Source organism: Streptomyces aurantiaciflavus (assembly GCF_049808595.1).
Classification (GTDB): Bacteria; Actinomycetota; Actinomycetes; order Streptomycetales; family Streptomycetaceae; genus Streptomyces.
This window is the reverse complement of sequence record NZ_JBNCAQ010000002.1, coordinates 1-115343: the sequence shown is the minus strand read 5'-3', so window position 1 is coordinate 115343 and position 115343 is coordinate 1. Positions and strand designations below refer to the sequence as shown.

At 72.1% G+C, this 115343-nt stretch carries 97 protein-coding genes and 3 pseudogenes (1 of these 100 running past the window's edge); 57 read left to right on the top strand and 43 right to left on the bottom strand.

What is annotated here, in order from left to right; genetic code table 11:
- Positions 1-835 carry the end of a rhamnogalacturonan lyase B N-terminal domain-containing protein gene (locus tag ACPT94_RS02340; protein WP_360330779.1) on the top strand. The gene continues 845 nt to the left of window position 1, outside the view, so the window shows 835 of its 1680 coding nt (coding positions 846-1680); the start codon falls outside the window, past its left edge; it ends in the stop codon at positions 833-835.
- Positions 836-850: 15 nt separating this feature from the next.
- On the opposite strand, the gene ACPT94_RS02335 is transcribed toward ACPT94_RS02340, so the two are convergent.
- Together ACPT94_RS02335 and ACPT94_RS02330 are read right to left on the bottom strand one after the other, a co-directional pair.
- Positions 851-2263 carry an RICIN domain-containing protein gene (locus ACPT94_RS02335; protein WP_360330782.1) on the bottom strand — a complete coding sequence of 471 codons (1413 nt, stop codon included), beginning with the start codon at positions 2261-2263 and terminating at the stop codon, positions 851-853.
- Position 2264: 1 nt separating this feature from the next.
- Positions 2265-3215, bottom strand: a complete 951-nt coding sequence (locus ACPT94_RS02330) for a glycoside hydrolase family 43 protein (protein WP_360330784.1) — start codon at positions 3213-3215, stop codon at positions 2265-2267.
- Between the two features lie 191 nt (positions 3216-3406).
- On the opposite strand from ACPT94_RS02330, the gene ACPT94_RS02325 reads away from it, so the two are divergent.
- Entirely contained in the window at positions 3407-5509 is a 2103-nt protein-coding gene (locus ACPT94_RS02325; RefSeq protein ID WP_425244955.1) for an autotransporter, read from the top strand.
- Between the two features lie 182 nt (positions 5510-5691).
- Here the strand turns inward: ACPT94_RS02325 and ACPT94_RS02320 are convergent, their stop codons facing one another.
- Complete coding sequence (locus tag ACPT94_RS02320) at positions 5692-6855, bottom strand: aminoglycoside phosphotransferase (protein WP_360330790.1); 1164 nt, start codon at positions 6853-6855, stop codon at positions 5692-5694.
- Positions 6856-6985: 130 nt separating this feature from the next.
- Between ACPT94_RS02320 and mmuM the strand changes: the two genes are divergently transcribed.
- Both mmuM and ACPT94_RS02310 read left to right on the top strand, forming a co-directional pair.
- Positions 6986-7924: a homocysteine S-methyltransferase gene (gene mmuM, locus ACPT94_RS02315; protein ID WP_425244954.1), complete on the top strand. Its 939-nt coding sequence runs from the start codon at positions 6986-6988 to the stop codon at positions 7922-7924.
- Between the two features lie 114 nt (positions 7925-8038).
- A complete protein-coding gene (locus ACPT94_RS02310; protein WP_360330796.1) occupies positions 8039-9112 on the top strand; it encodes a LacI family DNA-binding transcriptional regulator in 1074 nt (357 codons plus the stop codon).
- A gap of 48 nt (positions 9113-9160) precedes the next feature.
- Here ACPT94_RS02310 and ACPT94_RS02305 read toward each other — a convergent pair whose 3' ends face one another.
- The 7 genes from ACPT94_RS02305 to ACPT94_RS02275 form a co-directional block, all read right to left on the bottom strand.
- The gene (locus ACPT94_RS02305; protein WP_425244953.1) at positions 9161-10879 is read right to left on the bottom strand and encodes a carboxylesterase/lipase family protein; all 1719 of its coding nucleotides are present in this window, start codon (positions 10877-10879) and stop codon (positions 9161-9163) included.
- Between the two features lie 92 nt (positions 10880-10971).
- Positions 10972-12222, bottom strand: coding sequence for an alginate lyase family protein (locus ACPT94_RS02300; RefSeq protein WP_360330801.1), 1251 nt, complete (start codon positions 12220-12222; stop codon positions 10972-10974).
- 26 nt (positions 12223-12248) lie between these two features.
- The gene (locus ACPT94_RS02295) at positions 12249-15575 is read right to left on the bottom strand and encodes a putative Ig domain-containing protein (RefSeq protein WP_425244952.1); all 3327 of its coding nucleotides are present in this window, start codon (positions 15573-15575) and stop codon (positions 12249-12251) included.
- Positions 15576-15604: 29 nt separating this feature from the next.
- On the bottom strand, positions 15605-17389 hold the full coding sequence (locus tag ACPT94_RS02290; protein ID WP_425244951.1) for a putative Ig domain-containing protein: 1785 nt from the start codon (positions 17387-17389) through the stop codon (positions 15605-15607).
- 55 nt (positions 17390-17444) lie between these two features.
- A complete protein-coding gene (locus ACPT94_RS02285) occupies positions 17445-18317 on the bottom strand; it encodes a carbohydrate ABC transporter permease (RefSeq protein ID WP_360330810.1) in 873 nt (290 codons plus the stop codon).
- The gene (locus tag ACPT94_RS02280; protein WP_360330812.1) at positions 18314-19306 is read right to left on the bottom strand and encodes a carbohydrate ABC transporter permease; all 993 of its coding nucleotides are present in this window, start codon (positions 19304-19306) and stop codon (positions 18314-18316) included. The genes ACPT94_RS02285 and ACPT94_RS02280 overlap by 4 nt, the downstream gene beginning before the upstream one ends.
- Entirely contained in the window at positions 19303-20652 is a 1350-nt protein-coding gene (locus tag ACPT94_RS02275; RefSeq protein WP_425244950.1) for an extracellular solute-binding protein, read from the bottom strand. The genes ACPT94_RS02280 and ACPT94_RS02275 overlap by 4 nt, the downstream gene beginning before the upstream one ends.
- A gap of 621 nt (positions 20653-21273) precedes the next feature.
- Here ACPT94_RS02275 and ACPT94_RS02270 point away from each other — a divergent pair.
- From ACPT94_RS02270 to ACPT94_RS02240, 7 genes are all read left to right on the top strand, one after another.
- The gene (locus ACPT94_RS02270) at positions 21274-22287 is read left to right on the top strand and encodes a hydroxyacid dehydrogenase (protein WP_425244949.1); all 1014 of its coding nucleotides are present in this window, start codon (positions 21274-21276) and stop codon (positions 22285-22287) included.
- Between the two features lie 141 nt (positions 22288-22428).
- The gene (locus ACPT94_RS02265) at positions 22429-23526 is read left to right on the top strand and encodes a LacI family DNA-binding transcriptional regulator (protein ID WP_360330819.1); all 1098 of its coding nucleotides are present in this window, start codon (positions 22429-22431) and stop codon (positions 23524-23526) included.
- Between the two features lie 296 nt (positions 23527-23822).
- Positions 23823-25160: an ABC transporter substrate-binding protein gene (locus ACPT94_RS02260; protein ID WP_360330821.1), complete on the top strand. Its 1338-nt coding sequence runs from the start codon at positions 23823-23825 to the stop codon at positions 25158-25160.
- Positions 25161-25170: 10 nt separating this feature from the next.
- Positions 25171-26055: a carbohydrate ABC transporter permease gene (locus tag ACPT94_RS02255; protein ID WP_360330823.1), complete on the top strand. Its 885-nt coding sequence runs from the start codon at positions 25171-25173 to the stop codon at positions 26053-26055.
- On the top strand, positions 26055-26969 hold the full coding sequence (locus ACPT94_RS02250) for a carbohydrate ABC transporter permease (RefSeq protein WP_360330826.1): 915 nt from the start codon (positions 26055-26057) through the stop codon (positions 26967-26969). The genes ACPT94_RS02255 and ACPT94_RS02250 overlap by 1 nt, the downstream gene beginning before the upstream one ends.
- A gap of 491 nt (positions 26970-27460) precedes the next feature.
- A complete protein-coding gene (locus ACPT94_RS02245) occupies positions 27461-29047 on the top strand; it encodes a glycoside hydrolase family 43 protein (protein ID WP_425245067.1) in 1587 nt (528 codons plus the stop codon).
- Positions 29048-29280: 233 nt separating this feature from the next.
- Complete coding sequence (locus tag ACPT94_RS02240) at positions 29281-30324, top strand: LacI family DNA-binding transcriptional regulator (RefSeq protein ID WP_360330828.1); 1044 nt, start codon at positions 29281-29283, stop codon at positions 30322-30324.
- A gap of 20 nt (positions 30325-30344) precedes the next feature.
- On the opposite strand, the gene ACPT94_RS02235 is transcribed toward ACPT94_RS02240, so the two are convergent.
- From ACPT94_RS02235 to ACPT94_RS02225, 3 genes are all read right to left on the bottom strand, one after another.
- Positions 30345-31208 (bottom strand): isocitrate lyase/PEP mutase family protein, encoded by an 864-nt coding sequence (locus ACPT94_RS02235; protein ID WP_360330830.1) that lies wholly within the window; start codon positions 31206-31208, stop codon positions 30345-30347.
- 142 nt (positions 31209-31350) lie between these two features.
- Positions 31351-32001: a ThuA domain-containing protein gene (locus tag ACPT94_RS02230; protein WP_425244948.1), complete on the bottom strand. Its 651-nt coding sequence runs from the start codon at positions 31999-32001 to the stop codon at positions 31351-31353.
- Between the two features lie 135 nt (positions 32002-32136).
- Entirely contained in the window at positions 32137-32736 is a 600-nt protein-coding gene (locus ACPT94_RS02225) for a hypothetical protein (protein WP_425244947.1), read from the bottom strand.
- A gap of 72 nt (positions 32737-32808) precedes the next feature.
- Between ACPT94_RS02225 and ACPT94_RS02220 the strand changes: the two genes are divergently transcribed.
- Together ACPT94_RS02220 and ACPT94_RS02215 are read left to right on the top strand one after the other, a co-directional pair.
- A complete protein-coding gene (locus ACPT94_RS02220) occupies positions 32809-33441 on the top strand; it encodes a VOC family protein (protein ID WP_360330839.1) in 633 nt (210 codons plus the stop codon).
- Positions 33442-33518: 77 nt separating this feature from the next.
- Positions 33519-33914: a VOC family protein gene (locus ACPT94_RS02215; RefSeq protein ID WP_360330841.1), complete on the top strand. Its 396-nt coding sequence runs from the start codon at positions 33519-33521 to the stop codon at positions 33912-33914.
- Here ACPT94_RS02215 and ACPT94_RS02210 read toward each other — a convergent pair.
- A complete protein-coding gene (locus ACPT94_RS02210) occupies positions 33903-34574 on the bottom strand; it encodes a helix-turn-helix transcriptional regulator (RefSeq protein WP_425244946.1) in 672 nt (223 codons plus the stop codon). The two genes, ACPT94_RS02215 and ACPT94_RS02210, sit on opposite strands and share 12 nt — an antisense overlap.
- Positions 34575-34584: 10 nt before the next feature.
- Entirely contained in the window at positions 34585-35520 is a 936-nt protein-coding gene (locus ACPT94_RS02205; protein ID WP_360330847.1) for an AraC family transcriptional regulator, read from the bottom strand.
- Positions 35521-35600: 80 nt separating this feature from the next.
- On the opposite strand from ACPT94_RS02205, the gene ACPT94_RS02200 reads away from it, so the two are divergent.
- Positions 35601-36440 (top strand): NmrA family NAD(P)-binding protein, encoded by an 840-nt coding sequence (locus ACPT94_RS02200; protein ID WP_425244945.1) that lies wholly within the window; start codon positions 35601-35603, stop codon positions 36438-36440.
- Between the two features lie 8 nt (positions 36441-36448).
- Here ACPT94_RS02200 and ACPT94_RS02195 read toward each other — a convergent pair whose 3' ends face one another.
- Positions 36449-37609, bottom strand: coding sequence for a YihY/virulence factor BrkB family protein (locus tag ACPT94_RS02195; protein ID WP_360330853.1), 1161 nt, complete (start codon positions 37607-37609; stop codon positions 36449-36451).
- Between the two features lie 167 nt (positions 37610-37776).
- Between ACPT94_RS02195 and ACPT94_RS02190 the strand changes: the two genes are divergently transcribed.
- From ACPT94_RS02190 to ACPT94_RS02120, 15 genes are all read left to right on the top strand, one after another.
- Positions 37777-39438, top strand: a complete 1662-nt coding sequence (locus ACPT94_RS02190) for an acyl-CoA dehydrogenase family protein (RefSeq protein WP_425244944.1) — start codon at positions 37777-37779, stop codon at positions 39436-39438.
- A 304-nt stretch (positions 39439-39742) separates the two neighbouring features.
- Positions 39743-41056, top strand: coding sequence for a GAF domain-containing protein (locus ACPT94_RS02185; RefSeq protein ID WP_425245066.1), 1314 nt, complete (start codon positions 39743-39745; stop codon positions 41054-41056).
- 222 nt (positions 41057-41278) lie between these two features.
- On the top strand, positions 41279-42571 hold the full coding sequence (locus tag ACPT94_RS02180) for a hypothetical protein (protein WP_425244943.1): 1293 nt from the start codon (positions 41279-41281) through the stop codon (positions 42569-42571).
- Positions 42572-42608: 37 nt separating this feature from the next.
- Positions 42609-43181, top strand: coding sequence for a GNAT family N-acetyltransferase (locus ACPT94_RS02175; RefSeq protein ID WP_360330862.1), 573 nt, complete (start codon positions 42609-42611; stop codon positions 43179-43181).
- A gap of 127 nt (positions 43182-43308) precedes the next feature.
- Positions 43309-43392 carry a putative leader peptide gene (locus ACPT94_RS02170; RefSeq protein WP_309486338.1) on the top strand — a complete coding sequence of 28 codons (84 nt, stop codon included), beginning with the start codon at positions 43309-43311 and terminating at the stop codon, positions 43390-43392.
- Between the two features lie 153 nt (positions 43393-43545).
- Positions 43546-45243 (top strand): nitrite/sulfite reductase, encoded by a 1698-nt coding sequence (locus ACPT94_RS02165; RefSeq protein ID WP_425244942.1) that lies wholly within the window; start codon positions 43546-43548, stop codon positions 45241-45243.
- A gap of 28 nt (positions 45244-45271) precedes the next feature.
- On the top strand, positions 45272-45451 hold the full coding sequence (locus ACPT94_RS02160; protein ID WP_360330867.1) for a hypothetical protein: 180 nt from the start codon (positions 45272-45274) through the stop codon (positions 45449-45451).
- The gene (locus tag ACPT94_RS02155; protein WP_360330869.1) at positions 45448-46158 is read left to right on the top strand and encodes a phosphoadenylyl-sulfate reductase; all 711 of its coding nucleotides are present in this window, start codon (positions 45448-45450) and stop codon (positions 46156-46158) included. Before ACPT94_RS02160 ends, ACPT94_RS02155 begins: the two co-directional genes overlap by 4 nt.
- A 2-nt stretch (positions 46159-46160) precedes the next feature.
- Entirely contained in the window at positions 46161-46727 is a 567-nt protein-coding gene (gene cysC / locus ACPT94_RS02150) for an adenylyl-sulfate kinase (RefSeq protein WP_425244941.1), read from the top strand.
- Entirely contained in the window at positions 46724-47659 is a 936-nt protein-coding gene (cysD, locus tag ACPT94_RS02145; protein WP_360330874.1) for a sulfate adenylyltransferase subunit CysD, read from the top strand. The genes cysC and cysD overlap by 4 nt, the downstream gene beginning before the upstream one ends.
- A 2-nt stretch (positions 47660-47661) precedes the next feature.
- On the top strand, positions 47662-48996 hold the full coding sequence (locus ACPT94_RS02140) for a sulfate adenylyltransferase subunit 1 (protein WP_360330876.1): 1335 nt from the start codon (positions 47662-47664) through the stop codon (positions 48994-48996).
- 220 nt (positions 48997-49216) lie between these two features.
- The gene (locus ACPT94_RS02135; RefSeq protein ID WP_360330879.1) at positions 49217-50323 is read left to right on the top strand and encodes an aliphatic sulfonate ABC transporter substrate-binding protein; all 1107 of its coding nucleotides are present in this window, start codon (positions 49217-49219) and stop codon (positions 50321-50323) included.
- 36 nt (positions 50324-50359) lie between these two features.
- A complete protein-coding gene (locus ACPT94_RS02130; RefSeq protein WP_360330881.1) occupies positions 50360-51145 on the top strand; it encodes an ABC transporter ATP-binding protein in 786 nt (261 codons plus the stop codon).
- A complete protein-coding gene (locus tag ACPT94_RS02125) occupies positions 51132-52037 on the top strand; it encodes an ABC transporter permease (RefSeq protein ID WP_360330884.1) in 906 nt (301 codons plus the stop codon). The genes ACPT94_RS02130 and ACPT94_RS02125 overlap by 14 nt, the downstream gene beginning before the upstream one ends.
- Before the next feature lie 5 nt (positions 52038-52042).
- Positions 52043-52795, top strand: coding sequence for a sirohydrochlorin chelatase (locus ACPT94_RS02120; RefSeq protein WP_425244940.1), 753 nt, complete (start codon positions 52043-52045; stop codon positions 52793-52795).
- Positions 52796-52850: 55 nt separating this feature from the next.
- Here the strand turns inward: ACPT94_RS02120 and ACPT94_RS02115 are convergent.
- The 3 genes and pseudogenes from ACPT94_RS02115 to ACPT94_RS02105 all read right to left on the bottom strand — a co-directional run bounded on the left by ACPT94_RS02115 (position 52851) and on the right by ACPT94_RS02105 (position 55174).
- Positions 52851-53473 (bottom strand): annotated as a pseudogene (locus ACPT94_RS02115) (mycothiol-dependent nitroreductase Rv2466c family protein).
- A 55-nt stretch (positions 53474-53528) separates the two neighbouring features.
- The gene (locus tag ACPT94_RS02110) at positions 53529-54125 is read right to left on the bottom strand and encodes a TIGR03086 family metal-binding protein (protein WP_425244939.1); all 597 of its coding nucleotides are present in this window, start codon (positions 54123-54125) and stop codon (positions 53529-53531) included.
- Positions 54126-54130: 5 nt separating this feature from the next.
- A complete protein-coding gene (locus ACPT94_RS02105; protein ID WP_425244938.1) occupies positions 54131-55174 on the bottom strand; it encodes a ketopantoate reductase family protein in 1044 nt (347 codons plus the stop codon).
- A 38-nt stretch (positions 55175-55212) separates the two neighbouring features.
- On the opposite strand from ACPT94_RS02105, the gene ACPT94_RS02100 reads away from it, so the two are divergent.
- Together ACPT94_RS02100 and ACPT94_RS02095 are read left to right on the top strand one after the other, a co-directional pair.
- A complete protein-coding gene (locus ACPT94_RS02100) occupies positions 55213-56052 on the top strand; it encodes an aldo/keto reductase (protein WP_360330897.1) in 840 nt (279 codons plus the stop codon).
- A gap of 34 nt (positions 56053-56086) precedes the next feature.
- Positions 56087-56980: a transglutaminase-like domain-containing protein gene (locus tag ACPT94_RS02095; protein WP_425244937.1), complete on the top strand. Its 894-nt coding sequence runs from the start codon at positions 56087-56089 to the stop codon at positions 56978-56980.
- On the opposite strand, the gene ACPT94_RS02090 is transcribed toward ACPT94_RS02095, so the two are convergent.
- Positions 56952-57500: a DUF1697 domain-containing protein gene (locus ACPT94_RS02090; protein WP_425244936.1), complete on the bottom strand. Its 549-nt coding sequence runs from the start codon at positions 57498-57500 to the stop codon at positions 56952-56954. The two genes, ACPT94_RS02095 and ACPT94_RS02090, sit on opposite strands and share 29 nt — an antisense overlap.
- Positions 57501-57816: 316 nt before the next feature.
- Here ACPT94_RS02090 and ACPT94_RS02085 point away from each other — a divergent pair, with 316 nt between their 5' ends.
- Positions 57817-60081: an MMPL family transporter gene (locus ACPT94_RS02085; protein WP_425244935.1), complete on the top strand. Its 2265-nt coding sequence runs from the start codon at positions 57817-57819 to the stop codon at positions 60079-60081.
- Between the two features lie 74 nt (positions 60082-60155).
- Here the strand turns inward: ACPT94_RS02085 and ACPT94_RS02080 are convergent.
- Positions 60156-61470, bottom strand: a pseudogene (locus ACPT94_RS02080) (glycosyltransferase).
- A gap of 524 nt (positions 61471-61994) precedes the next feature.
- Between ACPT94_RS02080 and ACPT94_RS02075 the strand changes: the two are divergent.
- Positions 61995-62858 (top strand): phosphotransferase enzyme family protein, encoded by an 864-nt coding sequence (locus ACPT94_RS02075; RefSeq protein ID WP_360330907.1) that lies wholly within the window; start codon positions 61995-61997, stop codon positions 62856-62858.
- 194 nt (positions 62859-63052) lie between these two features.
- On the opposite strand, the gene ACPT94_RS02070 is transcribed toward ACPT94_RS02075, so the two are convergent.
- The 4 genes from ACPT94_RS02070 to ACPT94_RS02055 all read right to left on the bottom strand — a co-directional run bounded on the left by ACPT94_RS02070 (position 63053) and on the right by ACPT94_RS02055 (position 67476).
- Positions 63053-63775, bottom strand: a complete 723-nt coding sequence (locus ACPT94_RS02070) for a 3'-5' exonuclease (RefSeq protein WP_360330910.1) — start codon at positions 63773-63775, stop codon at positions 63053-63055.
- Between the two features lie 118 nt (positions 63776-63893).
- The gene (locus ACPT94_RS02065; protein ID WP_360330913.1) at positions 63894-65132 is read right to left on the bottom strand and encodes a DUF5919 domain-containing protein; all 1239 of its coding nucleotides are present in this window, start codon (positions 65130-65132) and stop codon (positions 63894-63896) included.
- A 102-nt stretch (positions 65133-65234) separates the two neighbouring features.
- On the bottom strand, positions 65235-66557 hold the full coding sequence (locus tag ACPT94_RS02060) for a copper amine oxidase (protein ID WP_425244934.1): 1323 nt from the start codon (positions 66555-66557) through the stop codon (positions 65235-65237).
- 64 nt (positions 66558-66621) lie between these two features.
- Positions 66622-67476 (bottom strand): Tat pathway signal sequence domain protein, encoded by an 855-nt coding sequence (locus tag ACPT94_RS02055; protein WP_360330918.1) that lies wholly within the window; start codon positions 67474-67476, stop codon positions 66622-66624.
- A gap of 191 nt (positions 67477-67667) precedes the next feature.
- On the opposite strand from ACPT94_RS02055, the gene glgX reads away from it, so the two are divergent.
- The 4 genes from glgX (at position 67668) to ACPT94_RS02035 (ending at position 74175) form a co-directional block, all read left to right on the top strand.
- Positions 67668-69785, top strand: a complete 2118-nt coding sequence (gene glgX / locus ACPT94_RS02050; RefSeq protein WP_360330921.1) for a glycogen debranching protein GlgX — start codon at positions 67668-67670, stop codon at positions 69783-69785.
- A 72-nt stretch (positions 69786-69857) separates the two neighbouring features.
- Positions 69858-72203, top strand: coding sequence for a malto-oligosyltrehalose synthase (gene treY / locus ACPT94_RS02045; protein ID WP_425244933.1), 2346 nt, complete (start codon positions 69858-69860; stop codon positions 72201-72203).
- Between the two features lie 18 nt (positions 72204-72221).
- On the top strand, positions 72222-72866 hold the full coding sequence (locus ACPT94_RS02040; protein ID WP_425244932.1) for a GNAT family N-acetyltransferase: 645 nt from the start codon (positions 72222-72224) through the stop codon (positions 72864-72866).
- A 67-nt stretch (positions 72867-72933) separates the two neighbouring features.
- Positions 72934-74175 carry a M14 family zinc carboxypeptidase gene (locus ACPT94_RS02035; RefSeq protein ID WP_360330930.1) on the top strand — a complete coding sequence of 414 codons (1242 nt, stop codon included), beginning with the start codon at positions 72934-72936 and terminating at the stop codon, positions 74173-74175.
- Between the two features lie 104 nt (positions 74176-74279).
- On the opposite strand, the gene ACPT94_RS02030 is transcribed toward ACPT94_RS02035, so the two are convergent.
- The 3 genes from ACPT94_RS02030 to ACPT94_RS02020 all read right to left on the bottom strand — a co-directional run bounded on the left by ACPT94_RS02030 (position 74280) and on the right by ACPT94_RS02020 (position 76764).
- Positions 74280-74750: an SSI family serine proteinase inhibitor gene (locus ACPT94_RS02030; protein WP_425244931.1), complete on the bottom strand. Its 471-nt coding sequence runs from the start codon at positions 74748-74750 to the stop codon at positions 74280-74282.
- The gene (locus ACPT94_RS02025) at positions 74747-76066 is read right to left on the bottom strand and encodes a M14 family zinc carboxypeptidase (protein ID WP_360330936.1); all 1320 of its coding nucleotides are present in this window, start codon (positions 76064-76066) and stop codon (positions 74747-74749) included. Before ACPT94_RS02025 ends, ACPT94_RS02030 begins: the two co-directional genes overlap by 4 nt.
- 146 nt (positions 76067-76212) lie before the next feature.
- Complete coding sequence (locus ACPT94_RS02020; RefSeq protein WP_360330939.1) at positions 76213-76764, bottom strand: FHA domain-containing protein; 552 nt, start codon at positions 76762-76764, stop codon at positions 76213-76215.
- 186 nt (positions 76765-76950) lie between these two features.
- On the opposite strand from ACPT94_RS02020, the gene treZ reads away from it, so the two are divergent.
- A complete protein-coding gene (treZ, locus tag ACPT94_RS02015; RefSeq protein ID WP_360330942.1) occupies positions 76951-78696 on the top strand; it encodes a malto-oligosyltrehalose trehalohydrolase in 1746 nt (581 codons plus the stop codon).
- Between the two features lie 275 nt (positions 78697-78971).
- Here the strand turns inward: treZ and ACPT94_RS02010 are convergent, their stop codons facing one another.
- Both ACPT94_RS02010 and ACPT94_RS02005 read right to left on the bottom strand, forming a co-directional pair.
- Positions 78972-79949, bottom strand: coding sequence for an aminoglycoside phosphotransferase family protein (locus tag ACPT94_RS02010; RefSeq protein ID WP_360330945.1), 978 nt, complete (start codon positions 79947-79949; stop codon positions 78972-78974).
- 50 nt (positions 79950-79999) lie between these two features.
- Entirely contained in the window at positions 80000-81127 is a 1128-nt protein-coding gene (locus ACPT94_RS02005) for a M24 family metallopeptidase (RefSeq protein WP_425244930.1), read from the bottom strand.
- Between the two features lie 299 nt (positions 81128-81426).
- Here ACPT94_RS02005 and ACPT94_RS02000 point away from each other — a divergent pair, with 299 nt between their 5' ends.
- Positions 81427-82182 (top strand): metallophosphoesterase, encoded by a 756-nt coding sequence (locus tag ACPT94_RS02000; protein ID WP_425244929.1) that lies wholly within the window; start codon positions 81427-81429, stop codon positions 82180-82182.
- A gap of 12 nt (positions 82183-82194) precedes the next feature.
- On the opposite strand, the gene ACPT94_RS01995 is transcribed toward ACPT94_RS02000, so the two are convergent.
- Positions 82195-82794 carry a PDZ domain-containing protein gene (locus ACPT94_RS01995; RefSeq protein ID WP_425244928.1) on the bottom strand — a complete coding sequence of 200 codons (600 nt, stop codon included), beginning with the start codon at positions 82792-82794 and terminating at the stop codon, positions 82195-82197.
- 420 nt (positions 82795-83214) lie between these two features.
- Positions 83215-84081: a LysR family transcriptional regulator gene (locus ACPT94_RS01990; protein ID WP_425244927.1), complete on the bottom strand. Its 867-nt coding sequence runs from the start codon at positions 84079-84081 to the stop codon at positions 83215-83217.
- An 86-nt stretch (positions 84082-84167) separates the two neighbouring features.
- Between ACPT94_RS01990 and ACPT94_RS01985 the strand changes: the two genes are divergently transcribed.
- Positions 84168-84905 (top strand): CTP synthase C-terminal region-related (seleno)protein, encoded by a 738-nt coding sequence (locus ACPT94_RS01985; protein ID WP_425244925.1) that lies wholly within the window; start codon positions 84168-84170, stop codon positions 84903-84905.
- Positions 84906-84909: 4 nt separating this feature from the next.
- Here the strand turns inward: ACPT94_RS01985 and cyc2 are convergent, their stop codons facing one another.
- Together cyc2 and ACPT94_RS01975 are read right to left on the bottom strand one after the other, a co-directional pair.
- Positions 84910-87072 (bottom strand): germacradienol/geosmin synthase Cyc2, encoded by a 2163-nt coding sequence (cyc2, locus tag ACPT94_RS01980; protein WP_360330963.1) that lies wholly within the window; start codon positions 87070-87072, stop codon positions 84910-84912.
- A 144-nt stretch (positions 87073-87216) separates the two neighbouring features.
- Positions 87217-87360 (bottom strand): hypothetical protein, encoded by a 144-nt coding sequence (locus ACPT94_RS01975; RefSeq protein ID WP_360330965.1) that lies wholly within the window; start codon positions 87358-87360, stop codon positions 87217-87219.
- Positions 87361-87369: 9 nt separating this feature from the next.
- On the opposite strand from ACPT94_RS01975, the gene ACPT94_RS01970 reads away from it, so the two are divergent.
- Positions 87370-88155, top strand: coding sequence for an alpha/beta fold hydrolase (locus tag ACPT94_RS01970; RefSeq protein ID WP_425244924.1), 786 nt, complete (start codon positions 87370-87372; stop codon positions 88153-88155).
- 33 nt (positions 88156-88188) lie between these two features.
- On the opposite strand, the gene ACPT94_RS01965 is transcribed toward ACPT94_RS01970, so the two are convergent.
- The 3 genes from ACPT94_RS01965 to ACPT94_RS01955 all read right to left on the bottom strand — a co-directional run bounded on the left by ACPT94_RS01965 (position 88189) and on the right by ACPT94_RS01955 (position 91379).
- The gene (locus ACPT94_RS01965; protein WP_425244923.1) at positions 88189-89373 is read right to left on the bottom strand and encodes a damage-control phosphatase ARMT1 family protein; all 1185 of its coding nucleotides are present in this window, start codon (positions 89371-89373) and stop codon (positions 88189-88191) included.
- Positions 89374-89755: 382 nt separating this feature from the next.
- The gene (locus ACPT94_RS01960) at positions 89756-90406 is read right to left on the bottom strand and encodes a ScbR family autoregulator-binding transcription factor (protein ID WP_360330974.1); all 651 of its coding nucleotides are present in this window, start codon (positions 90404-90406) and stop codon (positions 89756-89758) included.
- 70 nt (positions 90407-90476) lie between these two features.
- The gene (locus ACPT94_RS01955) at positions 90477-91379 is read right to left on the bottom strand and encodes a ScbA/BarX family gamma-butyrolactone biosynthesis protein (RefSeq protein ID WP_360330977.1); all 903 of its coding nucleotides are present in this window, start codon (positions 91377-91379) and stop codon (positions 90477-90479) included.
- A 181-nt stretch (positions 91380-91560) separates the two neighbouring features.
- Between ACPT94_RS01955 and ACPT94_RS01950 the strand changes: the two genes are divergently transcribed.
- On the top strand, positions 91561-92211 hold the full coding sequence (locus tag ACPT94_RS01950; protein ID WP_360330980.1) for a ScbR family autoregulator-binding transcription factor: 651 nt from the start codon (positions 91561-91563) through the stop codon (positions 92209-92211).
- A 198-nt stretch (positions 92212-92409) separates the two neighbouring features.
- Here the strand turns inward: ACPT94_RS01950 and ACPT94_RS01945 are convergent, their stop codons facing one another.
- Positions 92410-94218, bottom strand: a complete 1809-nt coding sequence (locus ACPT94_RS01945) for a S8 family peptidase (RefSeq protein ID WP_360330983.1) — start codon at positions 94216-94218, stop codon at positions 92410-92412.
- Between the two features lie 367 nt (positions 94219-94585).
- Between ACPT94_RS01945 and ACPT94_RS01940 the strand changes: the two genes are divergently transcribed.
- The gene (locus ACPT94_RS01940; protein WP_360330986.1) at positions 94586-95518 is read left to right on the top strand and encodes a lytic polysaccharide monooxygenase; all 933 of its coding nucleotides are present in this window, start codon (positions 94586-94588) and stop codon (positions 95516-95518) included.
- 36 nt (positions 95519-95554) lie between these two features.
- Here ACPT94_RS01940 and ACPT94_RS01935 read toward each other — a convergent pair whose 3' ends face one another.
- Positions 95555-96193, bottom strand: a complete 639-nt coding sequence (locus tag ACPT94_RS01935) for a Tat pathway signal sequence domain protein (protein WP_360330988.1) — start codon at positions 96191-96193, stop codon at positions 95555-95557.
- A gap of 658 nt (positions 96194-96851) precedes the next feature.
- On the opposite strand from ACPT94_RS01935, the gene ACPT94_RS01930 reads away from it, so the two are divergent.
- From ACPT94_RS01930 to ACPT94_RS01895, 8 genes are all read left to right on the top strand, one after another.
- Positions 96852-97520 (top strand): DUF6230 family protein, encoded by a 669-nt coding sequence (locus tag ACPT94_RS01930; RefSeq protein ID WP_360330991.1) that lies wholly within the window; start codon positions 96852-96854, stop codon positions 97518-97520.
- Complete coding sequence (locus ACPT94_RS01925) at positions 97517-97939, top strand: DUF6114 domain-containing protein (protein WP_360330993.1); 423 nt, start codon at positions 97517-97519, stop codon at positions 97937-97939. Before ACPT94_RS01930 ends, ACPT94_RS01925 begins: the two co-directional genes overlap by 4 nt.
- Positions 97940-98019: 80 nt before the next feature.
- Positions 98020-98817 (top strand): SAM-dependent methyltransferase, encoded by a 798-nt coding sequence (locus ACPT94_RS01920; RefSeq protein WP_425244922.1) that lies wholly within the window; start codon positions 98020-98022, stop codon positions 98815-98817.
- 304 nt (positions 98818-99121) lie between these two features.
- Positions 99122-100135 (top strand): substrate-binding domain-containing protein, encoded by a 1014-nt coding sequence (locus tag ACPT94_RS01915; protein WP_425244921.1) that lies wholly within the window; start codon positions 99122-99124, stop codon positions 100133-100135.
- Positions 100136-100209: 74 nt separating this feature from the next.
- On the top strand, positions 100210-103149 hold the full coding sequence (locus ACPT94_RS01910; protein ID WP_425244920.1) for a sensor histidine kinase: 2940 nt from the start codon (positions 100210-100212) through the stop codon (positions 103147-103149).
- An 11-nt stretch (positions 103150-103160) separates the two neighbouring features.
- Positions 103161-103595, top strand: coding sequence for a roadblock/LC7 domain-containing protein (locus ACPT94_RS01905; protein ID WP_360331004.1), 435 nt, complete (start codon positions 103161-103163; stop codon positions 103593-103595).
- 1 nt (position 103596) lies between these two features.
- Positions 103597-103956: a DUF742 domain-containing protein gene (locus ACPT94_RS01900; protein WP_360331006.1), complete on the top strand. Its 360-nt coding sequence runs from the start codon at positions 103597-103599 to the stop codon at positions 103954-103956.
- Positions 103943-104542 (top strand): GTP-binding protein, encoded by a 600-nt coding sequence (locus ACPT94_RS01895; protein WP_360331008.1) that lies wholly within the window; start codon positions 103943-103945, stop codon positions 104540-104542. The genes ACPT94_RS01900 and ACPT94_RS01895 overlap by 14 nt, the downstream gene beginning before the upstream one ends.
- A gap of 38 nt (positions 104543-104580) precedes the next feature.
- On the opposite strand, the gene ACPT94_RS01890 is transcribed toward ACPT94_RS01895, so the two are convergent.
- Positions 104581-104997 (bottom strand): ankyrin repeat domain-containing protein, encoded by a 417-nt coding sequence (locus tag ACPT94_RS01890; protein WP_360331011.1) that lies wholly within the window; start codon positions 104995-104997, stop codon positions 104581-104583.
- Between the two features lie 228 nt (positions 104998-105225).
- Here ACPT94_RS01890 and ACPT94_RS01885 point away from each other — a divergent pair, with 228 nt between their 5' ends.
- Entirely contained in the window at positions 105226-106596 is a 1371-nt protein-coding gene (locus tag ACPT94_RS01885; protein ID WP_425244919.1) for a glycoside hydrolase family 43 protein, read from the top strand.
- A gap of 13 nt (positions 106597-106609) precedes the next feature.
- Here the strand turns inward: ACPT94_RS01885 and ACPT94_RS01880 are convergent, their stop codons facing one another.
- The gene (locus tag ACPT94_RS01880; protein ID WP_425244918.1) at positions 106610-108358 is read right to left on the bottom strand and encodes an aromatic amino acid ammonia-lyase; all 1749 of its coding nucleotides are present in this window, start codon (positions 108356-108358) and stop codon (positions 106610-106612) included.
- A gap of 10 nt (positions 108359-108368) precedes the next feature.
- A complete protein-coding gene (locus ACPT94_RS01875; protein WP_360331019.1) occupies positions 108369-109325 on the bottom strand; it encodes an ABC transporter substrate-binding protein in 957 nt (318 codons plus the stop codon).
- A 317-nt stretch (positions 109326-109642) separates the two neighbouring features.
- On the opposite strand from ACPT94_RS01875, the gene ACPT94_RS01870 reads away from it, so the two are divergent.
- The 5 genes from ACPT94_RS01870 (at position 109643) to ACPT94_RS01850 (ending at position 114895) form a co-directional block, all read left to right on the top strand.
- A complete protein-coding gene (locus ACPT94_RS01870) occupies positions 109643-112870 on the top strand; it encodes a sensor histidine kinase (RefSeq protein ID WP_425244917.1) in 3228 nt (1075 codons plus the stop codon).
- A complete protein-coding gene (locus ACPT94_RS01865; protein ID WP_360331024.1) occupies positions 112867-113343 on the top strand; it encodes a roadblock/LC7 domain-containing protein in 477 nt (158 codons plus the stop codon). The genes ACPT94_RS01870 and ACPT94_RS01865 overlap by 4 nt, the downstream gene beginning before the upstream one ends.
- Positions 113344-113392: 49 nt before the next feature.
- Positions 113393-113833, top strand: coding sequence for a DUF742 domain-containing protein (locus tag ACPT94_RS01860; protein WP_360331027.1), 441 nt, complete (start codon positions 113393-113395; stop codon positions 113831-113833).
- Positions 113820-114419, top strand: a complete 600-nt coding sequence (locus tag ACPT94_RS01855) for a GTP-binding protein (protein WP_360331029.1) — start codon at positions 113820-113822, stop codon at positions 114417-114419. Before ACPT94_RS01860 ends, ACPT94_RS01855 begins: the two co-directional genes overlap by 14 nt.
- A gap of 65 nt (positions 114420-114484) precedes the next feature.
- Positions 114485-114895 (top strand): RidA family protein, encoded by a 411-nt coding sequence (locus tag ACPT94_RS01850; protein ID WP_360331032.1) that lies wholly within the window; start codon positions 114485-114487, stop codon positions 114893-114895.
- A 305-nt stretch (positions 114896-115200) separates the two neighbouring features.
- Here ACPT94_RS01850 and ACPT94_RS01845 read toward each other — a convergent pair.
- A pseudogene (locus ACPT94_RS01845) lies at positions 115201-115343 on the bottom strand (IS630 family transposase); the annotation flags it as partial.

The following is a 115343-nucleotide window of genomic DNA, read 5'->3' as shown; positions in this document are numbered from 1 at the left end:
GGACGCGCTCGGCATCTCCGGGTACGTGCCCGCGAGCGGCCGGGGCCGGGTGGCCGGGGTCGGCATCACCGGGCGGAACACGGCGTACCCGTACACGGTGGGGCTCGCCAACTCGGCGGCGCAGTACTGGGGGTCGGCGCGGGCCTCCGACGGCTACTTCTCGGTCGGCGGGGTGCTGCCGGGGACGTACACGCTGACCGTCTACAAGAGCGAGTTGGCTGTATACAGTACACAGGTGACCGTATCCGCGGGCGGGACGACCACTCTGAACACGATCGCCGTCCCCTCCTCGAACGACCCGAGCAACGCGAGCGCGATCTGGCGGATCAACGACTGGACCGGCACACCGAGCGGCTTCAAGAACGCCGACCTGATGACGTACGCCCACCCGTCGGACGTCCGGGCCGCCGCCTGGACCGGCAATGTCGTGATCGGCGGCGGCAGCGAGACCTCCGGCTTCCCCTGCTACATCTGGAAGGACGTCAACAGCGGACTGCTCGTGTACTTCCGGCTGACCGCGGCCCAGGCCGCCGCCGCGCACACCCTGCGCATCGGCGTGACGACGGCCTACGCCAACGGCCGGCCGCAGGTCGTCGTCAACGACACCTGGACCTCGGCCATCCCCTCCCCGCCCACCCAGCCGAACACGCGGTCGCTGACCAACGGGTCCTACCGGGGCAACAACCACACGTTCACCTACAGCGTCCCGGCGAGCGCCTGGCGGACGGACACCAGCCAGTACAACGTGCTGAAGATCAACGTGGTGAGCGGGTCGGGGTCGACCGGCTTCCTCAGCGCGGGGACCTCGATCGACGCGATCGACCTCCTCGCCTGATCATCCGGCGGTGACTCATGTCCCGCGCGTCCACTGCTGGTTCGTCTGGCCGTTGCACGTCCAGGTGATGATCGCGGCGCCGTTGGCGGTGGACGCGCCGGACACGTCCAGGCACTCGCCGGTCGCGCGGGACTTGACGTTGACGTAGCTGCCGGTCGTGGTGAGCGACCACTGCTGGCCGGTGGCCGAGGCGTTGCAGTTCTCCTGGGTGACCGTGCTCGCGTTCTCCTGCACGCACAGGGAGCTGTTGCGGACGACCAGCTGGTAGTAACCGCTGCCGACCGACTTGAACCAGTACTTCTGGTTGTTGCCGCCGTTGCAGTCGTACTGCTTGATCTGGGCGCCCTGCCAGAGGGACTGGCTGGTGACGTCGGCGCACCTGCCGCTGTGCCGCGCGATCAGCGTGTTGTACGTGGCGCTCGTGCCGCTGACCGTGCCGGCGGCCGTGTCGATGGTGACCTCCGGCGACCAGGACATGGTCATCGAGGTCGAGGTGGGGAAGGTCAGCGGCAGCCAGACGTACCGCGAGTCGTTGACGGTCCCGCCGAAGGAGTTGCCCCAGCGGTCGCCCATGTACAGGTACGAGGTGCCCGAGGATCCCTGCACCGGCAGAACGTATGCGGTCTGCGATCCGTACGTCGTCGCGTCGCCGACGTTGGTCATCGCGGTCCACGGGCCGGCGATGCTGGTGGCGGTGGCGTACTGCTGCTGGTTGGGGTTCCAGCCGGTCGCGCCCGAGGTCAGCATGAAGTAGACGTTGCCCCGCTTGAACAGCGCCGGGGCCTCGCGGTGGCCGCCGTGCCAGGGGTCGGCGACCAGGCTCGCGATGCCGGTGTAGTCGGCGGTGAGCCGGTAGATGTGCAGGTCGTAGTTGTCGCGGGCGGCTGAGATCATGTAGCCGGCGCCGTCGGTGTCGACGAAGACCGTGATGTCGCGGGACATGTGCTGGCCGAGCGGGCGGAAGCTGCCCTGCCAGGTGTAGTTGCCGTCGACGGTGTCGGAGACGGCGACGGCGGCACGGGCCTCGCTGTAGTCGGTGCCGTTCTCCTTGTGCATCCACATCACGAACTTGCCGGTGGCCGCGTTGTACATGACCTTCGGCCGCTCGATGTTGGCGGTGGCCAGTTCGGGGGAGCTGGACTGGGTCAGGACGTGGTTGCGGAACTCCCAGTTCTTCAGGTCGGTGGAGCGGTAGGCGTCCACGTACCGGAAGGTGTTGTCGGCGTTGCGGTTCTCTCCGAACCAGTAGTAGTAGGAGCCGACCTTGAGGACCCCGCCGCCATGGGCGTGCACGGGACTGCCCGAAGTGTCGGTGAACTGTATGCCGTTGGCGATCGTCTGCGGTGCGGCCTGGGCCGGTCCCGCGGTGGCGAGGGCACCGAACAGCGCCAGACAGAGGGCGAGCAGGATCGCGTACGCACGTCTCATCTCACACACGCTCCTTCACGGTGTCGGCGACGGGGACGCCGAACTCGGGGGTGCCGTCCGGGTGCCAGCCGAAGGTCTGGAACCGGGTGTGGCGGTTGGGGTCGTTCAGGGGGTCGCCGTCGATCTCCTTGTACGAACGGGCGTGGTAGAGCAGGACGTCGGTCTCGCCGTCCTCGGCGACGGTGAACGAGTTGTGGCCGGGGCCGTACACGCCGCCTGCCTCGCTGGTCGCGAACACCGGGACCGGGGACTTGGTCCAGCTCGCGGGGTCCAGCAGGTCGCTGTCGGCGTCGGCGGTGAGCAGGCCCAGGCAGTAGCGGTGGTCGGTGGCGCTCGCGGAGTAGGTGAGGAAGATCCGGCCGTGGCGCTTCAGGACGGACGGGCCCTCGTTGACCTTGTGGCCGGCGCACTCCCAGTCGTACTCCGGTGCCGACAACCGGACCTGAGGGCCCGTCAGGGTCCATGGGTTCGCCATCGCGGAGAGGAGGACGGCGGTGTTGTGGCCGTCGAGGGAGGGGTCCTGCTGGGCCCAGGCCAGGTACTGGGTGCCGTGGTGGACGAAGGTGGTGGCGTCCAGGGAGAAGGTGTCCCAGGCGGTCTCGACGCGGCCCTTCTCCGTCCACGTGCCCTGGAAGGGGTCGGGGTGGGTGTTCTCCAGGACCCAGACGCGGATCGCCCACTCGTCCTCGGCGGGCGCGGCGGCGAAGTAGACGTACCAGGCGTCGTCGACGCGGTGGAGCTCGGGCGCCCAGATGTGGGCGCCCAGATCGCCGGTGGGGTGGGCGCGCCAGATGACGGACTCGGCGGCGGTGGCGAGGCCGGTCAGGGTGCGCGAGCGCCGCAGGACGATCCGGTCGTAGTCCGGGTGGGTCGCCGTGAAGTAGTAGAAGCCGTCGGTATGGCGGTGGATCTGGGGGTCGGCGCGGTTCAGGACGAGGGGATTGAGGTGCACGCGGCTGCCTCTCGCCGGAGGGTCGTTCGAGACTGCGAACGGTATGTGGAATGACGAACGCCGAAAAGGTAAGGGCACGTTACGAGCAGGTCAACGGGTGTGACGAGACCCGAGGGAAAGCCCTTTCCGGAGTTTCCGGCCGGACGGCGATTTTCTGTTATCGGCCTGCCGCCCGGCCCGTCTCCGACGACGTGCGCAGCCATACCCACAAGACAGCAGCGGCCGCCGGCGCCCTCGCCGCGGTCGCCGCCCTCACCGTCATCGCTCCCCCGGCGGCCGCCGCCGGGGCCCGGGACGTCACCGCTGACGTGCTCGCGGGCCGGGAGGTGACGCTCGGCGGCGACACGGTGGTCACCGTGCCGTCCGGTACGACGACGTACGACGGGGTGTTCCGCGGCGAGGGCACGCTCACCGTGCGCGGCACCGGGACCCTGATCCTGACCAGGGACAGCGACTTCACGCTGCCCAGGTCCCGGCAGCGGCAGAGCGTGCGGACGCTCGGCGGCAACCACCCGTACGTGACCGTGGCCAACCCCGACCCGCCCGCCGTCACCGTCGAGCGCGGCGCGACCCTCCAGTACGGCAACGGCGGGACGACCGGGCTGATCGGCCACTTCCCGTACAACACACCGGCGTTCCGGCTCAACCAGGACAACATCCGGGTCGACGGCACCCTGCGGCTCTCCCTGAAGAGCGCCTACAACCTGGGCACCATCAGCGGCTCCGGGCTGATCACCCAGCCGCGTTTCCTCTGGGGCACCTGGGACCTGTCGGGCACCCACCCCTTCTCCGGGGTGATCGACAACGGCACGCAGGTGAACGCCGGCCGGCCGGAGTACGCGACATCCCTGCCCCGCGTGCGCAAGATCCTCAACCAGGGCACCTTCACCGTGGACACACCGCTGGGCCGGACCGTGACCATGGGCATGGACTTCTACCAGCGCGAGTACGGCAGCGACATCAACGTCCAGTCCCGGCCCGGAAGCAAGGTGATCCTCACCGGGCAGTACAGCTGGTCGGACCAGGGCGGCGACACCGATCCCTCGCTCAGCGACCCGGCCCTGAACTGGACGCCCGCGCGCAAGAACGTCAACAAGCGCGGCACCAACATCAAGGGCGCGAACGTCCAGTGGGGTGACGGCACCACCGACAGGATCTTCATGCCGGGCACCGCCGAAACCGTGTACATCAACCTGCTGGCGGCCCGGGAGCGTTCGAAGCTCACCTTCGACTACAACGGGCCGGTGACGCTCGGCGCCCCCATCGGCGGCGGCCGCTTCCACGACACCCTCTCCGCGCCCGGTGCCGGCGACATCGTCATCGCCGGCACCAAGGGAAACGACGTCACCTTCGCGGCCGCGCAGTACTACGACGGGTCGACGACCGTGGAGAAGGGAGCCGTGCTGCGGCTGGGGTCGGGTACGGCGGGCGGGGACGGCTCACTGCTCACCGGGACCGATCGGCGGCGCATCGTGAACGACGGAACGCTCGTCGTGCGCAACACCAAGAGACCGGTTTCCCTGTCGCGGCTCGGCGGGAGCGGCTCGCTCGTCCAGGCCGGGGCCGCTACGACGACGCTGACCGGATCGGGGGTGACGTACACCGGGACCACGACGGTCCAGAAGGGCACCCTCGCGCTGAAGGACGGGGCGACGCTCGCGAACAGCCGTGCCGTAAAGCTGACCTCCGCGGGGGCCCGGCTGGACACCGGCGGTTCGGCGCTGCGGGTGACGAGCACGCTCGGCGGCACGGGCACGGTGAAAGGAAGCGTCACCAACGAGGGTGTGGTCGCGGGCGGGGTGACGGTGACCGGTGACTACACCCAGGACGCCCACGGCGGACTCGTCCTGCGGGACACGCCGTTGAAGGTGGCCGGGAAGGTGCGGCTGGCCGGGTCCCTGGACCTCTCCGCCGCCGGTGTCGATCCGGCGCGGAGAATCACGGTCCTCGACCACACCGGGCACGGGGCCGTCACCGGCACCTTCGAGGGGCTGAAGGAGGGCGGCGAGGTGAAGCTCGCCGACACCGTTTACCGGATCAGTTACCGGGGTGGGGACGGGAACGACGTCGTGCTGACGGCGACTTCGGCGACTCCCTCGGCCGCGGCGGCGAGCGGTCAGAAGTCGTCGGGCGCGGTGACCGCGGAGACGAGGAGCGCGAGCGCTGCCGCGCGTGGCGGGTTCGGTTGGTGGCCCTATGTGCTGGCCGCGGGGATCCTGGGTCTCCTGATGATGCCGGTCACCTGGCGTACGTGGGGTGGCAGGCGGCGTGGGGGCGGACGGCACGCGGCTTAGGGGGAACGGGCGGCCGGTGCTGGGGGGCGGGCGGCCGAACGCTGGGGGCTGGTACCGGAGGGTGGGTCTCGCCCGCCGGCGCCGGTGGGTGGCGCCTCTGTGGAACCGGTGCACCTCGACGGCACGACTCCTCCGCGGCCAGGGCGGTGCCCGCAGCTACGGCCGCGGCGGCCGCCGCTTGGTCAACGGCCGCTCGGCGCTTGTGGAAACCCCACCTCCGGCGCCAGCCGCCGCGCCTGCGCCGCCCACCCCGCCAGGAACTCCAGCACCAACCCCCGTTCCCGGTAACGGAGTTCCGCCGACACCGTGCGTCCGCCGCCGTAGTCGAGCTGCTCCTCACCGGCCCGCGCGAGCATCAGGGCCGTGATCCAGTCGTACTTCACGGCCGACGCGCACACCCCCAGCCGTACGAGCCGTTCGTCGCCCCGCCACCCGCTCTCCCGCAGGCCGTGCAGATAGGCGTCGTAGGCCGCCGCCGCGTACGCGGGGAGGCGGGCGGCCGGCAGGAACAGGTCGAAAACGGTGTCGGGAAGGTAGTTGCCGAGGTCCTCGCCGAGAGCGCCGTCGCCGGCGAAGGCCCAGTCGAAGGCGACGGATGCCGGACGGCGGCCGGGGCCGACCGTACCGCCCACGCCGCCCGCACCGCTCCCGCCGTCCGAGCGGACGTTCGCGGGCCACAGGTCGAGGTGGCTGAAGGCGCGCGGGAGCCCCTCCATCACCTTCAGGAACCACTCGCGGTCGTGGTGGAGGCGGACCATGGCCGTGCGCAGGCCGGGCGGGAAGTGGTCGCGGACCAGGGGGTGCTGCCAGGCCTCGTCGTCGTCGAGGAGTTCCTGGCCGAGGGTGTTGCTCTCGACGTACTGGCGCAGGAAGCGCCGGGTCAGCCAGGGCCGGTCGAGCTCACCGACGGCCCCCTGGGCGGCGCCGAGCCGGCGGGCGTGCTCGGCGTGCCGGTCGACCGTCCAGGCGGTGGCGGGCTCGCCCGGCACGTCCTCCAGCCACAGCGCCACGTCCCCGTCGGGCCGTTCGACGCGGGCCAGCAGCCGGGGCGCGCGAATGCCGTACGGCTGCCAGAGCTGTGCGAGGCCGGACTCGTAGACATGGGCCTCGCGGCGCCAGTGGTTCCAGTGCCGGGGTTCGTCCGAGGCGGCCCAGCGGCCCTCCGCCTTCTTGGTGCGGGTGAGCACCTTCAACACCGCCGACCGTTCCCCGGCGCGCACCCGCCACACTCCGGCGGTGACACCGTTCTTCGGGTTGTGCATGAGGGGCTCCACGACGGTCCGGCCATTACCGGCGGCCCCGAAGACCTCACGGGCTTCCGTGTCCAGGGAGGCGATGTCGGTCACCCGCCCAGACTAGACGCGCGACCGGGACGGGGAAGGGCCCGATCGCCGACCGGCGTCCCACATCATGGGCGTGCTGTTCATGGACCGGACACACCGGGCCGTCCTCCGGCTGTTCGACTAGCGTCGGGGCATGACCAGCGACACCCCTTCCCCGCAGGCCCCCGCCCTCGCCGAGGCGCTCGCCGCCGGAGCCGTCGTCCTCGACGGCGGCATGTCCAACCAGCTCGAGTCCGCCGGGCACGACCTGAGCGACGAGCTGTGGTCGGCGCGGCTGCTCGCCGAGCGGCCCGAGGCGATCACCGAGGCTCACCTCGCCTACTTCGAGGCGGGCGCGAACGTGGCGATCACCTCCAGCTACCAGGCCACCTTCGAGGGCTTCGCGAAGCGCGGGATCGGCCACGACGAGGCCGCCCGGCTGCTCGCGCTGAGCGTGGAACTGGCCCGGGAGGCGGCCCGGCAGGCCCGGGACAAGGGGGTCACGCACCCGTTGTGGGTGGCGGCGTCGGTGGGCCCGTACGGGGCGATGCTCGCGGACGGCTCCGAGTACCGCGGCCGCTACGGGCTCACCGTGGACGAGCTGGAACGTTTCCACCGGCCCCGCCTGGAGGTGCTGGCGGCCGCCGCGCCCGACGTGCTCGCGCTGGAGACGGTGCCCGACGCCGACGAGGCCGAGGCGCTGCTGCGGGCGGTGCGCGGGCTGGGCGTGCCGGCCTGGCTGTCGTACAGCGTTGCGGGCGACCGGACGCGGGCCGGGCAACCGTTGGAGGAGGCTTTCGCCCCGGCCGCCGACGCGGACGAGGTGATCGCGGTGGGCGTGAACTGCTGCGCCCCGGAGGACGTCGAGGGTGCCGTGGCGATCGCGGCGCGGGTGACCGGGAAGCCGGTCGTCGTCTACCCCAACAGCGGTGAGGCCTGGGACGCCGAGGCCCGCGCCTGGATCGGCCGCTCCACCTTCGCTCCCGAACAGGTTCTGGGCTGGCGGGAGTCGGGCGCCCGGCTGATCGGCGGCTGCTGCCGGGTGGGCCCGGAGGCGGTCGCGTCGATCGCGCGGACGCTGGCGACGGCGTAACCGCCACGGTGGTACGGAGTTTGACGACTGCGGCCCCTGCTCCCGGCGGCCCACCCGCTGCTAGCCTCCGCACGGGAAACCGGTTCCCGCCGGTTTTCCGAGGGGAGGGGCGGGATGACGAGGAAGAGCGAGGACGCGACGCGCAGCACCATCCGGGACGTGGCGGCCCGGGCGGGCGTGTCCGCGGCGACGGTGTCGCGAGTGCTCGGCGGGGTGTATCCGGTGAGCGCGCAGACCCGGACGCGGGTGCTGCGGGCGGTGCGCGAGCTGGACTACGTCGCGGACGCGCGGGCCAAGGCGGTCGCGGGGGCCGGGACGCCGACGCTGGCGTTCGTGCTGGAGGACATCACCGGGCCGTCCTTCGCGCACATGGCGCACGGCGTGGAACGTGAGGCGACGCGGCTCGGGCATCTGTGCCTGGTGTGCAGCACGGACGGCGACGTGCGGCACGAACTGGAGTTCGTCGAGATGATGCGCGCCCAGCGGGCAGCCGCCGTGATCCTGGTCGGCGGCGCCGCCGACACCCCGGAGTACCGCGAGCGCACCCGCCGTATCGCCGACTCGCTGGCCGCGGCCGGCTCCCGGCTCGTGCTGTGCGGGCGCCCGCCGCTGGGGCCGGGGGCGCCGGTGACGGTCGTCGAGTACGACAACGAGGGCGGCGCCTACGCCCTGGTCGCGCACGTCCTCGCCCAGGGGCACCGGCGGGTGCTGCTCCTCGGGGGCAAGCCGGACCACACCACGGCGCTGGGCCGCGAGCGGGGCTACACCGGCGCCCACCGGGCCCGCGGCCTCGACCCGGACCCGGCGCTGGTCCTGCACGGCGACTTCACCCGCGACTCCGGGTACCGCCTGATGCGCCGGGCCCTGGAGGAGGGCCTGGACTTCACGGCCGTGGTGGCCGCCACCGACATGGTCGCGGCGGGTGCGCTGACCGCCCTGCACGAGGCGGGCCTGGAGGTGCCCGGTGACGTGTCGCTGGCGGGCTACGACGACATCCCGTTCGCCCGTGATCTGCACCCGGCGCTGACCACGGTCCATGTGCCCTACGAGGAGCTGGGCCGCCTCGCCGTCCGCACGGTGCTGAACCGGTCCCCGGACGCGCCGGGCGAGCACCTGCTGCTGGGGACCCACGTGGTGGTGCGGGACTCGGTGGCGGGGGTAGGGAAGGGGTCGCGGGCGGGGCGGTGAGGCCGCCGCTCCCCGGCGACGGGCGCTCGGTGGTGCGGGCGCCGGCCGTCAGTGGCGGCGGACTCCCCCGGCACGGCGCAGGCGACGGACCGCCGCGCGCAGTTCCGTGGCACGCGGGGAACGGGCGGTCAGCGGGCCGGGTGACACGGGGGCCGCGGGTTCGGCGGGGGCCGTGGGCTCGGCGGGGGCCGTGGGTTCGGCGGCCGCGCCGCCGGTCGTCCACAGGGCGAACTCGGCATCCCGTGGACCGTAGGCCGTATACGAAATCCCGTGGCCCGCATCCCGGCTCCCGCCCCCACCCCCGCCTTCGCCGTCGGCCTCGCCCTCGCCCTCGGCCTCGGCCTCGCCGAAGACACGCACCGGATGCGTCGTATCCCAGGCCTCCCACCCCGGGTCGCCCGTCGCCGTGAACCGCACCCATGCCCCGTGCATCGCGTCGGCCAGTTCCTGCGGGGCGCCCTCGCCGGCGAGCTTCGCGGACTCGGGTATGTCCCCGGTGTCGAAGACGAAGCCCAGCTCCAGCGCGTGGCAGGCACCGAGTCCGGGCCGCAGCGACGGCCAGGCGAACTCGTACACGTACGACGAGCCGGGGCGGGCGTCGGCCAGGCGCTGCAGCGGCAGGCGCAGCAGGTGGTCGGTGACCATCTGGCCGACGGTCTCGGCGGTGCCGGCCTCGGGATGCAGGGCGCGATAGCCGCGCGGCACCTCGTGGCCGCAGTGGCAGCGGGCCATGGCGCCGGCCAGGGCGACGGCGCCGAGGCGGTCGACGCGTTCCAGCAGGCCGCCCGGCACCAGCCACAGCCGGTACTCGTCGCGGGTCCAGCCCAGCAGCAGGTCCGCGTCGCGGGCCGCCTCGCCGTCGACCAGGGCCTGCAGGGGGTCGCGCGGGACGAGGTCGCCGTCGATGACGATGCCGAAGGCGGGCCCGCCCAGGACCGGGCTGCTGAGTCTGCCGATCTCGGCCTGGGTGCGCAGCAGCAGGTCGCGGTCGACGGCGGCGAAGGCCTCCGCGGTGGCGGGGATCTTCAGCCGGTTCGCCATCCGGCGGACCATCCGCCGTACCTTGTCCCGTTCGGAGGCCTCCGGCGGCCCGCTCTGCAGGACGGCCCGCCGGAACAGGCCCTGCGCCTGCGGAGCGGCGATCAGGGCGCCGGCGCTGATGGCGCCCGCCGACTGCCCCGCCAGGGTGACCCGTGCGGGGTCGCCGCCGAAGGCCTCGATCGACTCGTGCACCCAGCGCAGCGCGGCGAGCTGGTCGCGCAGGCCGGGGTTGGCGGGGGCGTCCGGGAACAGGCCGTATCCCTCCACGCCCAGCCGGTAGTTGATCGAGACGAACACGATCCCGTCCCGCGCGAAGTGCCGCCCGTCGTACACGGGCACCGCCGAGGAACCCCGGGTCAGCGCTCCGCCGTGCAGCCACACCAGGACCGGCAGCCGGCCGCCCGGCCCGGGCTCGGGCGTCCAGACGTTGAGGTTGAGACAGTCCTCCCCCGGCACCACCGGGTCGGACAGGTACTGCGCGAAGGCCTCGGAGTACGGCGGTTTCGGCGGCGTCGGCCCGAAGGCGCCCGCGTCCCGCACCCCGTCCCAGGGCTCGGGCGGCTCGGGCGGGCGAAACCGGCGGGGCCCGAAGGGGGGTGCCCCGTAGGGGACGCCCCGGAAGACGGCGACGCCGTGCTCGTACCGGCCGCGCACGGCACCGTACGGAGTGCTGACCACGGGGTCCGCCTGGGGCCTCGCCAGGGGGTTCGTCCGGCCTGCCGTCATCTGCCCACCAGCCCTTCGCCGCGCTCGTGCACCAGTAACACCAGAGCACCACAGCGGTGCCCGGTATTCCGGTGCACGAGCCTCACGCAGGGCTATTTGGCGTACATCAGGGTGCCGAAACCGAGCTGGTCGTAGCCGCCGCTGGTGGATCCGTAGTCCCCGCCGCCGCCTTCGGGGGCGACGGAGAAGCACATCTGGGAGATGTACTTGTCGTCCAGGTACAGGCGCCGGTTGTAGTGGTAGTGGAGCATGGCCCAGACCGGGCGGACCTGGCCGCGGGATCCGGAGCCGATGACCGTCTGCGACTGCTGGGCGCAGTTCTGGCCGCTGCCCCAGGTGTAGGTGGTGTAGGGCACGTTCATGCCCAGGTTGTACTTGGCGACGTACTGGGCGGCCTTCATGAAGCGGCGGCCGTCGTAGGAGTAGAGGTCGTCGCCCTGGTTCCAGGCCATCTCACAGATCGCGCCCATCTGGCCCATGCCCATGACGGTGTGGCCCTGGTCGCGGCCGGACTCCTGCCACTGGCCGAGGTCGTAGCCCTCGACGTTCGAGTACAGGAACGGTACGGCGTGCTGGATGGAACCGTTTCCGGCGCCGGTCTTGAAGTAGTTCACCGCCTGGTCGTACTTGGCGCCGTCGTCGCACAGGATCCCGATGGCCATGATCGAGGCCATGTTGCACAGGTCCCAGTTGGCCCAGTAGTTGGTGATACAGGCGTCGTTGTGGCCGGTCAGAAACTGGTTGTTGAGCGGGTAGAACACGTTCAGCATCATCTGCCGGAACCTGTTGAGGTCGAACCCCGCGTAGCCGCGCATGAGTTCGGCGGCGTTGGCGAACTGCCAGCCGTAGATCCCGGCGGCGAGGAACCGGTCGGCGTTGCCCTGGACGGAAGTCAGGGTGTTCGCCCAGGCGTTGAGGATGCGGACGGCGCAGTCGCCGTTGGCGGCGGTGCCGGCGACCTGCCAGCGCAGGGCGTTCTGGTAGGCGGCGGCGATGTCGTTGTAGAGGATCCCGTAGTTCTCGGGGTAGCCGGATCCGCGGTAGACGGTGGCCTGGGGGTTGGCCGTCCAGGTGGACTGCGCGTGGGAGTTGGCGACGAGTTTGTTCCAGCCGGACAGCCAGGGGTCGTCGCCCGCGGCGACCCTGACCTTGGCGCGGTTGATGTCGCCCCAGTTGTGCAGCATGCCGGGGTGGGTGAAGGTGGCGGGCGCCGCGTCGGCGGTGGTGGCGGTGGCCGTGGCGCCGAGGGCGAGGGCGGCGGTGAGGCCGCCGGCGGTCTTCATCAGACCGCGGCGGCTCACCTCGCCGCGTCGGAGGTGCTCGTGGGGGGAAATGCGGCTCATTGCGGTGCAGCTCCAATCACATGGATCTACATGGGGGTGATGCTCACCTCGCTGAATCGCGTGGTGCTGCGGGCCAGGGGGTTGCGGGAGCAGACCACGAGGCCCACGTAGTAGGGGGCGTCACCGAAGCCGGGGATCTCTCCCGCGGCGAGGGGGGTCCAGTTGACGCCGTCATCGGTGGAGAAGGCTGCGCTGAAGGCGGTCCCGGTGCGCGTCAGCCGCAGCAGCGTGGGCAGGGTGACCGTGCCGTTGCCGGAGAAGGCGGAGGCGCCGGCGACGGTCCTGCGCAGCATGAGCTGCGCGGTGGCGCCGCCGGTGACGATCGCTCCGGCGGCCTGGTCGAACGGGGACAGGGACTTGGCCATGAGCAGTCCGACCCGGTCGCCGCTCGCCCCCTCGCGGGAGACGAGCCGTGCGGTGACCTGGCAGTCACCGGTGACCGGCCGACGTACGAACTGCCCTGTCATTCCCTGGCCGTTGACGTTGAGGTCGGTCCCGGCCCCGCGGACGACGAAGGTCCCGTCCTCGTACGCCGTGCTGCCGGGGGTCCTGACGGCCACCACACCGAGGGTTCCGAAGGCGCGGTCGTCGAGGACCACGTCACCGAGGTCGCCGTACGTCCACGGGTCGGGCGGCGGGGTGCCGACGGTGAGCTTCAGCGTGCCGGTCCCGTCGCCGGCGGCGTTGCCCGCGGTGGCGGTGACGGTGAACTCGCCGGTCTCGGTGGGCGTTCCGGACACCCAGCCGGTGCGCTTGTCCAGGCGCAGTCCGTCGGGCAGGCCGTCAGCGGTGAAGCGTACGGGTTCGTGCGAGGCCCGCAGCGGATACCGGAAGGGCACGCCCTTGTTCGCGAACGCGCCGGCCGCGGAGGTGAGTGCGGGGACGGACGGGGTCGGCATCGTCGCGGCGGCGGGCCGCGAGAGCGGTCCGCGTCCGCCGCCGACGGACTTGGCCACGACGTAGTGGTACGTCGTGCCGGGCGTTCCGGTGGCGTCCGCGTACCGGATGCGGGTGCCGAACCCGACCGGGCCCACGCCGGTCGCGATCGTCCGGTACGGGCCGTCCGCGGCGGTGGCCCGGAGCACCCTGTACCGCGCCGAGAGGTCCGGGTCGGTCCAGGCCAGCTCCACGGCGTCGGCGCCGGCGGTCGCCCGCAGATCGCCGGCGGTGCGCCGGGGGCGCGGCGTGCTCCACACCTCGCCGGTCGACGACGTCACGGTGACGCTGTCGAAGGCACCGGTGCCGGTCTCGGCGTACGTCTCGTCGACGCCGAGGCAGGAGGTGAGGGCGAGGCCCGCGTACGCGGTGCGTCCCAGCTCCACCTCGCTGGAGCCGACCTCGGTCCAGTGGACGCCGTCCGGGGAGATGGCTCCGGTGCAGCGCCGGCCCTTGCGGGTGACGCGCACCCAGTACGGCATGCGCAGCCGGTAGCCGTCGCCCGCGCCCTCGACGTACGGGGCCTCGAGCGGTGTCGCCGACTCGGGCAGTTCCCCGAGGTCGGAGATGGGGAAGGAGGCGCTGGTGGTGATCGCCTGCCGCTGGCTGGGCGGCACGGGGGTGCTGCCGGTGGCGGACACCGGCGCCCCGGTCCTCGGGCGTACGGTCCACACGCCGCTCCAGGTGTGCAGGGGCAGGCCCTGGATCAGCATCGAGGCGTGCGCGGCGTCCGCGGCGAGGGAGTCGCGGAGGGTGACACCGATCTTGGAGTACTGCGAGCTGAGCGGGAACACGATGCGCGCGGTGACCGTGCCGTCGCCGGGCAGCGGGAGGTGCGCCACTCGGTAGGTGTCGGCGGTGCCGCTCGCCTCCAGTACGAACCGCTCGCCGTCGAAGAGCGCCGCGCCGGGGATCTTCACGGCCCCGACGTCCTGGGTCGACCAGGGGGCGGGAAGGCCGGCGGTGGACGCCGCCCAGGCGGAACTGTCGCTGGCGCCCTGGGAGTTGGTGGCGGTGACGGTGTAGTAGTAGGCGCGACCCGGTCGCACACCGTGGTCTGTATACGATGTGCCGTCGACCCCGGACGCGATCTTCTCGTACGGCCCGTCGGCGGCATCGGCCCGCAGAACCGTGTACGTGTCGGCCCAGGCCGACGGGAGCCAGGTCACCGTGACGCTGCGGTCGGCGCCGGCTGCCGTGACGCCGGCCGGGGCCGTCGGCGCGGTCGGTGCGGGAGCCCGGGTGCCGGCGTAGGTGAAGGTGCCGAAGCTGGGCAGGTCGTCGTTGCTGCCCTCGACGACGCGGGCGCCGCCCGTGCCGCGGAAGACGGCCGCCTTGGTGTACGGGGTGTCGAGGCCGCGGACGCCGGCGTAGTGGGCGTAGTACATCTCGTAGATCGGCGGCAGGGTGCCGCGTCCGACGGCCGAGACGGTCTTCTTGATGTACTTGCCGGTGCGGTCGAGGTCGGGGGTGAAGGGGACGTCGCCGCCGAGGTTGTAGCGGGCGGCGTACTCGGCGTTGGCGAGGATGCGGTTGCCGGCGAAGCCCCACAGGTCGACGCCCTGGTTCCAGGCGACCTGCGCGGCGTCGCCCATCAGGCCGACGGCGAGCTGCTCGTGGCCCTGGTCGCGGCCGGACTCCTGCCCTTGTCCGGCGTCGGTGACGACGCGGTTGCGCACACTGCCGTTGCCCGCGCCGGCCGCGGCGAAGCGGAGGGCGTCGTCGAAGAGCGTGGGCTCCTCGCAGAACACGCTGATGGCCAGGATCGACTGAAGGGACGTGAGGTCCCAGTTGCCGTTGGCGTAGAGCATGTAACCGGATACCGCCGGATACCAGACGTCCAGGAAGGACCGCTCGCAGCGGGCGATGTCCGTGTCCGCCCAGCCGTCGTAGTCGCTGTGGCGCAGCAGCTCCGCCGCGTTGACGAACTTGAACGCCTGCAGACCGGCGCCGAGCGGGCCGTCGGCCCCGGTGATCGCCGTGAGCGACGCCGACCAGGCGTTGAGGATGTCCCGGGCCTTGTCCGCGTGGGCGCGGTTGCCGGTGACGCACCACATCAGCGCGTTCTGGTAGGCGGCGGCCGAGTCGGCGACGGCCTGGTTCTGGAAGTTGGTGGGGCCGCGCCCCCAGGAGGTGATCTGGCCGGTGTTCTGGATCGTGTACGTGGCCTTCGAGCGGGCGTGGGCCGCGAACACCAGGTAACCGTCGTAGATGGGCGTTTCCTGTGCGGCGACCGCGGACTTCATCCGCGCGAGGTCGGCGGCGCTGTGCAGCAGTCCGGGGTGGGCGAAGGCCCGCAGCCGGGTCTTGTCGTCCTGGGCCCAGGCCGCCGCCGCGGAGGCGGACAGCAGTCCGCCTCCGGCCGCGACCACGAGCCCCGTCGCGCCGAGGAAGGTGCGTCGGCTGAGAGGAAGCACGGGTGACTCCATGGTTCAGAAGGGCCGCATCACGCGTGCTGGATGGTGAGGGTGACGTTCTGCGTCGCGGTGCCGACGCTGTTGGCCGCCTTCACGGTGACGGTGAAGGTCCCGACGTTGTCCCGGGCGGTACCGGAGATCAGGCCGGTCGCGGTGTCGATGGTCAGCCCCTTCGGCAGTCCCTCCGCGTCGAACGACGTCGGCAGCTCGCTCGCCGTGATCAGGTGGTTGAAGACCTGGTTCTTGGTGGCGGTGGCCTGGTCCGGGCTGGTGATCTGCGGCGCGTTGGCGGAGGTGGCCTCGGTGCTGTTCAGGAACCGCATGTTCAGCACGTGCTCGTTGGCGTAGGCCGGCATCATGTCCGTGAACTTGTACCAGCCGGGCTTCTTCATCCCGTTTCCGATGAACTTGCCGTTGATGACGAGGTTCTGGAAGGTGACGTTGTTGATGGCGTGGTCCGCGTCGTAGCCGACCATGATCGCCGGGTTGGCGTGGGTGCCGTTGTAGGTCAGGTTCTTGATGTACACCCCGTCGATGCCCCGCCCGACCGACGTGTTGTAGCTCTTGTTGAACATGACCCGCATGTTGATCAGCTGGCCCCAGCGGAAGTCCTCCACCCGGATGTCCTGGGCGCGGACGTTGCGCAGCAGGTTGCTGTCACCGGGGTTGAGCGCGATGCACCCCTGGTAGTCCATCTGCGGTTCGCGGTGGTCGAGAATGTCAATGTTGCTGAAGACGAGGTTCTCGATGGTCTCCGGCTTGTCGGTGTTGCCGTGCGTGCCCACGTTGATCGGGTGCGCGACGTCCGCCCAGAGGGTGGAGTCGCGGACGGTGATGTTGCGGCAGTCGCCGTAGTAGTCCCAGCGGTGGGCGTAGATCGCGATGCAGTCGTCGGCGTTGCGCATGTAGACGCGGTCGATCAGGACGTCCTCGCTGCAGAAGATGTCGATGCCGTCGCCCCACTGGCCGTGGCTGTAGGAGTGGAAGTCACGGATGGTGACCTGCTTCGACTGGCCGACGGTGATCGCGTAGCCGCTGCTCGGGTTGAGCACCATGACGCCGTCGATCTCGATGTTCTGGGAGTACTCGACCAGGACGCCGTTCGCCGAGTTGTAGATCACGCCGCGACCGCGCAGCCGGGCGTTCTCCACCTGGTGGAACTCCACCCGGGACGTCAGCACCGCGCCGCCGGCCAGGTAGACCGTCTTGCCGCTGGGCACCTTCACCACACCGTCGGTGGTCTTGTGCAGACCGGGGCCGAAGTAGATGACGTCCGGGTCGTCGGGGTCGGGGACGTGCGTCTCGATCGGGTTGGCGTGCAGCTGCAGGTTGTTGAAGATGTCGCCGTCGATCTCGATCGAGAGGTTGCGCGGCTCGGTCAGGGTGAAGCTCACCGTGGCGCCGTCCACCGTGAACTGGGTGCCGTACGACAGGGGGCGGATCCGCGCGGCGCCGATGGCGCCCTTGGCGGAGGTGACGGCGACCTCGACGGTGCCCTTGAAGTCGAACATGGCGACGGAGGAGTTGAAGACCGGCCCGCTGCCGGTGTTCGCGTCGATCTGCTTGGCCCTGGCGCGGTAGACGGGCACCGTCTGCCATTCGCCGCCAGGCGTACGGGCCTTGACGGAGTAGCTCGAGTTGGTGGGGACCCCGCTGGGGATGGGGTACACCACCAGCTTGTCGGTCGATGCGGGGGCGCCGTCCGCTCTCGCGGTGCCGGCGGCCGCGCCGACCAGGGAGTACGCGGCTGCGGCGGCACCCGCGGCCTGGAGAACGGTGCGCCGGGTCAGGCCGGTGCTCTGGGTGTCGTTCATGGCGAAGTTTCCTTAGCGAAGGGCGAGATGAGAGACAGATGGGGAGAGACAGCGGTTACTTGAGGCCGGTGGTGGACGTTCCGGTGACGAAGCCGCGCTGGGCGACGAGGAAGATCAGCAGGATGGGCACGACGTACATCACGGAGGCCGCGGCCTGGAGGTTGGTGACGGGTGTGCCGGCTGTGGTGACATAGGTGGACATCACCGCGACGGCGAGCGTGGTGCGGTCGGTGGACAGCAGCAGCTGCGGGGCGATGTAGTCGCCCCAGGTCCAGGTGAAGGCGATCACGAAGCTCGCGGAGAGCACCGGCCAGGACTGCGGCAGGAAGATCCGCCAGAAGATCTGGGCGTAGCCGCAGCCGTCGACGATCGCGGCCTCCTCCAGCTCGCGGGGCAGGCCGGCGAAGAACTGCCGGAAGAGGAAGACCAGGTACGGTGCGGCGGACAGCCCCCACAGCACCCACGGCCAGTAGGTGTCGACCATGCCCAGCTTCGCGAAGATCAGATAGGTCGGGAGGAGCGTGACCATCTGGGGCAGCATCATCGAGCCGAGCAGGATGCCGAACAGCCACTTCTTGCCGGGCGCGCTCAGCCGGGCGAAGCCGTAGCCGACCCAGGCCGAACTGAGGGTCACGAGGGTGGCGTAGATGAGGGCGATGATCAGGGAGTTGCGGGCGTAGCCGAGGAAGTCGATCAGGTTGAAGGCGTCGACGAAGTTGTGCCACTGGAACGGCTCGGGCACCCAGTGCACGGGCGACGCGGCCAGCTCGGCCGGGGTCTTCAGTCCGGAGAGGACCAGCCAGCCGAAGGGGCCGAGGAACAGCCCGGTGATGACGACGAGAACGGTGTAGAGAACGAGACGGTTGGCGCGTATCCGCACCCGGGCCGGGGACGCCGAGGACTTCGCGGTCAGGCTGGTGGCGGTCACTTCTTCGCCTCCGGGTCGACGTTGTAGAACACCACGCCGGACGTGAACCTGAAGATCAGTCCGGTCACGACGAGGATCAGGACGAAGAGCACCCACAGCAGCGCGGAGGCGTAGCCGTAGCGGCCGAACGCGAAGTACTCCGCGAACACGTGCATCATGTAGAGGTAGTTGGACTGCGGGAGCGCGGTGATGCCGGCCGGGGTGGGGTCCGGGGCCAGGAGCAGCGGCATGATGGTCTGCACCGAGGCGATCACGCCGGTCACGGTCTGGAAGAGCAGCACCGGTGACAGCAGCGGCACGGTGATGCTGCGGAAGCTCCGCCAGGCGCTCGCTCCGTCGATGCGGGCCGCTTCGAGAAGTTCGCGGGGGATGTCCTGGAGCCCGGCCAACGAGATGATCATGATGTTTCCGGCCGTCCAGAGCACGGTCATGATCAGCACGTAGCGGGCGTAGGGGTCGGCGAGCCAGCCCAGGGCGTCGATGCCGAAGAGGTTCAGGACGCCGTTGGCGGCACCGGAGTTCTGGTCGAAGAGCTGCTTGAACGCGAGGCCCGCACCCACCGGCGGCACCACCGCGGGCAGGTACAGCAGGGTGCGGAACAGGCCGCGCGCCCTGAGCGGCCGGTTGACCAGAACGGCGAGTGAGAGCCCCGCGACGATCGACAGCGGCACCGAGGTCACCGCGAACAGTCCCGTGCGCCCCAGGGCCTTCCACGTCTGCGGGTCGGAGAACAGCTCGCGGTAGTTTCCGAGTCCGACGTAGCGCCAGTTGGGCGAGATGCCGTCGAACGTGGTGAAACTGAGCCACAGCGCGTACGCCATGGGCGCGATGGTCAGCAGCACGAACCCGGCGATCCAGGGCGAGGCGAACATGTAGAACGCCCGGTGCCTGCGTGCGGTCATGGAGGAACGCGGCCGTGACCGCGCTCGGCCGGCGACCTGGGCCGGGCCTCGCCGGTCCGTGACGGAGGGCATCTGATCGACCGTCATCCCACCTGCTCCTTACCACGCTTGAGCTGCTCGTTCATGGCCGAGTTCAGGCGCCGCGCGAGGGTGTCGACGGAGATGTCGCCGTTCATCGCGGCCGGGGCGATCTGGTTGAAGAGGGCGTAGAGCGAGTCCGCGGTGGCGTAGGGCGTGAAGGCGATCACCGAGTAGTGCTTCAGCTCGGCCTCCTGCACCTTCAGCACCCGTTTCTGGTAGTCCTCCTGGGCGGGCATCAGCGAGCGCAGGGACTTCAGGGTCGGGATGCCCCAGCCGCCGGCGGCGCGCGCCTTGGCCGGTGCCTCGCCGAAGAACCACTCGAACACCCGCCAGGCGGCGTCCTTGTTGTGCGACTTCCTCGGTATCCAGAAGCCGGTGCCGGCCTGACAGGGGCTGATCCGCGGGCCGCCCTCGAAGACCGGGGCGGGGGCGAGCCGGGACAGCGGCGCCAGCTTCTCGTCGGCGTTGATCAGGCCGCCGAGCCAGTAGCCCGAGTTGGACATGGCCAGCCGGTTCGCCTGGAAGGTGGGGCCGTCCCAGACGTTGGGGTCGGGCTGGATGATGCTCGGGCCGACCTTGGTCCGGCAGTAGTCGATGTACCAGCCCAGCGCCCTTCGGGCCTCGGGGGTGGTGAAGTCGACCCGGGAGAAGTCGTCGCTGAAGATGCTTCCGCCTGCGGCCACCGCCAGGCTCGCCAGGAGATTGGGGGTGAGCACACCGTTGTAGCTGCCGCCGAACACGGTGGTCTGGCCGTTCTTGCGCCGGGTGAGCCGCTTGGCCTTGTCCAGCCATTCGTCGTACGTGACCGGCTCCAGCTCCGGCGGATAGTCGACCCCCGCGTCGTCGAAGAGCGCGGTGTTGTACCAGAACATGGAGTCCTGGGAGAAGTCCTTCGCCATGCCGTAGCGGGGGCCCTTGCCCTGGGTGCGGCCGTCGTAGCGCCACAGGTCGTTGACCGGGTCCAGGTCGTCGAGCTTGAGGACACCGCTCTTGGCGAAGTACGGGTCCAGGTTCTCCATCACGCCCCGGGCCGCGAAGTACGGCGCGTCCACGGCGCCGACGCCGCGCACCAGGTCGGGCGGGTTGCCGTTGGTCATCATCGCGATCAGCTTGCTGGGGCTGTACAGCACCGTGTTGATCTTGACGCCGATGTCCTTCTGGGCCTGCTTGATCAGCTCCGGCGAGATGTCGTCGGCCTTGGCCATCACGGTCACGGTCTCGCCCGAGCCGCTGACCCCGGTGGACACCTGCAGCGCGCAGCCGTTCAACGCCGCCGCTCCGGCCACGGCGCCGCCGGCCGACAGGGCGAGGAAGCGGCGACGGCTGGGAGGAGCACCGGCATGGGAGCGCATGGAGGCCTCGCCTTCTGGGTCGGGGGTTCGGATGCGGCGCGGGGAGCGCTGAGTGCGGCAGGCACGGTGAGCGCAGCAAGCGCCAGTGAGCTCAGTAACAGGTAGCAACCGGTTGCTATGGCGTTGCGGGGTGAGCTTCTTCCGCTCTCGCAGGCCCGTCAAGGGTCTGCGCAGACTTTCGAAAACTCTTTGTCCGGGTCGGCGGCAGGCGAGAGCAGTTCACACGGCCCGACTTCTACCCCGACAAGGCCCGCTCTGACCTGCGGTGATCGACCATGCCAGGGGCCGACTCCGCACCCCGGGCCGACCTGGTCAGAAGTCCACCCGGACCGGACCCAGCACCGCCACGTCCCGCCGACGCGACACCCAGCCGGTTGTCACGGCGCACTCGGCCGCGACCCCTCCCCGACACGAGAAACAGGTTTTCCGCAGGCTCCGCCACTCCCGCCGGGCCGCCGCCCCAGCGCCGGAGCAACGCCCCTGAAGTGGCCATTTGGCCACCACTGCACCTCGAAAGGTTTCCGTCCGGGCGATCCATCCGACCGATTGACCACGCATCTGCGCGAGATCTACGGTAGAAGACGCTTTCAGAAACTGTTTCCCACGCACCTCAGGAGAGTCATGCCCAGCGCCCAGCTGCCCAGGGCCGTGTTCGCCATGGATCCGGTGCACCTCCCCCTGCTGTTCCCCGCGCCGCTCCTGGCCCGGCTGCGGCGGACGGCCGACCTCGACCCGGCGCTCGTCGTCCAGGACTTCGCCGACCCCGCCGCCGCCCCCGCGCTGGCCGGTGCGGACGTCCTGATCACCGGCTGGGGCTGCCCCCGCCTGGGCGCGGACACCCTGGCCGCGGCACCCCGGCTGCGCGCGGTCCTGCACGCGGCCGGCTCCGTGCGCTCCCTGGTCGGCGAGCCCCTGTGGAGCCACGGGGTCACCGTCTCCAGCGCGGTCACCGGCAACGCCGTCCCCGTCGCCGAGTACACCCTCGCGATGATCCTGCTCGCCGGGAAGGACGCCTTCGCCCACCGCGAGCGCTTCCGCCGCACCCACGCCCACCCCACCCCCGCCGAGACCGCGGCCACCGGCAACCTCGGCCGCCGCGTCGGCGTCATCGGCGCCTCGCGCGTGGGCCGCCGCCTGCTGGAACTGCTGCGGCCGTACGACTTCGAGGTCCTGCTGCACGACCCCTACGTGGACGCCGCCGAGGCCGCCGAGCTCGGCGCCCAGCTGCTGTCCCTGGAGGACCTGCTGCGGCACAGCGACATCGTCAGCCTGCACGCGCCCGACATCCCCGAGACCCACCACATGCTCGACCGCGCCCGGCTGGCCCTGGTCCGCGACGGCGGCGTACTGATCAACACCTCGCGGGGCGCCCTGGTCGACCACGCCGCCCTCACCGACGAGCTGGTCTCCGGCCGGCTGCACGCGGTCCTCGACGTCACCGAGCCCGAGCCGCTGCCCGCCGACTCCCCCCTCTACCGGCTCCCGAACGTCTTCCTCACCCCGCACATAGCGGGCTCCCTCGGCAACGAGCTGGAGCGGCTCGGCCGCATCGTCGTCGAGGAGCTGGAGCGCCTGGCCGGCGGTCTCCCCCTCGCCCACGAGGTGCACCACGCGGACCTGGCCCGGGTGGCCTGATGCGGGCCACCGCACCGTTTCCGGAGGTTGTCCACAGGCCGCGCCACCTGGAGGAACGATGGGATACGGTTTCGGCACCGGCGCGGGACCGGGCCCCGGCCCGCCCGGTGAGCGGGGCACGACGGTGAAGGAGCCGCAGCGGTGAGTCAGCGCAAGGCGATCGGCGACGCCGGCCGGGCGACGATCCGGGACGTGGCGGAGCGCGCGGGCGTCTCCGTGGCGAGCGTCTCGCGCGTGCTGTCGGGCAACTACCCGGTCTCCGAGGAGCTGCGCCGCCGCGTGATGAAGGTGGTCCGCGACCTGGACTACGTCACCAACGCGCACGCCCGCTCCCTCGCCGGGGGCGGCACGCCGACGGTGGCGATCCTCATCAACAACATCACCGGCGCCGCGTTCGCGCACGTGGCGAAGGGCGTCGAGGGCGCGGCCACCCTGCGCGGCTGGCTGTCCCTCGTCGGCACCACCGGCGACGACCCCGAGCGTGAACTCGCCCTGGTCAATCTGATGCGTCAGCAGGGCGTGGCCGCCGTCGTCCTGCTAGGCGGGGCCTACGACTTCGAGGAGTACCAGCTGCGCATGGCCCGCTTCGCGCGTTCCCTCGACGCCGCGGGCTCGCACCTCGTCCTGGTCGGCCGGCCACCCCTGGAGGGCGACGTCCCGGCCACCACGGTCGACTACGACAACGAGTCCGGCGCCTACGCCATGGCCAGCCATCTGCTGTCCGCGGGCCACCGCCGGGTGCTGGTCCTGCCCGGACCCGCCGGACTCACCACGGCCCAGGGCAGGCTGAAGGGCGCGCGGCGGGCCTTCGAGGCGTACGGGGTGCCGTTCGACCCGGGCCTGGTGCGGCACGGTCCGTACGACGACGAGCACGGGTACGCGGCCGTCGTGGCCGCCCTGCACGACACCCCGGACTTCACCGCCGTGCTCGCCGGGACCGACGTCGTCGCCGCGGGCGCCATGCAGGCGCTGCGCGCGGAGGGCCTGCGCGTGCCGGACGACGTCTCGATCGTCGGTTACGACGACATTCCGCTCGCCTCCCAGCTCACGCCGCAGCTGACCACCGTGCACGTGCCGTACGAGGAGATGGGCCGCGTCGCCCTGCGCGCGGTGGCCGACCGGCGCGAGGGCGCCGGCCCGGCGGCTCGGCGCAAGGGCGGCGGGGACGGCGAGCACCTGGTGCTGGGCACCCATGTCGTCGTACGCAACTCGGTGCGGCCGCCGAGGCGGCACGCGTGAACGCGACGGCCGGCCACCGGCGTGCGTTAGGTGTGGCTGCCCCGCAGAGGCGCTGACCGAAAGTTTCCGTAACCGGTTTCCCGCGCTCTGACCTGCTCTTCCGTAACTTTTTCCTGCACACCTCTTGATAAGGCGGAACTGCTGGGCCTACCGTCCACAGCAACCGGTTACTACCGCTTCCGCTTGGCCGACCCCCCGCAACCGCGAGCCGATGTCCTCCGGCCGCCGTTCCTGGCCAGTACCGAGCCGCCGTTCCTCGTTTCCGAGACGCCTACTTCCCGAAGGATCACGGTCAGATGAACTTCACCAGCCCCCGGAGAAGGGTCGCCCGCGCCACCGTTGCGGGACTCGCACTGACAGGTCTGCTCACCGCCTGCGGCGGCTCCGGAGACGACGACTCGTCCCCGAAGTCCTCCGGCCCGGTCACCCTCGACTTCTGGGGCTGGGCCAACGGCCAGGAGGCCGTCGTCAAGGCGTTCAACGCCTCCCACAAGGACGTCCAGCTCAAGTACACCAAGGTCACCGACCAGCTCACCATGCAGAAGCAGCTGGCCAACGCGGTCAAGGCGGGCAACCCGCCCTGCCTGCTGCAGAACACCGCCGAGTACGTGACCAGCTGGGTCTCGCAGGACGCGCTCGCCGACATCACCCAGTACGTCGAGTCCAGCAAGGACAAGTTCAACGCCGGCTCCTGGGCGAGCGGCACGGTGCAGGGCAAGGTCTACGGCGTGCCCACCGCCTCGGCGCCCGCCTTCACGATCTACCGCACCGACATCTTCCAGAAGTACGGCCTGAAGGCCCCCGCGACCTGGGACGACTTCATCGCCGCGGGCAAGGTGCTGAAGAAGCACAACGTCAAGATCACCAACTACGCCGGTGAGGACCCGAGCACCCTGGAGGTGCTCGCCATGCAGGCCGGCGCCCACTGGTACGCCATCGACGGCAACTCCTGGAAGGTGAACTTCCAGGACGAGGGCAGCCTCAAGGCCGCCAAGGTGATCCAGGACATCATCGACAACGACCTGAACTCCAAGCTGTCCTTCGCCGACTACGCGGCCGTGCAGCGCAACTACGACAACGGCGGCACGGCGACCCGGCAGATCTCCACCTGGCAGATGTCCGGCATGGTCAACAACTTCACCAAGTCCTTCGGGCAGTGGGCGCTGTCGCCGTGGCCGACGTTCAAGGGCGACGCGCCCAAGACGCCGGCCGGGACCAACCAGAGCGGCAACCTCACGCTGGTCTCCAAGGACTGCAAGCACCAGAAGCAGGCCGCCGAGACGGCGCTGTGGATGTCCACCGACCCCACAGCGGTCAAGACCATGGCGAGCCCGGACACGGGCAGCGGCGTGATGCCCGGGCTGGCAGACAGCAGCGCGTACGTCGACCAGGCGATCTCCGAGAAGCTGCTCGGCAAGAACTACGAGCCGGGCAAGAAGGTCGTGACGGACAGCCTCGCCACCGTGACCACCGACTGGACCTTCGGTCCGAACTGGACCGCCATGTTCACGGAGCTGCAGAACGGCTGGGGCAAGGTCGTCAACAAGCAGATGAAGGTCACCGATCTCCTGGCCCACATGCAGGAGTGGACGGTGAAGGACCTCAAGTCCCGCGGCATCAGCGTCGAGGGCTGAGGCACCGCAGATGATTCGCTCCCAGCGCTGGAAGGGTGCCGCGTTCACGGTGCCCTTCCAGCTCGGCTTCGTGTTCCTCTACCTCCTGCCGATCGGCTACGCCGTCTACCAGTCGCTGTTCCTGGAGCAGCAGTCCGGGCTGGGCCTGGGCGGGGCGACGGAGAAGTTCGTCGGCCTGGACAACTACCGGCAGGGCCTGACCGACTCGGCGTTCGTCGGCTCCGTCCTGCGGGTGTTCCTGTTCGCCTGCGTCCAGATCCCGTTGATGCTCGGGATCAGCCTGGTGCTCGCCCTGTTGCTGGACGCGGTCACCGCACGGGCGGCCGGCCGCTTCCGGATCCTGCTGCTCGTCCCGTACATGATCCCCGGAGTGGTCGCCGCCATCGTGTGGGTCAACCTGTACAGCCCGCTCGTGGGGCCGCTGACGCCCCTCGGCGATTTCTTCGGGTTCCACTGGGACTTCTTCGCGCCGTCGATGGTCTGGCCGTCCATCGGCAACCTGCTCACCTGGCACGGCATCGGCTACAACATGGTGATCATCTACTCGGCGTTGCAGGGTGTGCCCCGCGAGCTGTTCGAGGCGGCGCGGCTGGACGGTGCCTCCGAGCCGCGGATCGCGCTGAGCATCAAGATCCCGCATGTGCGCGGGGCCCTGGTGCTGACCGGTCTGCTCTCCATCATCCAGATGCTGCAGATCTTCAACGAGCCCGCGCTGTTCCGGAACGTCACCCCGCAGACGGTGACCGACAGCTTCACCCCGATCATGATCATCTACAACGAGGCGTTCAGCGCCAACAACTACCACTACGCCGCGGCCCTGTCGGTGCTGCTCGCCCTCATCCTCGGCATCGCCTCCTTCCTCTTCTACCGGCTGACTTCGAGGGAGGCCGACTGATGACGCTCACCGAAGACCGGGCCGCGAAGTCCGCGACGCCGGCCCTCCGCCGCCGCACCCGGCCGGATGCGGCCACGCGCTCGCGCGGCGGCCAGCGCTTCCTCCTCATCGGGCTGAGCCTGGCCAGCGTCTACAGCCTGTTCCCGGTGTGGTGGCTGATCGTCGCCGCCACCAAGGACCGCATCGGCCTGTACCAGTCGAACGGCATGTGGTTCTCCGACTGGCACCTGTGGGACAACCTGCACCAGGTGTTCACCTACGACGACGGCATCTTCCTGCGCTGGACCGCCAACTCCTTCCTGTACGCGGGAGTCGGCTCGCTCGGCGGCACCCTCGTCGCCCTCGCCACGGGCTACGGGCTGGCCCGCTTCGACTTCCCCGGGCGCAGTGTGGTCTTCGCGTGCGTCGTGGGCTCGTTCCTGATCCCGCTCGCCCTGCTGACGCTGCCGCTGTACCTGATGTTCTCGGAGATCGGCCTCGTCGACACTCCCTGGGCGATGCTCATCCCCTGCCTGATCAACCCGTTCAGCGTCTACCTGGCCAAGGTCTACACCGAGTCCACGATCCCGTTCGAGCTGCTGGAGGCGGCCCGCCTCGACGGCGCCGGGGAACTGCGCATCTTCTTCAGCATCGTGCTGCGCATGATGACGACGGGCGGCGCCACGGTGTTCCTGCTCGCCTTCGTCAACACCTGGAACGCCTTCTTCCTCCCGCTGACCGTGCTGCGCGGCGAGGAGAACTGGACCCTCAACCTGGGGCTGTACCACTGGACCGGCAAGAAGATGGAGTCCGGCGTCGACGTGACCAGCCTGGTGCTCACCGGCGCGCTGCTGTCCATCATCCCGATGGCGATCATGATGGTGGCGATGCGCCGCTACTGGCGGACCGGGGTCACCCTGGGGGCGCTCAAGTGAGGACCGGGGACGTCCGAGTGCATGCCGTCGCCGACGGCACCGGACCGCGGACCGGAGACACCGGAGCGCAGACAGAAGACACGCGATCGCAGAGCGGAGGCACTCGACTGGATACCGGCGGCACCGCGTCGCAGACCGGAGACACCCGACTGCATACCGGCGACACCGCGTCGCAGACCGGAGACACCCGACTGCATACCGGTGACACCCGGCCGCACGCGGACGACAGTCCATTGCATACCGGCGACGCGGGACCGGACACCGCAGATCCCCGACTGCATACCACCGACTCGGGACCGCGCACTGAAGACAGCCGACTGGATACCGGCGACACGGGGCCGCACACCAAGGACACAGGACCGCACACCGAAGACACCCGCCCGAACACCGTCGGCACCCCACCGCCGACCGCAGACCCCGAACCATCCGGCGACCGCCCGGGCGACCTTCCCGACGACCGCGTACACCCGACCGTAGCCCGCAACCCCGTCATCCGCGGCTTCGCCCCCGACCCCTCCCTGATCCGCGTCGGCGACTGGTACTACACAGCGACCAGCTCCTTCGAGTGGTTCCCGACCATCCCCCTCCACCGCTCCCGGGACCTGGCCCACTGGGAGTACGCGGGCCACGTCCAGGGCGCCGCCCCCGGCGGAACGCTGGCCGGTGTCCCCGACTCGGGCGGCATCTGGGCGCCCTCCCTGAGCTGGGACGGCGAGCGCTTCTGGGTGGTCTACGCGGTCGTACGATCCGTCGGCACGCCGTACTTCGACCTCGACACGTACGTCAGCACCGCCCCCGACGTGGCCGGCCCCTGGACGGAGCCGCGCCGCGTGCCGGGTCACGGTTTCGACCCCGCCCTCTTCCACGAGGACGGCCGGCTGTGGCTGCTCAATCTCCAGAACGACCATCGCCCCGGCGGACAGCGCTTCGCGGGGATCGTCCTGACGGAACTGGACCGCGACACGCTCGCCCCGCGAGGCGGCACGCATCTGCTGCTCCAGCACGAACGTCTCATCGAGGGGCCGAAGTTGATCAGCCGGGACGGCTGGTACCACCTCGTGCTCGCCGAGGGCGGAACCGGTTTCGAGCACGGTGTCCGTACGGCCCGCAGCCGTCGGCTCACCGGCCCGTACGAGCTCGACGACCGCCCGCTGCTGACCTCCCGGGACGACCCGAAGCTGCCGTTGCAGAAGGCGGGACACGCGGAGCTGGTGCGGACGCCGGGCGGTGAGTGGTTCCTGAGCCATCTCACGGCCCGCCCGCTCGACACACCGCACGGCCCCCGCTGCACCCTCGGCCGCGAGACCGCGATCCAGGCGGTCACGTGGGACACGGACGGCAGGCCCCGCCTACGGCAGGGCGGTTGGCATCCGGCGGTCGAGGTGGAGGTACCGACGAGCCCTACCCCTCACCCCCGTCAACCGGTCGCCCCACAGGCCCCGTTGGGCTGGCCCTGGAGCACTCTGCGTGAACCCCCGGACCCCTCCTGGGCGGACGTCACCTCCCGCCCGGGCTGGATCCGGCTCCGTGGCCGGCACGGGCCGGAGTCCCGCTGGGCGCAGAGCCTGCTCGCGCAGCGCCTCACGGAGCACAGGGCAACAGCGCACGTCACCGTCGAGGCACGTCCGTCCACCTTCACGCAAGCCGCGGGACTCGTGCTGCGGTATGACGCGGAGGCGTACCTCTCGCTCGATCTGACCTGGGCGGAGCCCGAGGGCGAGCCGCAGCGTGGGCAGCAGTGGCGCGGGGAAGGGCAGGCCGGCGGCGGCCGGACCGTGCTCAGTGTGCTGGAGCGCGACGAGAGGGGTGCGCGGCAGGCGGCGGTCGTGGAGGTCGACGCGGGTGTGCCGCTCACGGTGGGGGTGAGCGTCGACGGGGCCGAGGCCCGATTCTGGTACGTGCGTGAGGGGGTGCGTACGCCGGTGGGGCCTCCGCTGGACTGCGGCCGGCTCTCCGACGACCACGCCGATCGCCTCCGGTTCACCGGCACTCTGGTCGGCATCCATGCCCGGGATCTGGTCGACGCGTCGTTCACCGCCGACTTCCGCGACTTCCGCCTGACGTGCACGCCGTTGTGAGCTGTGTCGGGGCCGATCAGGACTTCACGGGTCTTCACGGGACTTCACGGGACTTCACGGGTCTGCACGTTTCCGCCCCGCTGCGGAGCCGGCCACTCCTGGTGTCTTCACGTCACGCTGAGGCACACCTAGGATAGCAAGCGCTTTCTGCGAGCCGTCGGTCAGGGTCGGCTCCGAAAGGGCGGTGGTCGAACTTTCGCTGGCCCTCGGGCGGGCCGGAGAGGTGGTTCCCGATGGTCCGCACGGCAAGTGCGAGCGTGACGGCCGGACCGACGCTGGCGGTCGTGGCGCGTGAGGCGGGGGTGTCGGTACCGACCGCCTCCAAGGTGGTCAACGGCCGTGAGGACGTGGCCCCGGAGACCCGCCGCCGGGTCACGGAGGCGCTGGACCGGCTCGGTTACGTCCGCAGACCGCGCTTCGACGCGACGAAGCCGCCCCGGCTGGTCGATCTCGTCGTGCACTCGCTCGAGAGTTCCTGGTCGGGGGCGGTGCTGCACGGTGTGGAGGAGGCGGCCCACGACGCGGGCCTGGACGTCGTGGTCTCGGCCGCGCTGTCCCGCACCCGGGCGGGCCGCCCGCAGCGCGGCTGGCTGGACAAGCTGACCGCCCGCGGTTCGGCCGGAGTGCTGTTCAACCTGGCCGAGTTGACGGAGTCCCAGTACCTCTGGCTGGAGCAGCACCGGATCCCGTTCGTGATGATCGACCCGGTGGTCGAGCCGCCGTCGGGCGTGGTGTCGGTGGGCGCGGCGAACTGGCAGGGCGGGGTGACGGCGACCGAGCACCTGCTGGCCCTCGGCCACGAGCGGATCGCGGTGATCGCCGGCCCGCGCCGCAAGATGTGCAGCAACGCCCGGATCGCCGGCTACCGTTCGGCCCTGGCCTCGGCGGGCCTCGGCCACCGCCCCGAGTACATCCGCCACGGCGGCTTCGACGAGTCCGTCGCCCGCCACCGCATGCGGGAACTCCTCGACCTGCCCGAGCCCCCGACGGCCGTCTTCGTCTGCTCCGACCGTATGGCCCTCGGCGTCTACCAGGCCCTGGCGGAACGGGGGTTGAGCGTTCCGCGCGACATCAGCGTCGTCGGTTTCGACGACCTCCCCGAGTCCCGCTGGACCACCCCGGCCCTGACCACCGTCCGCCAGCCGCTGGCCGAGATGGCGGCGACGGCCCTGCGGCTGCTGGTGCGCATGATGGACGGGGAGCGGCCGGAGGGGACGCGGACGGAGCTGTCGACGCGGTTGGTGGAGCGGGCGAGCACGGACGCGCCCGGAGGGTGACGCGTCGCGCCCTCCTCGGCTCAGCCTCGCGTACGCTCCGGCGCCGTCCGCAGCCGTGCGATGTTCCCTTCCAGCAGCCGGGTGGCGGTGCGCACGCCGACGCCGTCGTCGTCGTCCACCGCCGGCAGCCGGCCGTCCGTCCGCCTGAGTTCCGTGAGGGCGGAGTGGATCGCTTCGTGGGCCGCGAACAGGCAGGGGGTGCTGTAGATGGCGACGTCGACGCCGAGGGCGGTGAGTTCGGTCAGGGAGAGGCGGGGGGACTTGCCGCCGGCGATCTGGTTGAAGAGCAGGGGCTTGTCGCCGACCACGTCGCGGATCCGGCGGATCCACTCCACGCTGCGGACCCCGTCGACGAGGACGACGTCCGCGTCCGTGGCGGCGAGGACCTTGGCGCGGTGCGCGATGTCGTCCTCCTCGGTGGCGTCCGTGCGGGCGACGACGACCAGGTCCCGGCGGGTGGCGAGCACCAGTTCCAGCTTGGCGAGGTACTCGGGCAGCGGCAGCACCTGCTTGCCGTCGGCGTGCCCGCAGCGGCGCGGCCGCTTCTGGTCCTCCAGGATCACCCCCGACGCCCCGGCCCGCTCCAGACCGTCCACGACATGGCAGGCGACCTCCGGGTCGACGTAACCGTCGTCGATGTCGACCAGCAGGTGGTGGCCGGGGAAGGCGCCCCGCAGGCGCTGGACGAAGGCCAGCATGTCCGGCCAGGCGATGAACCCGATGTCAGGCAGCCCGTAGTGGGAGGCGGCGAAGCCGAAGCCGGAGACGAACAGGGCGTCGTAGTGCTGGGCCGCGAGCGACGCCGAGTACATGTCGTACACGCCGATCAGCGGGGTCGTGTCCGGTGCGGCGATCCGCTCGCGCAGCTTGGTCCCGTAGCTCAATGTCCCGGCTCCTCCTGCCGTGTTCCGTGTCGGGTCAAGAGGATCTCCGGGGCCGGGCGGGAGCGCCGTGCCCGTGCGGGCCTCACTCACTCCGATGGCGCAGGCGGTTCACCGCAGAAACGTCACTGGGCGGCGCGTTCCCTCAGTTCTCCAGCCCGGCCGCCCAGTTGATCCCACCCCGCAGGTGGGCCAGGAAGTCCGCGTCCCGGTAGGCCGCCGACGTGTGACCGAGGGCCGTGTAGAAGACGCGGCCCGCACCCTGTTCGCGGCACCACACGAGCGGGTGGTCGGCGCCCATGGCTCCGCCCTCGTACGAGGACTCGTCGGCGGTGGCGAGGACGTGGACCCGGTCGCGCGGGTTGGTGCGGAAGTCGTACCACTCGTCGGTGAAGTCCCAGACGGCGGGCAGATGGCGGGTGGCGGGGTGGTCGCGGTCCTCGACGAGGGCCTTCCCGGGCTGCAGGGCGGGGTGGCGGTCGAAGCGGGCGCCGAGGAGTTCGCCGTAGTACGGCCAGTCGTACTCGGTGCAGGCCGCCGCGTGCACGCCGGCGAAGCCGCCGCCCGACTCGACGTACTCGGCGAGGCGCTCCCGTCCGGCCGGGGTGAGCACCTCGCCGCTGGTGGAGAGGAAGACGACGGTCGCGTACCCGTCCAGCGGGGCCTCCAGGGCCGCCGGGTCCTCGGTGTGGTCGACGGTGAAGTCGCCCAGCGTCCGTACGGCGGTGACGGCGTCCGGAATGGAGTCGTGGCGGTAGGCGGTGGTGCGGGTGTACACGAGCAGCCGGGTGGTCATGTGACCTGAGCCTATGTGGGCGCGGACAGGCGGCCCAGGGTCATGATCAGGGCGAAAGTTTCGGCACGGTACGAGCGGCCGGCGGTGCGAACGGTGCAGCGGTGGGTGCGGTACGAGCGGTGCGGCGGGCGCTCCTCATCCGCCGGCGTCCACGTTGTTGTCGGGCGCCCCGTCCCCCTCCGGTGGCAGATCGCCCCGCTCCACGGGCTCCCCTCCGGCCGGGGCGGGCGGCAGGAGGGTGTCGAGTTCGTCGGCGGAGGGCTGGTGGACCTTCTCGGCGGCCTCGCGCAGGACGTCGCGCGGCACGCCCTCACCGCCGATCCGGACGAGGAACCCCTTCTTCGGCACGACGTACTCCCCGCCGCCGCGGTACCAGAGGTCGCCCTCGCGGGTGCAGTCGGCGCGGGTGCCGGAGTCGTCGGCGGGCGGCTGGGTCGGGCAGGTCTCGGCGGTCATCGTGCCGCGGTCGACGGTGAGCCGGAGCTGACCGCCGTTCTTCCGGGAGACGTACGTGGCGGAGAAGCCGTCGCCGCCGTACACGCCGACGGACTGCTGGGCGAGGGTGTAGCCGCCGGGGGCCTCGGTGACGTACACCGCGTCCGGGTGGATGCCCGACGCCCGGGCCCGGGCGTTGAGTTCGGCCGGGTCGGCGGCGCCCGCGTCCTCGGTGCCGCAGGCGGTGAGGAGCACGGGGGCCAGCAGTAACGCCGGCACGGCGCGTACGGTACGGATCATGCGGTCATCCTGCCGCACAGGTGTTCCACAGACGCGTCCTTTTCGGCGGTGGGCCGCGTAGGCTCGGGCGGGATGAACACCATTCCCCCACGGCTCGACCACCTCGTCCTCGCAACCCCTGATCTGGCGGCGACGGTCGCCGAGTTCACCCGGCGCACGGGGGTGGCCCCCGCCCCCGGCGGTGTGCACATCGGGCTCGGCACCCGCAACCACCTGGTCGGTCTGGGCGGCTCCGCCTATCTGGAGATCATCGGGCCGGACCCCGAGCAGGCCGCGCCGACCGGTCCGCGCCCCTTCGGCGTGGACGGGCTCGACTCCCCGCGGACCCTCACCTGGGCCATCAGCCCGCCCGACCTGGACGAGGCGGTCGCGACGGCCCGCGCGCACGGCTACGACCCCGGCGACGTGCGGGGCATGAGCCGGCGCCGCCCGGACGGCACCCTGCTGGAGTGGCGGCTGACCGACGGCGGTGACCCGCACCCGTCCGGCCTGGTCCCCTTCCTGATCGACTGGGGTGCCACCGTCCACCCCTCCGCCTCCGGCCTGCCCGTCACCCCGCTGCTGGAGCTGTCGGCCACCGCCCCCGACCCCGAGGAGATCCGCTCCCTGCTGGCCGCGCTCGGCACCGAACTCCCGCTCAGCCGGGGCCCGGTGGGTTTCTCGTTCACGGTGGACACGCCGAACGGGCCGGTGACGTTCGGCTGACGGAACACCGTGCGGCGCCTGCCGCGGTGTCCGATTCCTTCAAGACCGACCGCCCGCACCCTGCCTACGGTGGCCGCATGAGTCCACGATTCGATGCCATCGGCCTGGTCGTCTCCGACATGGCCGCTTCCGTAGCCTTCTACCGCCGGCTCGGGTTCGCCTTCCCCGAGGGCGCCGAGCGGGAACCGCACGCCGAGGCCGGCCTGCCGGGCGGTCTGCGGCTGCTGCTGGACACCGAGGAGACCGTCCGGTCCTTCCATCCCGACTGGCAGGCTCCGCCCGGGGGCGGCCGGTCCTCCCTCGCCCTGCGCTGCGACGGGCCCGCCGAGGTCGACGCGGTGTACGAGGAGCTGGTGGGCGCCGGGTACGTCGGCGAGCTGAAGCCGTGGGACGCCTTCTGGGGCCAGCGGTACGCCGTCGTGCACGACCCCGACGGCAACGGCGTCGACCTGTTCGCGCCGCTAGCGCAGTAGCTCGGTCAGCGTCATCCCGCTCAACTCCCGTACGTCCCTGGCGAGATGCGCCTGGTCGGCGTAACCGGAGCGGGTCGCCGTGGCCGCGTGCGGAAGGCCCGTACGGGCCAGGGCGAGGGCCCGTTGGAGGCGCAGGATGCGGGCGAGCGTCTTGGGGCCGTAGCCGAAGGCGGTCAGGGAGCGGCGGTGCAACTGGCGTGCTCCGACGCCGAGTTCGTCGGCGGTCGCGGCGACCGGGCGGCCCGCGGCGAGGGCGGTGACCAGGTGGCGCAGCTGGGGGTCGGGCGGGGCCGCCCGTTCCAGCGCCAGGTCCTCCAGTGCCGTCGCCGGGTGTGCGGCGGCCTCGACACGGGCGCGCAGCCGCCGTACCTGCGTCGTCGGCCAGAGTTCGGCCAACTCCACGCGCCGGTCGCGCAGTTCGTGGGCGGGTACGCCGAGGAGGGCGGGGGCGGTGCCGGGGTAGAAGCGCAGGCCGGTCCAGGGCGCGGTCGGGTCGTCGGGGAGGTGGGCGTGGGTGTCGGGGCCGGCCACGAGCAGCCTGCCCTCGCTCCACAGCAGGTCCATGCAGCCGTCGGGGAGGACGGGGCGTATGCCCGCGCCTGCCGGGGTGTTGGTCCACACCACCGCGCCGGCCAGCCGGGAGGGGCGTTCCTCGTACACGGGTGCCAGGCTACGCCGCTCGCGTCCGGTGTTCCTGGGGGCTGACGCCGTAGACCCGTTTGAAGGCGCTGGACAGGGCGAACGCGCTGCCGTAGCCGACCTGGCGGGCGATCGCGCCGATCGTGTCGTCGGTGTCGCGCAGCAGGTCGGCGGCGAGGGCGAGGCGCCAGCCGGTCAGATACGTCATCGGGGGTTCGCCGACGAGGTCGGTGAAGCGGCGGGCCAGGCCGGCGCGGGAGACGCCGGCCTTCGCGGCGAGGGACGCGACCGTCCAGGGGTGTGCCGGGTCGTCCTGGAGGAGGCGCAGGACGCGGCCCACGACCGGGTCGGCCATCGCCCGGTACCAGGCCGGCGCCTCGGCGTCCGGCCGGGAGAACCAGGCCCGCAGGGCGGCGATCACCAGCAGGTCGAGCAGCCGGTCGAGGACGACCTCCTGGCCGGGCTCGTCGCGGCCGACCTCGTCCGTCAGCAGCGGGGTGAGCGGGCACGGCCACACGTCGGAGGTGAGGGACAGCAGCGGTGGCAGGGCGTCGAGCAGCCGGCCGCTAATCTCGCCCTCCATCATGTACGTCCCGATCAGCAGCACGGTGGAGCCGTCCAGCCGGTCGCCCCAGGCGCGGACGCCGAGGTCCATGGAGCCGTTCAGCGGCCGGCCGTCGGGGTAGGCGCACTGTCCCTCCGGAAGGATCAGCGCCTGCGGGGGTGTCGCGGGGTCGTCGGCGCAGGTGTAGGCGCCGGGGCCGCGGGCGATGGCGAGGTCGCCGGCCGCGAGCCGGAGCCGCTCGCCCTCGTCCGGGACGACCCATCCCTCGCCGCGCACCATGAGCATCACCGTCAGCGGCGCGCGGTCCTCCACCCGCACCGCCCACGGCGGGTCGAAGCACGCACGGATCATGAGGGCGCCACGCGCGCGTGGGCCCTCCAGCAGGCCGGTGAGTGCGTCCATGGCGCCAGCGTAGACGCGCGCTTATGGGAATGAGCCGTTCAGCGATGGGCGGGGGCGGCATGCGGCCGTTGACTGGACGCATGACGCAGAACACGGTGCGGGACATGACGGTGGTGGTGACCGGCGCGACCGGTCGTACGGGTGGACGTGTGGCGCGGGCGGCGGAGGCCGCCGGGCTCACGGTGCGGGCGGCCTCGCGGGCCACGGGCTTCGACTGGGGGGACCGGTCGACGTGGGCGCGGGCGCTGCGTGGCGCGGACGCGGCCTATCTGGCCTTTCCGACGGACGTCGGCTCCCCGGAGGCGGCCCGGGCGGTCGGGGAGATCGCCCGGGAGGCGGTGCGGCTCGGTGTGCGGCGGCTGGTGCTGCTGTCGGCGCGGGGCGAGGAGCGGGCGCTGCCGACGGAGGAGGCGCTGCGGGAGTCGGGTGCGCGGTGGACGATCGTCCGGGCGGCGTGGTTCGCGCAGAACTTCAGTGAGGGGCCGCTGGTGGAGGAGCTGCGGCTCGGCGGGAGCCTGGTGTTCCCGGCGGCCGAGGATCTGCGGGAGCCGTTCGTCGACGTGCGGGACATCGCGGACGTGGTGGTGGCCGCGCTGACGTCGGGCGACCGGTACGTGGGGAAGGAGATCGATGTGACGGGGCCGCGGCTGCTGACGTGGGGCGAGGCGGTCGCCGAGATCGCCGGGGCGACCGGGCGCGAGCTGAAGTACCTCCCCGTGCCCGTCCGGGAGTACCACGCGCGTCTGACCGCGTTCGGTGTGCCGCCGCAGGAGGCCGACTTCCTGGTCGGGCTGTTCGAGGAACTCCTCGACGGCCGCAACGCCCACCTCTCGGACGGTGTGCGGGAGGTGCTGGGCCGGGAGCCGCGTGACGTCGCGGACTTCGCGCGGGAGGCGGCGGGGGCGGGTACCTGGGGCTGACGGCGGGGTCACTTCTCGGGGGGCGGCTGTTCTTCGCCGCCGTTCTTCGGGGACGTCTTGGCGTGGGTCCGCAGGCGGCCGGTGACGTCCTCCGGGGGCAGGAAGCGGGACCAGCGTTCGGGGAACTCCGACGGCATGTCGGGGTCGTCGGGGTCCTCGTGGGCGCGGGCCGCGGCGATGCGGGCGACGTACTCGGCGGCCTCCTCCTCGCGCAGCCGTTCGTTGTTGGCGCGGGCCGCGGCGGTCGCGGCGGCCGGCCAGACCCGGTCGATCGCGGCGTTGACGGCGGCTCCCACCAGCACGGCGAAGGCGGACACGCCGATCCACAGCAGGACGGCGACGGCGGCGGCGAGGGAGCCGTAGATGGTGGCGCCCTCGATGGTGTTCTGCAGGTAGATCCGGAGCAGGAAGCTGCCGAGCACCCACATCGCGAGGGCCACCAGGGCGCCGGGCACGTCCTCGATCCACGGGGAGCGCACGGGCACGGACACATGGTAGAGGGTGGTCAGGAAGGCGATCGACAGGACGATCACCACGGGCCAGTACAGGACCTGGACGACCGTCGTGGACCAGGGCACGATCCGTACGACCGCGTCCGGCCCGGCGACCATCAGCGGCAGCGCGACCGAGCCGATCAGCAGGGCCGCGATGAACAGCAGGAACGCCACCAGCCGGGTCTTGACGATGCCGCGGACGCCGTCGAGGCCGTACATGACGGTGATGGTGTCGATGAAGACGTTCACCGCGCGCGAGCCGGACCACACGGCGAACAGGAAGCCGATGGAGATGACGTCGGGGCGGCCGCCCTTCAACACGTCGTCGAGGATCGGCTGGGCGATCTCCCTGACGCCCTTGTCGGACAGGACGGTGCGGGAGGCCTCCAGGAGGTTGGTCTCCAGGCTGGTGATGGTGTCGGTGCCGGTCCAGTCGTCGACGTAGCCGAGGAGGCCGATGAGGCTGAGCAGCAGCGGCGGCACGGACAGCAGGGTGAAGAAGGCGGCCTCGGCGGCGAGGCCGAGGATGCGGTACTCGATGCAGGAGTTGACGGTGTCCTTGAGCAGCAGCCAGGCGGTCCTGCGCTTGGAGACGTTCCGGTAGAGGGCACGCGCGCGGTGGAGACGCCCGTGAGGGCTCTCGGGTTGCCGGGGGGACTGACTTGCTTGCTGCACGTCTTAACGGTATCCGTCGCGCGAGGCTGCGCTCACCTCCGGTGGGGCGACGTCACCGTGTGCCATCGTCCCCGGCACGCGCGCGTGCGGCCCGTGCGGGGTGGCTGCTCGGGGACTGCCCGTGTCCTGGGGGTCATGAGCGGCGTACCCGGGGGTACGTTCGCGGTATGGCAGGCAGCACGCACACCGTGACCAACCAGCCCCCGCCCCTGCTGGGGTACGACGTCTACGGCGCCGACCAAGCCCTGGTGGCCGCGGTGGAACGCCATCTCGACCCGGAGCTGCTCGACGAGGCGCGCGGTGACCTGTCGGCGCTGGGCAGGGCGGCCGGGTCGGCGCAGTTGCAGGAGTGGGCGATCCAGGCCAACGAGAATCCGCCGGTCCTGCGCACGCACGACCGCTACGGCCACCGCCTCGACGAGGTGGAGTTCCACCCGGCCTGGCACCGGCTGCTCGGCAAGGGGGTCAGTGCCGGTCTGACGGCGGCCTGGGCGCAGCCGGGCGGGCATGTGCGGCGGGCGGCGGGGTTCGTGGTGTGGACGCAGGTCGAGGCGGGCAACGGCTGCCCGCTGTCGATGACCCACGCGGCGGTGCCGGCCCTGCGCGCCGATCCGGCGCTGGCCGCCGAGTGGGAGCCCCGGCTGACGTCGACGGTCTACGAGCGGGAGATGCGCCCGCCGAGCCGCAAGGCGGGGGTGCTGTTCGGGATGGGGATGACGGAGAAGCAGGGCGGCAGTGACGTCCGGGCGAACACGACGTCCGCGCGGCCGCTCGCGCAGGACGGGACGTACGAGCTGACCGGGCACAAGTGGTTCTGTTCGGCGCCGATGTCGGACGCGTTCCTGGTGCTGGCCCAGGCCGCCCCTTCGCCGGGGACTGCGCAAGGGGAAGGGGGCCTGACCTGCTTCCTGGTTCCCCGGGTGCTGGAGGACGGGTCCCGTAACGTCTTCCGCATCCAGCGGCTCAAGGACAAGCTGGGCAACCGGTCGAACGCCTCCGCGGAGGTCGAGTTCGACGGGACGTGGGCGCGCAGGGTCGGCGAGGAGGGGCGTGGGCTGCGCACCATCCTCGGGATGGTGGCGGCGACCCGGCTGGACTGTGTGCTGGGGTCGGCGGGGCTGATGCGGGCGGCCGTCGCCCAGGCCGTGCACCACTGCGCGTACCGCGAGGCGTTCGGCGGGAAGCTCCTCGACAAGCCGCTGATGCGCAATGTCCTGGCCGATCTCGCGCTGGAGTCGGAGGCGGCCACGACCCTCGGCATGCGGCTCGCCGCGGCCTACGACGACGGGAGCGAGCAGGAGCGGGCCCTGCTGCGGATCGCGGTGCCCGCCGCGAAGTACTGGGTGACCAAGCGCTGCACGCCGGTGACGGTGGAGGCGGCGGAGTGCCTGGGCGGCAACGGGTACGTGGAGGAGTCGGGGATGCCCCGGCTGGTGCGGGAGTCGCCGCTGAACTCCGTCTGGGAGGGCGCGGGCAATGTCCAGGCGCTGGATGTGCTGCGGGCGTTGCGGCGGGAGCCGCAGGCGTTGAACGCCTATCTGCAGGAGGTGGGCCGGGCCCGGGGCGCCGATCACCGGCTGGACGCGGCGATCAAGGACCTGCTGACCGAGCTGGCCGATCTGGACGGGGCGGAGGCGCGGGCGCGGCGGCTGACGGAGCGGTTCGCGCTGGTGCTCCAGGGGGCGCTGCTCGTTCGGTTCGCGCCGCCGGAGGTCGCCGACGCGTTCTGTGCCTCACGGCTGGGCGGCGACGGGGGTGCGGCCTTCGGGGCGCTGCCGCACAGCCTCGCCCTGGAGGCGATCGTGGAGCGGGCGCGGCCGCTGTCGTGAGCCGCGGGCCGACGAGTGCGGGGGTGGTGCTGCGCCGACACGGCACCACCCCCGCGGCAATGGCCCTGCGAGGCCAGTAACGCCGCTCGTGACGGCGTGGTACAAGTCTCGGGCAGCCTGTGGATGTTGACCAGGGTTGCAAGGGGTTGCAACGTGTTGGACTCAGTGACCGGAGTGTGTCCCTCCGTCACGGGTGGACGGCAAGATGGGACCTCCAGCAAGACCGGAAACAGTCGGCGCAGGAGCTTGACAGCCGGTCGCACGCCTGTGTGCTTCCCGGGAGGCCCCAGTGGCGAAGTCGCCGATGAACGTGCCGCAGTTGGCGGCCGTCGACGCCGCACGGGCGGCGCGGATGCTCAGCGAGGTGCGGGAGGCCAGGCTCGCCGGGCAGCGGGCGCGCGTGGCGCCGCGCCCGGTGATCGAGCAGTCCTGGGAGCGGGTGCTGCGCAGCGGCGTCGACCCGGAGCACGGGGCCAGAGCGGGTCTGCTCAGTTCGGAGGAGGTCCGGCGGCGGCGGGAGGAGTCGCCGCTGCGGGATGTGCTGCCGGTGCTGCGGGAGGGGCTGCTGTCGGTCGCGGACGTCGCCCACCACATCATGGTCGTCGCCGACGAGGAGGGCCGGGTGCTGTGGCGGGAGGGCTGTTCGCCCGTGCTGCGCAAGGCCGACGGGCTCGGGTTCGAGCTGGGTGCGGACTGGCGGGAGGACGTCGTCGGCACCAACGGGGTGGGCACCCCGGCGGTGGTGCGCCGGCCCGTGCAGGTGTTCGCCGCGGAGCACTTCGTGCGTTCGCACACCACGTGGACCTGCGCCGGCGCCCCGATCACCGACCCGCGCGACGGCCGGCTGCTGGGTGTGGTCGACGTCAGCGGTCCGCTGGAGACGATGCATCCGGCCACCCTGGCCTGGGTCGACTCGGTGGCGAAGCTCGCCGAGGCGAGGCTGCGGGAGCTGCATCTGAGCGCGCTGGAGCGGCTGCGCGCGGTGGCGGCGCCGGTGCTGGCCCGGCTGCGGGGCCGGGCGGCGGTGGTGGACGGGGACGGCTGGACCGCGGCCGTGACCGGGATGCCGTACACGAACCGGATCGCGTTGCCGAAGTCGCTGTCGCCGGGCCGCCGGTGGCTGCCGACGCTGGGGCTGTGCTCGGTGGAGCCGCTGTCCGGGGGCTGGCTGGTGCGCGCGCTCGACGCGGCGGAGGAGCCGTCGCCGGCGGGCGCCACCCGGATCGTGCTGGATGTGACGAGGCCGCGCCGCTGGTCGGTGACGGTCAGTGGCGGGGCGGGGTCGTGGTCCCATGAGCTCAGTCCCCGGCATGCCGAGTTGCTGTACCTGCTGGCGGTGCACCGGGGCGGGCGCGGCGCGGCGGCGCTGGCCGAGGACGTGTTCGGCGACCCGGCGCGGACGGTGACGGTGCGGGCGGAGATGTCGAGGGTGCGGCGGTACCTGGGGGGACTCCTGGAGCATCGACCGTATCGTTTCCGCGAGGACGCGGAGGTCGAGGTACTCCTCCCGGACGATCCGAAGGACCTCCTTCCGCACTCGGGCGCGCCGGCGGTGACCGGGGCGCGGACGACGGATTCCGTACCGGGACGTCCAGGGCGACGACCACGGAATCCGTAGTGTGACCGCCAGGCCGTGACGACGGATTCCGTGGCCGGGCGGGTGTCACACCCCCTCATTCGTACCGTAAATCGATGTACGTCACGGCATCTTCCGTATATGTGCGGGGTCTTCGCCCCGGGGGTGCGCGGACTGCCGTAGCATCCCCCTACGGGTCACCCCACCTGCTCCTTGGTCAACGTACGGATCATCAGGCGCAGTTGGCCCGCCTCGGGAGGACAGATGAGACATCGTGGCCGACATCGACGGCGCAGGCGGGGCAGGGCGCTGCGCGCGTTCCTGACCGGAACCGCGCTCGCGCTCACCGCCGCCGCCACCATGATCAGCGCCTCCCAGGCGACGGTCACGGACGATCCCGGGGCACTGAAGCCGCTCACCGCCTCCGCCGACACCGACGCGCTGCGGCTCACCGAGGACCTGGTGCCGCGGGCCTCCCTGGACCGGCTCGCCTCCGAGATGGGCCGGCCGGTGGGCGTCGGCACGGTGCTCGGCGGCGCCGACCGCACCCTGCGCGACGCCGTCGACTGCACGGACACCGAGCGGCGGGCGCTGCCCGTCTCCCCCACGGCCACGCGCGCGTACTGCTGGAACACCGACGAGACCGAGGGCTGGCAGCCGGGCGCGGTGACCACCTCCGGCGACGCGGACGACGACGGGCTGTGGGGCGCGCGCCGGGTGATCCTGTCCGGCTGGTCCCGCAGCGCCGGCCCGGCGGCCGACCGGGGGCTGGCCCGGGTCGCCTTCGTCGACGCCGCCAACCTGAACCGCCTCACCTACACCTGGGCGCTGCTCGCCGTCCCGGTCGACGGCGGACGCGACTACCGCGGGCTGGTCTCCCACGTCTCGGGGATGGTCTGGTACCAGGACACGCTGCTGGTCACCGCCGACGACGGGGGCCGCACCGCGCTGTACGTGTACGACATGAACCGCATCCACCGCGCCACCGTCACCGGCGAGGCGGTCGGGCGGGTGCCCGGCGGCTGGTCGGCGCACGGCTCCCGGTACGTCCTGCCGGCCATCGCCTCCTACCGGCTGAGCGGCGGCGCGGACGCCCCGCACCCGGCCACCCTCTCCCTGGACCGCAGCACCGCGCCGGACAGCCTGGTGGCCGGGGAGTGGACCCTCGACGACGGCGACCGGGGCGCCCGCCTGTGGCGGTACGCCTTCGGCTCCGGGTCCGGACGCACCGGCCTCCTCGCCACCGACACCGCCGGCCGGGTCCGGGTGACGGAGGCGTACCGGACGAAGCTCACCGGGGTGCGCGGGGTGCTGGCACACGAGTCCGCCTGGTACGTGACCCGCGCGGCGGGCGCGGGCGAGCAGCACGGGACGCTGTGGCGGCAGGACACGGACGGCTCACGAACCGCGGTGTGCGGCACCGCCGAGAGCCACGACTGCTGGAGCACCGGGACCGAGTCCCTCTCGTACTGGGCGGCGACCGGCGAGGTCTGGGCGCAGTCGGGCCGGGTCCTCTTCTCGCTGCCCCTGGCCTCGATCGACGGATCAGCGCGGTAATCGACAGATCAGCTCGGTAGATGATTCCCTGACCGGCATGACCAACATCCCCGTGACCACCTGGTCCCTGGAGCAGACCGCACCGAGTGACCTGCTGCCGGCCGCCGCACCCGAGGGCGACGTCCGGATCGTCCGCTCCGAGGTGCCCTCGCCGGAGTTCAGCCGTTTCCTGTACGCCTCCGTCGGCGGCGACATCCGCTGGATCGACCGGCTGGGCTGGACGTACGCGCGGTGGCAGGAGCACCTGGGCCGTCCGGGGGTCGAGACGTGGGTCGCCTACGACCGGGGCACGCCCGCCGGGTACGTGGAGCTGGCGCCGCAGGACGACGGGGTCGTGGAGATCGAGTACTTCGGCCTGATCCCCGCCTTCCGCGGCCGGCGGATCGGCGGCCATCTGCTGTCGTACGGCGCCGCCCGTGCCTGGGACCTCGCGGACCGCTGGCCCGGGCTGCCGCAGACCAAGCGGGTGTGGCTGCACACGTGCAGCCTGGACGGTGAGCACGCGATGGACAACTATCTGCGGCGCGGGTTCACCCTGTTCGACACCAAGGTCGAGGAGGAGGCCGAGGTGGCCGCTCCCGGCCCGTGGCCGGGTGCATACCCCGCCTGACCTGCGCGGACAAGACGCCGCACAGCGCATGTGACCGACAACACCCTTGTCTCGCATTCCGGGACAAGGGTGTCCACATTACGGACGAAGCTGGACTGTGTCCAGATCGCCATGACACGCTTCCGTCATGTCTGGAACTGGAATTGCCTTGGTGAGTCGGCGGCACGTCGACCTCGGCCGCATGTCCAGCGCCATCTGTCCGGCGAGCTGACGCACCCATCAGTGGCCTCCGGCCACACAGCGAAGCCCGACGTCTCCAGCCCTTTTCCTCATCCTGCGCAAAGACGCGCACGCAGTCCCATGCGCGCGCCCGTACGCGCAGGTCAGAGCCGCGTTCCCGCCTGTCCCGAAGGACGTAACAACCATGGCCGCCACCCCGCAGAACCCTGCCGCCGCAGCGCCCCGCCGCAAGGTGAGCCGTCACCGCGGTGAGGGTCAGTGGGCCGTGGGTCACTTCACCCCGCTCAACGGCAACGAACAGTTCAAGAAGGACGACGACGGTCTCAATGTGCGGACACGCATTGAGACGATCTACTCGAAGCGTGGATTCGACTCGATCGACCCGAACGACCTGCGCGGCCGTATGCGCTGGTGGGGCCTGTACACCCAGCGCAAGCCCGGGATCGACGGCGGCAAGACCGCGGTCCTGGAGCCGGAGGAGCTGGACGACAAGTACTTCATGCTGCGCGTGCGCATCGACGGCGGACGTCTCACCACGCGGCAGCTGCGGGTCATCGGCGAGATCTCGCAGGAGTTCGCGCGCGGCACCGCGGACATCACCGACCGGCAGAACATCCAGCTGCACTGGATCCGCATCGAGGACGTCCCGGAGATCTGGAACCGGCTGGAGGCCGTCGGCCTGTCCACCACCGAGGCCTGCGGCGACACCCCCCGCGTCATCATCGGCTCGCCGGTCGCCGGTATCGCCGAGGACGAGATCGTCGACGGCACCCCGGCCATCGACGAGATCCACAGCCGGTACATCGGCAGCAAGGAATTCTCCAACCTGCCCCGCAAGTTCAAGACGGCCGTCTCCGGCTCCCCGCTCCTCGACGTCGCCCACGAGATCAACGACGTCGCGTTCGTCGGCGTCGAGCACCCCGAGCACGGCCCCGGCTTCGACCTGTGGGTCGGCGGCGGCCTGTCCACCAACCCCAAGATCGGTGTCCGGCTCGGCGCCTGGGTCCCGCTGGACGAGGTCCCGGACGTCTGGGCCGGCGTGATCGGCATCTTCCGTGACTACGGCTACCGGCGGCTGCGCACCCGCGCCCGCCTGAAGTTCCTGGTCGCCGACTGGGGCGCGGAGAAGTTCCGGCAGGTGCTGCAGGACGAGTACCTCAAGCGCGAGCTGGTCGACGGTCCCGCGCCCGCCGAGCCCGTGGAGCGCTGGCGCGACCACGTCGGCGTGCACCGCCAGAAGGACGGCCGTTTCTACGTCGGCTTCGCACCGCGCGTCGGCCGGGTCGACGGCACCACCCTGGCGAAGATCGCCGACCTCGCCGAGGCGCACGGCTCCGGCCGGGTCCGCACCACCGTCGAGCAGAAGATGATCGTGCTCGACGTCGAGGAGGCGCAGGTCGCGTCGCTGGTCGAGGCCCTGGAGGCCCTGGACCTGACCGCCAAGCCCTCCCCCTTCCGGCGCGGCACCATGGCCTGCACCGGCATCGAGTACTGCAAGCTCGCCATCGTCGAGACCAAGCAGCGCGGCATCACCCTGATCGACGAGCTCGAGCGGCGCATCCCGGAGTTCGACGAGCCGATCACCATCAACATCAACGGCTGCCCCAACGCCTGCGCCCGTATCCAGGTCGCGGACATCGGTCTCAAGGGCCAGCTCGTCCTCAACGACCGGGGCGAGCAGGTCGAGGGCTACCAGGTGCACCTGGGCGGCGCGCTCGGCCTGGACGCCGGCTTCGGCCGCAAGGTCCGTGGCCTGAAGGTGACCTCCGAGGAGCTGCCGGAGTACGTCGAGCGCGTCCTGAAGCGGTTCCAGGCGGAGCGCGAGGACGGCGAGCGGTTCGCCACCTGGGCGGCCCGGGCCTCCGAGGAGGCCCTTTCGTGAGCGCAGCGAACGAAACAAAGGACGCAGTATGAGCGAGCGCGCCGCCCCCTTCTACTGCCCCTACTGCGGCGACGAGGACCTGCGTCCCAGCGAGCAGGGCCACGGCGCCTGGGAATGCGCGGCCTGCAACCGCGCATTCCAGTTGAAGTTCCTCGGGCTGCTGACCCGAGGACTTCAGCGAGCCGACAACGGAGGGGACCGGATATGACGACGGCTCAGGAAGGCCGTACGGCTGAGGAGTTGAAGGCGCTCGCCGAGCAGGCGGGCCGTGACCTGGAGGACGCCTCCGCCCTGGAGATCCTCCAGTGGGCGGTGGACACCTTCGGCAAGGACTTCTGCGTCACGTCCTCGATGGAGGACGCGGTGGTCGCGCATCTGGCGTCGCGCGTGCTGAAGGGCGTCGACGTGGTGTTCCTCGACACCGGCTACCACTTCCCGGAGACCATCGGCACCCGGGACGCGGTCGAGGCCGTGATGGACGTCAACGTCATCACGCTCACCCCGCGCCAGACGGTCGCCGAGCAGGACGCCGAGTACGGGCCCAAGCTGCACGACCGCGACCCCGACCTGTGCTGCAAGCTCCGCAAGGTGCAGCCGCTGGAGGAGGGCCTGAAGGGCTACCGGGCCTGGGCGACCGGGCTGCGCCGCGACGAGTCCCCGACCCGGGCGAACACCCCGGTCGTCGGCTGGGACGAGAAGCGGCAGAAGGTGAAGATCTCCCCGATCGCCCGCTGGACCCAGGACGACGTGGACGCGTACGTCGCCGAGCACGGCGTGCTGACCAACCCCCTGCTGATGGACGGCTACACCTCCGTCGGCTGCGCCCCCTGCACCCGCCGCGTCCTGGAGGGCGAGGACGCGCGCGCCGGCCGCTGGGCGGGCCGCGCGAAGACCGAGTGCGGACTGCACGGCTGACCATGACCGCGCCTACGACATTGGAGAACACCGTGACGACCGGAGCCACCGTCTGGCTCACGGGTCTGCCGAGTGCCGGCAAGACCACCATCGCGTACGAGCTGGCCGGCCGGCTGCGCGAGGAGGGCCACCTCGTCGAGGTGCTCGACGGCGACGAGATCCGCGAGTTCATCTCCGCGGGCCTCGGCTTCAGCCGCGAGGACCGGCACACCAACGTGCAGCGCATCGGCTTCCTCGCCGACCTGCTCGCCCGCAACGGCGTCAAGGCGCTCGTCCCGGTGATCGCGCCGTACGCCGACAGCCGTGACGCGGTGCGCAAGCGCCACGAGGCGAGCGGGACGGCGTACCTGGAGGTGCACGTGGCGACCCCGGTCGAGGTGTGCAGCGAACGGGACGTCAAGGGGCTGTACGCCAAGCAGGCGGCGGGCGAGCTGACCGGGCTCACCGGGGTCGACGACCCGTACGAGGTACCCGCGTCGCCGGATCTGCGGATCGAGTCCCAGAACCAGACCGTGCAGGAGTCCGCGGCGTCGGTGTACGCCCTGCTCAGCGAAAGGGGACTGGTGTGACGACCGTCGCCAAGACCGAGGAGGGTACGGCGAGCCCGTACGCCCTCAGCCACCTGGACGCGCTCGAGTCCGAGGCCGTGCACATCTTCCGCGAGGTGGCGGGCGAGTTCGAGAACCCGGTGATCCTGTTCTCCGGCGGCAAGGACTCCATCGTCATGCTGCACCTGGCGCTGAAGGCGTTCACGCCGGCGCCGGTGCCGTTCTCGCTGCTGCACGTGGACACCGGGCACAACTTCCCCGAGGTCCTCGAGTACCGCGACCGCACGGTGGCCAGGCACAACCTGCGGCTGCACGTGGCCTCGGTGCAGGACTACATCGACCGGGGTGTGCTGAAGGAGCGCCCGGACGGCACCCGCAACCCGCTGCAGACGCTGCCGCTGACGGAGAAGATCCAGTCGGAGAAGTTCGACGCGGTCTTCGGCGGTGGCCGCCGGGACGAGGAGAAGGCCCGCGCGAAGGAGCGGGTGTTCTCGCTGCGTGACGAGTTCTCCCAGTGGGACCCGCGCCGTCAGCGCCCCGAGCTGTGGAACCTCTACAACGGGCGGCACGCGCCCGGTGAGCACGTCCGGGTGTTCCCCCTGTCCAACTGGACCGAGCTGGACGTCTGGCAGTACATCGCCCGTGAGGGCATCGAGCTGCCGGAGATCTACTTCGCGCACGAGCGGGAGGTGTTCCAGCGGGCCGGGATGTGGCTGACGGCCGGCGAGTGGGGCGGCCCGAAGGACGACGAGACCGTCGAGAAGCGGCTCGTGCGCTACCGGACCGTGGGTGACATGTCCTGCACCGGCGCCGTCGACTCCGACGCGACCACGCTGGACGCCGTCATCGCCGAGATCGCCGCGTCCCGGCTGACCGAGCGCGGCGCCACCCGCGCCGACGACAAGCTCTCCGAGGCCGCGATGGAAGACCGCAAGCGCGAGGGGTACTTCTAAGCATGAGCACGACCACGACCGAGGAACTCTCGGCCACGACCCTGCTGCGGTTCGCCACCGCCGGCTCCGTCGACGACGGCAAGTCCACCCTCGTCGGACGGCTGCTGCACGACTCCAAGTCGATCCTCACGGACCAGCTGGAGGCCGTGGAGCGCGCCTCGGCGAGCCGTGGCGCGGAGGGCCCGGACCTCGCGCTGCTGACGGACGGTCTGCGGGCCGAGCGGGAGCAGGGCATCACCATCGACGTGGCGTACCGCTACTTCGCCACGCCCCGGCGCCGGTTCATCCTCGCCGACACCCCCGGCCATGTGCAGTACACCCGCAACATGGTCACGGGTGCCTCCACGGCGGAACTGACGGTGATCCTCGTCGACGCCCGCAACGGTGTCGTCGAGCAGACCCGTCGGCACGCGGCGATCGCCGCGCTGCTGCGCGTCCCGCACGTCGTGCTCGCGGTCAACAAGATGGACCTGGTCGACTACCAGGAGTCCGTGTTCGCCGCGATCGCCGAGGAGTTCACGGCGTACGCCACCGAGCTGGGCGTCCCGGAGGTCACCGCGATCCCGATCTCGGCGCTCGCCGGCGACAACGTGGTGGACCCCTCCGCCAACATGGACTGGTACGGCGGCCCGACCGTGCTGGAGCACCTGGAGACCGTGCCGGTCAGCCACGACCTGGCGCACTGCCACGCCCGGCTGCCCGTGCAGTACGTGATCCGGCCGCAGACCGCCGAGCACCCCGACTACCGCGGCTACGCGGGCCAGATCGCCGCCGGCACCTTCCGCGTCGGCGAGGCGGTCACCGTCCTGCCCTCGGGGCGGGCGACGACCATCGCCGGGATCGACCTGCTGGGCGAGGCGGTCGACGTGGCGTGGACGACCCAGTCGGTGACCGTGCTGCTCACGGACGACATCGACGTCTCGCGCGGCGACCTGATCGTGCCGAGCAAGGACGCGCCGGCCACCACGCAGGACGTGGAGGCCACCGTGTGCCATGTCGCCGACCAGCCGCTGACCGTCGGCCACCGGGTGCTGCTCAAGCACGGCACCCGCACCGTCAAGGCGATCGTGAAGGACATCCCGTCCCGGCTCACCCTCGACGACCTGTCCCTGCACCCGCACCCGGGGCAGCTCGTCGCCAACGACATCGGCCGGGTGAAGATCCGCACCGCGGAGCCGCTCCCCGTCGACTCCTACGCCGACTCGCGCCGCACGGGCTCGTTCATCCTGATCGACCCCAACGACGGCACCACGCTCACCGCGGGCATGGTCGGCGAGTCCTTCGCCTCCCCGGAGCCGGTCAAGGACCAGGGCGAGGACGACGGGTGGGACTTCTGATGAACTCCACCGACTACTACTCCACGTTCGCGAAGGAGGGCGGCCGCGTCGGCAGCGGCGCCCTCGGCAGCGGGCAGGGCGGAGTGGCGCGATGTGCGGCATGACGTACGCGCACTGCCTGCGCGCCCTCACCCCCCACCGCCGTAAGCGAAGACCTGCCGACCTCCCGGCCACGACCTGAGAGACCGTGACCGCCGGGCCAACGAGAGGAACCCCTCCCGTGCCTGCCACATCCAGCTTCCGCCGCGCCTTCGCGGTGATCACCGCGCTCCCTCTGCTCACCCTGGCCGCCTGCGGCTACGGCTCCCAGGCCGACGACAACTCGTCGACCCAGAAGGTCGCCGCCGGCGCGGAGAAGATCGACGGTCTCGACTCCGTCAAGATCGGCTACTTCGGCAACCTGACCCACGGGACCGCCCTCGTCGGCGTGAACAAGGGCTACTTCCAGAAGGCGCTCGGCGCCACGAAGGCCGAGTACCAGGTCTTCAACGCCGGCCCCTCCGAGATCGAGGCCCTGAACTCGGGCTCCATCGACATCGGCTGGATCGGCCCGTCCCCGGCGATCAACGGCTACACCAAGTCCAAGGGCACGAACCTGCGGATCATCGGCGGCTCGGCGTCCGGCGGAGTGAAGCTCGTGGTCAACCCGGACAAGATCAAGAGCCTGAAGGACGTCAAGGGCAAGCGGATCGCCACCCCGCAGCTCGGCAACACCCAGGACGTGGCCCTCCTCAACTGGATCGCCGAGCAGGGCTGGAAGGTCGACGCGGAGAGCGGCAAGGGCGACGTCTCGGTCATCCGCACCGACAACAAGGTCACCCCGGACGCCTACAAGTCCGGCTCCATCGACGGCGCATGGGTGCCGGAGCCGACCGCGTCCAAGCTGGTCGCCGAGGGCGCGAAGGTGCTGCTGGACGAGGCGTCGCTGTGGCCCGACAAGAAGTTCGTGATCACGAACATCATCGTGTCGCAGAAGTTCCTCAAGGAGCACCCGAAGGCCGTCGAGGCCGTGCTGAAGGCGTCGGTCGAGGCCAACAAGTACATCAACGCCAACCCCGACGAGGCGAAGGCCGCGGCGAACGCGCAGCTGAAGGCGGACTCCGGCAAGGAGCTGCCCGCACAGGTCCTGGACCCGGCGTGGAAGTCGATCCAGTTCACCAACGACCCGCTGGCCTCCACGCTCAACGCCGAGGCCCAGCACGCGGTGAAGGCCGGTCTGCTGGAGGACCCGCTGCTGAAGGGCATCTACGACCTCGCGCCGCTGAACAAGGTGCTCGGGGCCGAGGGTGAGAGCACGGTCGACGACGCCGGTCTCGGCGTCAAGTAAGCCCGAAGTCGGATGAGTTCCCAGGAGGTGACGACCATGGCCACCACCCTCGCCAAGGCCGACAGCGCCGAGTCGGTGGAGTACGCCGCCCGCATCGAGCACGTGTCGAAGTCCTTCGCCGGGCCAGCCGGGCAGCAGCTCGTCCTGGACGACATCACCCTCGATGTCGCTCCGGGCGAGTTCGTCACCCTCCTGGGGGCCTCCGGCTGTGGCAAGTCCACGCTGCTGAACCTGGTGGCGGGGCTCGACCAGCCCAGCGCCGGCAGCATCAGCACCGACGGGCGCCCCGCTCTGATGTTCCAGGAGCACGCCCTGTTCCCGTGGCTGACCGCGGGCAAGAACATCGAACTCGCCCTGAAGCTCGGGGGAGTTCCGAAGAACGAGCGGCGCGGCCGGGCCGAGGAGCTGCTCGAACTGGTGCGGCTGAAGGGCTCGTACGGCAAGCGGGTGCACGAGCTGTCCGGCGGTATGCGCCAGCGGGTGGCGCTGGCGCGCGCGCTCGCGCAGGACGCCCGGCTGCTGCTGATGGACGAGCCGTTCGCGGCGCTCGACGCCATCACCCGGGACGTGCTGCACGACGAGCTGACCCGGATCTGGGAGGAGACCGGGCTGTCGGTGCTGTTCGTCACGCACAACGTGCGGGAGGCGGTGCGGCTCGCACAGCGCGTCATCCTGCTGTCCTCCCGGCCGGGCCGGGTGGCCCGCGAGTGGACCGTCGGCATTCCGCAGCCGCGCCGTATCGAGGACGCGCCCGTGGCCGAACTGTCCCTGGAGATCACCGAAGTCCTGCGTGGGGAGATCCGCCGTCATGGCCAGCACTGAGACGAAGACGACGGACGGCTCCGCCGGGGGCGGCCGGCAGCTCGCCTCGGTGGAGGCGGGCCTGGACGCCCTGGAGACCGGCGTCGTCAGCCGTACGTCGTTCCGGCAGACCTTCGTCAACAAGATCCTGCCGCCGATCATCGCGATCGCGGTGGTCCTGGTGCTCTGGCAGGCGCTGGTCTCGTTCAAGGTCGTCGACGATCCCAGCAAGCTGCCCACGCCCGCCGACGTGGGGGGCGAGTTCAAGGAAGCGTGGCTGGAGGGCAAGCTTCTCGACTACATCTGGACCAGCGTCTCGCGCGGTCTGCTGGGCTTCCTGATGGCGCTCGCCATCGGCACCCCGCTGGGTCTGATCGTGGCCCGGGTGAAGTTCGTGCGGGCGGCCATCGGCCCGATCCTGTCCGGACTGCAGTCGTTGCCGTCGGTGGCGTGGGTACCGCCGGCCGTGATCTGGCTGGGTCTGAACAACTCGATGATGTACGCGGTGATCCTGCTCGGCGCGGTCCCGTCCATCGCCAACGGCCTGGTCTCCGGCATCGACCAGGTGCCGCCGCTGTTCCTGCGGGCGGGCCGCACGATGGGCGCGACCGGGCTGAAGGGCGCCTGGCACATCGTGCTGCCGGCCGCGCTCCCCGGCTACCTGGGCGGTCTGAAGCAGGGCTGGGCCTTCTCCTGGCGCTCGCTGATGGCGGCGGAGATCATCGCCTCCTCACCCGACCTGGGCATCGGCCTGGGCGCGCTGCTGGAGAACGGCCGCAACGCCAGCTCCATGTCGATGGTCTTCGAGGCGATCATCCTGATCCTGTTCGTCGGCATCGCCATCGACCTGCTGATCTTCAGCCCGCTGGAGCGGCGGGTGCTGCGCAGCCGGGGCCTGCTGGTGAAGGGCTGACCCGCGTGCACCACCAGCCGGTTCTCCTCGTCATCGCCCACGGCAGCCGCGACCCGCGGCACGCGGCGACCGTCCACGCCCTGGTGCGCCGGGTGCGGTCGCTGCGGCCGGGGCTGCGCGTGGAGACCGGCTTCCTGGACTTCAACGTCCCGTCGGTGCACGGAGTGCTGGAGTCCCTGGCGGCGGAGGGCGTACGGGACGTCGTCGCCCTCCCCCTGCTGCTGACGCGCGCCTTCCACGCGAAGGCGGACATCCCGGCGGTCCTGCGGGACGCGCCGCGGCGGCTGCGGATCCGCCAGGCGGAGGTGCTGGGCCCGTCCCCGCTGCTGCTGTCCGCCCTCGAACGGCGGCTGTACGAGGCGGGGCTGACGCCCGCCGACAAGTCCTCGACCGGGGTCGTGCTGGCCTCGGCGGGGTCCACCGACCCGGAGGCGATCGCGGTGATCGCCGACATCGCGCGGGAGTGGTGGCACACCGGTTGGTGCGCCGTGCGACCCGCGTTCGCCTCCGCTGGTTCTCCCGCGGGGTTCCCGCGCACCGAGGACGCGGTGCGCGAACTGCGGGAGCTGGGCTGCTCCACGGTCGCGGTCGCCCCGTACGTCCTGGCCCCCGGTTTCCTTCCGGACCGCATCGCCCGGGGCGCGGCCGGGGCGGACGTGCTGGCGGGGGTGCTCGGCCCGGCACCGGAGGTGGCGCGGGTGCTGCTGGAGCGGTACGACGCGGCGCGGGCGCCGATGCCGACGGCGCTGGGCGCCTGAGGCCCGCCCCGGCCGCGACGCCGTCGGGGAGGCGCCCACGCCGGTCACCGCCCCGTCACTCGAACGACAGCCCTCCCACCCGGGTCCGCTTGAGCTCGAAGAAGTCGGGTCCACCGCGAGTACCCGGAAGGCGTCGAAGAGTGCGGCCGCCCGGTCGCCGCGTGGGATCGCCCGGAGCACGGGGCCGAACCACACCGTCCCGTCCACGTGGATCGTCGGCGTGCCGACGTACCCGCCCGAGTCCGGCTCCGCTCCCGCCTCGTGGCTGCGGCGCACGGCGTCGTCGTACGACGGATCGTGGGCGGCGGCGCTCAGTTCGGCGGGCAGGTCGAGTTCGGCGAGGGACTCGGCGATCACGGTGTCGAAGTCGTCGAGGCGGCGTTCGTGGATGCGGCTGCCGTACGCGGTGTACAGGTCGCGCAGGACCTTGTCGCCGTGCTGCGCCGCCGCCGCGACGGCGACCCGCACCGGGCCGACCGACTTGTCGACCAGCGTGCGGTACTGGGCGGGGAGTTCGTTGCCCGTGTTGTGGAGGTGGAGGCTCATCACCCGGAAGCGGAGGTCGAGCGGGCGGTGCCGCTCGACCTCCAGCAGCCAGCGGGAGGTGATCCAGGCGAACGGGCAGGCGGGGTCGAACCAGAGGTCGACACGGGTGGGTGAGACGGTTGTGCGGGTCATGGCGTCGACGCTAGTCCCCGAATGGATCCTGTTCACGGCCCAATACCGGCATGTGTCAGTGGTCCACTTGGGTGCCCAGCCGTGGATCCCGCCCGCTCGCCCCCAGCGCCCGCTCGAACGCCGGCGCGTCGGCCGGTACCGGCACCGGGTCGGCGAAGCCGTCGTACTGGCGGTAGAGGCCGGCGTGGCGTTCGACGACGTCGAGCGTCATGCGGGCGGCGCCGTCGGAGACGTGGAACGTCTGGCCGGTGGACACGGCCACGTCCCACCCGTGGACCGCCGTCTCCTTGACGATCATCCCGGCCAGCTCGGCGGCGGGCAGGGCCGCGAGCCCGAGGTCGACCTCGCCCTCCCAGACGGCCGGGTCGGACCAGGCGGCGACCGCGCGGTCGAGCTGGGCGGCGTAGGCCTCGGCCCAGTCGGGGTCGGCGGTGAAGTCGCGGGCGACGAGGTTCTCGGGGAGCTCCTTGCGCAGGGCGCGGTGCTCCAGACCGTGGGAGGTGTAGAGGACCCAGTGGTTGACCAGGGCGCGGAGGTCCCAGTCGGTGCAGTGGGTGGGGTCGTTCAGCCGGGCCGCCGGGACGCCGCGCGCGACGCGCGCCGCCTCGGCGGCACATTCGGACATGTACCGGTGCGTCTCGTCGTACTTCATGCCCCTCACGCTAGGGACGGGCGCCCGCGGTCCTCTTGAACAAACGCGACAGCGCCGTCGGCCAGCCGGGTCAGCTCCCGCAGCGGCAGCGAGCCGGGGGCCCTGCGCTCGGTCGTGAACGCGTTCGCGAGCCGCTGCAGGAGTTCGTTCAGCGGGGTCGGTACGCCGTGCAGGCGGCCGAGGAGGGCGATCTCGCCGTTGAGATGGTCGGCCTCGATGCTGCCGGCGCCCCGGCTGAGGGACTGCCAGGAGGAGCCGCCGCCGCGCGGGACGCCGTCGAGGGGAACCAGGGTGACCTTGTCGCCCCGGGCGGCCGCCTGCTCCTCGGCGCTGACGTACGCGATGCCGGCGGCGGCGAGGACCGCCTCGCCCTCGGCCCGCACCCTGCGGTACAGCGCCACGGCCTCCTCGCTGTCGACCGGGCCGCTCACCGCCTCCAGGGCGTTGCCCAGGTTGGACAGCAGCTTGGCGTACTGCCAGCGCGTCACGTCCGGCACGACCGGCGCCTCGAAGTGGGCTTTCTCCAGGTCGGCGGCGATCCGGCGGGCGGTGTCGTCGGTGCCGTGCGGGTACCGGCCGAGGTGGAGGACGCCGGTGAGGGGGGTGCCGGCGGCGGAGACGACGCCGGGTTCGACATGGGTGGCGGGCAGCCACACGCAGACGCCGTAGACGTGCCGGAAGCGGCGCAGGGCCAGGCGCTGGCTCTCGACGCCGTTCTGCGCGCAGACCAGCGGCAACTCCTCGGCGGCCGTGCCCCCGCCCTCGACCGGGGCCGGCGCCCAGGCCCGGAGGGCGGCCTCGCTGTCCTGTGTCTTCACGGCGAGGACGAGGACGTCGTCGGCGCGCAGTGCGCCGAGCGCGTCCGGTCCGTCGACGACGGGCGGCCGGAACCTCAGCTCGCCCTCCGGCACCCTGAGCCGCAGGCCGCCCTCCCGCAGCGCCGTGCGGTGCGCGCCGCGTGCGACCAGCACGACCTCCTGCCCGGTCTGCGCGAGCCGCCCGCCGACGGTCCCGCCGATCGCTCCTGCCCCGATGATGATGTAGCGCATGGGTCGAGCCTCGCACAGCGGTGTGTACGCTCCGTCGAATGATCGGGAAAACGTTCGTCGTGGGCGGTGAGTTGACGGTCCGTCGGCTCGGTTACGGCACCGCTCAGCTCACCGGGCCCGGCTACTGGGGGCCGCGCGGCGACCCCCGGGACGCCGTCGCCGTCCTGCGGCGGGCGGTGGAGCGCGGGGTCACGCTGATCGACACGGCCGACAACTACGGCCCGTCGCTAGCGGAGGAACTGGTCGCCGAGGCGCTCCACCCCTACCCCCCGGATCTGTTGGTCGCCACGAAGGGCGGGGTCGTCCGGACGAGCGACCGTGCCTGGCATGTCGACGGGCGGCCCGACCGGCTGCGCGCGATGTGCGAGGCGAGTCTGCGCCGGCTGCGCCTCGACACCATCGGCCTGTACCAGCTGCACCGGCTCGATCCGGCCGTGCCGATGGCCGACCAGCTGGGCACGCTCGACGAGTTGCGGGCCGAGGGCAAGATCCGGCACGTCGGCCTCGACACGGTCACCGCCGAACAGCTGGTGGCCGCGACGGAGTTGACACGGATCGCCTCGGTCCAGAACCGCTGCAACGTCCTCGACCGCGCGAGCGAACCGCTCCTGCGGCTGTGCGAGGCACGCGGCATCGCCTTCCTGCCGTGGTTCCCGCTCGGCAACGGGACGCTCACGGCCGACCCGGTGTGCGCGTCGATCGCCGCGGCGCACGGCGCCACTCCGGGCCAGATCGCCCTGTCCTGGCTGCTGCACCACTCCCCCGTGCTGTGCCCGACGCCCGGCACCGGCACCCTGGCCCATCTGGAGGAGAACCTGGACGCGGTCGCCGTGCACCTCACGCGCGAGGACAGGGCCCGGCTGGACGCGCTGGGTTGACCTTGCCCCTGGGGCAAGGCCGAGGGTCCGCGGCATGGACGACTTCTCTCTGCGGCAGACGCCGTACAGCGATCCCGGTGACCTGGACGTCGCCGGCCTGCCCCGCGATCCGCGCCGGCTGACCGCGCTGGTACGCGGTCTGGTCCTCCATCGCCTCGAGGGGGAGCGCGTCGGGTACGTGATCCCCGAGGAGCGGCTGCGCGAGGACGCCGAGTCGCGGTACGTGACGGAGATCCTGCGGATCCTGCGGGAGCGCAAGGACGCCCCGCTGACCGAACCCCGTGCGTACGACCAGCAGTTCGTCGGCACGTGCCGGGACTACTCGCTGCTGCTGTGCTCGCTGCTGCGGGCGACGGGGACGCCGGCCCGGATCCGGGGCGGTTACGGGACGTACTTCGTCGACGGCTTCCACGACGACCACTGGGTCACCGAGTACCAACTGCCCGACGGCAGTTGGCGGTTGGCGGACGCGCAGGTCCACGCCGACTTCTACGACGTGCCCTTCGACCCGCTGGACGTGCCCCGGGACCGGTTCGTCGTGGCGGGGCAGGCATGGCGGGCGTGCCGGGACGGGTCGGCGGACCCGGCGACGTTCGGGGTGTGGGCGGCGCCTCGTCTGCGGGGCCGGTGGCTCGTCCTCAACAGCGTCCTGCTGGACCTCGCCGCCCGCAACGGGACGGAGCCGCTGCCCTGGGACGGGTGGGGGCTCTCCCCCGTCGACCGCCACGACTCGCTCACCGAGGACGACGTCGACGCGCTCGGCGAGGACGACCTCGCGCTCGTCGACGCGGCCGCGGCGGCCGGGACGCGCGAGGAGATCCGCCGGCTCTGCGCCGATCCACGGCTCGCCGTGCCCCGCGAGATCCTCTCGCTGTCCCCCTTCCACGGCCTGCGGAAGGTCACCCTTCGGTCATCTCCACCAGCTTGACCACGGTGTTCCAGTTGCGGGTGGTGGCGATCAGCCCCTTGTTCACCCGCGGCCTGGACAGCTGTTCGGCGAGCTTGGAGCGGCCCAGGCCGTCGGGGGCGTACAGGTACAGGGCGCGGTCGCCGAGACGGAACTCCTCGGGGAGGTGCGCGGCCCGGTCGATCCCGGCGAAGCGGTCGGGGTCGACGGCGGTGGAGAAGTAGGTGACGTGGAGCTGCTTGGCCTCCAGGTCGGCGGCCGGGAACGGGCAGGCGTCGGCGACCGCCTTCAGATAGGCGTGGTCTCGGACGATCGCGTCGACCGGGAAGCCGAACTGTTTCTCGATCGCCCGCGTGATCTCCCCGGCGAGGCTGTCCTCGTCGCCGTGGTCGCGGGAGAAGACGGCCTGGCCGCTCTGCAGGTAGGTGCGCACGTCGCCGTGTCCGAGGCCCTCCAGGAGGGCGCGCAGGGCGGCCATGGGGACCTTCCTCGCGCCGCCCACGTTGATACCGCGCAGCAGCGCCGCGTACATCGTCGTCATGCGCACACCATAGGCGGCCGGGGGACCCGGCGGGTGGGGGCGGCGGCCGCGGTCGTCCGGTCCGGAGAGGGGGGCCGCGGAGGGAGTTGTGGACCGGCAACCTCCGCTTTTCCCTGATCAACGGCCCCGAGATCCTCGAAATAGATGTAAGGGCCCTCATCCTCCCCAGCGGTGAGACGGCGGGGTCCGAGGGGAGGACCCGGGCGCCCCACGGTTCACCGGGCAGCACGACGAGATGGCTTTATGCGGCCCATACCTTCGAAGCGAAAGGTGGCGGCAGGGGGCCGCCACCGCACCTCAAGGGGGAAAGCCCGTCATGGCGAAGTTGGATACACGGGTGCGGGGCATCGCCGCGCGGGCCGGCGGGTGGAGCGCCCGGCACCGCTGGGCGGCCGTCGGCATCTGGGTGCTGTTCGTCGTCCTGGCGATGGGGCTCGGGTCGGCGGCGGGCCGGGTCGACGTCAAGGACAGCGACCAGCTCAAGGGCGAGACGCACACCGCCGCCAAGATCATCGAGGACGCCGGGATCGAGGAGCCCGCGAGCGAGACCGTCCTCGTCCAGGCCAAGGACAAGGGCCTGAAGGCCACGGACGCCGAGTTCCGGCAGGCCGTCGAGGCGGTCGTCAAGGCCGTCGAGGGCACCGGCAAGGTCACCGACGTCACCTCGCCGTACGACACGCAGACCATCTCCAAGGACGGCCGCAGCGCGCTGGTGCAGTTCGACATGCGGGGGGACTCCGACACCGCGGGTGATCGGGTGGAGCCGGTCCTGAAGGCCGTCGAGGGGGTGCAGAAGGACCACGCGTCGGTGCGGATCGAGGAGATCGGCGGCGCCAGCATGATGAAGACGTTCAGCGACGCGTTCGGGGACGACTTCCAGAAGGCCGAGTACTCCGCGGTGCCGGTGGCCCTCGGCATTCTGCTCATCGCCTTCGGCGCGCTGGTGGCGGCCCTGCTGCCCGTGCTGCTGGCGATCACCGCGATCATGGCGACGATGGGCCTGATGGGCGTCGTCAGCCACGTCATGCCGATGAGCGACACCGCCAACTCCGTGATGCTGCTGGTCGGTCTGGCCGTCGGTGTGGACTACTGCCTGTTCTACCTGCGCCGGGAGCGTGAGGAGCGCGCCGCGGGCCGCGACGGGCAGACCGCCCTGCGGATCGCCGCCGCCACCAGTGGCCGCGCGATCGTCGTCTCCGGTGTCACGGTGTGCGTGGCCATGGCGGGCATGCTGTTCACCGGGCTCGCCGAGTTCGAGGCGATGGGCCTGGCCTCGCTGGTGGTCGTGGCCGTGGCCATGGTGGGCTCCGTGACCGTGCTGCCCGCGCTGCTGTCGCTGCTCGGCGAGCGGGTCGAGAAGGGCAAGATCCCCTTCCTGCACCCCGACAGCCGGCTCCGCCGCAACCGTAAGCGCGGCGACAGCGGGAGCCGCTTCTGGTCGGCCGTCCTGAAGGGCGTGCTCGCCAAGCCCGTCGTCTCCGTGGTCGTCGCGGCCGGCGCGCTGCTCGCCATCGCGGCGCCCGCGCTCGGCATGAAGACCCAGCAGCTCACCCTGGACCAGGAGTTCGGTGACTCGCTGCCCATCGTGCAGACCTACAACCGTCTCAACGAGGCCTTCCCGGGCGGCTCCGACCCGGCCGAGGTGGTCGTCAAGGCCAAGGACATCAACGCGCCCGAGGTGAAGTCCGCGCTCGCCGACTTCCGTGAGCGGGCGATCAGTTCGGGTGCCTCACGCGGCCCGGTCGAGATCAAGCTGCACGACGCGCAGAACCTCGCCTACGTCTACGTCCCGCTGGTCGGCGGCTCCGACCTGGACAAGGCCGGTGAGAGCCTGGACAAGCTGCGCGACGAGGTGCGGCCCGCCACCCTCGGCAAGATCGACGGCGTCGAGGCGCCGATCACCGGGCAGGTCGCCGGGTCGAAGGACTTCAACGACCAGCTGGCCGGAGCCGTCGTCCCGGTCTTCGCCTTCGTCGTGGTCTTCGCCTTCGCGCTGATGCTGCTGTCGTTCCGCTCGCTGACGATCGCGCTCACCTCGATCGTGCTGAACCTGCTCTCGGTGGGCGCCGCGTACGGCATCCTCGTGGGGGTCTTCCAGCACGGCTGGGGCGCGTCCCTGGTGGGCGCGGAGGGTGTCGGCGCCATCATCACCTGGCTGCCGCTGTTCCTCTTCGTGATCCTGTTCGGCCTGTCCATGGACTACCACGTGTTCGTGGTCTCCCGGATCCGCGAGGCGCGGCTGCGGGGCCGCACCACGAAGGACGCGATCACCCACGGCGTGGTCACCACGGCGGGTGTCGTCACCAGCGCCGCGGTCATCATGGTCGCCGTCTTCGCGATCTTCGGCACGCTGTCCATGCAGTCCATGAAGCAGATGGGCGTGGGTCTGGCCGCCGCGGTCCTGATCGACGCGACGATCATCCGGGGCGTGCTGCTCCCGGCGGTGATGGCCCTGCTGGGCGAGCGCAACTGGTACCTGCCGAAGTGGCTGAACCGGCTGCCGGACCTCACCCACGACGAGTCGCCGGAGGCTCTCGCGCCGACGACACGGGACGACGAGGGCGAGCCGGTGAAGGTCTGAACCCCCCTACGCCGAGAGGCTGAACCTCCTGAGCCGAGGGCCCGTCGACCACCGGGGAGTCGACGGGCCCTCACTCATGCGCTCCGAACGGGCAGTTCGGCCTCGATGAGGTCGGCCGCCCTTCGTGTGCCGCCCTCCTGGGCCATCCCGGCCTGGATCTCCTTCAGCCGCCGGGCGACCTCCGGATCGTCGACCAGCGCCAGGGCGGTGGCCCGCAGGGTCTCGGCGGTCGCCTCCTCCGTCGGCACATGCCGGGCGACACCGAGCCCCTGGAGCACGTCCGCGTTCCCGAACTGGTCCACGGCCTGCGGTACGGCGATCATCGGGGTCGCCGTGGCCAGCCCCTCCTGGCTGCCGCCGGCGCCGGCGTGGGTGACGAACAGGTCGGCCTGCTTCAGGATCGCCAACTGCGGCACCCAGGAACGCACTTCCACGTTCGCCGGCACGTCCCCCAGCTCGGCCGGGTCGACATGCTTGCCGATCTGGAGCACGAGGTGCCAGCCGGGCAGCCCGGAGAAGGCCTCGACGCAGGCGCGGTAGAAGTCCGGCTGCTTGGTGAAGGCCGAGCCCAGCGACACGAGGACGACCTTCCCGGCGTCGGCGGGCCGGGTCCAGGTGCCCTCGGCGGCGCGGTCGCCCTGGCAGGCGCCGACGAAGGTGTACACGCTCTCGTCGACCCGGTCGGCGTGCGGCTGGAGCGCCTTCGGGATGAGGACCAGGGAGCGGGCGGGCCGGCCGGCGAAGTCGTCGGGATGGAGGGTGATGCCGTTCTCCTCCAGCCAGGCGTGGAAGCGGGCGTAGTAGGCCCGGCCCCGCTCGGTCTTCTTCGGCTCCGCCCACATCGGCTCGGCGACCTCCTCCTCGTATCCCTCCCAGGCCACCAGGTTGGGCGAGAGGGAGACCGCGGGCACGCCCCAGCGGTGGGCGAGGACACGGGCCGGGTAGGAGGCGATGTCGTGCAGGACGAGATCGGGCTCGTCTCCGGCGTAGGCCTCGATGAGCTGTGGCAGCGCCTGGATCGCGTCGGCGAGGAAGGGCTCCACGTTGTCGAGGAGGGTCGCGCCCCAGGCCGACGGGTCGGCGTCGGGCGAAGGCAGGGTGGAGTGCCACGACTTCACCTCGGCGCCGGTCGCGGCGACCTTGTCGGCGAAGACGGGCGGAATGGCGTAGGTGACCCGGTGGCCGCGCGCGACGAGCTCCCGGATCACCTCCAGGCTGGGGTTCACATGGCCGTGGGCGGCGATGGAGAACATGGCGATGTGCGCGGGGGTGGTCGGGTCCGCGGAGTTGGTCATGTCATCGACCGTAGGCGAGACGAGACGTCTCGTGCAAATCAAATACGACGCGGGGGCGGGCGCGTTCGGTACGGTCATTGCAGGCCGCCGTCACCGTCGGCGCCGGGAGTGCTGGTCGCTGTCACCGCCGTTCGCTCTCACCGCCGTTCGCTGCCGCCGCGCGTCAGGCCGTCAGCGCGGGTCAGCGCGGTCACGACGCTCAGCGCTGTTGACTTGCTCGTCGGGCTGAAGCCCGAGAATTCTGGCCTTCTCGTCCGTTGCTGTGCCGCTACGCGGCACGGGGTTCGGTCGGGAATCCGTGGCTTCCTGTTTCTTCGCGCTGTGCCGGGATTGCTCCTGGTCTTACCGGCGCTCCGCAGGCCGATGCCGCCAGTCCGGCGGTCGTCTTGACGTTGATCGCGGCGTTGGCGTCCCGGTCGTGGACGGTGCCGCAGGCGGTACAGGTCCGTCCCCGGACCCCGCGGCGGTGACGGGCCCCGCCATGGTCGTGAAGCCGCTGTGCGCCGTCAAGGCACCGCGCACACGGCCCCACCTGTGCGAATGCGAGACTGGCCGTCGGATGGCCGGATCCCGACGCCGTCCCCGAGGCACAGACCCACGACGAGACGGAGGCGGACGATGGACGAGGCACGCGCGCGGGACGTACTGGCCGCGGCGAAGGTGCTGCCCGGCCCGGCTTCGGACGCGCGGCTCCTCGCCCTGGGCGAGAACGCGGTGTTCGCCGTCGGCGACCTGGTGGTGAAGGTCGGCCGTGACGCCGAACTCCTCGACCGGGCCCGGCGCGAGCTGGACATCGCGGCGTGGCTGGACGAGGCGGGCGTCCCGGCGGTGCGAGCGGCCGAGCCGAAGGCGCTGCTGGTCGAGGGGCACCCGGTGACGGTGTGGCACCGGCTGCCCGACCCGGTACGTCCCGCCGAGCCGCGGGATCTGGCCGAACTCCTGCGTGTCGTGCACGCTCTGCCCTCCCCCTCCTTCACCCTGCCCCCGCGTGATCTGCTGTCCGGTGTAGAGCGCTGGCTGCGGCTCGCGGGCGACGCGATCGACCCGGCGGACGCCGCTTATCTGCGCGAGCGCCGCGACGGCTTCGCCACGGCCGCCGCCGCGCTCGGCCCGCATCTGCCGCCCGGCCCGATCCACGGCGACGCGCTGCCCCGGAATGTGCACGTCGGCCCGGACGGCCCGGTCCTGGTCGACCTGGAGACCTTCTCCGCCGACCTGCGCGAGCACGACCTGGTCGTGATGGCCCTCTCCCGCGACCGCTACGGCCTGCCCGCCGAGGCCTACGACACCTTCACCGAGGCGTACGGCTGGGACGTGCGCGAGTGGGAGGGCTGCCCGGTCCTGCGGGGCGCCCGCGAGACCGCGAGCTGCGCCTGGGTCGCCCAGCACGCACCGGCCGACCCCAAGGCCCTCGTCGAGTTCGAACGCCGGGTGGCGTCCCTGCGGGACGGGGACGAGACGGTGCGGTGGTATCCGTTCTGAGCGGGGCTCCAGGGCCCGGCGCTGACGGCCTGCCGCCCGCGCCTCGGCTCCGGGAGGGCTGACGGCGCTGCTGCGGCCGGCGTGACCGCACCTCGCTCACGGGGGCGGGGCCGTGTCGATGTGCGGCTCCGCCGCGTGGGCGTGACCGGCCGCGGGCGGCCCGCAGACGGGCGGCGCCTTGCCCGCCCGGTCGCTCACACCGTCTCGTCCGCCAACTCCCGTACCGGCCAGGTCCCGTCCACCACCGCGTCCGGCTCGCCCTTGCGGCGCAGGAAGTCCTGGAAGTCCGCCGCCCACTCGGCGTACCACTCGATCTGGCGGCGGTGCAGCTCGGCCGGGCCGAGGGCCGCGACCTTGGCGTGGCGCTCGGCTATCGCGCAGGCCAGCCGGGCCGCGGCGAGGGCGTCGGCGGAGGCGTCGTGGGCCGCGTCGAGAGGGACGCCGTACTCGGCGCAGACCGCTTCGAGGTTGCGCTTGCCGCGGCGGTAGCGGTCGGCCCAGCGGTCGATGGTGTACGGGTCGACGACCGGGGCCGGGTCGACGCCGCCCAGGCGGTCGCGCAGGGACGGCAGTCCGTGCCGCCGCAGTTCGGCGGAGAGGAGGGTGAGGTCGAACGCGGCGTTGTAGGCGACGACCGGGACGCCCGTCTTCCAGTACGTCACGAGGACGCCGGCGATCGCTTCCGCGACCTGGTCGGCGGGGCGGCCCTCGGCGGCCGCCCGCTCGTTGCTTATCCCGTGGACGGCCACGGCGTCCGCCGGGATCTCCACGCCGGGGTCGGCCAGCCATTCCCGGCGCCCCAGCACCTGTCCGCCCCTGACCTCGATCACGGCCCCCGTGACGATGCGCGCCTCGCGCGGATCCGTCCCGGTCGTCTCCAGGTCGAAGCCGATGAGCAGCTCGCGGTGCCAGGCCATGGTGGCCCCCCTTCTTGGTGGTGCTTCCCCCAGTGGTCTCCACCTTCCCATGCGCCACTGACAATCAGAGGATCGCGTTCCGCTTACCTCGACAAGCGAGAAGGAAGAACAGGACAGTTCAGGACACTGGTCGCGAATCAGCCCAGGCCAGCTCGAACTCCTCGCGATAGGCGGCGAAAAGTCCCCCTTCGTCGACCTCGCCCGACTTGACCACCCGGTTGCCGTTCCGCAGGACCAGCACCGGCGCCTCCATGCCGCGCATGCGCCGCAGGTAGGACTGCACGACCGCGATGCCGTCGGAGCCGTCGCCGTCGACGAGGTAGGCGGTGAAGCGGGGCGTCTCGTCGTAGACCTGGATCTGGAAGGCGCCCGGGTCGCGCAGGCGGGAGCGGACGCGGCGCATGTGCAGGATGTTCATCTCCACGGCACGGCTCAACTCGCCGCGCTTCATGCCGAGTTCCCGTTCGCGCCGCTTGACCGCGCTGGAGGCCGGGTTGAGGAAGAGCAGCCGGACGCGGGCGCCGGCCTCGGCGAGACGGACCAGCCGCCGGCCGGAGAAGTTCTGGACGAGCAGATTGAGGCCGATGCCGATGGCGTCCAGGCGGCGGGCGCCGTCGAAGATGTCCTCGGCGGGGAACTGACGCAGCAGCCTCACCCGGTCGGAGTGGACGGCGACCACGTCCGCGTACCGGTCGCCGACGAGGTCCTCGACCGCGTCCACGGGCAGCCGGCGCGCGGACGGCACGTCGCCGCCGGTGCCGAGCATCTCCAGCAGGCGCGCGGAGGCCCGTTCGGCCTGGCCCAGGACGGCCTCGGAGAGGGCCCGGTTGCGGGAGACCACGTTGCGGGTGACCTCCAGCTCGTCCAGGGCGAGCTCGACGTCCCGGCGGTCGTCGAAGTACGGCTCGAAGCACGGCCAGTGCTGCACCATCAGCTCGCGCAGCTGGGGCAGGGTGAGGAAGGAGATCACGTTGTCGTCGGCCGGGTCGAGCAGATAGCCCTTGCGGCGGCTGACCTCGCGTACGGCGACCGCGCGCTGCACCCACTCCTGCCCGGCGGGACCGGCCGCGGCGACCACCCACTCGTCGCCGTTGACGGGTTCGTAGATGGGCCGCAGCACGGCGGCCACGACGGCGCGCAGCCGCTGTTCGACGAGGTTGAGCCAGATGTAGGCCCGGCCGGCCCGCTGGGCGCGGGTGCGCACCTCCCGCCAGGCGTCGGCGTCCCAGTCCAGCTCCGGCCCGATGGCGCCCTCCATCGGCCGGGCCAGGGACACCGTGCCGGGCGGGACGTCTGTGGAGGAGCCCCCCTCGTGACCCTCGTCACCAGGGGGCAGCTCCAGCCCTCCCGAGCCCACCCAAGCACCGCCTTCCGCTCCCCCGAGCACTCCCCGTCCCAACGATCAAGGAAGGGTACTCCGGGAGCGGTCGGCGGTGCAGCCGGATGGACAGGTCGTTTCTCAACTGCCGATGTTCGGCTGCCCGTTCTCGCCCGCGAGGGCGGACGGAGTGAGCGGACTCATGGCGGTGACATCCCTCGGGGCGATCGAGAAGCCCTGCCAGTGGACCGGCATGGGCTGCTGGTCCTCATCGCGCGCGACATGGTGGAAACCGACGTTGACCCAGGTCACGGGGTGCGTGAGCGTCTGGCCGTTCACCCACTTGTCGAGGGAGTAGCCGTGCTGGGGGTTGCCGCAGAGGCGGACGTTGTTGTTGGCGTACTGCTCGCACCTGTTGTACTCGGTGAAGTACACGTCGTGCTTCGTGAAGGCGCGTCCCGGGTACTTGCTGGTGGCGCCGGGGACGATCTCGTAGGAGCGCGCGTGGCCGTCCTTGTTCTTGCCGGTCGCGCTGACCACACGCCACCAGCGCATGTTCGCGGCGTCGCCCGCGAGTTCCTTGGTGACGGTGGTGCGGGTGGTCTTGTTGGTCGGGCCCTGGCCGCCGGGGGCGGGCGGGCTGACCACCGAGTCGTACTGCTCGACCTTGGTGTTGGAGGAGCCGTCGAGGCCGAAGTCGAGCCGCCAGAACACGTTGTGGTTGTGGCTGGTGGCGTAGGCCTTGGCGCCCTTGCCGATGGGCCAGCCGCGGCCGTCGCCGGCGTCGTAGTCGAAGGGCGAGAGGCTGCCGGTGGCGCCGACGTTCATGTTGATGGTGCCGTCGTCGGAGAAGCGCCACTCGGTGATGTACTCGTACCAGCTGACCTTGTTGACGGTGTAGACGAGCAGGTCCTTGCCCTGGGCCTGGTAGACCTTGCCCGAGTCCGTCTGCATGCGGTAGGCGTGGCCGCGCGCGCGGGTCGTGGTGCACAGGCCTTTGACGTTCGGGTTCTCGCTGTTGTACGCCTCGGGGACCTTCACCGTCTTGATGGTGCCGCCGGGGCACTCGCCGGGCGCCATGTTCACCAGGCCCGAGCCGAAGTTGTAGTCGGTGATGTCGTTGTACTCGTTCTTGCCGTCGTCGTACGGCACATGGATCTGGGCGAGCTTGGCGCTGTTGAGGACCTGGATCGGACGGGCCTCGCCCGGCGGCTGGTAGGAGATCTTCTCCAGGATGAGGCCGGACTTGGCCTCGAAGCGCCAGCACATGCTCCAGGTGGTGCCGTTGGAGAGCTTCTGCTGGATGCGGTAGGCGGCGCTGCAGTCGGCGGCCGCCGCCGGAGCCGCCTTCGGCTGGGCGGCGGCGGGGCCGGTGCCGGTGGTCGTCGCGGCGGCGGCCAGCGCGGCCACGGACAGACCGAGGGCCGCTCCCTTGCGGGCACGGCTATTTCTGTTCACGCGCATGAGGACAGGACTCCCTTTGCATCCCTACGACGGGAGGTGAAGGTTGGACAACTGGACGGAGGGGTCAGCCGGCGAGCCTGGCCACCTTGCGGGCGCTGAGGTCGATCACGAAGGACCGGGTGTCGATCCACGGCCCGTTCCTGACCTTCGGCAGCAGCCGGACGCAGCGGTGGATGCCGCACTGGTCGAGGACGGCGGGCTGGGCGCCCGGCGAGGCGCGGTACACCATGCCGGCGAGCACCAACTGGTCCGGCGAGGTGAGTTCCTTGCCGGTGGCGTCCTTGTAGTCCGCCTTCATGCCCGCGCCCAGCGGGTCGGCGATCAGCAGCCGTGCCGCCTCGGCCTGCTCGGCGGCGCTCAGCGGCGGCTGGACGCCCTGCTGACTGGCGGTGTTCTCGACCTTGCCGGTGTCGAGGTTGACGGTCTTGGTGACGAGTGTGTCGTTCTTGTAGTCGTAGAAGGTCACCTCGGCGCGCCGGGGCGCGTCCGGGTCGTCGACCTCGTCCGCCTCGGGCTCGGCGAGGTCCACGCTCAGGCGCTGCGGGCCGCGGTCGCCGTCGACGTCCTCGCTGGAGTTCAGGAGCTGCCGGTTGACCGCGATGCCCTGGACCCGTGCGATCTCGTCGTCGGTGAGCGGGTCGCGGCCCTGGCCCTTCGCCCCCTCGGCCGGCGCGTCCTCGACCACTCCGGGCCCGACCGCGGCCGAGCCGCCCTGCTGCCCGGCGCCCTGCCCGGCGCTCTGTCCGGCGCCCTGGGCTCCGGCCGCCTGCCGCGCGCCCTGTCCGCTCGTGCTCCCTCCGGTTCCTTCCGCCCCTGCCGTGCCCGGCAGGGTGATCGCGATCATCGCGGCCGTAGCGGCCACCGCTATGGCCGCGCCTGCCACCACCTTGCCCAGGTGGCGGCGCACTGTCGTGCGCACATCTTCCCCCTACTCCCCCATGTGCCCCGGGAGTACGTGATTGCCCCACTGGTTAGGCACCCGCCGTCGGCCGGCGTGTGCGCTGGTCGATGGGTAAGAGGTGCGTAAGTCACAGGTGGTTCCATCACTTTCCGGGAGACTCGATGCCAAGGCACCCCCAGCGGGGCGGCACACCTGAAAGAGTCGTATCCATGCAGGTCTGGCCTGGAGAGGCATATCCCCTCGGCGCCACGTACGACGGCGCCGGTACGAACTTCGCGGTCTTCACGGAGGCCGCGGACCGAGTAGAGCTGTGTCTGCTGCACGACGACGGCTCCGAGACGGCGGTGGAACTGCGGGAGAGCGACGCGTTCGTGCGGCACGCGTACGTGCCGGGCATCATGCCGGGGCAGCGCTACGGCTTCCGCGTGCACGGCCCGTACGACCCCGGGCGGGGGCTGCGTTGCAACTCGGCGAAGCTGCTGCTCGACCCGTACGCGAAGGCGGTCAGCGGTTCGGTCCGCTGGGGCGAGGAGGTGTACGGCTACCACTTCGGCGCACCCGACCGGCGCAACGACCTGGACTCGGCGCCGCACACGATGACGTCGGTCGTGGTCAACCCGTACTTCGACTGGGGCGACGACCGGCGCCCGCGCACCGAGTACCACCACACGGTGATCTACGAGGCCCATGTGAAGGGCCTGACGATGCGCCACCCGGGGCTGCCGGAGGAGCTGCGCGGCACCTACGCGGCGCTCGCGCACCCGGCGATCATCGAACACCTCACCGAGCTGGGCGTCACCGCTCTGGAGCTGATGCCCGTACACCAGTTCGTCAACGACCATCGTCTGGTCGACATGGGCCTGAACAACTACTGGGGCTACAACACCATCGGCTTCTTCGCCCCCCACAACGCCTACGCCTCCTGGGGCGACCGCGGGCAGCAGGTGCTGGAGTTCAAGTCGGCGGTGCGGGCACTGCACGAGGCCGGGATCGAGGTCATCCTCGACGTGGTCTACAACCACACCGCCGAGGGCAACCACCTGGGCCCGACACTGTCCTTCCGGGGCCTGGACAACCCGTCGTACTACCGCCTGACCGACGACCCCCGCTACTACATGGACACCACGGGCACCGGGAACTCGCTGCTCATGCGGTCCCCGCACGTGCTCCAGCTGATCATGGACTCGCTGCGCTACTGGGTCACCGAGATGCACGTCGACGGGTTCCGCTTCGACCTCGCGGCGACGCTGGCCCGCCAGTTCCACGAGGTGGACCGGCTGTCGTCGTTCTTCGACCTGGTGCAGCAGGACCCGGTCGTCTCCCAGGTGAAGCTGATCGCCGAGCCGTGGGACGTGGGCGAGGGCGGCTACCAGGTGGGCAACTTCCCGCCGCTGTGGACCGAGTGGAACGGCAAGTACCGCGACACCGTGCGGGACCTGTGGCGGGGCGAGCCGCGCACGCTCGCGGAGTTCGCCTCCCGGCTGACCGGCTCGTCCGACCTCTACCAGGACGACGGCCGCCGCCCGCTGGCCTCGATCAACTTCGTGACCTGCCACGACGGGTTCACCCTGCACGACCTGGTGGCGTACGACCACAAGCACAACGACGCCAACGGCGAGGACAACCGGGACGGCGAGAGCCACAACCGGTCCTGGAACTGCGGGGTGGAGGGCGAGACCGACGACCCGGCGGTGCTGGAGCTGCGCGCCCGGCAGATGCGGAACTTCGTCGCCACGCTGATGCTGTCCCAGGGCGTGCCGATGATCAGCCACGGCGACGAGATGGCGCGCACCCAGCGCGGCAACAACAACGCCTACTGCCAGGACAACGAGCTGTCGTGGGTGGAGTGGCCCGACGCGGAGGAGGACGGCGGCGAGCTGCTCGCCTTCACCCGCGCGATCGTGCGGCTGCGCAAGGAGCACCCGGTCTTCCGCCGCCGCCGCTTCTTCCACGGGCGGCCCGTGGAGGGCACCCACGACGACCTGTCGGACATCGCCTGGTTCACCCCCGAGGGCAAGGAGATGGCCCAGCGGGACTGGAACTCGGCGCAGGCGTCCGCGCTGACGGTGTTCCTCAACGGCAACGCGATCTCCGAACCCGGCGCGCGCGGCGAGCGGATCACCGACGACTCCTTCCTGCTGATGTTCAACGCCTCTCCGCGGCCCCTGGAGTTCGTGGTGCCGGTCGACCACGGGCGGCAGTGGCAGGTGGTCGTGGACACGGCGAACCCGGAGCCGGTCGGGCGGGGAGACGGCGCGAAGGTCGCGGCCGGGGACCGGCTGACGCTGGTGGACCGGAGCATGACGGTGCTGCAGCGGCCGGCCTGAGCCGGACCCCGGTTCCGCCCACCTGGCGGGCCCGATGACACGAAAGGGGGCAGGGCGGGTACGTAGGTCTCCATGACCCCTGAGCGCCCTGCCCCTGTCGTGCCCACGGCCACCTACCGGCTCCAGCTGCAGCCCGGGTTCCCGTTCGCGGCCGCCTCGGCGGCCGTGCCGTACCTGGCCTCGCTCGGTGTGTCGCACCTGCATCTGTCGCCCGTCCTGGAGGCCGTGCCGGGCTCCCTGCACGGGTACGACGTGGTGGACCACGCGCGCGTGCGCGAGGAACTGGGCGGCGAGGAGGGGCTGCGGGCGCTGGCGCGCACCGCGCGGGAGCACGGGCTCGGGCTGGTCGTGGACATCGTGCCGAACCACATGGCCATGGTCCCCCGCCACAACCGCGCCCTGTGGGAGGTCCTGCGGGAGGGCCCGAAGTCGCCGTACGCGCGCTGGTTCGACATCGACTGGGAGGCGCAGGGCGGGCAGGTGCTGCTGCCGGTGCTCGGCGGGCCGCTGGGCGAGGTGACGGACGAGCTGCGCGTCGACGGAGACGTCCTGCGCTACTTCGACCACGCCTTCCCGCTGCGCGAGGGCACCGAGGACCTGCCGTTGCCGCAGCTGCTGGACGCGCAGTGGTACCGGCCCGTGTGGTGGCGGCTGGCCCGGACCGAGCTGAACTACCGGCGGTTCTTCAGCATCTCGGAGCTGATCGGGGTGCGGGTGGAGGACCCGGAGGTCTTCGAGGCCACGCACGCGAAGATCTTCCAGCTGCTGCACGAGGGGGTCGTCGACGGGCTGCGCGTCGACCACCCCGACGGGCTCGCCGACCCCGACGCGTACCTGGCGCGGCTGCACGAGGCGAGCGGGGGCCGCTGGACGGTCGTCGAGAAGATCCTCGCCGACGGGGAGCGCCTGCCGGACGCCTGGCCGGTCGCCGGCACCACCGGCTACGACGCCCTCCGGCACGTCGACGGCCTCTTCACGGACCCCGCGGGTGCCGGGGAACTCCTGGAGCTCTACCGGCGCTTCGCGGCCCCGCAGACGGACCGGGGCGGGGACTGGGCGGCGACCGTGCGGCGGGCGGCGTACGCGGTGCTCTCGCACGAGCTGGCCACCGAGGTGGACCGGCTGACCCGGACGGCCGTCCGCGTGTGCGCCACCTCCCCGGATCCCGCGCTGCGCGACCGGGCCCCCTGGGCGCTGCGCACGGCCCTGGAGGAACTGCTCGTGCGCATGGAGGTCTACCGGCCGTACGCCTCGGGCGACCCGGCCGCCGTCGTCACCGCGGAGGCGGCCGAGGAGGCGCGGCACGCCTTCGTCGTCCCCGAGGAGGCGGGCGCGGTCGACGTGGTGCGCGCTCTGGTGCTGGGGCGGGGCGCGGGGCCGGCCGCGGTGGAGTTCCGGACGCGGTTCGCTCAGACGGCGTCCGCGCTGCGGGCCAAGTCGGTGGAGGACACGGCGTTCTACCGGTATGCGCCGCTGCTGTCGGCGAACGAGGTGGGCGGCGATCCGGGCCGCCAGGGCGTGTCCCCCGAGGAGTTCCACGCCTACTGCGCGCGCGTGCAGCGCGACTGGCCGGTCGCCGGGACGGTCGTGTCGACGCACGACACCAAGCGCAGCGCCGACGTGCGGGCCGCGCTGGCGGTGCTCACCGAGTGCCCGGGGCGCTGGGCGGAGCTTCTGGAGCAGGTGACGCGGGCCGAGGAGGCCGTACCGGACGGGCAGACGGCGTGGGCGGCCTGGCAGACGGTGTTCGGGCTCGGCCCGGCGGAACCGGAGCGCGTCCAGGAGGCGCTGCTCAAGCATGTGCGCGAGGCGGGCCTCTACACGAGCTGGACGGAGCAGGAACCGCCGTACGAGGAGGCGGTGGCGGCGTTCGTCGCGGCGGGGCCGTGCGGGCCGCCGGGCGAGCGGGTGGCCGCGCTGCGGGACGCGCTGGGGCCGCACATCCGGGCGAACGTGCTGGGCACGGCGCTGGTGCACCTGACGATGCCGGGGGTGCCGGACGTCTACCAGGGCACGGAGAGCGAGTACTGGGCGCTGGTGGACCCGGACAACCGCCGTCCCGTGCCCTTCCCGCCGGAGGATTCCGGCGACAAGGGGGAGGTGACGGCGGCGGCGCTGCGGCTGCGCCGGCGGCGCCCGGAGGTCTTCGGGGAGGCGGCGACGTACGAGCCGCTGACCGCCGAGGGGCCGGCCGCCGGCCACTGCCTGGCCTTCGCGCGCTCCGGTGAGGTCGTCACGGCCGTGACACGGCTGTCGCTGCGGCTGGCGGAGGGGGGTGGCTGGCGGGAGACCCGGCTGGCGTTGCCACCGGGGAGGTGGGCCGACGTCCTTGTGCGCGGGCGGGAGTTCACGGGACACACGCGTGTGGCCGAGTTGTTCGCGCGGCGGCCGGTGGTTCTGCTGGAGCGGGTGGGCTGAGGCCGGCGGGAGGCAGGCATGGCGGACTACACGGTGAGACGGCTGTCCGGGGACACCTGGGCGGACTTCGCGCGGCTGGTCGAGCGGCACGGCGGTGTGTTCGGTGGCTGCTGGTGCATGGCCTTCCACGCGGAGGGCGTCGGGCGCACGAGGACGCCGGCGCAGAACCGCGCCGAGAAGGAGACCCGCGTCCGGGAGGGCCGGGCGCACGCCGCGCTCGTGTACGACGGTGCGCAGTGCGTGGGCTGGTGTCAGTTCGGGCCGCCCGCCGAGCTGCCGCGCATCAAGCGCCGGCGGGCCTACGAGGCCGGGCTCGGCGAGGAGGGCGAAGGGCGCGGCGCGGCCGGACTGCCGGACTGGCGGATCACCTGCTTCTTCGTCGACCGCGCACGGCGGCGTCACGGTGTCGCGTCCGCCGCGCTCGACGGCGCGCTGCGCGAGATCGCGCGGCTCGGCGGTGGGACGGTGGAGAGCTACCCGGAGGACGCGGCCGGCCGGTCGGTGTCCGCGTCGTTCCTGCACAACGGCACCGTGGCGCTGTTCGAGAGCCGCGGGTTCGCCCGGAGCCGGCGCCTGGGCAAGAACCACTGGGTGGTCGCCCGGACGGTGTCCGCCGTCGATGCGTCCGGGCGCTCCCCGGAAGCTCCCCCACCGCGTCCTTGACACCGCGTCAAGTACGTGGGGTACTGCGGATGCGAAGGCCGGGCGGACGTGACGGGGGTGAGTCTCCTTGCCGGAGCCGCGCTACCCCACGGTGACCGAACTGACCTCGTCCGCGAGGGCGTTGGCCGCGCTCCAACCCGGTCTGTGCGTGCTGCGGCAGGTGGGACTCTCCCGCGCGGGGCGGCCCCTGCACCTGCTGTCCGTGGGGCACGCCCGGCGGGCCGTGCTGGTGGTCGCCGGGGCCCACGCGAACGAGCCGACCGGCGGGCCGACGCTGCTGGCCCTGGCCGAACGGGTGCTGCGGGAACGGGAGTTGCGGGACGGCATGTCGTGGCACTTCCTGCTGTGCGCGGACCCCGACGGGGCGAGCCTGCACGTGACACCGGCGCCGCGCAGCCTGCTCGAGTACCACCTGGGCTTCTTCCGGCCCGCGGGCCCGGAGCAGCCGGAGTGGTCGCCCGCCGTCCTCCCGCCCGACCGGCTGCCGCCCGAGACCCGCGCGCTGACCCGGGTCATCGACGAGCTGCGGCCCTACCTCCAGGTGACGCTGCACGGCACCGATCTGGGCGGCAGCTGGGTGCAGTTGACGAAGGACATCCCGGGTCTCGCCGAACCGTTCGCGAAGTCCGCGGCGCAGTTGCACATCCCGGTGGAGACGGGCGCGTCCGACGCGGCGGGCTGGCCGGCGTCCGGGCCCGGCGTGCACGTGATGCCGGAGCCGGGCGCGGGCGTGGCGTACCCGAGCATGCCGGACGACGCACGGCACAGCACCTGGTACCACGCCCATCGCTACGGCGGTCTGACGGCGGTCGTCGAGGTGCCGATGTGGGCGAGCGACCTGGTGGACGACCCCGCCCCGCACCCCGCCCCGGCCGCGGCGATCCGGCGCCTGGCGGTCCGGCTGCTGCGCGACACCCGGGAGGTGGAGCGGGTGCTCACGGAGGCGCTGCCGCGCCTCGACGGCGTCGACGGCCCGTTGCTGAGGGCGGCTCGCTGGGCACTGGAGCTGGTGCCGGGCCTGGCGGCGGACTGGACCCACACCCCGCCGGCCGACACGACGATGGCGTACGTCGGCAGCGTGGACGCCTTCGCCCGCCGGCTGCCGCTGCGGGCGGCGGCGATGCTGCGGCGGGTCCTGCAGGAGCGGGAGGACGACGCGGCCCCCCAACTGGGGCGCCTGGTGGAAACCTGGAGCGAGGCCTTCGCCGAACGCTTCCGCGCCCGCTGGGTGCCCTTGGAGCACCAGGTGGAGCACCAGTCCCGCACGGTCGTCGCCGCGGCGCTGCACGCGCGCGAGGGGGCCACGTAGGGCCCGCAGTCCACGGAGGGGGTGCGGGACGAGGCGGTTTCGGGCACGCGCGCGTGCCCGAAACCGTGTCGCGGGTCCCAGGCCCGGGTCTCAGTCCTCCGGCCTCAGTCCTCCGGCAGCGAGGGCAGGCCGGGCAGATCGGGCAGCTCCGGCTGCTGCGTGTCGTCCAGGGCGAACACCGCGCCCGTCTCCGCGTCCATCGCGCAGCGGTTGGCGAAGGTCTTCTCGTACTCGACCGGGCGGCCGTTCCACTGGCCGCTCGCGTGCGCGGTCACCGGGGCGTACACGAGCATGCAGACGGCGTCCTTCCGCGTGGGGACGGCACGGAGGTCGCCGTCCGCCGCCGCCAGCTGCGCGCAGGCCTCGGCGGCGCGGGGGTGGCCCTGCGGCGGGTCGCACAGGAGCAGGGTGGCGCGGGTCTCGTCGGTGTGGGAGCCGCCCTCGGTGACCGTGAGCCGGAGCCAGTTGCCGGTGTCGCCGGCAGCGGAGGCCTGGGCGGGGGTGACCGCGGTGAGGACCAGGGCGGCCGTGGCCGGCAGGGCGGCCAGGAGGCTGTGTGTGGGGAAGTGTTTCATTCCCGGTGCATCGGCACGGCGGTCTGCGTTCCCCAGTCCGGCTCACCCGATCGTGCGGGGGCGGAGGTCCGCCGTTCGGCGAGTTCGAAAGCGGCGAGCACGATCTGCGCCTGGTACTCCACCTGGCGGGCGACGGGGATCCAGCGCGCCCCGCGGTCCTCGTAGTCGGCGCACCACGCGTCGATGAGCCCGTCCAGCTCCGCCAGCGCGCCGGCCGGCTCGGGTCCGGCGCCGGTGACGAGCTGGTGCAGCAGGCCCGCCGTCCGTACGGCGAGACGGCGGCCGGCGATGCGCAGGGCGGCCAGATGGGCGGTGCTGAGCGGCGGGAGGGGGTGGGCGGGGTCGGCGGTGTCGGGGTCCCAGGCGTCGGCGAGGCCGGGGCAGACCAGCACGTAGTCGTCGACCGGTGCGAGCAGGCGTGCCGTGTCGGGGGTGTCGGCGAGACGGGGCCGCACGCGCGCGAGGACGCGTTCCAGGACCCGGGTGTCGTGGCGCAGGGTCCGGCTCAGGCTGCGCAGCTCGGCGTCCCGGTCGGCGGGCGGGGAGTCGTCCTCGACGGCGGCGACGCCCCACATGGGCGCCTCGACGACCGCGGTGACCGTGCCGTGCCGGTGCGGGTGGTACCAGGTCGACTCGACGGCGGCCTCGGTGATGGCGGCGGCCAGATCGCTCGGACGAGGCGGCGGGATCCGATAGACGGCCGGGCCCAGGCTGGGCCAGTACAGGGTGTCGTAGGGACCGAGTTCGCGGGGGATGCCGAGGTGGGCGGCGGTGTGCGCCACGCGCTCGGGGAGTCCGGGCAGGTCACGGGTGAGTTCCACGAACGCGCCGCCGACGTCGACGCCGTGCAGCGAGCACTGGAAGAAAGGTTTCAGTTCGTCCTGGAGGCCGAGCAGCGCCCGGGTCTCCGGCAGCGTGGCGGCCGCCGCCCCCTCGGGCAGCCACTCGGGCTGTTCGAGGAAGCCGGGGCGGAAGAACCGCCGGAAGTAGCGGCCGAGGGTGTACGGGCCGGACAGCCAGCCCTCGTTGCGGCGCAGCCCGTCGGGGTCGAGGCACAGCAGCAGGTTCCACGTGGTGTCGGCGCCCTCGGTGAGCCGGGGGTCGGCGAGGACGCGTTCGGCCAGCCACAGGACGGTGGCGCCGCCCACGGGCTCGTTGGCGTGCGGTCCGGCGACGACGAGGGCCTGACGGGCGCCGTGGCCGACGGAGAGCAGCCACAGGGGCGTGCCCGCACGGGAGACCCCGACGCGGCGCAGCCGGGCGTCCCCGGGCCGGCGGGCGACGAGCGCGGCCGCGTGGGCCGCGAGTTCGTCCACGGTCGGGTAGCGCAGGAGTGGCGGCAGGACACACCTCCGCGTCGGAGCGCCGTCGGTTCACCAGCTGTACGCGGTGTACGCACAGTGAGTCATGGCACGGGAGGTACGTCAACACCGCCTTGGGCGGCTCGATTTGGCGGCGGGGTTCAGTTCACCGAGAGGCGGAAGGCCATCCGTCCGAAGGCGACCTGGTCGCCCTCGCGGACCACGGCCGCGCCGATCACACGGCGCCCGTTGACGGTGGTGCCGTTGGTCGAGCCGAGGTCGCGCAGGACCCACATGCCGCCCTGGCGGCTGAGCTCGGCATGCACGCGCGAGACGCTCTCGTGGGTCAGCCTCAGACCGCTCGCGGGGTCGCGGCCGATCCGCAGGGCGTGTTCGGTGCCGGGGTGCGGCAGCAGCAGCTTGGGCAGCCGCTCGGCCTGCCAGGCCCGGCGCAGCCGGACGGTGAAGCCGGAGACCGCCTCGACGGTGCCGAAGACGAGGCGCGAGAGGCGGCTCTCCTTGGGCAGGTCGGCGGTGAGGGCGACGAGCTCGTCGGAACGGCGGGCGGCGAGCGCCAGCTCCATGCGCCGGATGAAGGTGTCGTGCGACAGACGGCCCATGGCGACGCCGTCACGGAGCACCTTCAGCGCCTTGTCGCGCTCCGCGTCGGACAGTCGCGCGGGGTACGTGTTGAACTCGAAGGACGACGTCACGCAGGTGATTGTCGGTCAGTGAACCCCGGGTGTCCAGAAAACGGGAAAACGGCGACCCCACGCACGTGCCCGAGGACATCCGTCGCGACACTCGCCGCGAAGGGGGTGTTCCCGCAGCGGATCGATCTCGTTTGGAGCACGATGGGACGGGCTACATCCCGGTGAGCAGACGAAGGGGAACCGTCCGTGCAGTTCGAGGTGTGGGCACCGCAGGCCGATCGTGTGACGCTCCAGTGCGACGGCGCCACGCGCGCGTTGGAGCGTGATCCCGGGCGGGCGGGCTGGTGGACCGGCGAGGCGGAGGCCGCGGACGGCTCGCGGTACGGCTTCGCGGTGGACGACGGCCCGGTCCTGCCCGACCCGCGCTCGCGCCGCCAGCCGGACGGGCCGGACGGCCTGAGCGCGGTCGTCGACCAGGACCGGTACGCGTGGCGTGCGCAGTGGTCCGGGCGCCCGCTGCCGGGCGCGGTCCTGTACGAGCTGCACGTCGGCACGTACACGCCCGAGGGCACGCTGGACTCGGCCGCCGAGCGGCTCGGTCACCTCGCCGAACTCGGCGTCACCCACGTCGAGTTGATGCCCCTGTGCCCCTTCCCCGGCCGGCACGGCTGGGGCTACGAGGGCGTCTCCCTGTGGGCCGTGCACGAGCCGTACGGCGGGCCCGAGGCGCTGAAGCGGTTCGTCGACCGGGCCCACGAGCTCGGGCTCGGCGTCGTCCTGGACGTGGTGCACAACCATCTGGGCCCGTCCGGCAATTACCTGCCCGCCTTCGGGCCGTACTTCACGGACACGCACCACACGCCGTGGGGTTCCGCCGTCAACCTGGACGCGCCCGGCTCGGACGAGGTGCGGGCGTATCTGGTGGGCAGCGCGCTGGCCTGGCTGCGGGACTACCGGCTGGACGGGCTGCGCCTGGACGCGGTGCACGCGCTGGCCGACACGCGCGCGTACCCGTTCCTGGAGGAGCTGTCGGCGGCCGTGGACGACCTCGCCGCCGAGACGGGCCGACCACTGTTCCTCATCGCCGAGTCCGACCTCAACGACCCGCGGCTGATCACGCCCCGCCGGGCGGGCGGCCTGGGCCTGCACGCGCAGTGGAACGACGACTTCCACCACGCCCTGCACACCGCCCTCACCGGCGAGTCCCAGGGCTACTACGCCGACTTCGCGCGCGACCCGTTCGCCGCGCTCACCAAGACCCTCACCGGCGGCTACTTCCACGACGGCACGTACTCCAGCTTCCGGGGCCGCCACCACGGGCGCCCGCTGGACCGCGCCCGGCTGCCCGCGCACCGGCTCCTCGGCTACAACCAGACCCACGACCAGATCGGCAACCGCGCCCAGGGCGACCGTCTCTCGGCCACCCTCTCCCCCGGCCTGCTGGCCTGCGCGGCCACCCTGACGCTGACCGCCCCGTTCACGCCGATGCTGTTCATGGGCGAGGAGTGGGCCGCCGGCACCCCCTGGCAGTTCTTCACCGACCACACCGACCCCGAGCTCGCGGAGGCGGTACGACGGGGCAGGCGGCGGGAGTTCGCCGCGCACGGCTGGGCCGAGGAGGACGTGCCCGACCCGCAGGACCCGGCGACCCGCGAACGCTCCTGCCTGGACTGGTCCGAGCCGGATCGCGAGCCCCACGCGCGCGTGCTGGCCTGGTACCGCAGCCTGATCGCCCTGCGGCACGCCCAGGCCGACCTCACCGACCCCGACCTCGCCGACCTCAAGGTCGCCCACGACCCGGGGGCCCGCTGGCTGGCCTTCCGCCGCGGTGACGTCCGCGTGGCCGTGAACCTCGGCAAGGATCCCGCCGCGATCCCCCTGGGCCCCCGCCCCGCACGCGTCCTCGCGGCGTGGGAACCGGTCGAGGCCCCGGGCCCGGACGGGCTGCTGCACGTGCCGGGGGAGGCGTGTGTGGTGCTGGAGCAGGAGTGAGCCGGGGGCAGGCAGGGGACGCGGATGAGGGCAAGGCCCGGGCGGGGCTGCCGGTGACGGCCAGCGGGCGTGAGCGCCGGGACGGGCGCTGAGGACCGCGCGGGACGCGCCGGGTGACGCCGGGGCGGACAACCGGTGACGGCCCGGCGGGCGCCGACAGCCGGGGGCGGCGGTGGGGACCGCGCGGGACGCGCAAGGTGACGCCGAGGCGGACGGGCAGTGACCGCGGGACCGGACAACCGGTGACCGCCCGGCGGGCGCCGGCAGCCGGGCGGTCAGGGCTCCTCGTCCGCCCCGCCGTCGTCCCCGCGGAGCTCCGTCACCCGCTCCAGCAGGATCGCCTCCCAGGCCCGCCGCAGCTGGGTGCGCAGGAGGGGCAGGGGGTCGGTGCCGGGGCCGGCGAGGCGTTCGGCGAGGTGGATGACGGTGTCGCAGCGGGCGAGCCAGAGGCCGCGCAGGCAGGGGCGGGCGCCGTAGCCGGCCAGGGTGGCGGCGCGGACGGCGGCGCCGGAGCCCACGGCGAGCGCGAGGCCGGCGATGTCCTCGGCGGGGTCGCCGAGGACCGCCCGGCTCCAGTCCAGGACGCCGCGCACCCGGCCGTCGGCGCTGACCACGAGGTGCTCGCCCCGCAGGGCGTGGTGGACGAGGACGGCGGTGGCGGGCTGGGCGGCGAGCTGGGCCGCGCCGGGCGGGGTGAGCTGGTGGAGGCGGGCCGCGTCGAACTCGTCGGCGCGGGCGAGGCGTGCGGCGGCGGCCACGGCCCTGCGGCGCAACGCCTCCAGGGAACGGGGCGCGGCGCGGAGCACGCCGAGGGCCTCGGCCTGACGGGGCGGCACCTCGCGCAGCCCACCGAGCAGTCCGGCCAGGTCGGCCTCGCCGACGGCGGACACGTCGTGCTCCTCGCCGGTGCCTCCGGGCACCTTGGTGTCCAGGGTGTAGGTGAGTCCCGGGGACCACTCGCCGTGGGCGACGCTCGTCGGCACCGTGACCGGGACGTGCGGGCGGACGAGGTCGCGCAGCCGCAGTTCGCGGCGCTGGCGGACGGCCGCGTCGCGGTCGGGGGCGAGCCTGAGGACGTGGCGGGCGCCGACCCACCAGGTGCACTGCTCGCCGCTCTCGCGGACGGGCCGTACGTCGAATCCGGCGGGGCCGCCCGCGCCGTTCCTGCCCTTGGTGCCTTCCTCGCCCTCCTTGAGGAGCGCACGGACCAGTCGGCGGACGGTGTCCGCGGTGGGGGTGGGTGGCTGGGTCATGGTCGCGCCGTCGCTGTTCGGGGTGGGTGCCGGGGACTCCACGGAATACCTCAGTCCACTATGACCATCTCGCGGGTGGTGTCGTTGAGACGGCGGCCGCCGTCCTCGGTCACCGTGACGATGTCCTCGATCCGGACCCCGAAGCGGCCGGGCAGGTAGACCCCGGGCTCCACGGAGAAGCACATGCCGGGCACGAGGGGCCGCTCCTCGCCCTCGATCATGTACGGCGGCTCGTGCGTGGTGACGCCGATGCCGTGGCCGGTGCGGTGGATGAAGTACTCGCCGTAGCCGGCGTCGGCGATGACCGCGCGGGCGGCGCGGTCGACGTCCTGGCAGGCGACGCCGGGCCGCACCGCGCGGAAACCGGCCTCTTGGGCCTCGCGCACCAGGTCGTGGACGCGCCGCTCCTCGTCGGTGGGTTCGCCGACGTGGACGGTGCGGGAGGTGTCGGAGCCGTAGCCGTCCTTCAGGCCGCCGAAGTCGAGGACGACCATGTCGCCGCGCCGGATGACGCGGTCGCCGACCTCGTGGTGCGGGTTGGCGCCGTTCGGCCCGGAGGCGACGATGGTGAAGTCGACCTGGGAGTGCCCGAAGCGCCGCAGCAGATCGGCGAGGTCGGCGCCGACGTCGGACTCCTTGCGGCCGGCGAAGGGAACCTTCCGGATCTCCTCGAACGTTGCGTCAGCGGCCGCGCCCGCGGCCGCCATCAGTTCCAGCTCCGCCGCGTCCTTGACGGCCCGCAGCATCGGCAGGGCCTCGGTGAGGGAGGCGTAGGAGCTGTCGGGCAGGGTCCTCTGCAGGCCCAGCAGGTGCATCGCCCAGGCGTTGTCGCTGACGCCGAAGCGTCCGCGGGCGTCGAGGAGCGCGGCGGTGACGGCGTAGGGGTCCTTGCCGTCGGTCCAGTCCCGCAGGGTCAGCACCGGGGCGCCGGCCGCCTTCGCGGCGTCGGGGGCCTCCAGGGTGGGGACGACGAGGACGGGATCCCGGCCGGGGGCGAGGACGAGCAGGGTGAGCCGTTCGGTGACGGCCGTGGGCGCGTAGCCGGTGAGCCAGACGAGGTCCGGGCCGGGCGCCACCAGAAGCCCGGCCAGTCCCGCGTCGCCGGCCGCGCGTGCGGCCCGCTCCATACGGGCCCGGTAGTCGTCGGCGGTGAAGGGCGCGGGCGTGCTGCCGGTCATCCGGGCCTCCCTGGCGGGCTTGTACGGGACGTGCTGGCTACGGGCAGCATCCTGCCCGGACAGCGGGGGCGGCGCGAGCCGATTGCGTGGCTTTCGCGCGGAACGGTGGGAAAGGGGCGCGCCTCGGGGCAGCGAGGACGTCCGGCTCCCGGTCCCCGGGGCGCTGGAGGGCCGATGCCGGACCATCCCCACGACCCGGAGCACTCCCTCACCTAATGGTTGATACGTTGCCACTCCATTAGAAGTAATGGTTGGATGCGTACATCGCATTAGTCACCACGTGAGGAAGGCCGACAGCCGTGCTCGTACTCGCCCACATCAGCGATCTGCACCTGGACGGAAGCACCCGGGCCACCGAGCGGGCCGAGCGGGTGCGCGACCGGCTCTGGAACCTGCCCGGACGGGTGGACGCGCTGCTGGTCACCGGTGACATCGCGGACCACGGGGCGGAGGCGGAGTACGAGGAGGCCGCGCGCATCCTCGGACTGCGGGACCCCGGCACCCCCTTCCCGGTGCTCACCTGCCCCGGCAACCACGACAGCCGCATGCCGTACCGCAAGGCCCTGCTCGGGCAGCCCGCCACCGAGGGGCCGGTCAACAGCGTGCACGTGTTCGACGGGGGCGCGGTGCTGATGTGCGATTCCAGCATCCCCGGCGAGGACGACGGCGCCCTGACGAAGGAGACGTACGACTGGATCGAGGAGACCCTCGAGGAACTGGACGGGGACCTTCCGGCGCTGCTCGCCTTCCACCACCCCCCGGTGGCGCTGCACCACCCCCTGCCCGACTCCTACCAGTTGGGCGACCCCGGCCGGCTGGCCGCCCTGCTGGAGCGCCGTCCGGAGATCGCCGGGGTCGTCACGGGCCACGCCCACACGCCCGCCGCCACCACCTTCGCCGGGCGGCCGCTGGTCGTCGGGCCCGGCGTGACATGGACGCTGCGGCTGCCGTGGGAGGGCGACCACGTCGCCGACCGTGAGGCGCCGGTCGGGCTGGCCTTCCACGTACTGGACGACGAACGGCGGCTCACGAGCCACTTCCGGGTAGTCGTCTGACCGTCCGGCCCGTCAGGTGACGACGCCGGGGACCACCACCAACTGCTGGTAGCCACCGCTGCGGTGACGCACCGTCAGTGTCACCTCCCTGCCCGGGCGCGCCTCGTCGACCGCTCGCACGAGGTCGGTGGCCGAGTCGATGCGTGCCCCGCCGAACATCAGCAGGACGTCACCACGGATCAGCCCGGCCGTGTAGCCGGGGCCGGGCACATGGACGGCGACGATCTTCGCGCCCGACTTGTCCGCGTCCACGATCTCCACGCCCAGGCTGACGTCGGCGCGGTCCGGTGACGGGGAGGCCGGCCCGGTCGACGCGGTCGGACTCGGACCTGCCGGAGCGGACGCGGCACCCGGTGCTCCCGTCACCCCCTGGCCCGGCCGCCCTTGCAGTTCGGCCAGTTTGCTCATGCCGATCACGGTGGCCCCGACGGTGCCGAGGCCGACACCCGACAGAACCAGGACCAGGCCGACGAACAGGCCGAACAGCAGGGTCGTCAGCCGCCGGCCGCGCCGGCGCGCGGCGTGCGGGCGTCGGCCGGGGCCGCCCGAGCGGGTGCCGCCGCCGGGCTCCTGCCCGGGCATCGGCTTGGGACGCAACGCAGTGTGTTTCATGGATCGCCTCCGGCTGGTGGTCTACCCGGCGCACCGGGGCCGCACGAGCCACGAACGAGTGAGACTGACGCAGGGTCAGAAGCGGTATTCGCCGCCGGACCGACGGCACCCGACGTCCGGCGGACGTACGGCTCGGACACCCGCGGACCGCCCGGCGGGGCCGCCCCGGCTCCCCCAGGGAGTGCTCACCCGGATCCCTCACCGACGTGCGTCAGCCCCCGACCGCCGTGACCAGCCTCACGCCCCCTTCGGCCACGTCGTTCACGGCACGCCACCGCATGGCCCGGCCCGCCGAGCTCCCCTCGACGCGCCGGGGCCCGGCCGGGCCCCCGCGCACCGCACCCCCCCACCGCCACCGCCGCCGCCACCGCCCCCGCCCCCCCCCCCCCGCGCGGGGCCCGGGCGGGCCCCGGGCGCACCTCACCCCCGCACGGACAGCGCCTCCGCCACCGCCCGCGCCGCCCCCGTCGGGGTCCCCGTGTGCACGAGCTGCACCCGGTGGACGAGCCGCGGCTCGTCGAGCGGGACGGCTGCCGTGCCCGGTACGCCGGTCGCCGCCGAGCGGGGCAGGAGGGTCAGGCCGTGACCCGCCGCGGCGAGGGCGGTCAGGACGCGGACGTCGGTGCCGTCGTAGCGCAGGGCGGTGCGGAAGCCGTGGCCGCCGTTCGCGGCGCGCAGGTGGGCCAGGGGCAGGCCCGTGTCGGGGGCGTCGATCCAGCGGGCGTCGGCGAGGTCGCCGAGGCGCAGGCCCGGGCGCCGGGCGAGGGGGTGGGCGGCGGGCAGCAGGACGCAGACGGGTTCCTCGCCGACGCCGTACGTGGTCAGCGGGGCCACGTCGGGGAGGCGGAGCGGGTCGCTGGGGGCGGCGAGGCCGTCGACGAGGCCCAGGTCGGCCGTGCCCGTGGCGACGGCGGCGGGGACCTCGTCACGGGCGAGGACGCGCAGTGTCACGCCGGCGGGTGGAAGCGCGGAGACGGCCGCGGAGGTGAGGGCGGTCGGCGAGGTGGCCAGGGCCAGGCCGTGGGCGGGGGCGGCGGCCATGCGGGCGACGTCCGCGCGGGCCGCGTCCAGGCGCAGCAGCAGCGGGCCCGCGTGTTCGAGGAGCCGCTCGCCGGCCGCCGTCGGGGCGACGGGGCGGCGGGTGAGCAGCGGAGCGCCGAGGTCCTGTTCGAGGGCGGCGATGTGCTGGGACACGGCCGACTGGGTGTAGCCGAGGGCGCGCGCGGCCTCGGAGAAGGAGGCGAGGCGGGCCACCATGACATAGGTGCGCAGGAGGTGCGGGTCCATGCGCCCAGGGTTGCATCAGTTCTGCTTATGGAGGGAGCAGGAATCATCGTTGGACGTGAACGACGGCCCGCTCCGAGGATGAGGGCATGACCGACAGCGCAGCTCAGATCGCCAAGGTCGCCCTCGTCGGCGACCACTCCCCCAACGTCGTCTCGCACACCCGCGTCCCGCTTCTGCTGGACGCCCTCGCCTCCCGGGACCGGCTGGTCCTCGACGCGTACTGGATCCCCTCGCAGGACGCCGAGGCCGAGAACGCCGTACGCGGCTTCGACGCGGTGTGGGTGGTGCCGGGCAGCCCGTACCGCAGCGAGGCGGGCGTCCTGTCCGCGATCCGCACCGCACGCGAGGCGGGCATCCCCTTCCTCGGCACCTGCGGTGGCTTCCAGCACGCGCTGCTGGAGTTCGCCCGGAACGTCTGCGGGCTGCCGCACGTGGCGCACGCCGAGAACGACCCGGACGCCGACGACTTCCTCATCGAACCGCTGGCCTGCTCCCTCGCCGGCCACGAGGACACCGTCCTGCTGGAGCCCGGCTCGCTCGCCCACGCCCTGGTCGGCGCGGACCACACCGTCGAGCGGTACTCCTGCCACTACGGCCCGTCCCGCCATCTGGACACCCTCCGCGCCCACGGCCTGCGCTTCTGCGGGCGGGACACGACGGGTGCGGTGCGCATGGCGGAACTCCCCGGCCACCCCTTCTTCCTGACCTCCCTCTTCCAGCCGGAGCTGTACGGCGACGGCTCGCACCCGCACCCGGTGGTCCGGGGGCTGGCGCGGGCCGCCGTCGAGCACGCGGCGCACCGGTCGGTGGCCCGGCCCTTGTAGGACGTCAGCCGACCGGCAGGGCGGGGACGGCCGGCGGGCGGTCCGGGAGGAAGCCGTGGGCCCGGCGGGCCAGGTGGGCCGACTGGTAACGGTCGACCTCGCGGTGCCAGTTCAGGATGCCCGCCAGCCAGTTCTGGAGGTCGGTGACATAGCCGCGCATGGCCTCGCGGGCCTCGGCGGACAGGTCGAAGTCGTCGTACAGGACGGGCAGTTCGTGGGCGACGACATGCTCGAACTGCTGCATGCGCTGGGTCATCAGGTCGTGGACGACGCCGAGCGCGGCCGGGTAGTCGCAGCCGAAGAAGTTCTGCACGACGAGGATCGCATTGTGGATCTCGCCCTCGTACTCGATCTCCTTCTGGTACGAGAAGACGTCGTTGATCAGGCAGGCGTAGTCGATGGCCGCGTTCTCCAGGGAGCGGACGGGGCCGCTGCGGTAGATCTCCGGCGGGACGGCGGGGCCGTGGCCCATGCGGCACAGGCTCAGGGTGAGGTCGGAGCCGAAGGTGGCGCGCCGCATCTCCAGGTAGTCGACGGGGTCGGGGATGCGGTTCTGGAGCTGGTTGGACAGCTCCCACACCCAGCTCTCGGTCATCGTGTCGACCGCCTCGCGCAGGGTGCGCCGCTGGTCGGGCGTCATCTGCGCGGTGGTCCGTGCCCACAGGTCGGTCAGTGACCGTTCCATGGCGTTCACCGGGACGACGGCGTCCTCGCCGTCGACGGGCATGCAGGCCGACAGACGGGCCGTGGTGGCCCGGGCCGCGGCCAGGTCGCGGCGGTGGCCGTACACGAGCGGGTAGTAGTCGTCGCCGTAGGTGCCGAACGCGAGCCATGCCGCACTGAGGTCCAGGGCCTCGGGCGTGGCGTCGGGATCCAGGCCCGCCGAGCACAGCGCCAGGTCGCACGCGGCGAGCTTGTCCTCGTCCCAGACGCCCTCGGACAGGATGCCCATGCGGCGCGTCCACTCGACCAGGGTGTGGCGGGCCCGGTCCAGGTGCGGGCTCAGCTCCACCGGGAAGGGCATGTGGAAGTCGGGCAGCAGGGACGGCCCGACCTTCTGGTACGGCATGTGCGTGTACGCACGCAGACGTTCGGCGGCGGCTGAGGCGAGCAGCGCACCGATGTCGGAGGCGGAGGTGCCCGGGCCGGTCGGCTTCTGCCACGGGGAGGTGGAGGTCGCGCCCTCGTTCATGTACCGGCTGGAGCGCAGGTGCCACTCGTGGCCGCCGGACTGCCAGTCCTGAAGTCCCTTGGTGTACGCGGCGACGGCGGCGACCTCGTCGGGCCGCAGGCCCTTGTCGAGGGAGAGCGCGGGCACTTCGGTGAGGGCGGTGTGCTCGAACTGGTGGAGGCGGGAGGTGAGGATGTCGTTGACGGTGTCCGCGGCTTCCTGGGTGGTGCAGCCGAAGAACTTCTCCAGCACCAGTACGCCGTTGCTGTTCTCGCCCTCGTCCTCGACCTCACGCTGGTAGGAGAACAGGTCGTTGCGCAGGTGCACGGCGTCGGAGAAGGTCTCCATCAGCACGCGCAGCGGCCTCGACCCGGCGACGGACGCCGGGACTTCGGCGGTCGCGTACTCCACCAGCCCGGCCGACCAGGGGGCGCCGCCCACCTTGCGGCGCATCTCGATGTACTCGACAGGATTGGCGATCCGCCCCTCGTTGATGTTGGACAGCTCCCACATCGACTCGTTGAGCAGATGCTCGGTGGCGACGGCGAAACGACGGCGCCAGTCGGCCGACATCGCGGGCACCGTACGAGCCCACAGGTCGGCGAGGCCCGCCTCGACCGGATTCTGCGGCTCGGGCACGGGAGTCGACAGGTCCAGCGGCATGAACAGCGGCAGCCGGTCCAGGTGCGCCTTGCCCGCCGCGCGGTCCGGCGTCCGCTTGAACATGTCGAGGAAGTGGTCGTCGAAGAAGAACACCCACACGTACCAGTCGGTGATCAGTGACAGGGCGGGACCGTCGCAGTCGGGGTGGGTGTAGGCGCAGAGCAGGCCGTAGTCGTGCGCCTCCAGATCGGCCTGCTCCCAGATCCCGGATCCCTCCAGCATGCCCATCTCGCGCGCCCACTCGGTCGAGTGGGCGCGGGCCTCGTCGACATGCGGGTTCAGTCGCGCGGGATACGGCATGTAGAAGTGCGGGAGTTCGAACGGCTGCGTCATGGCCGGGCCCTACCCGCGCCCGCCAACGGCCATCCACGGGGCGGCACATGATCACACCATCGCGTGAACCGGCCGCAAGGCCTTGCGTCGCAGGGGAATTGTCCGCTTCACGCTCTGCCCGGTCAGGTCGGGCCGGTCGGGCGGTCAGGTCGGTCGGGCGGTCAGGCGCGCGCAGGGCGCCGCCGCGCTGTGCGCCGTCTTCGCGTTCCGGGCGGCCGCCGACTCGGCGATCCCTCGTTCGGGGGCGGCCTGCCGCACGCCCTTGCCGGGCCCCTGAGCACCGGTCACCCTGCTCGCATGACCTCTTTCGTGCTCCCTCATGAGCTGCACGGCGACGGTGCCCACAAGGTGTTCGCGGTGCACGGCTGGTTCGCCGACCGGTCCGCGTTCGCGCCCGTCCTGCCCGACCTGGACCGTACGGCCTTCCAATACGCGCTGGTGGACCTGCGCGGCTACGGCGCCGCCAAGGACCTCGGCGGCACGTATGCGACCGCGGAGGCCGCGTGGGACCTCGTCGCGCTGGCCGACCGGCTCGGCTGGGAGCGGTTCTCGGTGGTCGGGCACTCGATGGGCGGCGCGGTCGGGCAGCGGTTGCTGGCGCACGCCCCGCACCGGCTGCGCCGGCTGGTCGGCGTGTCCCCGGTGCCCGCGTCGGGCCTGGCGCTGCCTCCCGAGCAGTGGGAGCTGTTCGCGGACGCGGCGCACAGGCCGGAGAACCGGCGCGTGATCCTCGACATCACGACCGGGGGCCGTCGCCCCGCCGCCTGGCTGGACCGGATGGTCGCCCGTTCGCTGGAGGTCAGCGACCCCAAGGCGTTCCGCGCCTGGCTGGACTCGTGGGCCGGGGAGGACTTCCACGAGCGGGCCGAGGGGGCGACCGTTCCCGCGCTCGCCGTGACCGGCGCCCTCGACCCGGCGCTCTCGGCGGAGCTGATGCGCGAGACGTGGCTGCGCTGGTATCCGCGCGCCGAGCTGTGCGAACTCCCGGCGGCCGGGCACTACCCGATGGACGAGACGCCCCTGGAACTGATCCGGGTGGTGGAGGACTTCCTGAAGGCGGACCTGGACGGCGAGCGGCCCTGACGCTCCCTCACTTTCGCGCCTGCCTCAGCGCCCTCACTTCCGCACCTGGATCAGCGCGCGCGTCCCGCCCGTCCGCCACCGCTGCCCCTCGGCGGCCACCAGCGCGGCCTCGGTGTCCGCCGTCAGGCCGGTGATCACGTCGGACTTCAGGGTGCGCAGGGCGGCGACCGGGCCGGGGAAGTGGGCGGTGACGTCCGTGAAGGGGGTCGTCGGGGGCCAGAGCCTGTCGCCCACGAGACGGCGGTAGTTGAGATCGCCCTTCACCAGCGTGAGGGTGGCCGCGGCGAACTCCGCGCGCAGGTCGTCCGGCATCCGCGCGTACGGCAGCGGGGCGGCGGCGAAGGGGTGGGCGCGGACCGCGAGGGTCCCGTCCGCCATGGCCGCCCACAGGCGCCGGCCGTACACGGCGGCCTCGCCCGGTGCGGCCGTCAGCCTGCGCAGGGCGTCGACGATGTCGGACGTCGTGGCGTCGGAGACGTAGTACGGATACGGCTTGACATGCAGGACGACCCGGCCGGTCCGCCCGTGGGCGAGGAGGTGGGCGGCGAGGAGGAGGTCGGGGATCAGTTCGCGGCCGGCGTTGTCGGCGACGAGGCACAGCGTGCCGGTGGCCGCGTCCGAGGCCGGCAGCAGCGGCCAGAGGTCCTCGCTGTCGTCGGCGACCAGTGCCGGTACGGCGGCCCGGCCCTCCGCCCCCGCGTCGGACAGGCGGAAGCCGAGGTCGGCGCGGTTGCCCCACAGCGAGCCGTGCAGCAGGGCGTGGGCCCGCTCCTCGGCGGGTCGGGCTGCGAGGCCGTCGAGCGCGGCGAGTTCCTCGTCGGTCTCGCGGGCGTCGAGTTCGGCGAGCTTGAAGGGACGGAACGGGTCGATGCCCTGCCAGGGACCGGGGCCGAAGTAGCCGACGGCGTCGAGGAGTCGGCGGTAGAAGTAGCTCTCCGACCACAGCCAGGGCACCTCGAACCACGACCGGCCCGTGTAGGCGTCCAGTCCCCAGGCCCGCCACCGGTCCCGGTCGTGCGCGTCGGCGGGAAGCGGTTCGATCACGCCCTCGGTGCAACTGGCCAGCAGCGCGTCGAGGGCGTGGTGGATGTCGGGGCCGTACGGGAAGGCGTCCCGTACCTGCCGGATGATCGCGGGGTGCCGTTCGGCCAGGACACCGTGGGGGAAGGAGCCGGGCTCGTCGCCGAGGATCACGGGCGGGGCGGGGGTGTCGGGCATGCGGTTCACCGTATCGCGAGGGAGTACGACGTCCGTGGCGCGCGACGTGCGCCGGAGGCCGCCGGCGGCCGAGCCGGGGACGGTCTCGTCCCCACCGCTGTCCGGGGACGTCCCGCACGGCGATCCGCAGCCGTGCCGCGACCGCAGACGGCGCCCACCGTCAGCGGGCCCGTCCACCGCCGACCGCGCGGCGACCGCGACCCGGACGACTGCCCCCCGTAGCCGTGCCGGACCCATACCGCCCCGTCGTGACCGCCCGATGCCCCCGTCCGCCGCTCAGGCCGAGCCACCCGCGCGCCCCCCGCCCGCGCGGGGGTGGCGCCGGCCTCGTCCAGGACGGCCCCCGTCCTGGACGAGGCCCCTCCTGAACAGAACCCCCGCCTCAGACCACCGCCATGACCTCCCGCTCCAACCGCGCCGCGAGGCTCAGATAGCGCGGGCGGCGCGGTACCGGGACCAGGCCGCGGATGAGGACGTGCCACATCTCGGCCATGCGGCGCGGGAGGCGGGTGTTCGGTTCGCGGGAGCGGCCCACCACGCGGGTGCCGACGAAGAAGCAGACCAGGGAGTGGGCGATCGCGTCCACGTCGACGTCCGGATGGATGTCGGCCTCCTTGACCGCGCCCACGAGCCGACGGGACATCAGGTCCAGCCACTCGGTGAACGGGTGCGGCACGGGCGGCCGGACCGGGACCGCGCCGGTGGCGAGCCGCAGGCCGGCGCGGGCGACGGGGCCCTCCACCGACAGCCGGGTGAGGGCGAAGGTGAGGCGCATCAGCGCTTCGAGGGAGGGGTAGCCCCGGTCGTCGATCTCGCAGGCGACCCTGCGCGAGGCCTGGGACTGCAGCTCCATGATCGCGTGGGCCAGGTCCTCCTTCGCCGCGAAGTGGAAGTAGAGGGCGCCCTTGGTGACATGGGCGTGCTCGACGATGTCACTGAGGCTGGTCGACTCGTAGCCGTGCCGGTCGAACAGGTCGGCCGCGGCCGTGATGATCGTCGTGCGGGTCTGTTCGGCGCGTAACTGCCTCGCCATCGCCTGGGATCTCCTGGGCCGGGAAAGAACGGGTCATGCCGTTTGTTTCTGACCCCCAGTAAACACCAGGTCACCGCGCGGCGGTACCGACCAGGCACTCGAATACCGTGGACTCCCCCTGTTTCCCCCGGACTTGTATGTCCGTTCCGCGCCCCCCCTTCGCCTCGATCCAGATGCGTTCGTCCAGTTCTGCGTACCGGTGAAAGCGCGCGTGATAGGCCACCGGGGACCGCTCGTCGCCGGTTCTCAGCCGTGCCGCCTGGCGGGCGGCCTCCAGCAGGAGCATGCCGGGGACGTGGTCCAGGGGATGGTCGAAGAAAACGGGGTGAGCGGTATCTACTCTCAACTGCCAGCGGGCGGGCCGGTCGGTCGCGGCGAGGACGACGTCGGAGGGCAGGGCGCGGTCGACGTCGGCCGCGGGCAGCGCGGGCGGGACGGGCACGGCCGCCACGGTGGCCGGGGTGCGGCCGCCGCGAAGTCTGCGGTAGACGGGCCCGCTCACGCAGGTGAAGGCGACGTCGGCGGTGGCGACACGGTCGCCGTCGCGCAGGACCTGCGCGGTGTAGCGGGCGGCGGCGGGGCGGCGGCCGCGGTACTGGACGTCGGTGAAGACGAGTTGGACCTCCGGCTCGGCCGGCAGCGGGCCGACCTCCAACCGCCCCGGAACCGTGCCGACCTGGAACTCCTGGAGCACGAAGTGATGGTCCAGGGGTACGTCGTACTCGGTGTGGGTGATCAGCGTGCCGCTCTGCCGGATCGTCTCCACGACGAGCAGCGGGTCGTACGCGGACCAGTCCGGCGACACGTGTAACCCGTGTGCCCGGGGCCACTGGGCGGAGACCGAGAAGCGGTCGGTCCCGGTGCGCCGCCAGCCGGTGAGGAAGGTCTCGGCGACGGCGGCGCGGTGCACGAGTTGACGTGGAACGGTTGCGGTCAGGGACGGAGCGTCGGCAAGCTGCCGCGGTCGAGTCATGTCTCTCCCTACGGTCCCCCGAAGGCCACGGTGGACGGCGAACCGTCTGCTCCGGTGAGCGTTAGAGTACGAGGCGACCGGTTTGTTTTCAATGAGATCAGTCGACGGCATCCTATGATCGGGCCGGACCCGCTCACGATCGCGGGGTCATCGGCCAACTCGGTGCCGTGAAGGGGCTCTTATGGCGAAACAGGAGCGCGCGATCAGGACGCGCAGGGCGATCCTGGAAGCGGCCGGCGCGGTCTTCGACGAGCACGGCTACACGTCCACCACCATCGCCATGGTCCTGGAGCGCGCCGAGGTCACCAAAGGCGCCCTGTACTTCCACTTCGCGTCGAAGGAGTCCCTCGCCCAGGCGGTGCTCAACGAGCAGGTGCCCTTCGGCGCGGTTCCGCCGCAGCCGTGCAAGCTGCAGGAGATCGTCGACATGACGTTCGTGGTGGGCCAACGGCTCCTGGGCAACGCCCTGTTGCGGGGCAGTGTGCGGCTGGCGGTGGACCAGGAGACGCCGTCCGGCGTGGATCACGGGGAGCCGTTCCGGCAGTGGGCGAAGCGGCTGACCGAGCTGCTGGAGCTGGCGCGGGAGCGGGGCGAGTTGCTGCCGACGGTGAAGCCTCGGGAGACGGTGGAGCTGCTGGTGGGCTCGTTCACCGGGATCCAGTTGATGTCGCGGGCGCTGACGGATCGCGCGGACCTCGGGGAGCGGCTGTCGGTGATGTGGGCGCACATACTGCCGAGCATCGCGGTGCCCGGTCTGCTGCCCGGCCTGGACGCCCGGGCCGACCGGGGCGAGCGGGTGCTGGCCTCCCTGGAGGAGCGCGCGGCCTCGTAGCACTCCCTGGCACTCCCAGCGCTCCGTGGCGCTCGTCGAAAACGGTTGTGGAAACTCGCCCGGGGAAACCGCTGTAGAAACAAGCAACAGCTGCGGGAACCGCCGGGGAAACAGCGGGGGAAACAGACGCGAGGCGGGCCGGCCGGTGTCCATCCACACCGGTCGGCCCGCCCGTTCATGCCGGGGTCACGACGACGCTCAGAAGGTCAGCTTCCAGCTGTTGAGGCGGCCCGTGTCCTGGGCGGCCACGTCCTGGACGCGCAGCTTCCAGGTGCCGTTGGCGACCTCGCTGGAGGCGTTCACCGTGTAGGTGGTCACGACGTTGTCCGCGGAGTCCGAGGTGCTGGAGGACTTCAGGCGGTACGCCGTGCCGTCCGGGGCGACGAGGTCGATGACGAGGTCACCGCGGTAGGTGTGGGTGATGTCCACGCCGACCTGGAGAGTCGAGGGGGCGTTGCCGCTGCGGCCGCTGACCGCGATGGAGGACTCGATCGCCGAGCCGTTGTCCGGGATGTTGACCGCGGTGGTGTTGGTGAAGGTGGTGCTCCCCGTGGAGCCGCCGGAGCCGCTCACCGCCTGCACCGTCTTCGCGGCGTCCGCCAGACCCGCGCCGCAGCCGCCGGAGCAGGCGCCGGGCAGGGCACGGGCGTTGGACTTGATCGCCGACTCGATCTGGGCCGGGGTCAGCGAGGAGTTCGCCGACTTCACCAGCGCGACCAGGCCCGCGATGTGCGGGGTGGCCATGCTGGTGCCCTGGTAGTAGGCGTAGTTCTCGGTGGACGGCGTCTTGGTGCCGGAGTTCAGCGTGGACAGGATGCCGTTCGCGGTGCCGGTGCTGGTCTGGCCGCCGGGCGCCGAGATGTCCACGAGGGAACCGTAGTTGGAGTAGGACGCCTTCGCGCCGCTGCGGTTGGTCGCGGCCACCGAGATGACGTTGCTGCAGTTGCCCGGCGAGTGGTTCGCGACGTTGTCGTTCTCGTTGCCGGCGGCCACGACGATCGTCGTGCCCCGGTTCACGGCCGCGTTGATCGCGCTCTGGGTCGCCGAGGTGCAGGCGCCGTCGCCGCCGAGGCTCATGTTGATGACCTTGGCGACGTTGGAGTTGGCGGGCACGCCGGAGACGGTGCCGCCGGACGCCCAGGTGATGGCGTCGATGATGTCGGAGTCGTAGCCGCCGCACTTGCCGAGGACGCGGACCGGGGAGATCTTCGCGCCGTAGGCGATGCCCGCGACACCCTTGTTGTTGTTGGTGACGGCGGCGATGGTGCCGGCCACGTGGGTGCCGTGCCAGGAGGAGTTGCTGGCCGGGATGCCGGAGCCGCACTCGTTGGCGTTGTACCAGTCGCCCGGGTCGGCCGGGTTGCTGTCGCGGCCGTCGCCGTCCACCGAGACGGCGGTGTCGGCGATGAAGTCGTAGCCGCCGACGATGTTCGCGGCGAGGTCGGAGTGGGTGACGTAACCGGTGTCGATGACGGCGACGGTGACGCCGGTGCCGGTGGTGGTGTTCCAGGCGCCGGGCACGTTCATGCCGGCGGTGGTCTCGAACAGGTCCCACTGCTTGGTGTACTCGGTGTCGTTCGGGTCGGCCTTCGGCGTGTTCAGGCGGTCCGGGACGACGTAGGCGACCTGCGGGTCGGCCTGGTACCGGGCGACGACGTCGGCGACGTCGGCGCGGGTGACGTTCTCGCCCAGGTCGACCAGGGCGGCGCCGGTGCCGAGGCGGCGCTGGAAGTCGACGTCCTCGCCGGCCTCCTTGCCCTTGGCGGCGGCGTCGGCCTCGGCGGCCGGGTTCGACTTGGCTTCCTCGGCGCCGGACTTGTAGCCGACGATCAGCCGCTCGGCCGGGGTGCCGGGCGCGGCCTCGGTCTGGGCGGCCGGGACGGCGGCGGCCTGCGGGTCGCTGTCCGGGGCGGCGGCGACCGAGGCGGTGGAGGCTGCGGTGAGGAGGGCCGCGGAGACCGCGGCGACGGATATCAGCTTCCGTCTCAGGGCGGGTGAGGTGCGCAAGGGCGTGCCTTTCGTGGCCTGCTCCGGGCAGCGCGGAGCGGCGGTCGATTCGCTTCGTCATCGAAGCGGCGGGGGGTGAATCGAGGAGCAACGCAATGGCCGGCCAGGCGCGGTGCCGACCCCGGAGGGGTTACCTGTGGGTCAGCTGTGGCAGGAACGATAGGCAGAGGAACAGTCATTCGGATACAGGGGAAACCCTCGATCCGCCCTCGATCCGGCCGGAAAGTCACCCTTGACGACGGCGACTCGGCTGCGAATGCCCCGGTTTGCTGGGGTGACGTCCGCTGCGTCGGTGTACTGAACGCGCCGGGCCCTTTGCCCGTACTGCACGGCAGACCCTTCCGCGCCGGCCGAGGAGACGTCCCCGATGCCCCGCACCACCGCACACCGCACCGCCGCCCTGGCGGCCACCACCCTGGGCCCGCTCCTGCTGGGACTGTCGGCCGCCGGCCCCGCACAGGCGCACGGCGCGCCCACGGACCCGGTCAGCAGGGTGTACGCCTGCTCCCCCGACGGCGGCGCGCCGTCGGACTCGGCGGCCTGCCGGGCCGCCGCCGCCGCCAACGGCGGCCCGTTCACCGCCTGGGACAACCTGCGCATCGCGAACGTGAACGGCCGCGACCGGCAGACCGTCCCCGACGGGCAGCTGTGCAGCGGCGGTCTGCCCGGCTACCGGGGCCTCGACCTGGCCCGCGCCGACTGGCCGTCGACCCGGCTGACACCGGGCGGGACGCTGCGGATGACGTACGTCTCGACGATCCCGCACACCGGCACGTTCAAGCTGTATCTGACGAAACAGGGTTACGATCCCTCGCAGCCACTGACCTGGGACGATCTGCCGCAGCGGCCGTTCGCCGAGGTCAGGGACCCGGCGCTGACGGACGGCGCCTACCGCATCACGGCGAAGCTGCCCGCGGACCGGACGGGACGTCAGGTGCTGTACACGATCTGGCAGAACAGCAGCACGCCGGACACGTACTACTCGTGCTCGGACGTGGTGTTCCCGGAGGCGGCGGCCGCGAAGTCCCCCTCACCGTCGGCGTCCGCGGCGGCCGCGGCGTCCGCGACGCCGAAGCGTCCGTCCGGCGGCCCGTCGGTCTCGGCCACGCCCACCACGGCCGCGGCGAGCCCGGCGGCGGCCACACCGGGCTCGGCCGCCGCGGCCACGCCCGCGAGCAGCCCGGTGGCGTCCGCTTCCGGGACGTCCGGGCCGTCCGCGCCCATGCTGGCGGGCGGCGCCGCGGCGGTGCTGGTGCTCACCGGCGGCGCCGCCCTGGTCCTGCGTCTGCGACGGCGCTGAACCACCCCGGTACGACGACCGGTCGGTCTACGTCGCTCAGTTGACGACGACGGCAGCGCCGCCGGAGGTCACCGGGGCGTACTTGGCGCTGAAGAAGGCGTTGGCGAAGCAGAGCGACGAGCCGCTCACCTTGGTGAACTGCTGGTTGGCGAAGGCGATGCTGTTGTCGGCGTCGCCCGCCGTGCCGGCCAGGCTGGCGCCCTCGTAGACGCAGTTGACGCTGCCCAGCAGGGTGCGCAGGACGACCGTGGTGCGGATGCTGCTGCCGGCGGACGCCGAGACGCTGACCGTGTCGTCGGAGGAGACGGCCACGGTGTACGGAAGGTTGTTGACCGTGATGCTGGTGACGCCGAGCACACCGAGGACGTTCGAGGTGCAGTTGGTGAAGTTCTGCGCGGTGAGCGACTCGGTGGCGGTGCCGGGTGCGGTGGGGTTGGAGGTGACCGTGGCCGAGAAGTTGGACGACGCGCAGGAGACGCCGCTGGTGCCGGTGGCGCTGGAGTAGAACGTGGCGTTGGTGCCGGCGGCAAGGGACGCCTCGAGGGTGTCGCCCACGGCGACGTCGCCGTTGGCGGTGGTCAGGACCGCGGGGTCGGCCGCCGAGGCCGGGACGGCCGCCGTCAGCGACAGGGCGGCGGCGGTGCCGGCGACGGCGAGGAGGGAGCGGATGCGCATGAGGGTGCCTCATTTCTCAAGTGGGGGGTAAAGCGGGGGAGTTGATGATCGTGGGGGGTCGGGGCGCGAGTCGGCGTCCGCCGGTACCGGCCCGTCACGCCTTCTCCGTACGTGACGGACCGGCAGCGGGAAGGGCGTCGGACACGGCCGGCAGGGGGGAAGCGGCCGTGGGCGGCGCCGTGGAGGGATCGGACTCGGGACGCGTGAAGGCCCGTGCTGGATGCCCGGGCCGGTGCACCCGTCCTGGCGGGTGGTCCGGCCGTCGGCGACCGACGGCCGGACCGGGTCCGGGAGCGCGCGGACGTGTTCGCCGCGCTGCGGATCCGGCGCCACGGATCCGGGCTGAGCCACGAGAGTTGTAGACCTGGAATTCAGGCAACGTCAAGGCTCTGTAAGGAAGTTGATGAGCCGACAGATATATGCGAGCGGGCCGGCGCGAAGGCCGGAGCACAGGTGGCGCACAATGAACACCCTTTTTCCACATCTCCCTTGACCCTTGGCTGTAACCATCGGTAACTTCCTCGTTGGCTACTGACGCGTAACGAGCAAGCCCTTACGAGCTCCGGGAGTTGTGAGGAGGCGTGCGCGACAGCCGCTGTCCGCGCCAGGACAACGTGCCACGAAGCCCAACCGCATGACTATGCCCATGGGAGCAGACATGGCCTCGTCCTCGGACGTCACGTCGTCCGCCGAGAACACCCCCGAGAACCCAGAAAGCGGTTCCGCAGAAAGACACGGCCGGGTCCGGCTGCGCCGGGCCGCCGTGATGGCGGTGCCCGCGACCTTCGCCGCCGCGACCCTCGCCGTCCTCACCGCCCAGGGAGCCCTGGGTGTGCAGTTCGCGATCTCCGGAATGCCGTTCGTGGTCACCGCCGACAAGCTCGAAGGCGACGGCTTCGCGCAGTTCGGCTCGCTGGACCACATGATCGAGAACAGCCCCAACCAGGGCGACACGGGCGGTGACGTGCTGGTCGTCACCTCGGTGGTGAAGAGCGGCAAGCTGACCAACCTCTGCCAGAGCGTCGACCTCGGCGGCATCCAGCTCGTCCTGACGGCCGGCAACAAGGGCACGAAGGTGGGCGTGGAGAACCTGGCCATCGACTCCGACGAGATCACCGGCAACGCGGCCTTCAACAACATCGAGATCGGCCGCGACGCCAGCACCTTCGACAAGGTCGACACCCGCGGCATGCCGGGCGTCTACGGCCAGCAGGCGGAGAAGGTCGTCATCACCGACCTCTACCAGCACAACTACGCCGCCACCGCGGCCGTCTTCAAGCTGCCGGACCTGCACATGCGGTTCAGCAGCAAGGGCTGCCCGCAGTGAACCGCTTCCAGCAGTGGAAGGGGCGCCGGCCCTTCCCGGGCGGGCTGCTGCTCGTCCTGGGGGGCACGGAGATCCTGGTGACCATGAAGGCACCGCTGCCGGTCATCCTGCACATCGGTATGCAGGGGCTGGCCGGCTATCTCCTGCCGACCCTGATGGCGCTGATCGGGCTGCTCATCCTGTTCAACCCGACGCAGCGCCTCTTCTACTCGATCATCGGCGTCCTGCTCTCCCTGGGCACCTGGCTCACCTCGAACCTCGGGGGCTTCCTGATCGGACTGCTCCTCGGGGTCGTGGGCAGCTGCCTGGCCTTCGGATGGCTGCCCGACCAGGAGCCGCGCCGGAGCCTGCTGCGGCGGCGCAAGGAGGCACGGGCCCAGAAGGTCATGCCGTTGCCGAAGGCCGGCGAACCGGCCTGAGCCGTACCGGCCGGCACCGGGTGTCGGGGAATTCCCGGTTCGCGCTTCAACCACCGCGGCAGAGTGGAAGGTTGAACCGCATGGACTTCGACATCGACACCGAGACGGCGCACTCCGCGCGGATCTACGACTACATCATCGGCGGCAAGGACCACTTTCCGGCGGATCGCGAGGCCGGGGACGCGATGTGCCGGGAGTGGCCCGCCCTGCCGGTGCACATGCGGGCCAACCGCGACTTCATGCACCGCGCGGTGCGTCATCTCGCGCGGGAGGCGGGGATACGCCAGTTCCTCGACATCGGCAGCGGCATCCCCACCTCCCCCAACCTCCACGAGATCGTCCAGGCGGCGGCCCCCGACGCCCGGGTGGTGTACGTCGACAACGACCCGCTCGTCCTCGCCCTGTCCCGGGACCGGCTGGCCGGCACGCCCGAGGGCCGGACGGCGTACCTGGAGGCGGACATGCGGGATCCGGCGGGGATCCTCGCGGCCCCGGAGTTCCGTGCGACGCTGGACCTCAACCGTCCGGTCGCGCTCACCGTCATCGCGATCGTCCACTTCCTGCTCGACGAGCACGACGCCGTCGGCATCGTCCGCCGTCTCCTGGACCCGCTGCCGTCGGGCAGCTGTCTGGCGATGTCCATCGGCACCGCCGACTTCGCGCCGGAGGAGGTGGGCCGGGTGGCCCGGGAGTACGCGGCGCGCGGCATGCCGATGCGGCTGCGCACCCACGCGGAGGCGGCGGAGTTCTTCACCGGCCTCGACCTCGTCGACCCGGGCATCGTCCAGGTCCACCGGTGGCGCCCCGACGGGACCGGCACCGAGGTGGAGCGGGACGAGGACATCGCGATGTACGGGGCAGTGGCGCGCAAGCCCTGACTCCGGCCGACGGGAGACGGCGGCCGGCGGGCCCCGGGGAGATCGACGACCGCGGCCGACGCACCCGCAGAGATTGACGATCATTCAATTCACCTGCGGAAATCCCCCTCCTCGGCCCGTCCGGCCCCGTTCCACATCACAATGCGGCAGCAGCACCTCACCCCAAGTGGTTGTTCACTTGACTACCGGCGGTCACACACGGTTGGCTCCGAGCCAGCGAAAGCCTCTCGCCGGTGCACACCCCTCGCTCCGGCGGCGCTCGCTCCGTCCTCCTGCTCTGCCGCCCAGCGAGGTGCAGCCCCCCATGAACACTCCCCTCCCCGCTCCCCCGTCCCCCGCTTCCCTGAGATCCGCGCGCCTGACCGCCCTGGCCGCGGCCTGCTGTCTGCTCCTCGCCGGCTGCTCCGGCGCCACGGCGTCCGGCGCGGACACGGACGCGGCGGGCCGCTCGGGCGCCCGGCTCAAGGTCGCCCTGGTCACCCACGGCGCGAAGGGCGACGCCTTCTGGGAGCTGGTACGCAGGGGCGCCGAGGCCGCGGCCGCCAAGGACGGCGTGGACCTGACCTACACCAGCGACTCCGACGCCGCCGGACAGGCCGCGCTGGTGCGGGACGCGATCCGCTACAAGGTGGACGGCATCGCGGTGACCCTGGCCAAGCCGCAGGCGATGAGGAGCCCGGTGGCCGAGGCCAGGGCGGCCGGCATCCCCGTGGTCGGCCTCAACTCCGGTATCGACGCGTGGCAATCCGCGGGAATCATGGAGTACTTCGGCCAGGACGAGAGCGTCGCGGGCCGCGCCGTCGGTGACAAACTCGACGAGCTCGGCGCGAAGGACACCCTGTGCGTCATCCACGAGCGGGGCAATGTCGCCCTGGAGGCGCGCTGCGCGGGCGTGAAGAAGACGTTCGCCGGCGAGACCAGGATGCTCTACGTCGACGGGACCGACATGGACGCGATGACCGCCGCGGTGACGGCGACGCTCCAGCAGGACCCCGACATCGACGAGGTCGTCACCAACGGCGCGCAGTTCGCGCTCGCCGCGGTGAAGGCGGCCGGGAAGGCGGGCAGCAAGGCCAAGGTCGCCACCTTCGACATCGACAAGAATGTGGTCGGGGCCGTCCGCGACGGCAGTGTGCAGTTCGCGGTGGACCAGCAGCCGTATCTCCAGGGCTACCTCGCCGTGGACGCGCTCTGGCTCTACAGGACGAACGGCAACCTCAGCGGCGGCGGTGTGGCCCCCGTCCTGACGGGCCCCGCCTTCGTCACGAAGACCAACGTCGCCGCGGTAGCCCGGTTCGCCGCCAACGGAACCCGCTGACCGGACAGTTCCCCCGTTCCCCGTCCCCCGCTCCTCCGCCCCCGCTTCCCCCGCTGACCGCCCCAAGGACGACCATGTCTCCACGGACAGGTGCCCGGCGCCGCCGTCTCGGCTCCATACGTCTCTCCCTGATCCTCCTGGCGCTGGTGCCGAGCGTCACCCTCGCCGCGATGTGGGGTGTGACGACGATCCAGATGTTCTCGGAGGGACTGCGGCTGCGCGAACAGACCGAACTGAGCCGGGCGACCGGTGCCATGGGCACCGAGGCGACGCTCGCGCTGCAGCAGGAGCGCAGCCTGTCGGCCGTGTGGCTGGCCACGCCCGCCGGTACCCGGGCCCCGCTGGAGGCACAGCGGAAGAAGACCGACGCGGCGGTCGCCCAGCTGGTGGCCCGGTCGGACGACATCCAGCGGGCGCCCGCCCGTGTCCGGGACCGGATGTACTCGGTCGTCGCCTCCGTGGGCAGCCTGGAGTACTACCGGGGTCAGGTGGACGACCCCACCAACATCACCCCGGCGCAGGCGCTGGACCAGTACACCTCGATCATCGACGACCAGATCCACGCCTTCCAGGCGCTGTCCCAGGTCGACGACGGCGACCTCACCTCGCAGGCCGGGCCGCTCGTCGCCCTGGAGCACGCGGCCGAACTGGTCTCCGAGGAGGACCTGCACCTCACCCTGTCCGGGCCGAAGCGGCGGATGGACGAGAAGGAGTGGGCCGCTTTCGCACAGACGGTGCACGCGCGCCGCTGGCTCGTGGAGGACCAGATCGTCCCGTCGCTCACCGGCTCGGCGAAGACCCAGACCGAGAGGATCCTGCAGAGCAAGGAGTGGCAGACGATCGAGTCCGTCGAGGACCGGGTGCTCGCGGCCCGGGCGAACCAGAGCGAGAACGGCGACGTCGTCCTGCCGGACGTGCAGAAGGAGTGGCGCGCCGCGCTCATCGAGGTCTCCGACGAGTACTCGGCACTGATCCGGCAGCAGACCGGGTCGCTGCTCCACAACAGCGCGCAGGACGCGCGCGGGCTGCTGATCAAGGCCGCTTCGCTGAGCACCGGCGGCCTCGTCGCCCTGCTGCTGTGCGTCGGCATGTCCTGGCGGATCACCCGCTCGCTGTCCCGCCGGCTGCGCGGGCTGCGGATGGCCACGCTGAGCCTGGCGCACGAACGGCTCCCGGATGTGGTGGCCCGGCTGGACCGGGGGGAGACTGTCGACGTGGACTCGGCGACTCCGCCGCTGGACTACGGCGGCGACGAACTCGGCCAGGTGGCCGCGGCGTTCAACACGGCGCAGCGCACCGCCGTGCACACCGCGGTCGAACTCGCCGACACGCGGCGCGGTTTCCAGAAGGTCATCCTGGGCATCGCCCGGCAGAGCCAGAACCTGGTCAACCTCCAGCTCAGCAAGCTCGACGCGCTGGAACGGCAGCACCAGGACCCGGAGGTGCTCCAGGGGCTGTACGAACTGGACTCGACCGCGAGCCAGTTGCGCCGCTACGAGGAGAACCTCGTCATCATCAGCGGCGGCCGCCCCGGACGCAGCTGGTCGGAACCGGTCGCGCTGGTCGACATCCTGCGCAGCGCCGTCGGGGAGGTCGCCGAGTACCGGCGGGTGGAGGTGCACACCGAGGAGGAGGTGTCCATCGCGCCGCCCGCCGTGGCGGACGTGATCCATCTGCTGGCCGAGCTCATCGACAACGCGACCTCCTACTCGCCGGCGCCGAACCCGGTCGGGGTGCGGGCGGCACAGGTGGCCAGGGGCCTGGCGATCGAGGTCGAGGACCGCGGCCTCGGCCTGTCCGAGGAGGACTACGCGTCGTTCAACGCGCAGTTGGCGGTGGAGCCGCAGTTCGACGTGGTGGCGCTCGCCGACGACCTGCGGCTCGGCATGTTCGTGATCGCCCGGCTGGCCACCCGGCACGGCATCACCGTGACGCTGCGCTCCTCGCCGTACGGCGGAACCACCGCGATCGTGCTGGTCCCGCACGACATCGTGGTCCGCGAGACACCTGCCTCCGGTTCCCCGGCGACCGGCGTCTCCGACGCGCCGGAGACGGACCTCGCGTCGGCCGGTCGGCCCGCGCCCGAGGCGGCACGGGAGACGTCGGCCGCACCGCGGGAGGCACAGGAGACACCGGGCGAGGTACAGGAGCCGTCCGGCCCGGCGCGACGCGTCACGGGCCCGGCACGGGACACGTCCACGGAGCCGTCCGGCCCGGCCCGGCGCGTCGACGCCGACCCGGCACGGGGGGCGTCCGACCCGGCGCGGGACATGTCCGCCCCGGAGCCGGAACACAGCAGGCCCGGCTCCGAACGGACCTCGCCCCTGCCGGTACGCCGCAGGTCAACACCGGCGCACGACTCGCCGGCCCCGGCCGACAGTACGCCGGACCCGGCCGACGCCTCGCCGACGCTCGTACCCGGTGCGCCCAGCCCCGAGCCGGGCTCGCCGGTGACCCCTGCCAGGGCAGGCGTCCCCACGCCGAGCGCTCCGGACACCGTGAACGGACCGGGCAGCCCGGTCAGTCCGGCCCGGACAGCCGTCCCCGAACCGAGCGACCCCCACACCCCCGACACACCCGGCACCCCCATCACCCCGGCCGGGGAAGGCGACCCCACGCCAGGCACGCCGGACTCCACGGGCACGCCGGACTCGCCGGTCGTCCCCGCCGGTGCCGGTGTCCGGGCGTCCGCGCTGGCGGGGGCGACGGCCGGGGCCGTGTTCACTCGTCCCCACGGTCTCGCCCCGCTGCCCCGCCGGGTGCCGCAGACCAGCCTTGCCGCCGAGTTGCGCGAGGAGCCCGCGGCCGCCGAGGAAGACGGTTTCCCCGACGAGTTCACCGCCGAGCGCGCCGCCTCCTCCCTCGGTGGTTTCCAGCGCGGCACGCTGCGGGCACGCGAGGACGACGACGTGCCGCCGTCCGGCCCCGAGGAGTCGGCCGTGCCGGACTCCGGCCCGCCGGTCACCGCCGCGGGCACCTCCCCGACCACGACACCGCCCGCCGACCGCTCATGAAGGACACCGCGATGACACACTCCATCCCCGCCACCAACACCCAGCTCGACCAGTTGCTCACCGGTCTGGTGGACCGGGTCGCCGATGTGAACCAGGCCGTCGTGCTCTCCGAGGACGGGCTGGTGGTCAGCAAGTCCACCGGGTTCACGCGTGAGGACGCCGAACGGCTGGCGGCGACCGCGTCCGGCCTGATGAGCCTCAGCAAGGGCGTCAGCATGGACTTCCGCGGCGGCCCGGTGCGCCAGGCGCTCATCGAGATGGCCAAGAGCTACCTGATCCTCACCTCCGCCGGTCCCGGTGCCCATCTCGTCGTGCTGGCCGGCTCGAACGCGGACGTCGGCGTGGTGGCGTACCAGATGAACATGCTGGTGAAGAAGATCGGCGAGCACCTCAGCGCGGCGCCGCGGACCGGTGTCGGTCCCGCCGCGCGCACCCACGGCGGGTGAGGTGAGCGGAGGCGACGAAGCGGGCCGGCTCGTCCGGCCGTTCGCCCTGACCGGTGGTCGGACCCGGCCGAGCCGCGCCGACTTCACGCTCATCACGACGGTGACCGCGGTGGACCCACCGCCCGAACGGACCGCGCGGCCGCAGCCGGAGCACACCCGGATCCTGCGGCTGTGCGCCCGGCCGGTCGCCGTGGCGGAGCTCGCCGCCCGGCTGGACCTGCCGGTGAGCGTGGTCGTCATCATGCTCTGCGATCTGCTGGAGGCGGGCTGGATCACGGCCCGGCCGCCGCGTCCCGTCGTGCCCGGTAACCCGGACCTGGAGCTGCTGCAGAAAGTGAGGGACGGCCTTGGCCGGATCTGATCCCACCGACGGGACGGTCGCGGCGCCCGACGCGGTGAAGATCCTCATCGCGGGCGGCTTCGGCGTCGGCAAGACCACCATGGTCGGCTCGGTCAGTGAGATCACGCCGCTGCGCACGGAGGAGCCGCTGACCGTCGCCGGGCTGGACATCGACGACCTGAAGGGCATCGAGGAGAAACGGTCCACCACCGTGGCCCTCGACTTCGGGCGGATCACCATCGCCGACGACCTGGTGCTGTACCTCTTCGGCACCCCAGGTCAGCAGCGGTTCTGGTTCATGTGGAACGACCTGGCCATCGGTGCCCTGGGCGCGGTGGTCCTGGTCGACGTGCGCAGACCGGAGTCCAGCTTCGCCGCGATCGACTTCTTCGAGCGCCGGAACATCCCGTTCGTGGTCGGGGTCAACGGCTTCCACGGACTGCACCCCTATCCGGTGGAGGAGATCAGGGAGGCGCTGGCGCTGCCGGCGGACGTTCCGGTGCTGCTGTGCGACGCGCGGGAGCGGGAGTCGTGCCGGGACGTGCTGATCGCGCTGATCGACCGGCTGATCGCGGACGCCGATCCCCGCCCGAGCCCGGCACGCTGACTGCGGGTCCCGGCCGTCGGCCGCGCCCGAGACGCACGTCAGCGGGCCCCCGCGGCGCGCAGCACGGCGACCGTCTCCGGGTGCGGTCCCGCGGTCGCCCACTCCAGCGGCGTCAGCCCGGTGCCGTGGTCCTCACGGAGGTCGGGGTCGGCGCCGTGGTCGAGGAGGGCGCGGACCGTCTCGAGGTGGCCCCAGCAGGCGGCCGCGCACAGGGGGGTGCCCTCCGATCCGAGGCCGCCGCTCTCCGCGTCGGGCGGGGCGCCGGCCGCGAGCAGGCGGCGGGCGGTGTCGGCGGCGCCGTGGACGCAGGCCGCGTAGAGCGGGGTGCGGCCGTCGGTGTCGGCCTTCGCCGGGTCGGCTCCGGCGCGCAGCAGCGCGTCGACGTCCCGGCCTTCGCCGAACATCGCCGCCGCCACGAGACGCTTCGTCAGTTTCTTCTGCCGTCTTCTGTTCACGGCCGCCGAGACTAGAGCCTCCCCGCGAGGAGATCGCCGGATTTTTCCATGGTTCGCGCACAGCCTGAAGGCGGAAAACCGCCAAGCGTGTCCCAGTGATTGACCTGTCCCCCTCAGACCCCTACCTTCTGACCGGTTCTCCGAACCGTGTTCGAGATATCGACATCCCGGACGCCTCCCCACTCCTCCATGCGCCCAACGGCCCCCGCACACCCCCGTGGAGAGCACATGACCCCCAACCCGTCCCGCCGTCTCTTCCTCGGCGCGGCAGCCTCCGTCCCCCTGGCCCTGACCCTGGGCGCCCCGGCCGCCCACGCGGCCGACTCGGCGTACGTGATGGCCTACTTCACCGAGTCGACCAGTCTCGGCCTCGGCACCGACTACGGCCTCCACCTGGCCGTCAGCAGGGACGGGCTGCAGTGGATGCCGCTGAACCAGAACAACCCGGTGGTCACGCCCACCGAAGGCGCCGGCGGCCTGCGCGACCCGTTCGTCCTGCGCAAGCAGGACGGCACCTTCGTGGTGCTCGCCACCGACCTCAAGGGCACCGACTGGAGCTACAACAGCCAGTACGTCCACGTCTGGAACTCGGCCGACCTGCGCACCTTCACCGGCTATCACCGCCTCAAGCTGCACGACATGATCACCCACAGCTGGGCACCGGAGGCCTTCTGGGACGCCGGCCGCGGCCAGTACGGGATCCTCTACTCGTCGGTCAACTCCAGCGGCCACAACGTGATCATGGTGAACTACACCACCGACTTCGTCACCGTCTCCGCACCGCAGGTCTTCTTCGACCCCGGCTACGACGTGATCGACGGCAACCTGACCGTGGGCGTCAACGGGGTCAACTACCTCTACTTCAAGAAGGACCAGACGCTGGTCGGCGCACGCTCCACCACCCTCGCTCCGGGCAGTTTCACCCCCTTCAGCACCCCTGCCGCGCACGGCGGCACCGAGGCGCCGACGGTGGTGAAGTCCCTGACGTCCAACGCCTGGTACCTCTGGGGGGACACCTACACGCCGAACGGCGTCTTCTACGCCTGGCAGAGCACCGACCTCGCGGCCGGCACCTGGACACCGCTCGACCAGCGCCTGTACACCCAGCCGGTCAACTCCAAGCACTGCGGCATCCAGCCGATCACCTCGACGGTGTACGACAACCTCGTCGCGAAGTGGGGAGCGCCGGCCTGGAACCGGCTCAAGTCGTACAACTACCCGGCGCGTTACGTCCGCCACGCCAACTACGTCGGCCGCATCGACACCTACCCCTTCGACCTCTACACCGACTCGCAGTGGAAGCTGGTGCCCGGCCTGGCGGACGGCTCGGGCGTGTCCTTCCAGTCGGTGAACTACCCGACCCGCTACCTGCGCCACTACAACTACGAGCTCCGGCTGGACGTCAACGACGGCACGTCGACGTTCGCGGCGGACGCGACCTTCTACCGTACGGCGGGCCTGGCGGACGCGAACTGGTCGTCGTTCCGGTCGTACAACAACCCGACCCGCTACATCCGGCACTCGAACTACGTCCTGCGCATCGACCCCGTCTCGACGACCACCGAGAAGCAGGACGCCACGTTCTACGTCGGCTACTGAGCCGGGTTCCGCCTCACAGCTCCGCGAGCACCGCAAGCAGTTCGGCGGCCGCCGTCACGTCCCCCGTCAGCGGGCGGTCCTCCGTGCCGCCGGGGAGGACGGCGTCCGCCACGGTGAAGGCGGGGACCGCCGGCGGTACGACGTGCAGGCGCAAGGCCCGTACGGCGGTGACGAGTTCGCAGGCGAGGACGGTGACGTAGGCGTCCGTCGTGCGCAGGGTCTGACGCGCGGCCTGGCCGGCGAAGCTGGCGGCCTCCTCCAGACCGTGCGAGAGGACGACGTGCCCGGCGGACGCGGGGACCGCGCACGAACGCAGCTCGGCGAGCGCGGAGTTGGCGGTGTACTCCAGGATCATCGTGCCGGAGCTGCTCGCCGGGCCCGCGGCGAGGAAGCCGGGCAGGCCGGTCAGACCGGGGTCGCCGAGTGCGGCCAGGCGGGCGGCGGAGAGCTGGGCGGTCTGCAGCAGGGCGGAGTTCGCGGCCTCCAGGGCGAGACCGAGGGGCGCGGCGAAGAAACCGCCGTGGTGGTAGGCCGCGGTGCCGTCGGGGACCACCACGGGGTTCTCGGAGGGGCAGTTGACCTCCACCTCGACGACCTCCCGCAGCCGCTGCGCGGCGTCGAGGGCACAGCCGTGCACCTGGGGGAAGGCACGGAAGCCGAAGGGGTCCTGTATACGACGGCCGGCGCCGGAGGGCCGGTCGGGCAGCCCGAGCAGCCGCCGTACCTCCCCGGCCGCGCGGGCCGCGCCGGGGTAGGGCCGCAGGGCGTGCACGGGCGCTGCGTACGCCTCCGGTGACCCGGAGACCGCGGCGAGCGACAGCGCGGCCACGGCGTGCGTGGCCCGCAGCAGCACATCGAGCCCGTGCCACCCGAGCGCGGCCTGTCCGAGCGCGAGGGCGTTGCTGCTGAGGAGCGCGAGGGCGTCGCCGGGGCGGAGGGTGACGGGAGCGGGGAGGCGGTCGGGCGGGATGCCGGCGGAGGTCTGCGACGCGGCGCCGGAGCGGGGCTCCACGCCACCGGCCGGACCGAGGTCGGCCCCGGCGCCCGAGCCGGCGAACGGCCCGCCGCTCGTGCCGTCGGCGGGGCGGGTGTCCGCGCCGACGGCCCGTCGGTCCGCCGGCCGGTCGTCCAGCCAGTCGTACAGTCCGGCGGTGGGCCGGCCGGTCGGCCCACCGCCGGGATCACCGCCCGGGTCGCCCGGGCGGCCGACCGCCCGGCCGACCCGTCCGTTCTCCGGCCGCCCGTCCAGCCAGGGGCGTTCACCGAGGAGGGTCAGGCCGGTCTGGGCCAGGGCCGTCAGGTCGCCGGTGCCCACGGCGCCGTACTCGTTGACGGCGGGGTGGACGCCCAGGCGGAGGGCCTCCGTGAGGGCGTCGACGAAGGTGGGGTGGATGCCGGAGCCGCCGGCGAGGAGCTGGTTGGCGCGGATCGCGAGCATGGCGCGGACCTGGCGGGCCGGGAGGAGGGCGCCGGCGCCGCCGGCGTGGCTGCGCAGGAGACGCAGGCCGTGCGCGGTCTCGTCGTCGGCGTCGACGGTCACCGTGCGGTGGGCGCCGACGCCGGTGCCGCGGCCGTAGAGCCGGCCGGCGGCGGCGAGGCGCTGGGCGGTGTGCCAGGAGCGTACGGCCCGCTCACGGGCCTCGGGGGCCACGGCGGGCACGGCCGCACCGTCGGCGAGCGCGATCAGCTCACCGACGGTGAGGGTGGTGCCGTTCAGGACGACCCTGGTGTCCTGGGCCGGTCCGGGTGCCGTGGTGTCCAACTGCGGTGCGTCAGCCCAGGCCGACCGACTTCAGCCACGCCTTGGCGACGTCCAGCGGGTCCTTGCTCTCCAGCTGCACCTGGGAGTCCAGGTCCAGCAGGGTCTTGGTGTCGAGCTTGGCGGAGACCGAGTTGAGCGCGTCGACGCCCTCCTGGGAGAGCCCGCTCTTGTAGACCAGCGGGGTCACGTTGGCGAAGCCGAAGAGGTTCTTCGGGTCCTTGAGGACGACGAACTTCTCCTTGGTGATGGTCGGGTCCGTGGTGAAGACGTCCGCCGCCTGCACGGTGTTCTTCTTCAGCGCGGCCTGGGTGAGCGGGCCGCCGGCGTCGAGGGCCTTGAAGGACTTGAACTTCAGCCCGTAGACCGACTCCAGGCCGACCATGCCCTGCTGCCGGGTCTGGAACTCGGGCGAGCCGCCGAGGACCAGGTCCGGGGCGACGTCCTTGAGGTCGGCGAGGGTGGACTCGGCAGTGAGGTCGTACTTCTTCGCGGTCTCCTGGTTGACCGTGACGGAGTCCTTGTTCTCGGCGGGAGAGGACTCCAGCAGCGTCAGCTTGGAGTCGAGCTTGGCCTTCGCGGCGGCGTTGACCGTCTCGAGCGACTTCTGCTCGGCCTTCGGGTCGAGGTACGCCAGCAGCGAGCCGTTGTACTCCGGCAGGACGGTGATGGAACCGTTCTTGAGCAGGCCGTACGTGGTCTCGCGGCTGCCGATGTTGGGCTTGTAGGACACCTTGATGCCCTTGGCCTTGAGGGCCTCGCCGTAGATGTCGGCGAGCAGGATGCTCTCGGCGAAGTTGTTGGAGCCGACGACGACGGTGTTGCCGTCCGCCTTGTCCCCGGCGAGCGGGTCGGAGTTGTCGTCGGAGGAGGAACAACCCGCCAGCAGGGCCGTCATCGCGGCGAGGGCGACGGCCGCCGCACCGGGGTGGTTCCTGAAGGACCTGCTGCTCTGGGCGTTGGAAGTCACGGTTCCCGTTCCGGGCTCTGGGGGGCGATGAGAAGAGGGAGAGGAAGAGAGAGGAATGAGGAGAGATGAAGGAGAGCGGCAAGGAACTGAAGCGCTCTGGCCTGATCCAATCCACCCACTTCTTGATCAGTCAAGTGCCGCCGGGTTACCGATTGGCTTCGATTGGTGGCCAGTTGTGTACTGATCGATCGGCGCTTCGTAATCGATTCTTGACTTAGGGCGACGCGCTGGGCCCCACGAAGAAGCGATAGTGTCACGGAAGTTGACGCCGGCCACAGCGGCGCGCAGTCTGCACGACCCCCCATGAAGGAGGCTCGGTGTCCACGAACACGGTGGACGCGCCCGCTCGTTCGGCTTCCTCGGCAGTCTCGTCCGCCCGCCGGGGTCTGCGGGGTTTCGCCGACCGGTGGCCCTTCCAGCGCAAGCTGAACCTCCTCGTCGGCGTGCCGCTGACGGTGATCGCCCTGCTGCTGGCGTACCTCATCGTCGACCTGCTCCGGGAGTCCGACCGCGCCGAGGAGACGGCCCGCCTGGTGCGCGACAGCACCCAGGTCGCCCAGCTGGTCGCCGACGTGCAGGCCGAGCACCAGCAGGCCATCCTGCTCTCCGTACGGCACGAGGCGTCCCTCGACGGGGGCACGCCCTCCACCAACGCCTACCGGGTGGCCCAGCTCGCCGTGGACACGCAGATCCAGAAGGTGCGCGAGACCTTCGGCGGCCGGCTGCCGGAGACCGAGGCGCAGGCCCTGCGGGAGATCGAGGGCCTCGCCGGTCTGCGGGCCACCATCGAGCAGGGCTATCTGCCCGCCGACAACATCGACCCGGCCTACGCGGGCGCCGCCGACGGCCTCATCGACGGCCTCGGCCTGGACCGCAACTCCGCGCTCGCCACCACCTTCACCGGCAACCTGCTCGACTCGCTGCTGCGCGCCGACGCCGCGCACGGCGCCTTCGAGACCGGCGTGTTCTCCGCGCGCACCGGCGACAGCAACGCCCTCATCGAGTTCACCGGCGCGGTCGGCTCCCACGAGCTGTACACCTACCAGACCGAGCGCTTCGCCCGGTTCGCCACCGAGGAGCAGACCGACGAACTCGGCGACATCGAGCACAACTCCGCGCACGCCGTCATCGGCCAGCACTTCGCCGAACTCGCCGTCGACCCCAGCGACCTGCAGGCCGAGTCCACGGCCGAGATCCGGGCGGCGTTCCGTCAGGCGCTCGACTCGTACCACCACTACAACGAGCAGGCCGAGACCCGGCTGAAGATCACCAGCTCGCTCATCGGCCAGATCGCCGACCGGGCCGACGACGCCGCTGACGGCGCCCAGTGGCGCGCGGGCCTGCTGCTGAGCCTGGCGCTGCTCGGCTTCGCCGTCTGGATCGCCTTCGCGGTGCTGGTGCGCCGGTCCGTGATCCGCCCGGTGCTGGCCCTGACCGGTGCCGCGCAGGAGGTCGCCGACGTCGCCGGGCGCGAGCTCGCCCGCGTGGCCGACGACGACGCCGAGGAGAGCGGACCGCCGCGGCTGCGCGAGCTGCCGGTCACCGCGGACGACGAGATCGGTGAGCTCGCCGAGGCCTTCAACAACGTCCAGACGCGCGCGGCCGCTCTGCTGGAACGCCAGGTGCTCAGCCGGCGCAACGTCGCCGAGATGTTCGGCAACGTCGGCCGCCGCGTCAGCAACCTGACGACACGCCAGCTCGCGCTGATCGACGCGGTGGAGCGCGGCGAGACCGACCCCGCGCTGCTCGAACGCCTCTACTCCATCGACCACATCGCGGTCCGGCTGCGCCGCAACGCCGACAGCCTGATGCTGCTGGCCGGCATCCGCGAGACCGTCCTGGACGCCGGTCCGACCGCCCTCACCAACGTGGTGCGCGCGGCGCTCGGCCAGATCGAGGGCTACCAGCGGGTACGGCTGCGCGCCGGGACCGAGGTCATGGTGGAGCCCGACATCATCGGCGACCTCACGCTGATGATCGCCGAACTCCTGGAGAACGCGGTGTCGTTCTCGCCCGAGGGCAGCCCCGTCGAGGTGGCGGTCGACCACGGCGCCGACGGAGCGACGATCACCGTCGCCGACCACGGCCTCGGCATGAGCGCGGAGCGCCTCGCCGAGGAGAACGCCCGCCTCGTGCGCCGCGAGCGCCTCGACCTCGTCCCGACGAAGGTGCTGGGCCTGTTCGTGGTCGGCGCCCTGGCCCGCCGCTGGGACATCGGCGTCGCCCTCTCCCGCACGCCGGGCGGCGGTGTCACGGCGGAGGTGACGATCCCGTCCACGCTGCTGCTGACGCTGAGCGGCGTCGGGGCGCTGGGGGCCGCGGCCGGCCCGCCGTCCCTCCCGGCCTCGGCGCACTCCGGCGCCACGACCGACGCCCCGACGGCGTCCGCCGCGCGCACCGGCTCCTCGCCGGACTCCCCCGGCGCGTTGCCGGCCGCGCCGGCCCGCCCCGCGCTTCCCGCGGCCGGCCCGTCCCCCGCGGTCTCCGCCCCGGCCGAGCCCGCCGACCACCAGGAACCGGCCGCCCTCCCCCGCCGAATCCCCCGTCGCGACCCGGCCCCTCACCCGGAGGAGCCCCCGACCCACGACCGCACGCCTGAGCCCAGCCCCCACGCCGAGGCCGAACCGAAGCCCGAACCGGCCCCCATCCAGCCGGGCGTCGGAGCGACCACCGACGAGGCCCCGGCTCACGCCCGTACCGGAGCGCACGCCGGCGAGCCCGCGCCCTCCGCCCGTACCGGAGCGCACGCCGGGGAGGGCCCGGCTCAGGCCCGTACAGGGGCGGACGCCGGCGAGCCCGCGCCCACCGCCCGCCCCCGAGCGCACGCCGGGGAGGGCCCGGCTCAGGCCCGTACAGGGGCGGACACCGGCGAACCCGCGCCCACCGCCCGTACCGGAGCGGACACCGGTGACCGTACGGCTCAGGCTCCTACCGGGTCGGCGGCGGGAGAGCCCGCGGCCCACACTCACGGGACCGGCGCCCCTGACCGGCCCGCCGAGGGCACCGGGACGCTAGCCGGAGTGCCCGCGCCCCGCGCCCACGGCACGGACACCCCCGCACGCCCCGCCGAAGGCGCCCCGGACGCCGAGCCCCGCACCACCCGGCCCCCGGCCCACGTCCGCGCCGAGACGCGCCCCGTGGGGGCGGCGCCCCGCGGGAGCGAGGTCCCCGGAACCGACACCAGCACCGGAACCGGCGCCCTCGCGCGGGCCGCCGAGGGCGGCGCCCCCGCGCCGGAGTCCCGTCCCCTCCGGCGTCGGGTCCGTGGTGCCACTCTGCGGACGACCGTCGACGCGGCCGCGCAGCAGGCCGCGCGGCGTACCGTGCGGCCCGCCGACGCGGACGCCGTGCGCAGTGCGCTGGAGGAGTTCGAGGCGGCCGTGGAGCGGGCCCACCGGGACACCGGGGGCGGCACGGGGGAGCATCCGCGCCCCGCTGCGCCACGCACCGACGAGCACAACGACCGGGACCACCGGGACGACCGCAATGACCACCGGAGTCCCCCGCACCACCAGAACAGCCTTCCGGAAGGAGCCGAGCAGTGAGCACGTCGACAGGTGAGACTCCCTCGGGAGACGCCACGCCGACCGACCTGCGGGCCGCCGCAGCCGACTTCACCTGGCTGCTCAATCGTTTCGCCACGGAGACCGCCGGGGTCGTGGACGCCATCGCGGTGTCCTCCGACGGCCTGCTGATCGCCGTGTCGGAGCTGCGCGAGCACGCCGACTCCGAGCGGCTGGCCGCGATCGTCTCCGGCATCACCAGCCTGGCCGCGGGCGCTTCCGGCAACTACGGCCTGGGCGGCCTGAACAAGGTCATCATCGATCTGGAGGGCGGCCACGTCCTGGTCTCCGCGATCGGCAGCGGCGCCGTGCTCGGCGTGGTCACCGACAAGGAGGCCAAGCTGGGCAACATCGCCTACGAGATGACCGTGTTCGCCAACCGCGCCGGCGCCGCGCTCAGCCCCCAGCTGGTGCTGGAGCTGAAGAACAGCGTCGGCGCCACCAGGACACGCTGACGGGCCGTCACCGTACAGACCGCCGGTCCAGAGAGGAAACCAACCACCGATGGCGGACGGCCGCACTCCGCGCGGCGCCGGCGAGGACGGCGTCGTACCGGTCGGCCCCGCGCCCGCCGTCCGGCCCTTCCTGGTCACCGCCGGCCGGGTGGCGGGCGCGGGCGAGGCCGCGTCCGGCCGGCCGATGCCCGTCGAGACCCAGCTGGTGGCCACCGCCACCGGCCTCGACGCGCTCGACCGGCTCTCCTTCGAGCAGCACGACATCGTCGCCGCCTGCCGGGTGCCGCAGTCGATCGCGGAGATCGCGGCCCGGCTGCGGCTGCACCTGAACGTGGTGCGGGTCCTCGCCGAGGACCTGCGCGCGGCCGGGCAGCTGTCGGTGCACGTGCCCGACTCCGGCGTCACCCATGACGCGTCCGTCCTGCGCAGGCTCATCGATGGCCTCCGCGCCATCCCCGACTCCCGGGGGGTACTCCGTGACTCCGACTGAACCGCTCGTCCGGCACACCGCCGGCCGCGCCGCCGTACGGCCGCCGCTGCCGGTGAAACTGGTGATCGCGGGCGGCTTCGGCGTGGGCAAGACCACCGCCGTCGGCGCGATCTCCGAGATCGAGCCGCTGACCACCGAGGCGGCGATCACCGAGGTCGCGGCGGGCGTGGACGACCTCAGCCACACCCCGCGCAAGACGACCACCACCGTCGCGATGGACTTCGGCTGCATCACCATCGACCCGACGCTGAAGCTGTACCTGTTCGGCACGCCCGGGCAGGAGCGGTTCGGGTTCATGTGGGACGACATCGTGGAGGGCGCGGTCGGCGGACTCGTCATCGTCGACACCCGCCGCCTCGACGACTGCTACGCCGCCGTCGACTACTTCGAGCACCGGGGGATCCCGTTCGCGGTGGCCGTCAACGCCTTCGACGGCCATGTCGAACACACCCTGGAGGAGGTCCGCTGGGCCCTCGACGTGTCGGACGGCGTCCCCGTCCTGGTCTTCGACGCCCGCGAACGCGGCTCGGTGCGGGACGCGCTGCTGGTCGTACTGGAGCAGGCGCTGGCCCGTACGCAGGGGTGAGGGGCCGCCTCGCGAACGGGCGTACGCGGGGAATACCCCTGATCCGTACGCCGGTTGCCGCTGACATGACTCACGACGAGCGCACGATCACCAACCCGGCCGCCCTGCACGACCCCACGCCCTTCGGCTACAGCCACGCCGTGTCGGCGCCCGGCGAACTCGTCTTCATCGGCGGCCAGTACGCCTCGGACGCCGCCGGCGCGCCCGTACCCGGGGACTTCGCCGCCCAGGTCGACCTCGCCTTCGACCGGTTGCGATCGGCGTTGGAAGGGGTCGGCCTCGGCTACGAACACGTGGTGCGGCTCGGCACGTTCGTCGTCGACCACGACCCCGGCAGGCTCGAGGTCCTCGGCAAGGCGCTGCACGACCGGTTCGGCGAGCGCCTGCCGGCGCAGACGCTCAGCGGCGTCGCCTCGCTCGCCCTGCCGGGGATGCTCTTCGAGGTGGACGCGGTGGCGGTGCGACCGGCCCCCTAGGACCCTGGCGTTCGGATCACCCCGGCGTCGCGGGGCCCGGCACGCACGTCTGCGGCGTGATCCGCACGACAGACCTAGGGCCTGTTGCGAAAGTGGTGCCTGCCGCGCGACGCCCGGCACGCTCCCCCACTGCCTGAAGGGCGTGGGAGGTGCCCCCACTCGCCGCACCGCCCGAAAGCCCGAGTACGCCCAGTACGAGGGCTTCCGGGCGGCACGCCGAGAGCACGCACCGACGGCGACATCAGCCGCTCCGCGGCGGGCGCGCGGCCGCCCTTCGGGCGACGACGCCACTTTCGCAACAGGCCCTAGTCTTCTGAGTCAGGAATTCTGTTCAGATAACTGGCGAGGCGTTCGAGGATTTCGTCCGCGGTCTTCGTCCAGACGTAGGGCTTGGGATCGGTGTTCCACATGGCGATCCAGCTGCGGATGTCCTTCTCCAGCGCGTGGA

Coding starts and splice junctions, on each gene's coding strand:
- ACPT94_RS02335 (WP_360330782.1), bottom strand. CDS start 2,263: ATGAGACGTGCGTACGCGATCCTGCTCGCCCTCTGTCTGGCGCTGTTC.
- mmuM (WP_425244954.1), top strand. CDS start 6,986: ATGACCAGCGACACCCCTTCCCCGCAGGCCCCCGCCCTCGCCGAGGCG.
- ACPT94_RS02310 (WP_360330796.1), top strand. CDS start 8,039: ATGACGAGGAAGAGCGAGGACGCGACGCGCAGCACCATCCGGGACGTG.
- ACPT94_RS02305 (WP_425244953.1), bottom strand. CDS start 10,879: ATGACGGCAGGCCGGACGAACCCCCTGGCGAGGCCCCAGGCGGACCCC.
- ACPT94_RS02300 (WP_360330801.1), bottom strand. CDS start 12,222: ATGAGCCGCATTTCCCCCCACGAGCACCTCCGACGCGGCGAGGTGAGC.
- ACPT94_RS02290 (WP_425244951.1), bottom strand. CDS start 17,389: ATGAACGACACCCAGAGCACCGGCCTGACCCGGCGCACCGTTCTCCAG.
- ACPT94_RS02280 (WP_360330812.1), bottom strand. CDS start 19,306: ATGACGGTCGATCAGATGCCCTCCGTCACGGACCGGCGAGGCCCGGCC.
- ACPT94_RS02275 (WP_425244950.1), bottom strand. CDS start 20,652: ATGCGCTCCCATGCCGGTGCTCCTCCCAGCCGTCGCCGCTTCCTCGCC.
- ACPT94_RS02270 (WP_425244949.1), top strand. CDS start 21,274: ATGCCCAGCGCCCAGCTGCCCAGGGCCGTGTTCGCCATGGATCCGGTG.
- ACPT94_RS02260 (WP_360330821.1), top strand. CDS start 23,823: ATGAACTTCACCAGCCCCCGGAGAAGGGTCGCCCGCGCCACCGTTGCG.
- ACPT94_RS02255 (WP_360330823.1), top strand. CDS start 25,171: ATGATTCGCTCCCAGCGCTGGAAGGGTGCCGCGTTCACGGTGCCCTTC.
- ACPT94_RS02250 (WP_360330826.1), top strand. CDS start 26,055: ATGACGCTCACCGAAGACCGGGCCGCGAAGTCCGCGACGCCGGCCCTC.
- ACPT94_RS02240 (WP_360330828.1), top strand. CDS start 29,281: ATGGTCCGCACGGCAAGTGCGAGCGTGACGGCCGGACCGACGCTGGCG.
- ACPT94_RS02230 (WP_425244948.1), bottom strand. CDS start 32,001: ATGACCACCCGGCTGCTCGTGTACACCCGCACCACCGCCTACCGCCAC.
- ACPT94_RS02225 (WP_425244947.1), bottom strand. CDS start 32,736: ATGATCCGTACCGTACGCGCCGTGCCGGCGTTACTGCTGGCCCCCGTG.
- ACPT94_RS02220 (WP_360330839.1), top strand. CDS start 32,809: ATGAACACCATTCCCCCACGGCTCGACCACCTCGTCCTCGCAACCCCT.
- ACPT94_RS02215 (WP_360330841.1), top strand. CDS start 33,519: ATGAGTCCACGATTCGATGCCATCGGCCTGGTCGTCTCCGACATGGCC.
- ACPT94_RS02205 (WP_360330847.1), bottom strand. CDS start 35,520: ATGGACGCACTCACCGGCCTGCTGGAGGGCCCACGCGCGCGTGGCGCC.
- ACPT94_RS02200 (WP_425244945.1), top strand. CDS start 35,601: ATGACGCAGAACACGGTGCGGGACATGACGGTGGTGGTGACCGGCGCG.
- ACPT94_RS02190 (WP_425244944.1), top strand. CDS start 37,777: ATGGCAGGCAGCACGCACACCGTGACCAACCAGCCCCCGCCCCTGCTG.
- ACPT94_RS02185 (WP_425245066.1), top strand. CDS start 39,743: ATGAACGTGCCGCAGTTGGCGGCCGTCGACGCCGCACGGGCGGCGCGG.
- ACPT94_RS02180 (WP_425244943.1), top strand. CDS start 41,279: ATGAGACATCGTGGCCGACATCGACGGCGCAGGCGGGGCAGGGCGCTG.
- ACPT94_RS02175 (WP_360330862.1), top strand. CDS start 42,609: ATGACCAACATCCCCGTGACCACCTGGTCCCTGGAGCAGACCGCACCG.
- ACPT94_RS02170 (WP_309486338.1), top strand. CDS start 43,309: ATGTCTGGAACTGGAATTGCCTTGGTGAGTCGGCGGCACGTCGACCTC.
- ACPT94_RS02165 (WP_425244942.1), top strand. CDS start 43,546: ATGGCCGCCACCCCGCAGAACCCTGCCGCCGCAGCGCCCCGCCGCAAG.
- ACPT94_RS02160 (WP_360330867.1), top strand. CDS start 45,272: ATGAGCGAGCGCGCCGCCCCCTTCTACTGCCCCTACTGCGGCGACGAG.
- ACPT94_RS02155 (WP_360330869.1), top strand. CDS start 45,448: ATGACGACGGCTCAGGAAGGCCGTACGGCTGAGGAGTTGAAGGCGCTC.
- cysC (WP_425244941.1), top strand. CDS start 46,161: ATGACCGCGCCTACGACATTGGAGAACACCGTGACGACCGGAGCCACC.
- ACPT94_RS02140 (WP_360330876.1), top strand. CDS start 47,662: ATGAGCACGACCACGACCGAGGAACTCTCGGCCACGACCCTGCTGCGG.
- ACPT94_RS02130 (WP_360330881.1), top strand. CDS start 50,360: ATGGCCACCACCCTCGCCAAGGCCGACAGCGCCGAGTCGGTGGAGTAC.
- ACPT94_RS02125 (WP_360330884.1), top strand. CDS start 51,132: ATGGCCAGCACTGAGACGAAGACGACGGACGGCTCCGCCGGGGGCGGC.
- ACPT94_RS02110 (WP_425244939.1), bottom strand. CDS start 54,125: ATGAAGTACGACGAGACGCACCGGTACATGTCCGAATGTGCCGCCGAG.
- ACPT94_RS02105 (WP_425244938.1), bottom strand. CDS start 55,174: ATGCGCTACATCATCATCGGGGCAGGAGCGATCGGCGGGACCGTCGGC.
- ACPT94_RS02100 (WP_360330897.1), top strand. CDS start 55,213: ATGATCGGGAAAACGTTCGTCGTGGGCGGTGAGTTGACGGTCCGTCGG.
- ACPT94_RS02095 (WP_425244937.1), top strand. CDS start 56,087: ATGGACGACTTCTCTCTGCGGCAGACGCCGTACAGCGATCCCGGTGAC.
- ACPT94_RS02090 (WP_425244936.1), bottom strand. CDS start 57,500: ATGACGACGATGTACGCGGCGCTGCTGCGCGGTATCAACGTGGGCGGC.
- ACPT94_RS02085 (WP_425244935.1), top strand. CDS start 57,817: ATGGCGAAGTTGGATACACGGGTGCGGGGCATCGCCGCGCGGGCCGGC.
- ACPT94_RS02075 (WP_360330907.1), top strand. CDS start 61,995: ATGGACGAGGCACGCGCGCGGGACGTACTGGCCGCGGCGAAGGTGCTG.
- ACPT94_RS02070 (WP_360330910.1), bottom strand. CDS start 63,775: ATGGCCTGGCACCGCGAGCTGCTCATCGGCTTCGACCTGGAGACGACC.
- ACPT94_RS02060 (WP_425244934.1), bottom strand. CDS start 66,557: ATGCGCGTGAACAGAAATAGCCGTGCCCGCAAGGGAGCGGCCCTCGGT.
- glgX (WP_360330921.1), top strand. CDS start 67,668: ATGCAGGTCTGGCCTGGAGAGGCATATCCCCTCGGCGCCACGTACGAC.
- treY (WP_425244933.1), top strand. CDS start 69,858: ATGACCCCTGAGCGCCCTGCCCCTGTCGTGCCCACGGCCACCTACCGG.
- ACPT94_RS02040 (WP_425244932.1), top strand. CDS start 72,222: ATGGCGGACTACACGGTGAGACGGCTGTCCGGGGACACCTGGGCGGAC.
- ACPT94_RS02030 (WP_425244931.1), bottom strand. CDS start 74,750: ATGAAACACTTCCCCACACACAGCCTCCTGGCCGCCCTGCCGGCCACG.
- ACPT94_RS02010 (WP_360330945.1), bottom strand. CDS start 79,949: ATGACCCAGCCACCCACCCCCACCGCGGACACCGTCCGCCGACTGGTC.
- ACPT94_RS02005 (WP_425244930.1), bottom strand. CDS start 81,127: ATGACCGGCAGCACGCCCGCGCCCTTCACCGCCGACGACTACCGGGCC.
- ACPT94_RS01995 (WP_425244928.1), bottom strand. CDS start 82,794: ATGAAACACACTGCGTTGCGTCCCAAGCCGATGCCCGGGCAGGAGCCC.
- ACPT94_RS01990 (WP_425244927.1), bottom strand. CDS start 84,081: ATGGACCCGCACCTCCTGCGCACCTATGTCATGGTGGCCCGCCTCGCC.
- ACPT94_RS01985 (WP_425244925.1), top strand. CDS start 84,168: ATGACCGACAGCGCAGCTCAGATCGCCAAGGTCGCCCTCGTCGGCGAC.
- cyc2 (WP_360330963.1), bottom strand. CDS start 87,072: ATGACGCAGCCGTTCGAACTCCCGCACTTCTACATGCCGTATCCCGCG.
- ACPT94_RS01970 (WP_425244924.1), top strand. CDS start 87,370: ATGACCTCTTTCGTGCTCCCTCATGAGCTGCACGGCGACGGTGCCCAC.
- ACPT94_RS01965 (WP_425244923.1), bottom strand. CDS start 89,373: ATGCCCGACACCCCCGCCCCGCCCGTGATCCTCGGCGACGAGCCCGGC.
- ACPT94_RS01960 (WP_360330974.1), bottom strand. CDS start 90,406: ATGGCGAGGCAGTTACGCGCCGAACAGACCCGCACGACGATCATCACG.
- ACPT94_RS01955 (WP_360330977.1), bottom strand. CDS start 91,379: ATGACTCGACCGCGGCAGCTTGCCGACGCTCCGTCCCTGACCGCAACC.
- ACPT94_RS01950 (WP_360330980.1), top strand. CDS start 91,561: ATGGCGAAACAGGAGCGCGCGATCAGGACGCGCAGGGCGATCCTGGAA.
- ACPT94_RS01940 (WP_360330986.1), top strand. CDS start 94,586: ATGCCCCGCACCACCGCACACCGCACCGCCGCCCTGGCGGCCACCACC.
- ACPT94_RS01935 (WP_360330988.1), bottom strand. CDS start 96,193: ATGCGCATCCGCTCCCTCCTCGCCGTCGCCGGCACCGCCGCCGCCCTG.
- ACPT94_RS01930 (WP_360330991.1), top strand. CDS start 96,852: ATGGCCTCGTCCTCGGACGTCACGTCGTCCGCCGAGAACACCCCCGAG.
- ACPT94_RS01920 (WP_425244922.1), top strand. CDS start 98,020: ATGGACTTCGACATCGACACCGAGACGGCGCACTCCGCGCGGATCTAC.
- ACPT94_RS01915 (WP_425244921.1), top strand. CDS start 99,122: ATGAACACTCCCCTCCCCGCTCCCCCGTCCCCCGCTTCCCTGAGATCC.
- ACPT94_RS01910 (WP_425244920.1), top strand. CDS start 100,210: ATGTCTCCACGGACAGGTGCCCGGCGCCGCCGTCTCGGCTCCATACGT.
- ACPT94_RS01905 (WP_360331004.1), top strand. CDS start 103,161: ATGACACACTCCATCCCCGCCACCAACACCCAGCTCGACCAGTTGCTC.
- ACPT94_RS01885 (WP_425244919.1), top strand. CDS start 105,226: ATGACCCCCAACCCGTCCCGCCGTCTCTTCCTCGGCGCGGCAGCCTCC.
- ACPT94_RS01860 (WP_360331027.1), top strand. CDS start 113,393: ATGGCGGACGGCCGCACTCCGCGCGGCGCCGGCGAGGACGGCGTCGTA.
- ACPT94_RS01850 (WP_360331032.1), top strand. CDS start 114,485: ATGACTCACGACGAGCGCACGATCACCAACCCGGCCGCCCTGCACGAC.